The 115,343-nt window shown below is 72.3% G+C and carries 105 protein-coding genes and 2 pseudogenes (2 of these 107 running past the window's edge); 61 read left to right on the top strand and 46 right to left on the bottom strand.

The features are described 5' to 3' along the window. Together cysD and cysN are read left to right on the top strand one after the other, a co-directional pair. Window positions 1–36 carry the final stretch of a sulfate adenylyltransferase subunit CysD gene (gene cysD, locus O7613_RS29700; protein ID WP_282291170.1) on the top strand. 876 nt of this gene lie to the left of the window's left edge, so only the last 36 of its 912 coding nucleotides appear in the window; the start codon falls outside the window, past its left edge; its stop codon occupies window positions 34–36. After that, window positions 36–1,340 (top strand): sulfate adenylyltransferase subunit CysN, encoded by a 1,305-nt coding sequence (gene cysN / locus O7613_RS29705; protein WP_282291171.1) that lies wholly within the window; start codon window positions 36–38, stop codon window positions 1,338–1,340. Before cysD ends, cysN begins: the two co-directional genes overlap by 1 nt. Before the next feature lie 57 nt (window positions 1,341–1,397). Here cysN and galK read toward each other — a convergent pair whose 3' ends face one another. Together galK and galE are read right to left on the bottom strand one after the other, a co-directional pair. Continuing rightward, a complete protein-coding gene (gene galK / locus O7613_RS29710; RefSeq protein WP_282291172.1) occupies window positions 1,398–2,555 on the bottom strand; it encodes a galactokinase in 1,158 nt (385 codons plus the stop codon). Then, window positions 2,552–3,538, bottom strand: coding sequence for a UDP-glucose 4-epimerase GalE (galE, locus tag O7613_RS29715; protein ID WP_282291173.1), 987 nt, complete (start codon window positions 3,536–3,538; stop codon window positions 2,552–2,554). Before galE ends, galK begins: the two co-directional genes overlap by 4 nt. 174 nt (window positions 3,539–3,712) lie before the next feature. Between galE and O7613_RS29720 the strand changes: the two genes are divergently transcribed. From O7613_RS29720 to O7613_RS29740, 5 genes are all read left to right on the top strand, one after another. Then, a complete protein-coding gene (locus tag O7613_RS29720) occupies window positions 3,713–4,729 on the top strand; it encodes a hemolysin family protein (RefSeq protein WP_281585040.1) in 1,017 nt (338 codons plus the stop codon). Window positions 4,730–4,762: 33 nt separating this feature from the next. Continuing rightward, entirely contained in the window at window positions 4,763–5,788 is a 1,026-nt protein-coding gene (gene trpS / locus O7613_RS29725; protein ID WP_281585039.1) for a tryptophan--tRNA ligase, read from the top strand. A 35-nt stretch (window positions 5,789–5,823) separates the two neighbouring features. Then, the gene (locus tag O7613_RS29730; RefSeq protein WP_282294647.1) at window positions 5,824–6,399 is read left to right on the top strand and encodes a 2'-5' RNA ligase family protein; all 576 of its coding nucleotides are present in this window, start codon (window positions 5,824–5,826) and stop codon (window positions 6,397–6,399) included. A gap of 56 nt (window positions 6,400–6,455) precedes the next feature. Next, window positions 6,456–7,397, top strand: a complete 942-nt coding sequence (locus tag O7613_RS29735; protein ID WP_281585038.1) for a YhjD/YihY/BrkB family envelope integrity protein — start codon at window positions 6,456–6,458, stop codon at window positions 7,395–7,397. 88 nt (window positions 7,398–7,485) lie between these two features. Further along, window positions 7,486–7,929 carry a hypothetical protein gene (locus tag O7613_RS29740; protein ID WP_281585037.1) on the top strand — a complete coding sequence of 148 codons (444 nt, stop codon included), beginning with the start codon at window positions 7,486–7,488 and terminating at the stop codon, window positions 7,927–7,929. Between the two features lie 151 nt (window positions 7,930–8,080). Here O7613_RS29740 and O7613_RS29745 read toward each other — a convergent pair whose 3' ends face one another. Together O7613_RS29745 and O7613_RS29750 are read right to left on the bottom strand one after the other, a co-directional pair. Then, on the bottom strand, window positions 8,081–9,715 hold the full coding sequence (locus tag O7613_RS29745; RefSeq protein ID WP_282291174.1) for a glycoside hydrolase family 13 protein: 1,635 nt from the start codon (window positions 9,713–9,715) through the stop codon (window positions 8,081–8,083). 291 nt (window positions 9,716–10,006) lie between these two features. Next, on the bottom strand, window positions 10,007–11,077 hold the full coding sequence (locus O7613_RS29750; RefSeq protein WP_281585035.1) for a LacI family DNA-binding transcriptional regulator: 1,071 nt from the start codon (window positions 11,075–11,077) through the stop codon (window positions 10,007–10,009). Window positions 11,078–11,275: 198 nt separating this feature from the next. On the opposite strand from O7613_RS29750, the gene O7613_RS29755 reads away from it, so the two are divergent. The 12 genes from O7613_RS29755 (at window position 11,276) to O7613_RS29810 (ending at window position 26,275) form a co-directional block, all read left to right on the top strand. Further along, window positions 11,276–12,529, top strand: a complete 1,254-nt coding sequence (locus O7613_RS29755; protein WP_281585034.1) for a maltose ABC transporter substrate-binding protein — start codon at window positions 11,276–11,278, stop codon at window positions 12,527–12,529. Next, window positions 12,529–14,157, top strand: coding sequence for an ABC transporter permease subunit (locus tag O7613_RS29760; protein WP_282291176.1), 1,629 nt, complete (start codon window positions 12,529–12,531; stop codon window positions 14,155–14,157). The genes O7613_RS29755 and O7613_RS29760 overlap by 1 nt, the downstream gene beginning before the upstream one ends. Continuing rightward, on the top strand, window positions 14,154–15,038 hold the full coding sequence (locus O7613_RS29765; protein WP_281585032.1) for a sugar ABC transporter permease: 885 nt from the start codon (window positions 14,154–14,156) through the stop codon (window positions 15,036–15,038). The genes O7613_RS29760 and O7613_RS29765 overlap by 4 nt, the downstream gene beginning before the upstream one ends. A 141-nt stretch (window positions 15,039–15,179) precedes the next feature. Beyond that, window positions 15,180–17,006, top strand: a complete 1,827-nt coding sequence (locus O7613_RS29770) for a glycoside hydrolase family 13 protein (protein WP_282291177.1) — start codon at window positions 15,180–15,182, stop codon at window positions 17,004–17,006. 133 nt (window positions 17,007–17,139) lie between these two features. Then, window positions 17,140–17,481 (top strand): hypothetical protein, encoded by a 342-nt coding sequence (locus O7613_RS29775; RefSeq protein ID WP_281585030.1) that lies wholly within the window; start codon window positions 17,140–17,142, stop codon window positions 17,479–17,481. Between the two features lie 276 nt (window positions 17,482–17,757). Further along, window positions 17,758–18,828 (top strand): BMP family ABC transporter substrate-binding protein, encoded by a 1,071-nt coding sequence (locus O7613_RS29780; protein ID WP_281590508.1) that lies wholly within the window; start codon window positions 17,758–17,760, stop codon window positions 18,826–18,828. Window positions 18,829–18,906: 78 nt separating this feature from the next. After that, complete coding sequence (locus tag O7613_RS29785; protein WP_348775395.1) at window positions 18,907–20,628, top strand: ABC transporter ATP-binding protein; 1,722 nt, start codon at window positions 18,907–18,909, stop codon at window positions 20,626–20,628. Next, complete coding sequence (locus O7613_RS29790) at window positions 20,625–21,983, top strand: ABC transporter permease (protein ID WP_282291178.1); 1,359 nt, start codon at window positions 20,625–20,627, stop codon at window positions 21,981–21,983. Before O7613_RS29785 ends, O7613_RS29790 begins: the two co-directional genes overlap by 4 nt. Before the next feature lie 2 nt (window positions 21,984–21,985). After that, entirely contained in the window at window positions 21,986–23,266 is a 1,281-nt protein-coding gene (locus O7613_RS29795) for an ABC transporter permease (RefSeq protein ID WP_281585028.1), read from the top strand. A gap of 92 nt (window positions 23,267–23,358) precedes the next feature. Next, a complete protein-coding gene (locus tag O7613_RS29800; RefSeq protein WP_282291179.1) occupies window positions 23,359–24,072 on the top strand; it encodes a cytidine deaminase in 714 nt (237 codons plus the stop codon). A 144-nt stretch (window positions 24,073–24,216) separates the two neighbouring features. Beyond that, window positions 24,217–25,497, top strand: a complete 1,281-nt coding sequence (locus O7613_RS29805) for a thymidine phosphorylase (protein ID WP_282291180.1) — start codon at window positions 24,217–24,219, stop codon at window positions 25,495–25,497. A gap of 97 nt (window positions 25,498–25,594) precedes the next feature. After that, the gene (locus O7613_RS29810) at window positions 25,595–26,275 is read left to right on the top strand and encodes a DUF4272 domain-containing protein (RefSeq protein ID WP_282286683.1); all 681 of its coding nucleotides are present in this window, start codon (window positions 25,595–25,597) and stop codon (window positions 26,273–26,275) included. Here the strand turns inward: O7613_RS29810 and O7613_RS29815 are convergent. Then, the gene (locus O7613_RS29815) at window positions 26,272–27,123 is read right to left on the bottom strand and encodes a putative RNA methyltransferase (protein WP_282294650.1); all 852 of its coding nucleotides are present in this window, start codon (window positions 27,121–27,123) and stop codon (window positions 26,272–26,274) included. The two genes, O7613_RS29810 and O7613_RS29815, sit on opposite strands and share 4 nt — an antisense overlap. A 62-nt stretch (window positions 27,124–27,185) precedes the next feature. Here O7613_RS29815 and O7613_RS29820 point away from each other — a divergent pair, with 62 nt between their 5' ends. Beyond that, window positions 27,186–27,605 (top strand): PPOX class F420-dependent oxidoreductase, encoded by a 420-nt coding sequence (locus tag O7613_RS29820; protein WP_281585024.1) that lies wholly within the window; start codon window positions 27,186–27,188, stop codon window positions 27,603–27,605. A gap of 34 nt (window positions 27,606–27,639) precedes the next feature. Next, on the top strand, window positions 27,640–28,716 hold the full coding sequence (locus O7613_RS29825; protein WP_281585023.1) for an adenosine deaminase: 1,077 nt from the start codon (window positions 27,640–27,642) through the stop codon (window positions 28,714–28,716). On the opposite strand, the gene O7613_RS29830 is transcribed toward O7613_RS29825, so the two are convergent. After that, window positions 28,717–29,013 carry a hypothetical protein gene (locus O7613_RS29830; RefSeq protein ID WP_282291181.1) on the bottom strand — a complete coding sequence of 99 codons (297 nt, stop codon included), beginning with the start codon at window positions 29,011–29,013 and terminating at the stop codon, window positions 28,717–28,719. Between the two features lie 501 nt (window positions 29,014–29,514). Here O7613_RS29830 and O7613_RS29835 point away from each other — a divergent pair. From O7613_RS29835 to O7613_RS29850, 4 genes are all read left to right on the top strand, one after another. Continuing rightward, complete coding sequence (locus O7613_RS29835; RefSeq protein WP_282291182.1) at window positions 29,515–33,243, top strand: nitrate- and nitrite sensing domain-containing protein; 3,729 nt, start codon at window positions 29,515–29,517, stop codon at window positions 33,241–33,243. Continuing rightward, entirely contained in the window at window positions 33,240–33,644 is a 405-nt protein-coding gene (locus tag O7613_RS29840) for a roadblock/LC7 domain-containing protein (RefSeq protein ID WP_281585020.1), read from the top strand. The genes O7613_RS29835 and O7613_RS29840 overlap by 4 nt, the downstream gene beginning before the upstream one ends. 100 nt (window positions 33,645–33,744) lie before the next feature. After that, window positions 33,745–34,122 carry a DUF742 domain-containing protein gene (locus tag O7613_RS29845; RefSeq protein WP_123242533.1) on the top strand — a complete coding sequence of 126 codons (378 nt, stop codon included), beginning with the start codon at window positions 33,745–33,747 and terminating at the stop codon, window positions 34,120–34,122. A gap of 1 nt (window position 34,123) precedes the next feature. Beyond that, on the top strand, window positions 34,124–34,717 hold the full coding sequence (locus O7613_RS29850) for an ATP/GTP-binding protein (protein WP_281585019.1): 594 nt from the start codon (window positions 34,124–34,126) through the stop codon (window positions 34,715–34,717). A 94-nt stretch (window positions 34,718–34,811) separates the two neighbouring features. Here the strand turns inward: O7613_RS29850 and O7613_RS29855 are convergent, their stop codons facing one another. From O7613_RS29855 to O7613_RS29865, 3 genes are all read right to left on the bottom strand, one after another. Then, window positions 34,812–36,032 carry an ABC transporter substrate-binding protein gene (locus O7613_RS29855; RefSeq protein WP_281585018.1) on the bottom strand — a complete coding sequence of 407 codons (1,221 nt, stop codon included), beginning with the start codon at window positions 36,030–36,032 and terminating at the stop codon, window positions 34,812–34,814. A 125-nt stretch (window positions 36,033–36,157) separates the two neighbouring features. Further along, entirely contained in the window at window positions 36,158–38,620 is a 2,463-nt protein-coding gene (locus tag O7613_RS29860; protein ID WP_282291183.1) for a transposase, read from the bottom strand. A 40-nt stretch (window positions 38,621–38,660) separates the two neighbouring features. Then, complete coding sequence (locus O7613_RS29865) at window positions 38,661–39,638, bottom strand: DNA primase (protein WP_282291184.1); 978 nt, start codon at window positions 39,636–39,638, stop codon at window positions 38,661–38,663. 116 nt (window positions 39,639–39,754) lie between these two features. On the opposite strand from O7613_RS29865, the gene O7613_RS29870 reads away from it, so the two are divergent. Further along, window positions 39,755–40,096 (top strand): helix-turn-helix transcriptional regulator, encoded by a 342-nt coding sequence (locus O7613_RS29870; RefSeq protein WP_281585015.1) that lies wholly within the window; start codon window positions 39,755–39,757, stop codon window positions 40,094–40,096. An 89-nt stretch (window positions 40,097–40,185) separates the two neighbouring features. Here the strand turns inward: O7613_RS29870 and O7613_RS29875 are convergent, their stop codons facing one another. The 10 genes and pseudogenes from O7613_RS29875 to deoC form a co-directional block, all read right to left on the bottom strand. Then, window positions 40,186–40,875 (bottom strand): permease prefix domain 1-containing protein, encoded by a 690-nt coding sequence (locus O7613_RS29875; protein ID WP_281585014.1) that lies wholly within the window; start codon window positions 40,873–40,875, stop codon window positions 40,186–40,188. Between the two features lie 55 nt (window positions 40,876–40,930). Continuing rightward, window positions 40,931–42,721 (bottom strand): annotated as a pseudogene (gene cydC, locus O7613_RS29880) (thiol reductant ABC exporter subunit CydC); the annotation flags it as partial. Between the two features lie 70 nt (window positions 42,722–42,791). Further along, the gene (gene cydD, locus O7613_RS29885; RefSeq protein ID WP_281585013.1) at window positions 42,792–44,474 is read right to left on the bottom strand and encodes a thiol reductant ABC exporter subunit CydD; all 1,683 of its coding nucleotides are present in this window, start codon (window positions 44,472–44,474) and stop codon (window positions 42,792–42,794) included. Next, window positions 44,471–45,520, bottom strand: coding sequence for a cytochrome d ubiquinol oxidase subunit II (locus O7613_RS29890; RefSeq protein WP_282291185.1), 1,050 nt, complete (start codon window positions 45,518–45,520; stop codon window positions 44,471–44,473). The genes cydD and O7613_RS29890 overlap by 4 nt, the downstream gene beginning before the upstream one ends. 11 nt (window positions 45,521–45,531) lie before the next feature. After that, on the bottom strand, window positions 45,532–46,779 hold the full coding sequence (locus O7613_RS29895; protein ID WP_282291186.1) for a cytochrome ubiquinol oxidase subunit I: 1,248 nt from the start codon (window positions 46,777–46,779) through the stop codon (window positions 45,532–45,534). Between the two features lie 156 nt (window positions 46,780–46,935). Then, window positions 46,936–47,841: a M56 family metallopeptidase gene (locus tag O7613_RS29900; RefSeq protein ID WP_282291187.1), complete on the bottom strand. Its 906-nt coding sequence runs from the start codon at window positions 47,839–47,841 to the stop codon at window positions 46,936–46,938. A 10-nt stretch (window positions 47,842–47,851) separates the two neighbouring features. Beyond that, window positions 47,852–48,343 carry a BlaI/MecI/CopY family transcriptional regulator gene (locus O7613_RS29905; RefSeq protein ID WP_282291188.1) on the bottom strand — a complete coding sequence of 164 codons (492 nt, stop codon included), beginning with the start codon at window positions 48,341–48,343 and terminating at the stop codon, window positions 47,852–47,854. Between the two features lie 32 nt (window positions 48,344–48,375). Beyond that, on the bottom strand, window positions 48,376–49,200 hold the full coding sequence (locus tag O7613_RS29910) for an aldehyde dehydrogenase family protein (protein WP_282291189.1): 825 nt from the start codon (window positions 49,198–49,200) through the stop codon (window positions 48,376–48,378). Then, window positions 49,193–50,617 carry an aldehyde dehydrogenase family protein gene (locus O7613_RS29915; RefSeq protein WP_282291190.1) on the bottom strand — a complete coding sequence of 475 codons (1,425 nt, stop codon included), beginning with the start codon at window positions 50,615–50,617 and terminating at the stop codon, window positions 49,193–49,195. Before O7613_RS29915 ends, O7613_RS29910 begins: the two co-directional genes overlap by 8 nt. A gap of 5 nt (window positions 50,618–50,622) precedes the next feature. Continuing rightward, window positions 50,623–51,582, bottom strand: a complete 960-nt coding sequence (gene deoC / locus O7613_RS29920; protein ID WP_281585006.1) for a deoxyribose-phosphate aldolase — start codon at window positions 51,580–51,582, stop codon at window positions 50,623–50,625. A gap of 123 nt (window positions 51,583–51,705) precedes the next feature. Here deoC and upp point away from each other — a divergent pair, with 123 nt between their 5' ends. After that, window positions 51,706–52,338: a uracil phosphoribosyltransferase gene (gene upp / locus O7613_RS29925; protein WP_281585005.1), complete on the top strand. Its 633-nt coding sequence runs from the start codon at window positions 51,706–51,708 to the stop codon at window positions 52,336–52,338. 50 nt (window positions 52,339–52,388) lie between these two features. Further along, complete coding sequence (locus tag O7613_RS29930) at window positions 52,389–53,072, top strand: GPP34 family phosphoprotein (RefSeq protein WP_282291191.1); 684 nt, start codon at window positions 52,389–52,391, stop codon at window positions 53,070–53,072. Between the two features lie 84 nt (window positions 53,073–53,156). On the opposite strand, the gene O7613_RS29935 is transcribed toward O7613_RS29930, so the two are convergent. Then, the gene (locus tag O7613_RS29935; protein WP_282291192.1) at window positions 53,157–54,821 is read right to left on the bottom strand and encodes a phospho-sugar mutase; all 1,665 of its coding nucleotides are present in this window, start codon (window positions 54,819–54,821) and stop codon (window positions 53,157–53,159) included. Between the two features lie 49 nt (window positions 54,822–54,870). Beyond that, a complete protein-coding gene (locus O7613_RS29940) occupies window positions 54,871–56,844 on the bottom strand; it encodes a serine/threonine-protein kinase (protein ID WP_281585002.1) in 1,974 nt (657 codons plus the stop codon). A 203-nt stretch (window positions 56,845–57,047) separates the two neighbouring features. Between O7613_RS29940 and O7613_RS29945 the strand changes: the two genes are divergently transcribed. The 5 genes from O7613_RS29945 to O7613_RS29965 all read left to right on the top strand — a co-directional run bounded on the left by O7613_RS29945 (window position 57,048) and on the right by O7613_RS29965 (window position 63,766). Next, the gene (locus O7613_RS29945) at window positions 57,048–58,631 is read left to right on the top strand and encodes a methylmalonyl-CoA mutase family protein (RefSeq protein WP_282291193.1); all 1,584 of its coding nucleotides are present in this window, start codon (window positions 57,048–57,050) and stop codon (window positions 58,629–58,631) included. Between the two features lie 486 nt (window positions 58,632–59,117). Continuing rightward, window positions 59,118–60,410, top strand: a complete 1,293-nt coding sequence (locus tag O7613_RS29950; RefSeq protein WP_282291194.1) for an amidohydrolase — start codon at window positions 59,118–59,120, stop codon at window positions 60,408–60,410. Next, the gene (locus O7613_RS29955; protein ID WP_281584999.1) at window positions 60,407–61,210 is read left to right on the top strand and encodes a histone deacetylase; all 804 of its coding nucleotides are present in this window, start codon (window positions 60,407–60,409) and stop codon (window positions 61,208–61,210) included. The genes O7613_RS29950 and O7613_RS29955 overlap by 4 nt, the downstream gene beginning before the upstream one ends. 82 nt (window positions 61,211–61,292) lie before the next feature. Beyond that, window positions 61,293–62,333 (top strand): N-formylglutamate amidohydrolase, encoded by a 1,041-nt coding sequence (locus O7613_RS29960; RefSeq protein ID WP_281584998.1) that lies wholly within the window; start codon window positions 61,293–61,295, stop codon window positions 62,331–62,333. A gap of 47 nt (window positions 62,334–62,380) precedes the next feature. Further along, entirely contained in the window at window positions 62,381–63,766 is a 1,386-nt protein-coding gene (locus O7613_RS29965; protein ID WP_281584997.1) for a glutamate-cysteine ligase family protein, read from the top strand. Here the strand turns inward: O7613_RS29965 and O7613_RS29970 are convergent. After that, on the bottom strand, window positions 63,763–64,476 hold the full coding sequence (locus tag O7613_RS29970) for a hypothetical protein (RefSeq protein ID WP_281584996.1): 714 nt from the start codon (window positions 64,474–64,476) through the stop codon (window positions 63,763–63,765). The two genes, O7613_RS29965 and O7613_RS29970, sit on opposite strands and share 4 nt — an antisense overlap. 203 nt (window positions 64,477–64,679) lie before the next feature. Between O7613_RS29970 and O7613_RS29975 the strand changes: the two genes are divergently transcribed. The 4 genes from O7613_RS29975 to O7613_RS29990 are packed head-to-tail and all read left to right on the top strand — an operon-like array spanning window position 64,680 to window position 68,082. Continuing rightward, window positions 64,680–65,312, top strand: coding sequence for an MBL fold metallo-hydrolase (locus tag O7613_RS29975; RefSeq protein ID WP_281584995.1), 633 nt, complete (start codon window positions 64,680–64,682; stop codon window positions 65,310–65,312). Continuing rightward, window positions 65,305–66,294, top strand: coding sequence for a hypothetical protein (locus O7613_RS29980; protein ID WP_282291195.1), 990 nt, complete (start codon window positions 65,305–65,307; stop codon window positions 66,292–66,294). Before O7613_RS29975 ends, O7613_RS29980 begins: the two co-directional genes overlap by 8 nt. 43 nt (window positions 66,295–66,337) lie before the next feature. Next, on the top strand, window positions 66,338–67,078 hold the full coding sequence (locus O7613_RS29985) for a hypothetical protein (RefSeq protein ID WP_281584993.1): 741 nt from the start codon (window positions 66,338–66,340) through the stop codon (window positions 67,076–67,078). A 41-nt stretch (window positions 67,079–67,119) separates the two neighbouring features. After that, window positions 67,120–68,082 carry a GNAT family N-acetyltransferase gene (locus tag O7613_RS29990; RefSeq protein WP_282291196.1) on the top strand — a complete coding sequence of 321 codons (963 nt, stop codon included), beginning with the start codon at window positions 67,120–67,122 and terminating at the stop codon, window positions 68,080–68,082. A gap of 75 nt (window positions 68,083–68,157) precedes the next feature. On the opposite strand, the gene O7613_RS29995 is transcribed toward O7613_RS29990, so the two are convergent. Next, a complete protein-coding gene (locus O7613_RS29995) occupies window positions 68,158–68,613 on the bottom strand; it encodes a gamma-glutamylcyclotransferase (protein WP_281584991.1) in 456 nt (151 codons plus the stop codon). Between the two features lie 226 nt (window positions 68,614–68,839). Here O7613_RS29995 and O7613_RS30000 point away from each other — a divergent pair, with 226 nt between their 5' ends. Next, on the top strand, window positions 68,840–70,243 hold the full coding sequence (locus O7613_RS30000) for an NAD(P)H-quinone dehydrogenase (RefSeq protein WP_281584990.1): 1,404 nt from the start codon (window positions 68,840–68,842) through the stop codon (window positions 70,241–70,243). Window positions 70,244–70,321: 78 nt separating this feature from the next. Here O7613_RS30000 and O7613_RS30005 read toward each other — a convergent pair. The 4 genes and pseudogenes from O7613_RS30005 to O7613_RS30020 all read right to left on the bottom strand — a co-directional run. After that, window positions 70,322–70,828, bottom strand: a pseudogene (locus O7613_RS30005) (DUF998 domain-containing protein); the annotation flags it as partial. 99 nt (window positions 70,829–70,927) lie between these two features. Then, complete coding sequence (locus tag O7613_RS30010; protein ID WP_282291197.1) at window positions 70,928–71,260, bottom strand: helix-turn-helix transcriptional regulator; 333 nt, start codon at window positions 71,258–71,260, stop codon at window positions 70,928–70,930. 103 nt (window positions 71,261–71,363) lie between these two features. Further along, entirely contained in the window at window positions 71,364–71,624 is a 261-nt protein-coding gene (locus O7613_RS30015) for a type II toxin-antitoxin system RelE/ParE family toxin (protein WP_282291198.1), read from the bottom strand. A 71-nt stretch (window positions 71,625–71,695) separates the two neighbouring features. Then, on the bottom strand, window positions 71,696–72,520 hold the full coding sequence (locus O7613_RS30020; RefSeq protein WP_281584987.1) for a DedA family protein: 825 nt from the start codon (window positions 72,518–72,520) through the stop codon (window positions 71,696–71,698). A 259-nt stretch (window positions 72,521–72,779) separates the two neighbouring features. Between O7613_RS30020 and O7613_RS30025 the strand changes: the two genes are divergently transcribed. Both O7613_RS30025 and thrS read left to right on the top strand, forming a co-directional pair. Further along, complete coding sequence (locus O7613_RS30025; protein WP_281584986.1) at window positions 72,780–73,058, top strand: excalibur calcium-binding domain-containing protein; 279 nt, start codon at window positions 72,780–72,782, stop codon at window positions 73,056–73,058. 207 nt (window positions 73,059–73,265) lie between these two features. Then, window positions 73,266–74,483, top strand: coding sequence for a threonine--tRNA ligase (thrS, locus tag O7613_RS30030; protein WP_281584985.1), 1,218 nt, complete (start codon window positions 73,266–73,268; stop codon window positions 74,481–74,483). Window positions 74,484–74,553: 70 nt separating this feature from the next. Here thrS and O7613_RS30035 read toward each other — a convergent pair whose 3' ends face one another. The 5 genes from O7613_RS30035 to O7613_RS30055 form a co-directional block, all read right to left on the bottom strand. Further along, window positions 74,554–76,614, bottom strand: coding sequence for an ABC transporter ATP-binding protein (locus O7613_RS30035; protein ID WP_282294651.1), 2,061 nt, complete (start codon window positions 76,612–76,614; stop codon window positions 74,554–74,556). Window positions 76,615–76,781: 167 nt separating this feature from the next. Then, on the bottom strand, window positions 76,782–78,515 hold the full coding sequence (locus O7613_RS30040) for an ABC transporter ATP-binding protein (protein ID WP_282291199.1): 1,734 nt from the start codon (window positions 78,513–78,515) through the stop codon (window positions 76,782–76,784). Beyond that, window positions 78,509–79,042: a MarR family transcriptional regulator gene (locus O7613_RS30045; RefSeq protein WP_282294652.1), complete on the bottom strand. Its 534-nt coding sequence runs from the start codon at window positions 79,040–79,042 to the stop codon at window positions 78,509–78,511. The genes O7613_RS30040 and O7613_RS30045 overlap by 7 nt, the downstream gene beginning before the upstream one ends. Before the next feature lie 119 nt (window positions 79,043–79,161). Next, entirely contained in the window at window positions 79,162–80,601 is a 1,440-nt protein-coding gene (locus O7613_RS30050) for a GuaB1 family IMP dehydrogenase-related protein (protein ID WP_281584983.1), read from the bottom strand. Between the two features lie 118 nt (window positions 80,602–80,719). Continuing rightward, a complete protein-coding gene (locus tag O7613_RS30055; RefSeq protein WP_281584982.1) occupies window positions 80,720–82,471 on the bottom strand; it encodes a biotin carboxylase N-terminal domain-containing protein in 1,752 nt (583 codons plus the stop codon). A 117-nt stretch (window positions 82,472–82,588) separates the two neighbouring features. On the opposite strand from O7613_RS30055, the gene O7613_RS30060 reads away from it, so the two are divergent. The 4 genes from O7613_RS30060 (at window position 82,589) to O7613_RS30075 (ending at window position 86,532) form a co-directional block, all read left to right on the top strand. Further along, a complete protein-coding gene (locus O7613_RS30060) occupies window positions 82,589–83,188 on the top strand; it encodes a PadR family transcriptional regulator (protein ID WP_281584981.1) in 600 nt (199 codons plus the stop codon). A 95-nt stretch (window positions 83,189–83,283) separates the two neighbouring features. Further along, a complete protein-coding gene (locus O7613_RS30065; protein WP_281584980.1) occupies window positions 83,284–84,243 on the top strand; it encodes an ATP-binding cassette domain-containing protein in 960 nt (319 codons plus the stop codon). Between the two features lie 17 nt (window positions 84,244–84,260). Beyond that, complete coding sequence (locus O7613_RS30070) at window positions 84,261–85,016, top strand: ABC transporter permease (protein WP_282291200.1); 756 nt, start codon at window positions 84,261–84,263, stop codon at window positions 85,014–85,016. Window positions 85,017–85,131: 115 nt separating this feature from the next. Further along, window positions 85,132–86,532 carry an MFS transporter gene (locus O7613_RS30075; RefSeq protein ID WP_282291201.1) on the top strand — a complete coding sequence of 467 codons (1,401 nt, stop codon included), beginning with the start codon at window positions 85,132–85,134 and terminating at the stop codon, window positions 86,530–86,532. A 127-nt stretch (window positions 86,533–86,659) separates the two neighbouring features. Here the strand turns inward: O7613_RS30075 and O7613_RS30080 are convergent, their stop codons facing one another. The 6 genes from O7613_RS30080 to O7613_RS30105 all read right to left on the bottom strand — a co-directional run bounded on the left by O7613_RS30080 (window position 86,660) and on the right by O7613_RS30105 (window position 91,279). Further along, entirely contained in the window at window positions 86,660–87,313 is a 654-nt protein-coding gene (locus O7613_RS30080) for an O-methyltransferase (protein ID WP_282291203.1), read from the bottom strand. Window positions 87,314–87,322: 9 nt separating this feature from the next. After that, window positions 87,323–87,979, bottom strand: a complete 657-nt coding sequence (locus O7613_RS30085; RefSeq protein ID WP_282291204.1) for a Maf family protein — start codon at window positions 87,977–87,979, stop codon at window positions 87,323–87,325. Between the two features lie 10 nt (window positions 87,980–87,989). Continuing rightward, window positions 87,990–89,108 (bottom strand): S8 family serine peptidase, encoded by a 1,119-nt coding sequence (locus O7613_RS30090; protein WP_282291205.1) that lies wholly within the window; start codon window positions 89,106–89,108, stop codon window positions 87,990–87,992. Window positions 89,109–89,128: 20 nt separating this feature from the next. Next, on the bottom strand, window positions 89,129–90,517 hold the full coding sequence (locus tag O7613_RS30095) for a hypothetical protein (RefSeq protein ID WP_282291206.1): 1,389 nt from the start codon (window positions 90,515–90,517) through the stop codon (window positions 89,129–89,131). Then, the gene (locus tag O7613_RS30100) at window positions 90,514–90,966 is read right to left on the bottom strand and encodes a hypothetical protein (protein ID WP_281584973.1); all 453 of its coding nucleotides are present in this window, start codon (window positions 90,964–90,966) and stop codon (window positions 90,514–90,516) included. The genes O7613_RS30095 and O7613_RS30100 overlap by 4 nt, the downstream gene beginning before the upstream one ends. 100 nt (window positions 90,967–91,066) lie before the next feature. Continuing rightward, the gene (locus O7613_RS30105) at window positions 91,067–91,279 is read right to left on the bottom strand and encodes an acyl-CoA carboxylase subunit epsilon (protein WP_282291207.1); all 213 of its coding nucleotides are present in this window, start codon (window positions 91,277–91,279) and stop codon (window positions 91,067–91,069) included. Window positions 91,280–91,371: 92 nt separating this feature from the next. Here O7613_RS30105 and O7613_RS30110 point away from each other — a divergent pair, with 92 nt between their 5' ends. Beyond that, window positions 91,372–93,402 carry a serine/threonine-protein kinase gene (locus O7613_RS30110; RefSeq protein ID WP_282291208.1) on the top strand — a complete coding sequence of 677 codons (2,031 nt, stop codon included), beginning with the start codon at window positions 91,372–91,374 and terminating at the stop codon, window positions 93,400–93,402. 90 nt (window positions 93,403–93,492) lie between these two features. Next, window positions 93,493–93,708 carry a hypothetical protein gene (locus O7613_RS30115; RefSeq protein ID WP_282291209.1) on the top strand — a complete coding sequence of 72 codons (216 nt, stop codon included), beginning with the start codon at window positions 93,493–93,495 and terminating at the stop codon, window positions 93,706–93,708. A 72-nt stretch (window positions 93,709–93,780) separates the two neighbouring features. Here the strand turns inward: O7613_RS30115 and O7613_RS30120 are convergent, their stop codons facing one another. Next, window positions 93,781–94,533, bottom strand: a complete 753-nt coding sequence (locus O7613_RS30120; RefSeq protein WP_281584969.1) for a GH25 family lysozyme — start codon at window positions 94,531–94,533, stop codon at window positions 93,781–93,783. 92 nt (window positions 94,534–94,625) lie between these two features. Further along, window positions 94,626–95,174, bottom strand: coding sequence for a Uma2 family endonuclease (locus O7613_RS30125; RefSeq protein ID WP_282291210.1), 549 nt, complete (start codon window positions 95,172–95,174; stop codon window positions 94,626–94,628). Between the two features lie 100 nt (window positions 95,175–95,274). Between O7613_RS30125 and O7613_RS30130 the strand changes: the two genes are divergently transcribed. The 4 genes from O7613_RS30130 to O7613_RS30145 all read left to right on the top strand — a co-directional run bounded on the left by O7613_RS30130 (window position 95,275) and on the right by O7613_RS30145 (window position 98,518). Further along, complete coding sequence (locus tag O7613_RS30130) at window positions 95,275–96,018, top strand: M50 family metallopeptidase (protein ID WP_282291211.1); 744 nt, start codon at window positions 95,275–95,277, stop codon at window positions 96,016–96,018. 87 nt (window positions 96,019–96,105) lie between these two features. Then, window positions 96,106–97,089 (top strand): 2-dehydropantoate 2-reductase N-terminal domain-containing protein, encoded by a 984-nt coding sequence (locus tag O7613_RS30135; RefSeq protein WP_282291212.1) that lies wholly within the window; start codon window positions 96,106–96,108, stop codon window positions 97,087–97,089. A gap of 63 nt (window positions 97,090–97,152) precedes the next feature. Then, window positions 97,153–97,653, top strand: coding sequence for a SigE family RNA polymerase sigma factor (locus O7613_RS30140; protein ID WP_281584965.1), 501 nt, complete (start codon window positions 97,153–97,155; stop codon window positions 97,651–97,653). Continuing rightward, a complete protein-coding gene (locus tag O7613_RS30145; RefSeq protein WP_282291213.1) occupies window positions 97,646–98,518 on the top strand; it encodes a hypothetical protein in 873 nt (290 codons plus the stop codon). The genes O7613_RS30140 and O7613_RS30145 overlap by 8 nt, the downstream gene beginning before the upstream one ends. Before the next feature lie 66 nt (window positions 98,519–98,584). On the opposite strand, the gene O7613_RS30150 is transcribed toward O7613_RS30145, so the two are convergent. Beyond that, complete coding sequence (locus tag O7613_RS30150; protein WP_281584963.1) at window positions 98,585–100,168, bottom strand: acyl-CoA carboxylase subunit beta; 1,584 nt, start codon at window positions 100,166–100,168, stop codon at window positions 98,585–98,587. Window positions 100,169–100,241: 73 nt separating this feature from the next. Here O7613_RS30150 and O7613_RS30155 point away from each other — a divergent pair, with 73 nt between their 5' ends. Together O7613_RS30155 and O7613_RS30160 are read left to right on the top strand one after the other, a co-directional pair. After that, window positions 100,242–101,117, top strand: a complete 876-nt coding sequence (locus O7613_RS30155) for a biotin--[acetyl-CoA-carboxylase] ligase (RefSeq protein WP_282291214.1) — start codon at window positions 100,242–100,244, stop codon at window positions 101,115–101,117. Window positions 101,118–101,263: 146 nt separating this feature from the next. Next, the gene (locus O7613_RS30160) at window positions 101,264–101,833 is read left to right on the top strand and encodes a PH domain-containing protein (protein WP_281584961.1); all 570 of its coding nucleotides are present in this window, start codon (window positions 101,264–101,266) and stop codon (window positions 101,831–101,833) included. A 34-nt stretch (window positions 101,834–101,867) separates the two neighbouring features. Here O7613_RS30160 and O7613_RS30165 read toward each other — a convergent pair whose 3' ends face one another. Together O7613_RS30165 and O7613_RS30170 are read right to left on the bottom strand one after the other, a co-directional pair. After that, complete coding sequence (locus O7613_RS30165; protein WP_282291215.1) at window positions 101,868–102,563, bottom strand: GtrA family protein; 696 nt, start codon at window positions 102,561–102,563, stop codon at window positions 101,868–101,870. Between the two features lie 63 nt (window positions 102,564–102,626). Beyond that, complete coding sequence (locus O7613_RS30170; RefSeq protein ID WP_348651342.1) at window positions 102,627–103,163, bottom strand: GtrA family protein; 537 nt, start codon at window positions 103,161–103,163, stop codon at window positions 102,627–102,629. Window positions 103,164–103,591: 428 nt separating this feature from the next. On the opposite strand from O7613_RS30170, the gene O7613_RS30175 reads away from it, so the two are divergent. The 4 genes from O7613_RS30175 (at window position 103,592) to O7613_RS30190 (ending at window position 109,113) form a co-directional block, all read left to right on the top strand. Next, window positions 103,592–105,433, top strand: a complete 1,842-nt coding sequence (locus O7613_RS30175; RefSeq protein WP_281584958.1) for a phosphoenolpyruvate carboxykinase (GTP) — start codon at window positions 103,592–103,594, stop codon at window positions 105,431–105,433. A gap of 40 nt (window positions 105,434–105,473) precedes the next feature. Further along, on the top strand, window positions 105,474–106,313 hold the full coding sequence (locus tag O7613_RS30180; protein ID WP_281584957.1) for a hypothetical protein: 840 nt from the start codon (window positions 105,474–105,476) through the stop codon (window positions 106,311–106,313). Window positions 106,314–106,914: 601 nt separating this feature from the next. Further along, window positions 106,915–108,168 carry an FAD-dependent monooxygenase gene (locus O7613_RS30185; protein WP_282291216.1) on the top strand — a complete coding sequence of 418 codons (1,254 nt, stop codon included), beginning with the start codon at window positions 106,915–106,917 and terminating at the stop codon, window positions 108,166–108,168. 174 nt (window positions 108,169–108,342) lie between these two features. Then, window positions 108,343–109,113, top strand: coding sequence for an isoprenyl transferase (locus O7613_RS30190; protein ID WP_282291217.1), 771 nt, complete (start codon window positions 108,343–108,345; stop codon window positions 109,111–109,113). Window positions 109,114–109,130: 17 nt separating this feature from the next. Here O7613_RS30190 and otsB read toward each other — a convergent pair whose 3' ends face one another. The 3 genes from otsB to O7613_RS30205 form a co-directional block, all read right to left on the bottom strand. After that, entirely contained in the window at window positions 109,131–109,955 is an 825-nt protein-coding gene (gene otsB, locus O7613_RS30195; RefSeq protein ID WP_281584954.1) for a trehalose-phosphatase, read from the bottom strand. Between the two features lie 69 nt (window positions 109,956–110,024). Continuing rightward, window positions 110,025–110,378, bottom strand: coding sequence for a hypothetical protein (locus O7613_RS30200; RefSeq protein WP_281584953.1), 354 nt, complete (start codon window positions 110,376–110,378; stop codon window positions 110,025–110,027). Between the two features lie 163 nt (window positions 110,379–110,541). Then, entirely contained in the window at window positions 110,542–110,982 is a 441-nt protein-coding gene (locus O7613_RS30205) for a helix-turn-helix transcriptional regulator (RefSeq protein ID WP_281584952.1), read from the bottom strand. Window positions 110,983–111,246: 264 nt separating this feature from the next. On the opposite strand from O7613_RS30205, the gene O7613_RS30210 reads away from it, so the two are divergent. From O7613_RS30210 to O7613_RS30230, 5 genes are all read left to right on the top strand, one after another. After that, window positions 111,247–111,588, top strand: coding sequence for a hypothetical protein (locus tag O7613_RS30210; RefSeq protein ID WP_281584951.1), 342 nt, complete (start codon window positions 111,247–111,249; stop codon window positions 111,586–111,588). Further along, window positions 111,585–112,001 (top strand): hypothetical protein, encoded by a 417-nt coding sequence (locus O7613_RS30215; protein WP_282291218.1) that lies wholly within the window; start codon window positions 111,585–111,587, stop codon window positions 111,999–112,001. Before O7613_RS30210 ends, O7613_RS30215 begins: the two co-directional genes overlap by 4 nt. A gap of 262 nt (window positions 112,002–112,263) precedes the next feature. Beyond that, window positions 112,264–113,673 (top strand): PhoH family protein, encoded by a 1,410-nt coding sequence (locus O7613_RS30220; protein WP_281584949.1) that lies wholly within the window; start codon window positions 112,264–112,266, stop codon window positions 113,671–113,673. A gap of 288 nt (window positions 113,674–113,961) precedes the next feature. Beyond that, window positions 113,962–114,651 (top strand): transglycosylase SLT domain-containing protein, encoded by a 690-nt coding sequence (locus O7613_RS30225; protein WP_281584948.1) that lies wholly within the window; start codon window positions 113,962–113,964, stop codon window positions 114,649–114,651. Window positions 114,652–114,761: 110 nt separating this feature from the next. Next, window positions 114,762–115,343: the 5' portion of a rhomboid family intramembrane serine protease gene (locus tag O7613_RS30230; RefSeq protein ID WP_281584947.1), read on the top strand. The gene runs 78 nt beyond the window's last position; 582 of the gene's 660 nt are visible here — the first part of the coding sequence; the start codon lies at window positions 114,762–114,764; its stop codon lies beyond the right edge, outside the window.

Genomic DNA, 115,343 nt, shown 5'->3' on the forward strand with positions numbered 1-115,343 from the left:
GCCATGGAGGACCGCAAGCGAGAGGGCTACTTCTGATGAGCGTCGACACCCTGGCCCCGGCCGACGGTGAGACCGCCGCGCGGCCGATGGACCTGCTGCGGTTCGCGACCGCCGGGAGCGTCGATGATGGTAAGTCGACGTTGATCGGTCGGTTGTTGTATGACACGAAGTCGTTGTTCAGTGACCAGTTGGCCGCGGTGGAGGCGGTCAGCGCGGCGCGGGGGGATGAGTACACGAATTTGGCGTTGCTGACCGACGGCCTGCGGGCGGAGCGGGAGCAGGGCATCACGATCGATGTGGCGTACCGGTACTTCGCCACGCCGCGGCGGAAGTTCATCATCGCTGACACGCCGGGGCATATTCAGTACACGCGGAACATGGTGACCGGGGCGTCGACGGCGGATTTGGCGTTGATCCTGGTGGACGCGCGTAAGGGTCTGGTGGAGCAGTCCCGGCGGCATGCGTTCCTGTGTTCGCTGTTGCGGGTGCCGCACCTGGTGTTGTGTGTCAACAAGATGGACCTGGTCGACTGGTCGCAGGAGGTGTTCGAGCGGATCGCCGACGAGTTCACCGCGTTCGCCGCGAAACTCGACGCCCCGGACCTGACCGTGGTGCCGGTCTCCGCGCTCCGCGGGGACAACATCGTGTCCCGGTCGGAGAACATGCCCTGGTACGAAGGGCCGTCGCTGCTGCACCACCTGGAACACGTCCACATCGCCTCCGACCGCAACCTCGTCGACGTCCGCTTCCCGGTGCAGTACGTGATCCGCCCGCAGTCCACCACCGTCACCGACTACCGCGGCTACGCCGGTCAGGTCGCCTCCGGCGTCCTGAAACCCGGCGACGAGGTGATGGTCCTGCCGTCCGGGTTCACCAGCCGCATCACCGCGGTCGAAACCGCCGACGGCCCCGTCGACGAGGCGTTCCCCCCGATGTCGGTCACCGTCCGCCTCACCGACGAGATCGACATCTCCCGCGGCGACATGATCTGCCGACCGAACAACGCCCCCATGGTCGCCCAGGACATCGAAGCGATGATCTGCTGGATGGACGAAACCCGGCCCCTCCAGGTCGGCGGCAGGTACGCCATCAAACACACCACCCGCACCGCACGGGCGATCGTCCGCGACCTGCACTACCGCCTCGACATCAACTCCCTGCACCGCGACGAGACAGCAGGCGAACTGAAACTCAACGAAATCGGCCGGATCCGACTCCGCACCACCGTTCCGTTACTCGCCGACGAATACCGCCGCAACCGCACCACCGGCGGCTTCATCATCATCGACGAAACCACCAACCGCACCGTCGCCGCCGGCATGATCGTCGAAGGCGGCTGAGGTTTTTGATAGGCGGGGGCCCTTCTTAACACCCGTGTGTTAAGAAGGGCCCCCGCCTTACAACCGGGTGACGCCGCCGGCGGGGAGGACGGTCAGGGTGCCGGGGGCGGGGAAGCCGCGCTCGGCGTACGCGGTCCGGACGGCGGTGGCCACCGTGTCGGCGGCGTCCGCGTCAACCAGGGCGAGCACGCAGCCGCCGAAACCGCCGCCGGTCATCCGCGCGCCGTACGCCCCGGCGTGCAGCGCCGCCTCGACCGCGACGTCGACCTCCGGGACGGTGATCTCGAAGTCGTCGCGCATCGAAGCGTGGGAGGCGGTCAGCAGCGGCCCGGCCTCGCGGACCCGGTCGGCGCGGAGCAACGCGACGGTGTCGAGCACCCGCTGGTTCTCGGTGACCACGTGCCGGACCCGGCGACGGGTCTCGTCGTCGTCGAGGCGGGCCAGCGCCGCGTCGAGGTCGGCGGTGGGCACGTCGCGCAGGGCGACCACTCCGAGTGTCGCGGCGGCTCGTTCGCAGCTCTTCCGCCGGGCGGCGTACTCCCCGTCGGCGTGCCGGTGCGGCGCGCGCGAGTCGACGACAAGCACGGCCAGCCCGGCGGCGTCCAGGTCGAACGGGATCTGCTCGATCTCCTCGGTGCGGCAGTCGAGGAAGAGGGCGTGCCCCTCCCGGCCCCGGATGACCGCGGACTGGTCCATGATCCCGGTCGGCGCGCCGACGTAGTCGTTCTCGGCGCGCTGGGCGAGCCGGGGCCACCGCTCGGCGGGCAGGTCCAGCCCGCCGAGGTCGACCAGTGCGGCCAGCACCGCCGACTCGATGGCGGCCGACGAGGAGAGCCCGGAGCCGACCGGAACGTCGGAGGCGACGGCGAGCCGCGCGCCCGGTACGTCGAGGCCGGCGGCGCGCAGCGCCCAGACGACGCCGGCCACGTAGGCGGCCCAGCCATCGACCCGGCCGGGCTCGTCGGCCGCCTCGGCGTCGAACTCCACCGGCTCGTCGTCCAGCTCCGACCAGACCGTCCAGCGCCCGTCCGGGCCGGGTGCCGCGGCGACGACGGTACGCAGCGGAAGCGCGAAGGGCAGTACGAAGCCGTCGTTGTAGTCGGTGTGCTCGCCGATCAGGTTGACCCGCCCGGGAGCCGCCCAGCGGCCGGCCGGCTCGCCGGCGTACCGCTGCCGGAAGCCGGCGGTGGCGCGGACGGCGACGTCGCCGCTCATGGGCGTGCGCCCGCGATGTGTTCGCGGTAGAACGCCCAGGCGTCGCCGACCATGTCCTGGAGGGTCGGCTTCGCCGGCACCCAGCCCAGCTCGTCGCGGGCCAGCGCGGACGAGGCGACCAGTTCGGCGGGGTCGCCCTCGCGGCGCGGCGCCACCTCGACCGGCAGCGGGTGCCCGGTGATCTCGCGGACCACGTCGACGACCTGGCGGTTGGTGAAGCCGTTGCCGTTGCCCAGGTTGTAGATCCGGTGGCGGCCCGGCGTGGCCGCGTCGAGCGCGAGCAGGTGGGCGCGGGCCAGGTCCTCGACGTGGATGTAGTCGCGGACGCAGGTGCCGTCGACGGTGGGGTAGTCGTCGCCGAAGAGTTGGAGCTTCTCGCGCCGGCCGGCGGCCACGTCGAGCGCGATCGGGATGAGGTGCGTCTCCGGGTCGTGCCGCTCGCCGATGGCCTGCCCGTCGCGCAGGTAGGCCCCGGCGACGTTGAAGTAGCGCAGCGAGACGGCGCCCAGCTCGTGCGCGATCGCCTCGGAGGTGAGCGCCATGTCGACGGCCAGCTTCGTCGCCCCGTAGGTGTTGGTGGGGGCTTTGACAGCGGTTTCCGGGATGGGCAGCTCGGTGGGGTTGCCGTAGACGGCGGCGGTGGAGGAGAAGACCATCCGCGGGACCCGGGCGGCGCGGACCGCGTCGAGCAGGGCGAGCGAGCCGACGGTGTTGGTGTCCCAGTAGAGCTCCGGGCGGATCATCGACTCACCGGCGGCGATCAGGGCGGCGAAGTGCAGCACGCCGTCGAACCCGGCGTCGGGGGTGAGCACCCGGGCGGCCTCGTGCACGGGCAGGTCGACGTGGGTCGCCTCGGGGGCGAGCGCTTCGCGGTGGCCGGTGCGCAGGTCGTCCAGCACCGTCACCTGGTGGCCGTGGTCGAGCAGCATCCGGGTCACCACGCTGCCGATGTAGCCGGCGCCGCCGGTGACGAGCAGTTTCACGTCGGGTCCTCCTGCCTGGCCGCGTCCGTGTCGGCCGTCCGTGATCACCCTACGGCCGGGACGCCCGGGACGGCGGTCGAGTGCGCCTCACTTCATTCCACCACAAACCATCAGGGCCGAACAGATCCGAACATCGGGGCGGGTCGTCGGCGGTCGATGTCTACCATGCTTGTCATGCGGGAAGCGGGTGGTCCCGGGCCCCGGCGACGACCGCCGGGGCGGCCCCGACGCGAACCCGGTCCGCTGGCCCGGGCCGTGGCCCGCCTGGTGGTGCGGGCCGCCGACGGCGCCACCCGCCTGGTCACCGGCCTGCTCGGGGCGAGTCCGACCGCCGGGCGGGAACGGATCAGCGAGGCCGAGCTGCGCGACCTGGTCGCGGCGAACACGGTGCTCGACCCGGACGAGCGGCGGATCATCGACGAGGTGCTGGCGGCCGGCGCGCGGCTGGTACGCGAGGTGATGGTGCCTCGCACCGAGGTCGTCTTCCTCTCCGCCGGGCACTCCATGGCGCAGGCGCAGCGGCTGGTCCGGGACGACCCGCACACCCGCTACCCGGTGGTGGACGGCACCCCTGACGATGTCATCGGCCTGGTGCACCTGCGGGACGTGTTGCTGCACCCGGAGCCGGCCGGCACGGTCGCCGTCGGTGAGCTGATCCGCGAGGTGAAACGGCTGCCGGGCAGCAAACGGGTGCTCGCCGCGCTCACCGAGATGCGCCGGGAGGGGCACCACCTGGCCGTGGTGGTCGACGAGTACGGCGGCACCGCCGGCATCGTCACCTGCGAGGACCTGGTCGAGGAGTTGGTCGGGGAGATCTACGACGAGGGTCACGCCCCGCCCGGGACGGAGCCCGCGGGTCTGCCCGCCGTGGTCGACGGCCGGCTCAACCTGGTCGACTTCGCCGAGCGCACCGGCGTGCCGCTGCCCGCCGGCCCGTACGAGACAGTCGGCGGGTACGTGATGGCCGCGCTGGGCCGGCTGCCGGTGACCGGCGACGAGGTGCCGGTGGCGGTCGACCCGACGGGCGGATCGGACGTCACCGATCCGGAGGGCTTTCTGCTGCGGGTGCTGGCGCTCGACGGTCGGCGGGTGTCCCGCCTGGCGGTCTCCACGCTGCGGCTGCCCGAGCCCCGACGCGAGGTCAGCGGCCCGCTCCCGCCCGTACCCGTCCGACCCGCCGGCCCGTCATGACGGATCCCGGGGCTTGCTGACAGAATTGCCGCCATGTCCGACGTACCCGTCCGCCCACGCGTCTTCTCCGGCATCCAGCCGACCGCCGACTCGTTCCACCTCGGCAACTATCTGGGCGCGCTGCGGCACTGGGTGGCGTTGCAGGACAGCCACGACGCGTTCTACTGCGTGGTGGACCTGCACGCGATCACCGCCGGGCACGACCCCGAGGTGCTGAAGCGGCGTAGCCGGGTGGCCGCCGCGCAGCTCTTCGCGCTGGGCCTCGACCCGGAACGCAGCACGCTGTTCGTCCAGTCGCAGGTGCCCGAGCACCCGCAGCTGACCTGGGTGCTCGGCTGCATCACCGGGTTCGGCGAGGCCAGCCGGATGACCCAGTTCAAGGACAAGTCGCAGAAGCAGGGCAGCGAGCGGGCAAGTGTCGGCCTGTTCACGTACCCGATCCTCCAGGCCGCCGACATCCTGCTCTACCAGGCGCACGCGGTGCCGGTCGGCGAGGACCAGCGCCAGCACCTGGAGCTCTCCCGGGACCTGGCGCAGCGGTTCAACTCGCTGTTCGGTCAGACGTTCACGGTGCCGGCGCCGCACATCGTGAAGGACACCGCCAAGATCACTGACTTGCAGGACCCGACGGCCAAGATGTCGAAGTCGTCCTCCTCCCCGGCCGGCATCATCGACCTGCTGGAGGACCCGGCGCGGTCGGCCAAGAAAATCCGCTCGGCGGTCACCGACACCGGTCGCGAGATCGTCTTCGACGCGGTCGGGAAGCCCGGTGTCTCCAACCTGCTCACCATCTACTCCGCGCTCTCCGGCCGCAGCATGGACGACCTGGTCGCGGCGTACGACGGCAGGGGCTACGGCGACCTCAAGAAGGACCTCGCCGAGGTGGTGCGGGAGTTCGTCACCCCGGTCCAGGAGCGCACCAACGGCTACCTGGACGACCCGGCCCAGCTGGACAAGCTGCTCGCGCAGGGCGCGGAGAAGGCCCGGGCGGTGGCGGCCGACACGCTACGCACCGCGTACGAGCGGGTCGGCTTCTTCCCGCCGGTGCGGTTCGCGTAGCGGCCCGGGGTGGAGCGGAGACGGTGACGCAGGCGGTGGCCGGAGGGAGGGTACGCGACGTGGCGGGCAGTGACGCGGCGCCCAACAGCGAGGACACGATCCAGATCGGGATCGCGGTCGACATCCCCGAGCCGTGGGGCGGGCTGCTCACCCGCCGCCGGGTGGAGGCCGGCGACCCGCAGGCCGTCCCGGCCCACGTCACCCTGCTCGGGCCCACCGAGATACCGGTACGCGCGCTGCCCCCGGTCGAGGAACACCTGGCCCGGGTGGCCGCCGCCCACCTGCCGTTCACCCTGCACCTGCGCGGCACCGGCACGTTCCGGCCGGTCACCCAGGTGGTCTTCGTGACGGTGGCCGCCGGGATCAGCGAGTGCGAACTGCTCGCCTCCGCCATCAACTCGGCCCCCGAGCTGCGCCGCGAGATGCGTTTCCCCTACCACCCGCACGTGACGGTGGCCCAGGACGTGCCGCCCGAGGTGCTCGACAAGGCGTACGAGGACCTGGCCGACTTCTCCGCGCTGTTCGAGGTGGAGGCGTTCACGCTCTTCTCGCACAGCGGGGCGACCCGGTGGCAGCCCCGCCGCGACTTCCGGCTCGGCGGCGGGCGCTGAACACCCGACCGGCCGGGCCTCCTCCGCCGGGGGCGGTGATCGGCGAGGATGACGGGGTGAACGTCTTCGGCCGGATCGAGGCGGCGGCGGGGCGCCGGATCGACGCGGCCCGCGGTCGTTCACCGGTCTTCGACCACCTCTGGCAGGCCGGGACGCTCTACGCCGACCTGCTCGCCGGTCGGCTCGCCGCCGCCATCGCCTACTACGGCTTCTTCGCCGTGTTCGCGCTCGCGCTCGTCGCGTACTGGATCTTCGGCGCGGTGCTGCGGGACAACGAGGACGTCAGCCGCGCGGCGGCCGATTTCCTCCGGGAGAACCTGCCCTTCCTCGACCCGGCGCAGATCTCCGAGAGCAGCGGCACGGTGGGCGTGGTCGGCCTGGTCATCCTGGTCTTCACCGGGATCGGGTGGGTGGAGGCGATCCGCTCCTCGCAGCGGCTGATGTACGGCTTCAACCAGCAACCCGGCAACATCGTGGTGCGCCGCCTGGTCGATCTGGGAGTGCTTGTCGCGGTCTTCGTGCTGCTCTTCGTCTCGGTCGCCGCCGTCGACGCGCTGGAGTCGCTGCTGCGTTTCCTGCTGCGCAGCACCGGTTCGGTCGGCCTGACCACGGTCAGCGCGGCGCTGAGCGTGCTCGTCAACGCCGTGCTCGCCGCCGCGCTGCTGCTGGCCGTGCCCCGGCTGCGGATGAGCCGGCGGCGGTTACGTCCGGCGGTGCTGATGGTCGCGGTCGGGATCACCCTGCTCAACACCGTGGGGCGCTACTACGTGGTGCGCACCGAGCGGAACCCGGCCTACACGGTGGTGGCGACCGCCGTGGGCCTGCTGCTCTACCTCTACCTGCTCAACCAACTGGTGCTCTTCGGCGCGGCGCTCGCCGCCACCAGTCGGTACGGCCGGGTGGTCGACCTGGCCGAGGGCGGAGCGCGGGAGGTGGACGTGGAGGCGGACGTGCTCGACGAGGAGACCGATCCGGGCACCCCGGGTGGCGGGGGATGAGCACCGCGCGGCCGGGCGCGGTCGCCTGAGCGGGGAGAGTCGGGGGATTGCGCTCCCCGCGTGGGCGCGGAACGACGATGATGGGCGCGTGGGCGCACTCGTGACACTGGACCTGCCGGACGACTCGCCGATGCTGGGCCTGCCGTGGATCATCACGTTCGGCCCGCTCGCCGCCGAGGACGAGTGGGAGCCGGTGGTCTGCGGGCCGTACGAGCGTCCGCACGCGTTGGCGCTGGCCGAGGCGGTGGTGGCCGAGGAACAGTTGATGGCGGTGGTGGAGCCGCTGCTGCCGGCGCTGACGCCGGAGGAGATCCGCGGCGAGATCGCCGCCGCCCAGATCGCCGCCGCGGACGAGGCCGCCGAGATCGACCAGGCGGATCTCTACGGCGACTTCGAGGACGTCATCGACGACGAGTTGGAGTTGGCCGCCGAGCGTCAGCCGGAGCCGCAGCCGGCGAACCCGCCCGACTCCGACGAGGTCCGGGCCGGGTTCGCCCGGATCGCCGCGCTGCTCACCGCCAAGGGCGGCTGACCTCGGACACGGTCGAGCATGGACACCGGCCCCCGGGAGCGGACTCCCGGGGGCCGGCGCCACCTCACCCCCCACCACAAGGGGTCGGCAGCCCAGCCGCCCGTCGGCGCGGGGCACGACGGACGGCCAGGTCGATGGCGGGTTACCCGGCTCAACGCCGTTCGAACCACGCAGCCGCGTCCACCGGCAGGACGTGCCCGTCGCCCCGCTCGGTGAGGTCGGCGCTGGCGACGAGCGGCCGGCCGTGGCCGGCGACCGTCACGTCGGCGCCGCTGAGGTTGACCACACAGGTCAGGTCGGTGCCGCCGGCGGCGCGGCGGAACGCCAGCACCCCGGGCTCGGTCTCCAGCCAGGTGACGCCGCCCAGGTCGGCCAGCGCCGGGTGCGCACCCCGGATCCGCAACGCCGCCCGGTAGAGCTCAAGCGTCGAGCCGGCCACGTGGGTCTGGGCGGCCACCGAGAGGGCCCGCCAGGTCGCCGGGGCCGGCAGCCAGCTCAGCTCGCTGCCGTCCGGCCCGAAGCCGTACGGGGCCAGCTCGCCGCTCCACGGCATCGGCACCCGGCAGCCGTCCCGGCTCTCGCCGGTGCGCCGGAACGCCGGGTCCTGACGCAGCTCGTCGGGGATGTCCAGCACCTCCGGCAGGCCCAGTTCCTCGCCCTGGTAGACGTAGGCGCAGCCGGGCAGCGCGAACATCAGCAGCGCGGCGGCCCGGGCGCGGCGCAGGCCGACCTCGCCGTCGCCGTACCGGGTGACGTGGCGTTGCCGGTCGTGGTTGGAGAGCACCCAGGTGGTCGGCGCGCCGACGATCGTCGACTCGGCGAGCGCCGTGTCGATCACCTTGCGGAACGAGTCGGCCGACCAGGTGGCGTCGAGGAAGTCGAAGCTGAACGCCTGGTGCAGTTCGTCCGGGCCGATGTAGCGGGCCAGCCGCTGCGGCGTCTCGGCCCACGCCTCGGCGACCGCCATCCGGCCGCCCGGGTAGCTGTCCAGGATCGGCCGCCAGGAGCGGTAGATGTCGTGCACCTCGTCCTGGTCGAAGTAGGGAAGCCGGCCCTTGCCGAGCAGCTCCGACTGGCGCCGGCCGGTGGTCATCGAGCTGAAGCCGACGTCCGGCAGGCCCTCGGCCTTGATCATCCCGTGGGCCACGTCGATCCGGAAGCCGTCCACCCCGCGGTCGAGCCAGAACCGCAGGATGTCCTCGAACTCGGCCCGCACCTCCGGGTGACGCCAGTTCAGGTCGGGCTGGGCCGGGTCGAACAGGTGCAGGTACCACTGCCCGTCGGCCACGCGGGTCCAGGCCGGGCCGCCGAAGATGCTCTCCCAGTCGTTCGGGGGAAGCTCGCCCCGCTTGCCCTTGCCGTCGGCGAACAGGTAGCGCTCGCGTTCCGGCGAGCCCGGGCCGGCGGCGAGCGCCGCGGTGAACCACGGGTGCGCGCTCGAGGTGTGGTTGGGCACCAGGTCGGCGATGATCCGCAGGCCCAGGGCGTGGGCGTCGGTGATCATCTCGTCGAAGTCGGTCAGGTTGCCGAAGAGCGGGTCCACGTCGCGGTAGTCGGCCACGTCGTAGCCGGCGTCGACCTGCGGCGAGGTGTAGAAGGGGGTGAGCCAGAGCGCGTCCACGCCCAGGTCCCGCAGGTAGGGCAGGCGGTGCCGGATGCCCTGGAGATCACCGACGCCGTCGGAGTTCGCGTCGGCGAAGCTGCGGACGTAGACCTGGTAGACGACCGCGGTGCGCCACCAGTCGTCGTCGGAGGTCAGCGGCGTGGGTGCGGGGGCGGAGGTCATCGGCGGCGGTTCCCGTTCTGTGGTGGCGTGTCTGAGCAGAATGCCGCGCCAGCGCTGCAAGAGTCAAGCATTCCTTGCGCAAGAAATGACTCCGATCACCTCCCGGCCGGCGCGTTAACCCTCGGCGCGAGTCCCGCATCCCGAGACACCCCGCCACCCCGCACCCCACGCCATCCGCCGCGTGATCATGAATTTGGCGGCGACCACCGTCCGAAATGTCGCCGCTAACTTCATGATCACCGACGCCGGGCGCCGGGCGCCGGGCGCCGGGATGGGGGTGGGGGTGGGGGGTCAGGCGGGTATGGCCAGGGTGGGTGAGGTCGGGCGCTGGTGCCTGGGGGAGGTGGTGGGGCGGGCCACGGCGGTGGAGCCGCGTACCACGAGCTCGGGGCGGAACAGGTATTCCGAGTTCGGGGCGGGGTGGCCGTTGATCTCGTCGACCAGGGCCCGCACGGCCGCCACCGCCATGGCCGCGACCGGCTGGCGCACGGTGGTCAACGGCGGGTCGGTGAAGGCCATCAGCGGTGAGTCGTCGTACCCGACCACCGAGATGTCCCCGGGGACGGAGAGGTCGCGCTGGCGGGCCGCCCGGATCGCGCCGAGCGCCATCAGGTCCGAGCCGCAGACCAGGCCGGTCACCCCGCGCTCGATGAGCCGGCCGGCGGCGGCCTCGCCACCCTCCACACCGAACAGGGACAGCTCGGTCAGCTCGGTCAGGTCGTCGTCGGAGATGTCGGTGAGGCGCCGCATCGCGGCCTTGTAGCCGGCGACCTTGCGCTGCACCGGGACGAACCGGTCCGGGCCGGTGATCAGGCCGATCCGTCGGTGCCCCAGCGCGACCAGGTGGGCGACGGCCAGCTCGGCGGACTCCCGGTCGTCGCAGGAGACGAAGGGCGCGGGGATGCCCGGCGCGTATCCGTTGATCATGACGATCGGCAGCGGCCGGGCGATCAGCGTGCGGTACCGGTCGTGGTCCGCGGCGGTGTCGGCGTGCAGGCCGGAGACGAAGACGATGCCGGAGACCTGACGGTCCAGCAGCATCTCCACGTACTCGTCCTCGCGGACGCCGCCGGGGGTCTGCGTGCACAGCACCGGCGTGTAGCCGGTGGGGGCGAGGGCGGACTCGATGATCTGGGCGAACGCCGGGAAGATCGGGTTGTCCAACTCGGGCACGACCAGGCCGACCAGCCCGGCGCTGCGCTTGCGCAGCCGGGCCGGGCGCTCGTAGCCGAGCACGTCGAGGGCGGTGAGGACGGCCTGCCGGGTCTCCGGGGCCACTCCGGGGCGGTCGTTGAGCACCCGCGACACCGTGGCCTCGCTGACTTCGGCCTGTTGGGCGATGTCGGACAGTCGAGCGCGCATGGCCGCACTGTAGCTCAACGGCAAAGTCTTGCGTACGTCTCTGCAAGCCCTTCCATTCCATGCAACCTCTTGCTAACGTCCCCGCAACATGCGAGACCGGCGGCGCGGCATCCCCGCGCCGGTCAGCAAGAACTTTCAGAGATCTTCCACTGGCGGTAGCCCTTCCCCCGGCGTGCCGCCATGACGACAGGAGTACCGATGCGCATCCGTACCGCGGGTGTGGTCGCCGCCCTCGGCCTGGCGCTCGCCGCGTCCGGCTGTGGTGACAGCGGCAGCGACAAACCGGCCGCCGAGCAGTCCGCCAGCAAGGCGACCGGCGGCAAGCTGGTCATCTGGGCCGACGACAAGCGCACCGCCGCCCTCAAGCCGTTCGCCGAGGAGTTCGGCACGGAGAACGGCGTCACCGTCGAGGTCCAGGCCGTCTCCAAGGACCTGCAGACCAACTTCGTCACCGCCTCCCAGCAGGGCAGCGGCCCGGACGTCGTGGTCGGCGCGCACGACTGGATCGGCAACCTGGTCCAGAACGGCGCCATCGACCCGGTCCAGCTCCCGGCCGAGCAGAAGAGCGGCTTCAACGAGACCGCGATCAAGGCCGTCACGTTCAACGGTCAGCTCTACGGCGTGCCCTACGCCACCGAGAACGTCGCGCTGATCCGCAACACCGAGCTGGCCCCCGAGGCGCCGAAGACCATCGAGGACCTGGTGGCCGCCGGCAAGAAGCTCAAGGCGCAGAAGAAGGCGAGCGAGATCCTCTGCCTCCAGTCCGGCCAGAACGGCGACGCGTACCACATCTACCCGCTGTACTCCTCGGCCGGCGGCTACCTGTTCGGCACCGCCGCCAACGGCGACTACGACCCGACGGACCTGGGCGTGGGCAAGCCGGAGTCGATCGCCGCGTTCCAGAAGATCGCGAAGCTCGGCGAGAAGGGCGAGGGCGCGCTGAAGCGGTCCATCACCCCGGAGAACTCGATCTCCACCTTCACCGGCAAGAAGTGCGCCTTCCTGGTCTCCGGCCCGTGGGCCGTCGCCGACGCCAAGAAGGCCGGCATCAAGTACGACATCTCCCCGGTCCCCGGCTTCGCCGGCGGCAAGGAGGCCCAGCCGTTCGTGGGCGTCCAGGCGTTCTACGTCGCCGCCAAGGGCAAGAACAAGGCCCTGGCCCAGGAGTTCGTCACCAACTACGTGACCAAGCCCGAGCTGGCCGTCGCGCTGTACCGGGCCGAGCCGCGCCCGCCGGCGCTGACCGCCGCCTTCGACCAGGTCAAGGGCGAGGACGCGGACCTGGCCAAGTTCTCCGAGGCCGGCAGGAACGGCCAGGTGCTCCCGGCGATCCCGGCCATGGCCGCGATCTGGGACCCGTTCGGCAAGGCCGAGGCCGCCGTCATCGGTGGCGCCGACCCGGCCAGGACGATCACGGCCGCCGGCAAGACCATCCAGGGTCAGATCAAGTAATGAGCGCGCCGCTGTCCGGCCCGGGGTCCAGGCGGACCCCGGGCCGGGAGCCCGCCCCGGGCACGTCCCGTACCGCGCGGAACCACGCGCCGATCACCGCGACCGGCCTCGTCGTCAAGGTGGTCCTGCTCGGCCTGGTGGCCGGGATCGCGATCTGGGCGGCGTTCCCGCTCGTCGAGGCCGAGCACTGGATCGGGCTGGCCGTCCTGGTCGCCACCACCGTCGCGCTGTTCTACCTCTACCTGGGCCGCCGACACATCCCGGCCAAGTATCTGGTCCCCGGCACGCTCTTCCTCGTCGCCTTCCAGATCCTCCCGGTGCTGTTCACCGCGAGCACCGCGTTCACGAACTACGGCGACGGCCACCGGGGCAGCAAGGCCGACGCGGTGGTCGCCATCCAGACGTCCTCGGTGAAACAGGTTCCCGGCTCGACCGAGTACGCCCTCACCATCGCCACGAAGGGCGACCCGGCGACCGGCGCCCTGGTCTTCCTGCTCAGTGACCCGAAGAGCAAGGAGGTCTTCGCCGGCGACGCGGGCGGGCTGCGTCCGCTCGACGCCGGCGCGGTCACCGTCAGCAGCCTCAGCGGCAGGATCACCGCGGCCGACGGCTACACCGTGCTGAACATCGGGCAGGCCAGCAGCCGCAGCGACGCCGTCACCGCGCTGATCGTGCCCACCGACGCCGGCGCCATCCGCTCCAACGGCCTCACCCGGGCCTACGAGGGCAAGGCGGCCCGGGCGTACGACGCGGGCTGCGACTGCGTCACCGACAGCGAGAGCGGCCGGACGTGGACCGCCGACGAGAAGGTCGGCTCTTTCGTCGCCGCCGACGGGGAACGGCTCACCCAGGGCTGGAAGGTGAACGTCGGGTTGGAGAACTTCGGCGCGGTGCTCACCGACCCGAACATCTCCGGGCCGTTCTTCGGCACGCTGGCCTGGAACTTCGCGTTCGCGATCGGCTCCACCGGCCTCACGTTCCTGCTCGGCATGGCCATCGCGCTCGCGCTGCACTCGCACCGGATGCGGGGCACCAACGTCTACCGGGTGCTGCTGATCCTCCCGTACGCCATGCCGTCGTTCGCGATGCTGCTGGTCTGGCGGGACATGTTCAACACCGACTTCGGCCTGCTGAACAACCTGTTCGGGCTGGACGTCGACTGGTTCGGCGGCACTTGGTCGGCGCGGATCGCGGTGCTGCTGGTGCAGCTCTGGCTCGGCTATCCGTACATGTTCCTGGTGGCCACCGGCGCGCTCCAGGCCATCCCGCGGGAGCTGACCGAGGCCACCTCGGTCGACGGCGCCAGCCCCTGGCAGTCGTTCCGGGCGGTCACCCTGCCGCTGCTGCTGGTGGCGCTCTCGCCGCTGCTGATCGCGTCGTTCGCGTTCAACTTCAACAACGTCAACGCGATCCTGTTCACCACCGAGGGCGGGCCGTTCGCGCCGGACAACCCGCGTAACGGCGCCACCGACCTGCTGATCACGTACACCTATCGGCTGGCGTTCGGCGCGCAGGGCGCGGAGTACGGCCTGGCCGCCACCGTCTCGATCTTCATCTTCGCGATCGTGGCGACGGTGTCGGCGATCAGCTTCCGGCGCACCCGCAAGCAGGAGGAGGTGTACTCGTGACAGGCATCGCGGAAACGCCGGCCGCCCGTCGGTCGCGCAACAGGTGGTTCGCGCAGGTGGGCTGGCGGCATCTGGTCGGGGTGCTGGCGGTGCTGTTCAGCCTCTTCCCGATCATGTTCGTGATCTCCGCGGCGCTCAACCCGCTCGGCACGCTCTCCTCCACCGAGCTGCTGCCGACCGGGGCCTCGCTGGAGAACTTCACCAACCTGTTCGACCGGACCGCGTTCGGCCACTGGTTCCTCAACTCGCTGCTGCTGGCGGGCGTGGCCAGTTTCGCGTCGATCTTCCTGTCGGCGCTTGCCGCGTACGCGTTCTCCCGGATGCGGTTCGCCGGGCGGCGGGTCGGCCTGCTCACGCTGCTGCTGATCCAGATGTTCCCGCAGTTCCTGGCCATCGTGGCGATCTTCCTGATCTTCACCACGATCACCGATCTCTATCCGGGCATCGGCTTCAACACCCCGTGGGGCCTGTTCCTGCTCTACATGGGTGGCGCGCTGGGGGCCAACACCTGGCTGATGAAGGGTTTCTTCGACACGCTGCCGAAGGAACTGGACGAGTCGGCGACCATGGACGGCGCCTCGCACGTGCAGGTGTTCTTCCGGATCATGCTGCCGCTGGTGGCGCCGATCCTGGCGGTGACCGGCCTGCTCGCGTTCATCGGGTCGATCAACGAGTTCATCATCGCCAACGTGTTCCTCACCGACACCGAGTCGAAGACCCTCGCCGTCGGCATGTACGGCCTGGTGGCCGGTGAACGCAACAACAACTTCGGGATGTTCGCGGCGGGCACGCTGCTCACCGCGATCCCCACGGTGCTGGTGTTCCAACTGCTCCAGCGCTACATCGTCTCCGGCCTCACCTCCGGAGCGGTCAAGGGCTGAGCCTCCTCGGCTCACGCTGCGGCAAGGGCGTCGTGTCGGCGTACACCGGAGCGGTTCTCGGGCGGACCGCCGCGGTCGGGTGAACCGACCGCGGCGGGTGCCCGCCCCACTCCCTGTCGGTACGACGCGAAAGGCCGCACCATGTCCCTCCAACCGCACCACGACGGATCCGCCACCTACGTGCCGGAGCAGGAGCCCGCGCTCGGGCAGACCGTCCCCGTGTTCGTCCGGGTGCCCGTCGGCGCCGGCGTCGATCAGGTGTACCTGCGCACCACCGGCGACGGCGAGCCCCGCTTCGCCGAGGCGGTGGTCGACCGCACCGCCGGCGGCGACGTGTGGTGGCGGGCCGAGGTCGAGGTCCGCAACCCGGTCAGCAACTACCGCTTCCTGCTCGACGGCGCCGCCGGCGCCCGCTGGCTGAACGCGGCCGGCACGGCCGGCCACGACGTGCCGGACCACGGCGACTTCAAGCTGGTCAGCCACGCGCCGCCGCCGGCCTGGACCCGGGACGCGGTGATCTACCAGATCTTCCCGGACCGGTTCGCCCGCTCCGCCGCCGCGGACGGCCGCCCCGCGCCGGACTGGGCCATTCCGTGCGACTGGGACACGCCGGTCATCGGGCGCGGCCCGGAGACGCCCCGCCAGTTCTACGGCGGCGACCTCGACGGGATCACCGAGCGCCTGGACCACCTGGAGCGGCTCGGCGTCAACACGGTCTACCTCACGCCGATCTTCCCGGCCCGTTCCAACCACAGGTACGACGCATCAAGCTTCGACACCGTCGACCCGCTGCTCGGCGGCGACGCGGCGCTGGTCCGGCTCGCCGACGCGGTACGCGCCCGGGGCTGGCGGCTGGTCGGCGACATCACCAGCAACCACACCGGCGACGCGCACCGCTGGTTCACCGACGCCGTCTCCGACGTGGACGCGCCGGAGCGGGAGCTGTACTACTTCGACCTCCCCGGCTCCGACTACGAGTCGTGGAACGGGGTCACGTCGCTGCCGAAGCTCAACTGGGGCAGCGCGGAGCTGCGCCACCGCTTCGCCACCGCCGAGGACTCGCTTCTGCGCCGCTGGCTGCGCCCGCCGTACGGGCTGGACGGCTGGCGGGTGGACGTGGCGAACATGACCGGCCGGCGGGGCGCGGACGCGTACACCCACGAGGTGGCGCGGCTGCTCCGTGAGGTGGTCGCGCAGACCCGGCCGGACGCGCTGCTGCTCGCCGAGCACGGCCACGACCACACCGGTGACCTGGACCGCGACGGCTGGCACGGGACCATGAACTACGTCGGCTTCACCGACCCGGTGTGGTCCTGGCTGCGCGCCGGCGACGATCCGGTGCCGAACTTCCTCGGTACGCCCGGCGGGGTGCGGCGGCGGGACGCGGACGCGGTGCTGGCCACCATGAACGCCTACCGGTCGCTGGTGTCCTGGCGGTCGTACACGCACTCCTGGCAGCTCCTCGGCTCGCACGACTCGGCCCGGATCCGCACCGTGGTCGGCGACGCGGCCCGGCAGGAGGTGGCCGCCGGGCTGCTCGCCACCATGCCCGGCACGCCAGTGGTCTTCGCCGGTGACGAGCTGGGGCTCACCGGCACGAACGGGGAGGGGTCGCGTACCCCGATGCCGTGGCACCGGCCGGAGAGCTGGGACCGGCGCACGTTCGAGGCGTACCGGTCACTGCTGGCGCTGCGCCGCGACGAGCCGGCGCTGCGGCACGGCGGCCTGCGGTGGGTGTACGCCGACGCGGACACGCTCGTCTTCCTCCGGGAGGCGCCGACCGGCACGGTGCTGGCGCTGGCCCGCCGCGCCCCCGGCGTCCCGGTGCATCTGCCGGGCCTGCCCGCCGCCGACAACATCTACGGCGGCGCGCCCGCGCTGCACCCGAACGCCCCCCTCCCCGCCGACGGCCCCACCTTCCAGCTCTGGCGTGCAAGGCGGGGGCCCCGCTTAACGCATTCTGCATAGCAGGGGCCCCCGCTTAACACCTGAGCCCGTGTGAGCGCCGGCGAGGTAGGTGGTGCCGGCGGAGGTCACGGTATGACGGCACCTCGCCGGCCCCACTACTACACGGCGTCGTTGATGAGAGAGGATGGGCGGCGTGGAAGCTCTTCGACTGATCCTTCTCTACGTCCATCTGATCGGTTTCGCGCTGCTGCTCGGCGGCGGGATCGCCCAGTACGTCACCGGTCGCCTGCGGATCAACGCGGCCATGCTGTGGGGGTCGGTGATCCAGATCCTGACCGGTCTCGGACTGTCCGCGCCCCTGCGCGACGGCGACGAGCCGGCCCCGGCGAAGCTTGTTACCAAGTTGGTGCTCGCGCTGCTCATCTTCGTCATGGTTTTCTTCTCCCGTAAGCGGGAGTCCGTGCACCGTGGCCACTTCCTCGCGATCATCGGGTTGACGCTGCTCAACGCGGCGGTCGCGGTGTTCTGGCGATAGGCCGCCGGGCACCCGGAAGGTCCCGGAAAGCGGACGTTCGGGACACGTGCGCGCACGCCTACCAGCCCGATTAGTGATCTGCCCCACGCAAGGGTTACACCGGGGTAACGGACGCTCAACAGTCGTGCACGATTGTCGGCCGGTGGGTGGGCGCGGGCGTACGCTCCCGTCCGTAACGTGGGACGCCGGCGGCACACCGCAGGCCGGCGCAAGGGCTGCCACCGCGCACGACGCGGTCGGCAATGGGAAGGAGACGTCTTGCGCTCTGTGCGTGGGATGCGGATCGCCTCCGCCTTCGTGGCGGGTGGCCTCGTGCTGGGCGCCGCCGCTTGTGGTGAGGCCCCCGACGACAACAACGACGCCGGTGACACCGGCGGCAAGAAGTACAGCGCCTGCATGGTGACCGACGTCGGCGGTATCGACGACAAGTCCTTCAACACCTCCGCCTGGAAGGGCCTTCAGGAGGCGCAGAAGGAGAACGACAACATCGAGATCAAGAACGTCCAGTCGAAGGCCGAGGCGGACTACGAGGTCAACCTGACCGGGTTCGTCAACCAGAAGTGCGACTTCATCCTGGCCGTCGGTGGCCTGATGCAGGACGCCACCAAGAAGGCCGCCGCGGCGAACCCGAACCAGCAGTTCGGGATCGTGGACGCCAACCCGGGCGTGGCGAACGTCTACCCGATGCAGTTCGACACCGCGCAGGCCGCGTTCCAGGCCGGCTACCTGGCCGCCGGGATGAGCAAGACCGGCAAGGTGGGCACCTACGGCGGCCTGCCGATCCCGCCGGTCACCATCTTCATGGACGGTTTCGCCGACGGCGTGGCCTACTACAACAAGGCCAAGAGCAAGAACGTCCAGGTGCTGGGCTGGGACAAGGCCACCCAGAAGGGTTCCTTCACCAACGACTTCGTCAAGCAGGACGAGGGCAAGAAGGTCTCCGACGCGCTTGTCGCCCAGGGCGCCGACATCGTCATGCCGGTCGCCGGCGGCTCCGGCCTGGGCACCACCGCCGCGGCCAAGGCCTCCGGCGGCAAGTACTCGGTCGTCTGGGTGGACGTCGACGGCTGCGAGAGCACCCCGGACTGCTCCGCGATCCTGACCACGGTCGTCAAGAACATCCCGGAGGCCGTCAAGGAGGCCGTGCTGAAGGCCGCCGGTGGCGAGAAGCTCCAGTCCACCCCGGGCTTCGTGGGCACGCTGGCCAACTCCGGCGTCTCGATCGCGCCGTACCACGACTTCGACAGCAAGGTCCCGGCGGACCTGAAGGCCGAGGTCGACAAGATCAAGGCGGACATCTCCGCCGGCACCATCACGGTCACCTCGAAGGCCCAGCCGACCAAGTGACCGCTCCGCCGCCCGCCACGGTGAGATCATCGGCAGCGGGGCCGGCGGGCGCCAGGTAGCACGATCCGGCCGTCCCGGGTGTACGGGGTCCGAACCCCGCGCCCGGGGCGGCCGGTCACCTTGATCGCCCACCCGGCGTGGTGGCCGCGTGGCAGTCGCTACGCGGCACCATCGCTCGCACTCCAGGAGGTTGCGCTGAGACTCGAACTGCGCGGCATCACCAAGCGGTTCGGTGATCTGGTCGCCAACGACCACATCGACCTCACGGTGGAGCCTGGAGAGATCCACGCTCTGCTCGGCGAGAACGGCGCCGGCAAGTCGACCCTGATGAACGTGCTCTACGGGCTCTACCAGCCGGACGAGGGCGAGATCCTGGTCGACGGGAAGCCGCTGAAGCTGAGGGGCCCGTCGGACGCGATCGCCGCCGGGATCGGCATGGTGCACCAGCACTTCATGCTGGTGCCGGTCTTCACCGTGGCCGAGAACGTGATGCTCGGCGCCGAGCGGGTCACGGTGCCCTTCGCCGGCCTCCTGGACCGCCGCCGGGCCCGGCGTGAGGTGGCCGAGGTCTCCGAGCGGTACAACCTCCGGGTCGACCCGGACGCGGTGATCGAGGACCTGCCGGTCGGCATCCAGCAGCGGGTGGAGATCGTCAAGGCGCTCACCCGCGACGTCGACCTGCTCATCCTCGACGAGCCGACGGCCGTGCTCACCCCGCAGGAGACCGACGAGCTGCTCACCGTCATGCGGTCGCTCAAGGCCGCCGGCAAGTCGATCGTGTTCATCACCCACAAGCTGGGCGAGGTGAAGGCGATCGCGGACCGGATCACCGTGATCCGGCGCGGGCGGACGGTCGGCACCGCCGAGCCGAGCGCCAGCCGGGACGAGCTGGCCGCGCTGATGGTCGGCCGCAACGTGCGGCTGACCGTGGACAAGCAGCCCGCCCAGCCGGGCGGGCCGGTCCTGGAGGTCGCCGGCCTGGTCGTCGACGACGACCGGCAGGTACGCGCCGTCGACGGCGTCGACCTGACCGTGTACGCCGGTGAGGTGCTCGGCGTCGCGGGCGTGCAGGGCAACGGACAGACCGAGCTGATCGAGGCGATCATGGGGCTGCGCCCGACGCTCGCCGGTACGGTCCGCCTCGACGGCGATTCGACGAAGGGCTGGTCCACCAAGAAGGTGCTCCGTGCCGGCGTCGGCTACGTGCCCGAGGACCGCAGCGTCGACGGTCTGGTCAAGGAGTTCTCCGTCGCGGAGAACCTGGTGCTTGACATCTACGACCGGCCGCCGTTCGGCCGGGGCCTGTCGCTGAAGCCGGACGAGATCGCGAAGTCGGCGAAGGAGCGGATCGACCAGTTCGACGTCCGCACCTCGTCGGCGGACGCGTCGGTGGGCACGCTCTCCGGCGGCAACCAGCAGAAGGTGATCGTGGCCCGGGAGCTGTCCCGGCCGCTGAAGCTCCTCATCGCCGCCCAACCCACCCGCGGCGTGGACGTCGGCTCGATCGAGTTCATCCACAGCCAGGTGGTCCGGGAGCGGGACGCCGGCACCGCGGTCATGGTGGTCTCCAGCGAGCTGGACGAGGTGATCGGCCTGGCCGACCGGATCGCGGTGATGTACCGCGGCCGGGTCATCGGCATCGTCGGCCCGGACACCCCACGCGAGGAGATCGGCCTGCTGATGGCCGGCATCACCCCGGACACCGCGGCCACGCCCTCGAACGCGGGCGACGCCGCGACCCCGAACGCGGGCGACGCCGCCCCGGCCCCCGAGGGCCCCAGTAACGAGGACGAGGCATGACGAACCCGAACCCGGCGTCGGGCTCCCCGGACAAGGAGCCGGCGACCGAGCCGCAGGAGGCGCGCGCCGAAGCCCGGGCGACGCCGACCGCGCAGTCCGGCGACACCGAGCAACCGGCGACCACCACCGCGACGAAGCAGCCGCCGGCCGAGCCGGCCCGGCCCAGCCTGGGCCGGCTCTTCCTGGACAACCTCTGGGCCGCCAACACGGTGACCGTGACCGTGCTCGCGGTCGTGCTCGCCATGCTTGTCGGCGCCGTGCTGATCATCGTTTCCGACCCGGACGTGCTGGCCACCTACGGCTACATCACCGCCCGCCCGGCGGACGCGCTGAACGCGAGTTGGAACGTGGTCAGCGAGGCGTACGCGAACCTGTTCAAGGGTGCGATCTTCGACCCGGACGCGGTCGGCTTCACCGCCGCGATGGGCCCGATCTCGGAGACGCTCACCTACGCCGCGCCGCTGGTGTTCACCGGCCTGTCGGTGGCGCTCGCCTTCCGCGGCGGCCTGTTCAACATCGGCGCCCAGGGCCAGGCGACCATCGGTGTCATCCTGGCCGCCGTCGCCGGCTTCGCGCTGCCGCTGCCGCCCGGGGTGCACCTGCTGGTGGCGCTGATCGCCGGCGCGCTCGGCGGCGCGCTCTGGGGCTTCGTCCCGGGCATCCTCAAGGCACGCACCGGCGCCCACGAGGTGATCAACACGATCATGCTCAACTACGTGGCGGTCTACTTCCTGTCCTGGATCATCGTCCAGAACGGGGTGCAGAACCCGAACCGGTCGGACGCGATCAGCAAGCCGGTCGAGTCCTCCGCGCAACTTCCCCGGCTGCTCGGCGACAACCTGCGGGTGCACGCCGGCATCCTGCTCGCGGTGCTTGCCACCTGGTTCGTCGCGTGGCTGCTCAACCGCTCCACGCTCGGCTTCGAGCTGCGCGCGGTGGGCGCCAACCCGGACGCGGCCCGCACCGCGGGCATCAGCGTGACCAAGACGTACGTGCTGGTGATGGTCGTCGCCGGTCTGCTGGCCGGCCTCGGCGGCTCGAACATGGTGCTCGGTTCCACCGCTACCGCGCTGACCCCGCTCGTGGTCGCGCAGATCGGCTTCGACGGCATCCTGGTCGCGCTGCTGGGCCGGGTGAAACCGTGGGGGGTGTTGCTGGCGGCGTTGCTGTTCGGGGCGCTCCAGGCCGGCGGCAACCGGATGCAGTCGTACTCCGGGATCTCGCTCGAGCTGGTCACCGTGCTCCAGGCCCTCATCGTCATCTTCATCGCCGCGCCCGCCCTGGTGAAGGCGATCTTCCAGCTCCGGGCGGCCCGCGCCGCCCGGCTGCAGACGAGCCTCGCGAAGGGCTGGTGAGCATGTCCACCACCGCTGTCCCGGACGTCGCGGTCACCGCGGTCGACGAGGGTTTCTGGACGCGCGCCCGGAAGGCCGGCGCGGTCCTGCTGGCGCTTGGCGTGCTCGCGACGGTGCTGTTCGGCGCGCTCGCCACCGACCAGCAGGCCCGCTTCACGCTCAGCGAGACCGAGGGCGGGGCCGCCCTGGCGATCAACGGCACGGTCGGCGCGATCCTGTTCGGGGTCGTCGCCGCCGCGGCCGGAGCCGCCCTCCTCGCCGGCGTGCCCAAGCGCTGGTTCACGCTGCTGCTCGGCGCCGGGCTGGTCGCCTTCGTGCTGAGCTTCCTGTGCTGGCAGGTCTCCGCCGCGCCCGAGGGGCGCAACTTCATGCCGCTTGTCAACGTGGTGCGCGGGACGTTCATCCTGGCGCTGCCGTTGACCTTCGGCGCGCTGGCCGGGGTGCTCTGTGAGCGTTCCGGCGTGGTGAACGTGGCGATCGAGGGCCAGATGCTGATGGGCGCGTTCTCCGGCGCGCTGTTCGGCAGCATCTCCGGCAACGTCTGGGTGGGCCTGGTGGCCGCCGCGATCGGCGGCGCGTTCATCTCGCTGCTGCTCGCCGTGTTCGCCATCCGCTACCTGGTCGACCAGGTGGTCATGGGCATCGTGCTCAACCTGCTGGCGGTCGGCGTCACCGGCTTCCTCTACGAGCGGTTGATGGCGACCGACGCGGAGAAGTACAACAGCGCGCCCCGGTTCAGCAACTGGGAGATCCCGCTGCTGAAGGACATCCCGCTGCTCGGTCCGGCGCTGTTCCGGGGCAACATCTTCCTCTACCTCGGCCTGCTGCTGGTGCTGGTCATCCACCTGGCGCTGTTCCGGACCCGGTGGGGTCTGCGGACCCGCTCGGTGGGCGAGCACCCGACCGCCGCCGACACGGTCGGCGTGCGGGTGCTCGGATTGCGCTACCGAAATGTGATCATGGCCGGTCTGGTGGCCGGCGTCGGTGGGGCGTCGTACACGCTGGCGCTCTACTCGTTCACCAAGAACATGATCGGCGGCAAGGGCTTCATCGCTCTGGCCGCGCTGATCTTCGGCCGGTGGAGCCCGACCGGCGCGCTGCTCGCGGCGCTCTTCTTCGGCTTCGCCGACCAGCTCGCCACCTATCTGGGCGCGATCGGCAGCAGCATTCCGGACCAGTTCCTGGCGATGCTGCCCTATCTGGCGACGATCCTGGCGGTGGCCGGGCTGGTCGGCAAGGTCCGGGCGCCGGCCGCCGACGGCAAGCCGTACGTCAAGGGCTGACCGCCCGCGACGCACCGCGCCCGGCGGGACAGACCCGCCGGGCACCGTCGTCTCCGACCACACCCGCGACCGATCGGCGTGAATTGGGCAGAATGGGAGTCGTGATGGAGATCGACTGGGAGCGGCTGCGGGCCGCCGCCACCGAGGTGATGCGGCACGCGTACGTGCCGTACTCGAGGTTCCCGGTCGGGGCCGCCGCCCTGGTCGACGACGGCCGCGTGGTGGTCGGCTGCAACGTGGAGAACGCCGCGTACGGCGTGGTGCTCTGCGCCGAGTGCGGCGTGGTCTCCTCGCTGCACGCCACCGGCGGCGGCCGGATCGTGGCGCTGTCCTGCGTCGACGCGACCGGCGAGCCACTGATGCCGTGCGGCAGGTGCCGGCAGCTGCTCTGGGAGCAGGGCGGGCCGGAGTGCCTGGTCGAGGCGAAGGGCGGCCCGCTGCGGATGGCCGAGCTGCTGCCGCACGCCTTCGACGTGGCCGACATCGAGGCGGTGACCGGCGAGCACCCGGTGCCCGTGGTGCCGGACCGGCTGGCCGCCTGGCGGGGCCGGGGCACCGTGTTCGTGCACCCCGACCTGTCGGACGGCCAGCAGGTCTGGACGGCGTACTGGGAGCGGTCGGCGGGGGACACCGAGGGCGCCGAGACCGGTGTGCTGGAGGAGGGCCCGACCTGGGACGATCCCACCGGGGCGATCGAGTGGGGGCTGGCGCGGACGCCGCGCGTGGTCGTGGTGGACGCGTCCGGCGCTATTTTCTGGGCCGGTGAGGGTGAGCCTCCTACGGAGATTCCGGTTCGCTGGGGTTGAGGTGGGGGCCTGGGCCGACCGTGCCCGGCTCCGGGCGGTCAGGCTTGATCCCTCCGCCGGGCACGGTCGGCCCAGGCCTGACGTGGTCACCGTTCGCGGGTCGGGTGGACCACGCGCACGCGCTATTACTGATTGGATCTTGTGGTGAGTGCTTTTACGGCGGTTGACGTCATTCGGGCGAAGCGGGACGGGGGTGAGCTGAGCGACGGGCAGATCGACTGGGTGGTGGACGCGTACACCCGGGGGCTGGTGGCCGACGAGCAGATGTCGGCGCTGGCGATGGCGATCCTGCTGCGTGGCATGACCGTGCCGGAGATCGCCCGCTGGACCGCCGCGATGATCGCCAGCGGCGAGCGGCTGGACCTGTCGTCGGTGGCCCGGCCGACCGTGGACAAGCACTCCACGGGCGGCGTCGGCGACAAGATCACCCTGCCGTTGACCCCGCTCGTCGCGGCGTGCGGCGCGGCGGTCCCGCAGCTCTCCGGCCGCGGGCTCGGCCACACCGGCGGCACGCTGGACAAGCTGGAGTCGATCCCGGGCTGGCGGGCGGCGCTCAGCAACGACGAGTTCATCGCCCAGCTCGGCGACGTCGGCGCGGTGATCTGCGCGGCCGGTGACGGGCTCGCGCCGGCCGACCGCAAGCTGTACGCGCTGCGCGACGTCACCGGCACCGTCGAGGCGATTCCGCTGATCGCCAGCTCGATCATGAGCAAGAAGATCGCCGAGGGCACCGGCGCGCTGGTGCTCGACGTCAAGGTGGGCTCCGGCGCCTTCATGAAGAACGCCGACGACGCCCGCGAGCTGGCCCGCACCATGGTCGAGTTGGGCGGCGCGCACGGGGTGCGCACGGTTGCCCTGCTCACCGAGATGTCCACCCCGCTGGGCCGGGCCGTCGGCAACGCGGTCGAGGTGACCGAGTCGGTGGAGGTGCTGGCCGGTGGCGGCCCGGCCGACGTGGTGGAGCTGACGCTGGCCCTGGCCCGGGAGATGCTCGACGCCGCCGGCCTGCCGGACACCGATCCGGCCGCCGCGTTGCGCGACGGCCGGGCCATGGACGCCTGGCGCGCGATGATCCGGGCGCAGGGCGGCGACCCGGACGCCCCGATGCCGACCGCGAACGAGGTCGAGCTGGTCACCGCGGCGGAGGACGGCTGGGTGACCGAGGTCGACGCGTACGCGGTCGGGGTGGCCGCCTGGCGGCTCGGCGCCGGACGGGCCCGCAAGGAGGACCCGGTGAGCATCCCGGCCGGGGTGGTGCTGCACAAACGTCCCGGCGACCAGGTCCGCGTCGGCGATCCGCTGTTCGAGCTGCGCGCCGAGCACGCCGAGCGGATTCCGGCCGCGCTCGACGAGGCGCGCCGGGCGGTCCGGGTGGCGCCGACGGCCCCGGCCGGCACCCCGCTCGTCATCGAGCGGATCGGGTGACCGGCCGGCCATGGTGCCGGCCCGGTCGGAGCCGCTATCCTCGCAGGCCAGGGGGACCGACCGGCAACGAGCCGAGGCGAGCAGACAAGGACTGACCTTGCGCGTATCCGCTCCCGACCCCCGGGCCGTCCGTGAGGCGAGCCTCGACGAGCTGTCCCGGCTGGGTCTTCCGCTGCCGCCGCCGCAGTTCCCGCTGGTGTGGGAGCCGGGCGACGAGATCGAGCTGCGTCCGACGCCGGAGATCGAGGCCCGGATCGCGGTGCTGCACGTGATCCTGGCCCGCTGCTTCGGGATGCCCGCGCAGGCGGCGATGGGCTGGCTGCTGGAGTCGCACCTGGTGGAGATGGTGACGCCGCCGGAGTGGCAGTTCGTGATGGGCGGCCGGGGCGACCACAGGTCGTTCGTGCTGCACCACGACGCGCTCTTCTCGCTGGCCTGGGTGCTCGGCCTGGCCAAGCAGCTCGACCCGACCGTGCCGGTGGACGAGCGCCTGGTCGAGCGGATGCCGCACCTGGTCACGGGCGAGACGTTTCCGCAGTGGCGGGCTCGCATCCTGGCCGCTCCGCAGCATCCCGCCGACGCCGCCGCCCTGCTCGACCTGCACTACTGCCTGGACTGGGCCTACCTGGAGACCGAGCGGGCCGGCCAGGCGCTGCCCGGGCTCGTGGACGCGAACGCGATCGGGCAGCGCCGGTGGGCGCTGGAGTGGGCGGTGGTGCTGCGCGGGCCGTACCATGACGAGCCGCCGGGCTGGGAAGAGGTCGACCTGTCGACCTAACGGGGGCGGTGTGTGCCGAGCCGGACGGCGAGCGTGACAGGCGTCGGCTCGGGCAGCGCGGCGATCCGTGCGGCGAGCCGCGCCGGGTCGGCGTGCCAGGCGCTGGGCCCCATTCCGACAAGCGTGGTGACCTCGGTGCGGGTCAGCGCCAGCCGGGCCCGGTGCGCGGTGGCGGACTCCTCGACGAAGTGCGCGCCCAGGCTGCCGGCGACCCGGTCGGCCTTGGCCGGGTCGACCCGCAGCAGGTCGAGCGCCTCGACCAGTTCGCCGAGGTGGTCGGCGGCCGGGGTGACCACCAGCAGCGCGCCGTCCGGGTCGAGCACCCGGTGGAACTCCGGGCCGTTGCGCGGTGCGAAGACGTTCAGCAGCACGGCGGTGGACCGGTCGGCCAGGGGCAGCCGCTGCCAGGTGTCGGCGAGCGCGGCGGCGGCCCGCGGGTGGGCCCGGGCCGCGCGGCGCAGCGCCGGCTTGGAGACGTCCAGGGCCAGGCCGGCGGCGTCCGGCAGCGCCGCCAGCACCGCGGCGAGGTAGCGCCCGGTCCCGGCGCCGGGCTCCACCACCAGGGGGTACGGGTCGTCGGGCGCGACCGCCGTCGCGGCGGCGGCGAGTGCGGCGGCCACGGTGTCGTAGTGGCCGGCGGCGAGGAAGTCGGCCCGGGCGGCGACCATCTCCGCGTTGTCCCCGCTGTGCGGGGCCCGGCCGGCGAGCAGGTTGACGTATCCCTGCCGGGCGGTGTCGAAGCTGTGCCGGCGCGGGCAGCGCAGCGCGCGGGTGGTGCCGGCGGTGGTCTCGGCCAGCGGCTCGCCGCAGACCGGGCAGCGCAGCCGCGCCAGCACCGCCGGGAGCAGAGTGGGATCGGCCACGCCGAAGATCCTATTCCTGCGGCCCGACGACGGATCTAGATTGAGGCATGGCAACCAGTGAGCGACTGTGGGAACTGTTCGGATCACACGGTCGCGGGGTCCTGGCCACCCTGCGCCGCGACGGCCGCCCCCAGCTCTCCAACCTCGACTACCTGGCCGAGCCGGGCCTGATCCGGTGCTCCACCACGGGCGACCGGGCGAAGGTGCGCAACCTACGCCGCGACCCCCGGGCCAGCTTCCACGTGACCACCGCCGACGGCGGGGCGTACGCGGTGGCCGAGGGCACTGTGACGCTGACCTCGCCGGCCGCCGCGACCGACGACGCGACGGTCGAGGAGCTGGTCGAGGTCTATCGCCGGATCCGCGGCGAGCATCCCGACTGGGCGGACTACCGGGCCGCCATGGTCGCCGACGGCCGCCTGGTGCTGCGCCTGGCGGTCGAGCGGGTGTACGGCTGGCGGCCCTGACCCGGCCGGCACCATCGGTGACTAGGGTCTGGGCATGGTCGCAATCTCGTACGAGGACATCGTCAAGGTCCCGAAGGCGCTGCTGCACGATCACCTCGACGGCGGCCTGCGGCCCGCGACGATCGTCGAGCTGGCCGCCGAGGCCGACCACGAGCTGCCCACCACCGACGCGGAAGCGCTCGGTCGCTGGTTCGCCGAGGCGGCGAACTCCGGCTCGCTGGAGCGCTACCTGGAGACGTTCGCGCACACCGTGGCCGTGATGCAGACCGCGCCGGCGTTACGCCGGGTGGCTCGGGAGTGCGCGCTGGACCTGGCCGCCGACGGCGTCGTCTACGCCGAGGTCCGGTTCGCGCCCGAGCAGCACCTGGAGCGGAACCTGACCCTGGACGAGGTGGTCGAGGCGGTGGTCACCGGGTTCCGGGAGGGCAGCGCGCTGGCCGGCGAGGCGGGCACGCCCATCCGGATCGGCACCCTGCTCACCGCGATGCGGCACGCGGCCCGCTCGCAGGAGATCGCCGAGCTGTCCGTGCGGCACCGGGACACCGGCGTGGTCGGCTTCGACATCGCCGGCGCCGAGGCCGGTTTCCCGCCCACCCGGCACCTGGACGCGTTCGAATACCTCCAGCGGGAGAACTTCCACTTCACCATCCACGCCGGCGAGGCGTTCGGGCTGCCATCGATCTGGCAGGCGATCCAGTGGTGCGGCGCGGACCGGCTGGGCCACGGCGTCCGCATCGTCGACGACATCGTTCCGGGCAACCCGCCCGCGTTGGGTCGGCTGGCCGCGTACGTGCGGGACAAACGGATCCCGTTGGAGCTGTGCCCGTCGTCGAACGTGCAGACCGGCGCGGCGGCGTCGATCGCCGACCATCCGATCGGGCTGCTGCGCGACCTGCGCTTCCGGGTGACGGTCAACACCGACAACCGGCTGATGAGCGGCACCTCGATGTCCCGGGAGATGGCGCTGCTGGTGGAGGCGTTCGGCTACGGCTGGAAGGAGCTCCAGTGGTTCACCATCAACGCGATGAAGAGCGCCTTCATCCCGTTCGACGAGCGTCTGCGGATCATCGATGAGGTGATCAAGCCGGCGTACGCGAAGCTGATCGGCTGATCACGACCGGTGCGGGTGGCCGGCGAGCAGGGCGGCCACTCCGCGCAGCACCTCCCGGGCCCGGGCCGCCTCCGCGCCGAGCCCGGTCTGCCGGCGCAGCACGGCCGGTTCGGCCCGCAGCAGGGTGATTCCGCGCCGGACCAGCACCCGGGGCGCCTTGCGTTGCTCGGCGAGGTCCCGGGCGAGCCGGCGCAGGAACGTCGCGCCGCGCGGGCGGCGCAGCGCGTACGCCCCGGCGAGCAGCCCACGGCGTCGGCACTCGGCGACGATCTCGGCCGCGAAGATCCCTTCGGCCACGAAGATCGGCGATCCGTCGACGACAAATGGCCGGGTAGCCACCCTCCGGTCCGCGCCGATCGCATAAACCGGCACTTCGGCCTTGCCCTCCCGGGCCAATCGGGCAATGGTTTCCACCGCCGTGTCCGCGTCCCAGGACAAGGGAGACTCCCAGTCGACCTGTCCGTTTCGTCGCGGGCACGTAGGGTCATCGCCGTCCTTGTAGAAGTCGTCCAGACACAGCACCGGAAGCCCGGTTCGGTGTGCTATGTACGACTTTCCCGAGCCGGATGGCCCGGCGAGGAGGACGACGCGGTGCGGATGATCCATAACCTTCAGTGACTCCGGCCGGACAGATTGCTATCAAATTGCATCAACATCTCATCACACCTTCGGTGAGGGACAACCTGGGCTTTCTCTTTACCGGGCGGCGTGATGGAATCTCGGAGGTCCGACCCGCCGGGTCGGACGCTCGGCGTTGCCCGCAGGTGACGTCGGACGCGGTTTTGCGAGGGCGGTGACGTGAGCAAACGGCCAACGACGGCGGGCTCTTTCCTGTCGCGGCTGAGCCGGCCGGCGAGCCGGCTGCGCGACATGCCGATCTGGTCCAAGCTCGGTCTGATCATGATCGTGCCGACCATCGCCACGGTCGTGGTGGGCACAAGCGGTCTGGTCGACCACCTGGAGACGCTCAACAGCGCCAACCGTGCCGGTGACCTGGCCAGCCTGATCGGATACTCGGGCGACCTGGCCGACACGATGCAGGACGAGCGGGTCGGCTCGGTGCTCTTCCTCGGTGCGCGGGAGACCCAGACCCGGGCGCAGTACCAGGAGGCGTACAACCGGGCCAACCAGCGGGTGGACCAGGCGAAGGGCCCCTACTCGCGGCAGCGTGGCGAGATCAGTGACCTGCCACGCAACTTCGAGGTCCGGCTGAACGAGATCGACGACCAGCTCAAGGACCTGCCGGCCACCCGTAGCCAGGTGCTGAACGGCAAGCTCAAGATCGACGAGGCGGAGAAGGCGTACGAGCGCCTGATCAACGACCTGCTGTCGATCCGCGACTCGGCCACCCAGCTCGCCGGCGACAACGACCTCAGCGACCGGATGCGCGCCGCCGCCGCGGTGGCCCGGCAGAAGGAATACCTGGCCCAGCGCCGGGTGGTCGTGCACCAGGCGCTCACCCAGAACCAGTACAGTCCGGCGCTGCGCGAGCAGTTCATCGCCAGCGGCACCGCCCAGGCCCAGGCGCTCGCGACCTTCCGGTCCGTCGCCACCCCCGCCGACTCCGAGTTCTTCGACCAGACCGTCGAGGGTCCCGACCTGCGCAAGGCGGACAACCTCACCGGCTTCATGTCGGCGAACAACAGCGGCTCGATGGCGAACGCGCCGTTCGGGCCGGACCAGTGGGACCAGGCCATGGTCGGCAACGCCAAGCTGCTCCGCGCGGTCGAGTCACGGCTCGACAGCAACGTGGTCCAGCGGGCCGACGAGCTCCGCTCGGACACGCAGCGCCAGGTGTTCCTCGAGACCGGCCTGCTGCTCACCATGCTGCTGCTGGCCATCCTCTTCGCCTACCTGGTCGCCCGCTCGATGGCCCGCTCGCTGCGCGACCTGCGTCAGGGCGCCCTCTCGGTGGCCCAGTACGGCCTGCCGCAGGCGGTGGCCCGGCTGCGTGACCCGCAGGTGACCGGCCAGCTCTCCCCGGTGCAGCTGGCAAACCAGATCGCCGAGCCGCTGCCGGTACGCAGCAAGGACGAGTTCGGCCAGGTGACCGAGGCGTTCAACGCGGTCCACCTGGAGGCGGTCCGGACCGCGGCCGAGCAGGCCGCCCTGCGCGCCTCCGTCGCGACCATGTTCGTCAACCTGGCCCGCCGCTCGCAGATCCTGGTCGACCGGCTGATCGGCCACCTCGACCGGCTGGAGCGCGGCGAGGAGGACCCGGACCGCCTGGCCGAGCTGTTCCAGCTCGACCACCTGGCCACCCGGATGCGCCGCAACGACGAGAACCTGCTGGTCCTCGCCGGCGCGGACTCCACCCGCGTGCAGCGTGAGCCGGCCGCCCTGATCGACGTGCTCCGAGCCGCCCAGTCCGAGGTCGAGCACTACACCCGGATCGAGTTCGGCGTGATCGACCGGGACATCGAGGTCGCCGCGCACGCGGTCAACGACCTGGTGCACCTGGTCGCCGAGCTGTTCGACAACGCCACCGCCTTCTCCCCGCCGGACTCGCACGTCATGGTCGAGGCCCGCCGGGTCGGCGACCGTGCCTCGCTCTACGTCGAGGACCGCGGCATCGGCATCAGCGCCGACCAGCTGCACGACCTGAACGAGCGCCTGGCCACGCCGCCGCAGGTGGACGTGGCGGTCTCCCGGATGATGGGCCTCGTCGTGGTCGCCCGGCTGGCGGCCCGGCACGCCGTCAAGGTCGAGCTGCGGCCGGCCGCCGACCGGGGCACCGTCGCCGACGTCACGCTGCCCACCACGGTCCTGGTGCCGCGCGCCCTGGCCGGTCGCGGGATGCCTGGGCCGGCCCTCCCGGCCGCCGGCCCGCAGCAGGGCGGCCCGGCGCCGGCCTTCGGCGCCGGCCCGGCACCTGCCTTCGGCGCACTGGCCGCGCTCGGCAACGGCCCGCACACCCCGCCGCCGTCGCACCCCGGCGCCTCCGGCAACCAGGTCACGCTCGGCGGCCGGTCCTTCGACCCGGGCCACCGCAACGGCGCCGGCACCCCGGCCAACGCCGGTGCCGGTCGTGCCATGCCGGCGTGGTCCGACCTGACCGGGGCGAACCCGAGCGGCGGTGACGGCTACCCGCCGCGGTCGGCGAACGGCCAGTCGATCGACCCGCTGCCCCAGCGGCGTCACCCGGGCGAGGGCGACCCGGCGACCGGCGGCCAGCAGCCGACCATCCCACGGCAGCTGCCCAGCAGCCCCGAGGCCCGGCCGTACAATCCGCCGCCGGTGTCCGCGCCGCCGGTCCCGCCGGTGTCCGCGCCGCCGCTGCCGCCGGTGTCCGGCACCCCGTTCCCGGGGTTCTCGGGCCGTCCGGTCTCGGCCGCGCCGGTCTCCGGTCACCCGGTCTCGGGTGACCCGTACTCGGGCCGCCCGGTCTCCGGTGACCCGTACTCGGGCCGCCCGGGGGCGGACGACCCGTACTCGGGCCGCCCGGTCTCGGCCGCGCCGGTCTCGGGCAACCCACTTCCGACCCGGCCGGTGTCGGCCGCGCCGACCTCCGGCCAGCCCACCGGTGGTTTCCCGGTGTCCGCGCCGCCGGCTGGCCAACTGCCGTCGCGCCCGGCTCCCGCGCCGCACGTGGGCGCCCCGCCGGTCTGGCCGCCGGTCGCCCCGGCCGAGCCGGCCCCGGCTCCGGCGACGCCGGAGCGGCAGTCCGCCAGCCTGGACATGACCACCGAGCTGCCCCGGGTCCCGCGCGCCGAGACCCAGCCGGCGGCTCCGGAGGCGGCGGCTCCGCAGCCGACCGCCGCGGCCCAACCGGCCGCCGCGCCGTCGACGCCGGCCCCCGCGGCGCGACCCGCCGCACCGCAGCCGGCCGGCAACCGCCAGCGGTACGCGGACGAGACGATGGAGCTGCCGATCTTCCGGGAGCTCGAGTCCGCCTGGTTCCGCACCCGCCGACCGGGGCCGAACGACGAGGCGCCGGCGACGGCACCGGCGCAGGCCGCGCCGGCGAACGGCGCCCCCACCCAGCAGTTCGCCAAGGTGGACACCGCCGGCCGGCCCGTACCGCAGACATCCGCGACGACAGGTAACACACCGATGGCGCAGACTCCGACAGCCGGCGGAGCGCCGCGGGACAACCGGGCGGCGAACGGCAACGGCCGTCCCGCGTACGCCGGAGGGTTGCCCACCCGGCAGCCGACGTCGCCGCAGCAGCCCGCACCGCAGCAGTCCTCGCCATGGCAGACCGCGGCCGACGACGGCTGGCGGGCCGCCTCGGCGGCCACCGAGGTCCCGGTCGCGGAGACCACCCAGAAGGGCCTGCCGAAGCGAACGCCGATGGCACAGCTCGTGCCGGGCAGCATCGACAAGCCGGCGCCGACCGTGCAGCGGCGGACGCCGGAGGCCGTACGGGGTCTGCTCTCGGCCTACCATCGAGGTGTCCAGCGGGGCCGCAACCACCCCACCGACAGCAACACGACCGGCCCGGAGGGCACTCCGGGCGGGCAGCAGTCCTCGCAGTCTGGCTCAGGCCCGGTGGCCGGGAGCGGGCAGAAGGAGCAACAAGGATGACTACTACGCAGGATCTCGGATGGCTGCTCGCCAACTTCGCCGACCGGGTGCCCGGGGTGGCGCACGCGGTCGCGGTCTCGGCCGACGGCCTGCTTCTGGCCTCGTCCCGTGACCTTCCGCGGGACCGCGCCGACCAGCTCGCGGCCATCTCCTCGGGTCTGGTCAGCCTGACCCAGGGCGCGGCGCGGTGCTTCGAAGGCGGGGCGGTGCTGCAGACAGTCGTCGAGATGGACAACGGCTTCCTGTTCCTGATGTCCATCTCCGACGGCTCGTCGTTCGCGGTGCTCGCGGCGCGGAGCTGCGACGTGGGTCAGGTCGGGTATGAGATGGCCCTGCTCGTCGACCGGGTGGGCGATGCCCTGACGCCACAGCCGCGCGCGGCTGTGGGGATGATGGGCTGAATGACGCGCTGGCCGGTGGGTCAGGAGCGGAAACAACGAGGACAGCGACGGATGTCACCGGGGCGAGCCGGTGCCGGGTACGAGGGAGGTGAACGGCCACATGGCGGATCGTGACGAACCAACCGGAGCGTTGGTGCGGCCGTACGCCGTGACCCGTGGTCGTACCCGTCCCCGGCTCGAAATCGCCCTGGAGGCGCTCGTCGAGACGACGGTGCGCGGCCGAGCAGTGGCCACCGGCAACGGGGGTCAAGGTCGCGAACACCAGTACATCGCCGCGTTGTGTGACGGACGTGTGCAGTCGCTCGCCGAAATCGCGGCGCGGATGCAGCTTCCGCTCGGCGTGGCCCGGGTGCTCATCGCCGACATGGCGACGGATGGCCTGGTCGCGGTGCACGAGCCGACCATTCTGGACGACTCCGACGACGCGGTGGGCACTGAATTGCTGGAGAGGGTGCTGAGTGGACTTCGCAGGCTCTGACATGTCGCACCGGGCGCCGGTGCCGAGCGGGCGCGTGACGTCAGCGAAGATTGTTATCGCCGGCGGGTTCGGCGTCGGCAAGACGACGCTGGTCGGCTCGGTCTCCGAGATCACGCCGCTGACCACGGAGGCGATCATGACCTCCGCGGGTGTGGGCGTCGATGACACCCGGCAGGTGCCGGGCAAGACGACGACCACGGTGGCCATGGACTTCGGTCGTATCTCGATCGACCGTGACCTGATCCTGTACCTCTTCGGTACGCCGGGTCAGACGCGGTTCTGGTTCATGTGGGACGAGTTGGTCCGGGGAGCCATCGGCGCGGTGGTGATGGTCGACACCCGCCGGCTCGCCGACTGCTTCGCCGCCATCGACTTCTTCGAGCACCGGCGGCTGCCCTACCTGATCGCCATCAACTGCTTCGACGGCATGCAGTACCACGACCCGCAGGACGTCCGGGACGCGCTGGCGATCTCCCGTGACGTGCCGGTGGTGCCCTGCGACGCCCGTAACCGGGAGTCGACGAAGCACGTGCTGATCTCGCTTGTCGAGTACGTGCTCACCATGCGGCGCTCGCGGGCCGTCGCACCCGCCTGACCGACGCGCGGAAGCGCCCGATGGCCGTGGGGCCACCGGGCGCTTCCTGCTGTTCGTCACCGCGTTCACCCGCGGAGCGTCCCGGGTACGACGGTCAGGCGTACCGGGTCCAGCTGCCCTGGGACACCCGGTAGACGCCGAGCGAGTCGGCCTCCATGCCCCCGTGGTGGCCGGCGGTGAACGCGTACCCGCCGGCGATGCCCTCGACCATCTGCGTCTGCAGGAAGGCCCGTAACCGGCCACGGTCGAGGCTCGTCGCCCCGCGCGCCGACGCGGCGAGGAGGTGGAGGGCGTCCGCGGCGTACGGGGCGAAGCCGACCGAGGTGCCGTGGCGCTGGGTGTAGCGGTAGTCGAAGTCCCGCCGGGCCACCTGCGCGCCGCTGGTGGCGGTCAGCGCGGAACCGCCCAGGCAGGCCGGGTGCACGGCGTACGCCCCCTCGACCGCCTTCGCGTTGGCGCGGCTGAGTGTGTCGTCCACGACCGCGCCGGGGTCGAAGAAGAGCGGGCCGCGGTGCCCGGCCCGCCGCAGTTCCCGGGCCGCCGCACCGGAGTCGGGCGCGGTGCTCCAGACGATGACGCCGTCCGGGTCCCCGGCGGTCGCCCGCCCGGCGGCGGCACGGAAGCTCCGCCCGGTTTCCGGGAGGCGTAGCGTGCGCACCAGGTCCATGGTGCTGGCGCCGAGGGCCTCCCGTACCGCCCGTACGCCCGAGTCGCCGTGCGGGCCGTCCCCGGCCAGCAGGACCACCCGCCGGATCCGCTGTGATTCGAGCAGGTCCACCATCCGACGGGCCACGTCGGCGCCGTCGGGGGTGAGCTTGAAGCTGAACGTGCGGTCCGCCAGGGGCAGCACGATGTGGTCGGCGTGGCCGAGCGCCAGGAACGGCGTCTTGAGCTGCTGGGCGGCCGACGCGAGGGCGGTGGCGGTCTCCCCGAGGACGCCACCGACCAGGGCGTGTGACCCGGTCCGGGTCAGGTCGGCGGCGTGTCGGGCGGCCACTTGCGGGTCGCTGCCGTTGTCGCGGATCTCCAGCCGGATCGACCGGAGCAGGTTCCCGACCGGGATCCCGGAGCGGTTCAGTGACTCCGCCGTGATCTCCAGGGCCCGCCGCTGGACCAGACCGAGCGCCGCGCCGCGACCGCTCAGCTCAAGGCTGGCGCCGACGACCATGTCCTGGTCGCCGGGTGCGCCGCTGGCCGCGCCCTCGTCCGGCCGCTGACCCTGCGGGCCGCATCCGGCGAGCAGCAGGCTGCCGGCTGCGGCCGTGAGGACGCCCCGGCGGGTGAGCACGGTGGAGTCGAATGCCGGTGTCGCCAATGGAGTCGCCTTCCCACCACGGCGAACACGCGCCGCCGCTGGTCCGCCGGGTATGCTCCCGGCCGACAAGCGGCGGCGTCAAATTGTCCGGGTGTGGGCAGGAACACCCTGCGGGGCGGCTCGGGTCAGGACCGGTAGCCCGCAGAGCGGTATTCGAATTCCCGCTCGTCGTCGCGGTCGCCGGTGTCCCGGCTGAAGTCCCAACCGCCGGCCGCCTCCCGGCCCGGCCGACCGCCGACGGCGAAACCGCCGATCTCCTGCCCGCGCCGCCAACCCCGGAAGTAGCCGGTGGTGTTCTCGGCGAGACTGGCCGCGTTGCGGACGATCCGTAGAGGGCGCTCCTCGCGCAGTGGCGAGCCCGGCACCAGGTTGGCCTGCGGCACCCGCTTGGGCAGGCCGGCCTTGGTCTCCGAGCCGACCGCCGGGCGGGCTGCCTGCTCGGCGGCCTGCCAGCCGGTGTCCGCGGTGGACGTCCACTCCAGGTCGGCCTCGTCGCCGTGCCCGACGAACCAGGCGGACCTGGCCTGCGCGAAAATCAGCAGGTCGCCGTCGCCCTCGTCGGAAACCGGCGGGGGCCGGTGCTCCTTCGGCGCGGGACGCCGCTCCAGCGGCGGGGGCAGCTCGGCGCGGGCGACAGTCCGGCCGGCGTCGCCGCGGTCGACCAGCCGCAGTGGCGGGGTGTCCAGGCCCGGCTCGGTCGGCCGGTCCAGCTCGCTGCGCAGTGCCCGGTCGGCAAGCGGCGGCGGTTCGACGAGCCGCAGCATCGGCGGCTCCTGCGGCAGGTCGTCGGCGAGCCACGGCGGGGTGACCCGCCCCGGGTCGCTCGGCGCGTCCACGCCCCGCCCGTAGGGGTAGGCGGGCGCCTCCCGCTCCCGGTCGGCCTGGTCCTCGCCGTTGTTGACGAGGGGCCAGTTGGCGCGGGATCCCGGCGGGGCCTCCGGCGCCGGGGGACGCGAACTCGGCACCGGGATGCTCAGGTCGGTGGCGCTGAACCCGCCCGTCGGCGGCTCCGGCGTGGTCTTCGGGCGCGGCGGGATGACCGTGCGCTGCCGCTCGGCCCGGGCCTTGTTGATCGCCGCGGTGGTGAGGGTCGGGCGGAACGGCTCGCCGGCCTCGGCCGGCGGCACGACGCCGCGCTGGGACGGCGGGATCGGCGTGATCCCGGGCGGCGGCGGGGGCGGCGCGGAGACCGGACGGTTGGTCGGCCCGTCCACCCGCGACGGCAGCGGCACGCCGGTCGGCTCGGGGCGGCTCGGGGATGCGGCGGTCGGCCGGCCCAGCGCCGCCGCCGGGGCGACGGGGGTGACCGGGTTCGGGGCGACCGGCGGTGGTGCGACCGGTGCGGGCGCGACCGGCGGCGGGCCGAGCGGACGGGGGGAGGCCGAGGCGGCCGGGCCGGAGACCGGCTCGGGGCGGCTGCGCCGGCCACCGGGGACCGGCTCGGGGCGGCTGCGCCGGCCGCCCGGATCGGTGGCGTCGGGGTGTGGTTGGGGGCGGCGGCGGCCCGGATCGGTGGCGTCGAGGTCCGGCTCGGGGCGGCTGCGCCGGCCGGTCGGCTCGGCGGCCGGCGCGGGCTCGGGCGCGCGCACCGGGCGCAGCCCGGCGGGTGCCGCGGGGGTCAGCTCGTCGACCTGCTCACCACGGCGGGCGGCGGCCCGGCGGCCGGCGGCCGGCACCGGGGTGGCGCGTTCGGCAAGCGCACCCACGAGCGCGTCGCAGCCGGCGTCGCAGGCCCGGACGGAGGCGACGGCCTGCCGAACGGTCTCGGCGACGGCGGCGGTGAGCACCCGGTTGACGGTGGCCCGTCGGGGCGTCTCGGAGACGGCGACCCGCAGCGCGGTCACCGCCTCGGTCACGGTGTCGGCGTCGGCCAGGCCCTCGGCGGCGAGCTGCGCGGCCACCGCGTCGATGGTCGCGCCGAGGTCACGGCCGCGGCCGATGGCGCCGGTCAGCATGCTCGGCTCGGGCAGCGCGTCGAGCACGGCCAGGGCGACCGGCTCGGCGGGGTCGAGGTACGCGCGCAGCGCGGCCGGGTAGAGCTCGCGGAGCACCTCGCGCAGCGTCACCGCCGCCGAATGCCGCCCGCTGGCGAGTGCCGCGTGCGCGGACAGGACCTGCTTGTAGCCGGCGAGGTCGCGGGGCGCCGGGAGGGTCACCGCGGACAACGCTCCGGCCTGCAACGCACGGGCCAGCCCGACCGCCCGACGCTCGGCGGGCGAGGACTGCATCTCCTCAAGCGAGTCGTCGTCGGCGAAACGCTCGGCGAAGTCGTCGACCGAGTCGTCGTCCGCGATCGCCAGCGGTCGGCCGGCGGCGCTGAGCAGTGAGGTGACGGTGTGGTCGTCGCTGTCCGCGGCGATGGCCGCGCCGCTCGGCCCACCGGAGCGCTCCACCAGCAGCGCGACCAGCCGGGCGTAGCCGGCGGGCTCGTCCCCGATCTCACAGACATGCAGCAGACGGCCTGCGTCGTCGACCACAGCGGACGTCAGCGTCGTTTCGGCCGAAGCCGTTCGGTCGGCCGGATCTGCCGAGGCCAGACCGCAGTACACGCGCACGAGCGCCACAGCGTCGTCCTCCTCCCGGGACACAGGTCTTGTTCTGCCAGAGACTGATGCTCCCCGCTCCGGGTCAGTCGCGCCAGTCCACGACGGCAGAGATCTTGCCGACAATGGTGCGCCAACCCAAACTTGCGGTTTGTGCCCCGATTTTCTTCAGCCGCCGCCGGCCCAGGAAACCACCGACTCCGCCGTTGACGGAAGCGCGCAGCGCCTCGTCCAGATCGTCCAGGCTGGAGCCGGCGGAGAGCATGTCGAGTACGGCCGGTAGCCGCAGGGCGTACGCCAGGTCACGGGCGATCTCGCCGGCTTCGATCAGGAGCGCGGGATCCCATGCGTCGTGCCCGCCGCGCAGGTTCTCCACGACCAGATCGAGCTCGTAGGTGTCCTCGTCCAGCGGGGCGACGTCGGCCGGTTCCAGCCGTTCGGACAGTTCATTCCAGCTGTCCAGTTGGGACAGGTCGGTGGGCGCACCGGAACGGATGAAAGTCACAAGTGACTCGGGGGTCTTGAACAGCAGCAGCCGGCCCTTGTGGGTGAGGAAGACCGGCACCTCCTCGTCGCCCGCGGCGTCCTCGTCCTCGTCCGCCTCGTCCTTCTCGTCGTCGGACTCCTCGGACTCCTCGGCCGCGTCGGCGTCGGCCTTCCCGCGGCGGCGTTCCCCGTCCGTCTTCCCGTCCTCGTCGTCCTCCTCGGCGGAGAGGGCGGCGAACTCCTCGTCGAGGATCACCACCTCCTCGTCGTCCTCGGTCTCGACGACCTGGCGGCGGGCCAGGAAGGGGTCGTCCTGGTCGCGCTCGGCGACGTCGGTCGGGGTCAGCTCGCGCGCCGACCGGTAGGCCCGCAGCGTGAAGCCGGTGCCGGCGGGGAGGGCGATCTCCACCGGGTCGATCCGCACCTCGTCCCAGAGGGCACGATCCGCGGCCGGGCGGTCGGCCTCGACCTCGTCTGCTGCGGTCGACGCGGTGTCGTCGAGCTCGGGCTCGTCGGCGTCGGGCCGTTGGGGCGACTGGCGGGCCACGCTGACCTCCGTGTGCGTTCGGGTGCCCACCCGGCGGCGTCGCGCCGCCGAGTGACTCTGCGCACATACCCTAGTGGTCGACCGGTCGCGCACGGGAACCCCACCCCGGTGGCGTCCCGAAGCCCGGACAAGTAGGCTTTCTACACATGAAGGCGCAGGCGCTGCACGGACATCTCGACGCGCTGCTGCTGGCGGTGCTCGAGCAGGGCGCGCAGCACGGCTACGCGATCATCGAGGCGCTGCGGGCGCGCAGTGGCGGCACGCTCGATCTGCCGACCGGCACCATCTATCCGGCGCTGCGCCGGCTGGAGCGGGCCGGCCTGGTCGCAAGCACATGGAGCACGGTCAACGGCCGGGAACGCCGCACCTACCAGCTCACCGACGCGGGCCGCCGGGCACTCGCCGGGGAACGGGCCGGCTGGCGGGAGTTCAGCGCCACCGTCGGCCGCTTCCTCGGCGCGGACGAACCACCTGTCGCGCCGGCCTGACCCACCCGACCCGCGGGCCCGACCCTCGGGCCTGCGTACCTGGCCCCTCGGTCCCGCATACCCGGCCCCTCGGGCCTGCGGGCCGCGAGCTAACCGGCCACCCGTGGCCGGCGTGCGCTGAGCAGCCACCAGCGAGCCGACCGGGCCAGCGAGAACCAGGCCGCCGACGCCACCACCGCCCCGATGATCATCGGGGGCCAGGTCAACGCGGCGTCCCACAAGCGGACCGACCAGCCGAACAGGGCACCACCGGCGAGCGCGCCGACCAGCAGCCCACCTGTCAACCCGAAGCCGACCGCCCGGGCCGACCGGACGAGCCAGGGCGAATCCCGCCGGGCGGCGAGCGCGCCGAGCACCAGCCCGGCCAGCGCCAGCCCGGCGACCACCCCCCAGATACCGTGCATCGACGTGGAGAGCAGCAGGTAGGCCGCCGGCGGTCGCGGGCCGGCGCTCCAGCTCGACCCGTGCCAGGTCAGGTCACCGGCGGCCATCAGCACCACCGCCACCGCGAGCGTGCGCAGCGCCAGCCCGCGCAGCGCGCCGGCGGCCAGCTCGGCCTGGAAGCCCGGCGCGAGCTGGGCGACGCTGCCGAACTCGGCCACCGCCCGCCGCTCGGCCTCCGCCCGCGGCAGACCACCCTCCCGGTACGCCTCGGCGGCGTCCTCGAGCGCGTGCCGCGCCTCGGTCAGCAGATCGGCCTTGAGCCGGGCCGGCCCGTGCAGACGCCCGGACAACTCCCGCAGCCGGTCCTCGACCCGTACCCCCTGATCCACCCGCATGGGACCAGCCTGCCACCGTGGGCGAGCGCCCGCGTCGGGGAAATCCCCGGAGGACTCAGGGAGTCAGCGCGAGATAGCCGCGCTCGGCGGTCTCCTGGCGCAGCCACTGCTCCCGGTACCAGCCGGAGCGCGCCACCAACTCGTCATGCCGGCCGCGCTGCGTCACCCGGCCGTCCTCCAGCACCACGATCTCGTCCAGCCCGGCCAGGCCGCTGAGCCGGTGGCTGATCAGCAGCACCGAGTGCCCGGCCGGGACGGCGGCCAGGGCGGAGGTGAGCACCACGTCGGCCGCCGTCGGGTCGAGCCCCTCGGTCGGCTCGTCAAGCACCAGCACCGGCGGGGCGGCCAGCAACGCCCGGGCCAGCGCCAGCCGCTGCCGCTGCCCGCCGGACAGCTGCCCGCCCTGCTCGCCGACCACTGTCTCCCAACCGTCCGGCTGGTCGAGTACCCAGTCCAGCAGCCCGGCCGCCCGGGTGGCGGCGGCCAGGTCCGCCGCACCGGCGTCCGGGCGGCCGAGCAGCAGGTTCTCCCGCACGGTGGCGTGGAAGACGTACGCCTCGGCGAACAGGCCGCCGACCGTCCGGGGTAGACGGTCGGCCGGGTGGTCGGCCACCGGCACGCCGCCGACGGTGACCCGGCCGGTGTCCGGGTGGACCGCGCCGGTGAGCGCCGCGGCAAGCGTGCTCTTGCCCGCGCCGCTCGGTCCCACCACGGCCACCCGGCGGCCGGCCGGCAGGTCGAGGTCGAACCCGGCCAGGGCGGGCGCGGCACCGGCCCGGTAGCGGACGGTCATCTGCTCGAACCGCACGTCATGACCGCCCGGCGCCGGCGGCGCGGTGGCGTCCACGGGCGGTGCGGTGTCCTCCGGGGGCGCGGGGTCCACGGGCGGTGCGGCGTCCGCAAGCGGCGCGGTGTCCGGCGGTGGCGCGGTGGGCTCGGTGAGCAGGTCGGCCACCCGGGCCAGCCCGGCCCGGAGCTGGGTGCGCTGCCGGGCCGCCGCGACCAGGGCGAGGGCCACCTCGACGGCGGCCAGCGCGCCCACCGCGAGGACGCCCACGAGCACCCCGCCCACCCCGGCGCGCAGCGCCACGGCCACCACCGCGGCGGCGGTGAGGCCGCCCACGAGCACCCCGGCCGCGTCCACCGCGAAGCCGGTCGCGGCGAGCCGGCGCTCCAGCCGGGCCAGCCGTTCGGCCCGTCGCCGGGCGGCGGCGAGCGCGGCGCCGGTCGCGCCGAAGGCGGCCAGGTCGGCGGCGCCGTGGGTGAGGTCGACCGCGTCCACGGCGAGCGCGCCGCGCAGCGGGGCCACCTCGTCGGCGGCCCGGCGGGTGAGCCGGGTGGCAAGCGCCGGCAGCGCCACCCCGGCGACCAGCAGGCCGATCGCGAGCACGCCGGCGGCCGGTGGCGAGATCAGCGCGGCGCCGGCGACGGCGAGCAGGCTGACCAGGGCCGCCGCGGCCCCCGGCACGAGCACCCGAAGCAGCAGGTCCTGAGCCGCCTCCACGTCGGAGACCAACCGGCTCAGCGCGTCCCCGGTGCGCCGGTCGGCGGCGTCGCGCCGGGCGGCGAGCGTGGCGAAGACCCGGGCCCGGACGTCGGTGATCATGCGGAGCACGGCGTCGTGCCCGGCGAGCCGCTCGGTGTAGCGGAACGCGCCCCGGCCGACCGCGAGCGCCCGTACCGCGACGATCGCCACGGTGAGCCGGTCCAGCGGTGGCCGGCCGGCGGCGCTCATCAGCAGCCAGGTGGCGGTGGCCATCAGCGCCAGCCCGGCGAGCTCGGTCGCCGCGGCGAGCAGGCCGGCGCCCAGCAGCCGGCCCAGGTACGGCCGGGCCAGGCGCAGCACGGCACGCTCGGCCGTCATCGGGTCACCGCCGCACCGAGGGCCGTCAGGCGCAGCACGGCCCGCTCGGCCGTCATCGGGTCACCGCCGTGCCGGTGGCCGTCGGGTGCAGCTCGGTGACCCGGCCGTCGGAGACCCGCAGGATCCGGTCGGCGTCGGCGAGCAGCGCGGGCCGGTGCGCGACGAGCAGCGCGGTCCGGCCGGCGACCAGCCGCCGGGTGGCGTCCAGGACCACCGCCTCGCTGGCGCTGTCCAGGCGGGCGGTCGGCTCGTCCAGGAGCACCACCGGGGCGTCGCGGAGGAACGCCCGGGCCAGCGCGATCCGTTGCCGCTGCCCGCTGGACAGGCCGTGACCGCGCTCGCCGAGCCGGGTGTCGAGTCCGTCGGGCAGCGCGGCGACCACCTCGTCGAGCGCCGCGTCGGAGACGGCGGCGGCAAGCGTGTCGTCGGCCGTGTCCGGGGCGCCGAGGCGGATGTTGTCGGCAAGCGACCCGGCGAACAGATGCGCCCGCTGCGGCACCCAGGCCAGCTCGCGACGCCAGGCGTCGAGGTCCACCCCGGCCAGGTCGACGCCGTCCACGGTGATCCGGCCGGCGGTCGGGGCGACGAAGCCGAGAAGCAGGTTGAGCAGCGTGCTCTTGCCCGCGCCGCTCGGCCCGATGATCGCCACCCGGTCGCCGGGCCGGATGGTGAGCGTGACGTCGCGCAGCGCGGTCGTCCGGTCGTACGCGACGGTCACGCCCTCGAAGCGGATCTCGCCGCGGCCGTCCGGAGCCGGACGGTGGTCGCCGGCGGGCCCGGTGGCGGGGTCGGTCGCGGACAGGGTGAGCGCCTCGTCCAGCGCGGTGAGCCCCTCCATGCTGGCGTGGAACCGGCTGCCCGCGGCTCGCAGCGGCAGGTAAGCCTCCGGGGTGAGCAGCAGCACCAGCAGCGCGGTGGAGAGCGTGATCCCGCCGCCGAGCAGGCGGAGCCCGACCGGCACCGCCACCAGCGCCACGGAGAGTGTGGCGACCAGCTCCAGGACCAGCGCGGACAGGAACGCGATCCGCAGCGTCCGCATGGTGGCCGCGCGGTGCCCGTCGGCCATCCGGCGCACCACGTCGACCTGCGCCCGGGCCCGGCCGAACGCGCGCAGCGTGGGCAACCCGGCGACCATGTCGAGGAAGTGCCCGCCGAGCAGCGACAGCCGCCGCCACTGCCGTTCCGTGGCGGCCTGCGCCTGCCAGCCGAGCAGCGCCCCGAAGATCGGGATGAGCGGGATGGTGAGCGCGATGATCAGCGCCGAGCTCCAGTCGGCGAACACGATCCGGGCCAGCACCGCCGCCGGCACGGTCACGCTCAGCACGAGCTGCGGCAGGTAGCCGGTGAAGTAGGCGTCGAGCGCGTCCAGCCCGCGACCGGCGAGCGTGGCGAGCTGCCCGGCCCGCTGGCCGGCGACCCAGGTCGGACCGTGCCGGCCGACCGCGTGCAGCAGATCCGCCCGCAGCGCCGCCTTGACCGTCGCGGCGGCCCGCGCCGCCACCGTGCCCTGCGCCCAGGCGACAAGCGCCCGGGCCGCGACCGCCGCCAGGAGACCGGCGAGCGCCGGCCGGTGCAGCCGCCCGTCGAGCGCGGTGGCGAGCAGCGTGGCCAGTGCGGTGGCCTGGGCGACCACGAGCAGTGCGGTCGCGCCCCCGAGCAGCGCGAGCACGGCGAGGTCGCGCCGGGCCGCGGGGACCCGGCGCAGCAGACGTGGGTCGAACGGACGGCGGTTCACCAGTACACCGGCGCCCTGCCGTCGATCCGTCCCCGGAACACCCACCAGCACATCGCCTGAAAGCCTAGTAGGGCCGGCACGAGCGGCAGCACGAGCCAACCCAGCAGCGCCAGCGTCGGGCGGCTCGCCGCCGCTTCGGCGACGGTGAGCGAGGTCGCCGGGTCGGTGGTGGAGACCAGGACCCGGGGCCAGAGCGCGGCGCCGACGAGCGGGGCGGGCAGCGCCAGCGCCGCCGCGGTGGCCACGAAGGCCACCCCGGCCCGACCCCGGCGCAGCGCCGCGCGGGCCACCAGCAACGCCGCCACCAGCGCCAACGGCAGGAGTACGGCGATCGCCGGCCGCGCCACGGCAGCGCGTACCCGGTCGGAGAGCAGGCCGAGGACGGTGGCCGCGGCGACCGCGGTGAGCGCGGCGGGCACCAGGCCGCGGGCCAGGCGGGCGTACGCGGTCGTGTCGCCGGCCGGCAGCCGGAGCGTGAGGAACGTCGCACCGTGCACCGCGACGAGCGCGAGCAGCGTCAGCCCGGCGGCGGCGACGAACGGGGTGACCACGTGGCCGACGCCGGCCACGTGCCCGTCGGCGGCGCGCGGCACCCCCTGGAGCAGGCCGCCCAGCAGCGCGCCCCAACCCAGCGCGGCAAGCACGCCGCCGGCCACGACGAGCCGGTCCCAGCCGGCCCGGGCCGCCTCGCCGCCCGCCCGGCCGCGCAGTTGCACGCCGGCGGTCACCAGCACCACCCCGGTCAGCGCGCCGAGCACCACCGGGTAGAAGCCGGAGAGCAGCTCGCCCTCCAGGGTGGGGAAGGCGCCGAACAGGATGCCGACCGAGGCCACCAGCCACACCTCGTTGCCGAGGAAGAACGGGCCGACGGCGGTGAGCGCGGCGCGCCGGCCCGTCGTCCCGCCCACGGTGGTGGCGCCGGGGGTGGTGGCCCCGGCGGTGGTGGCGTGCCGGGCCAGCAGCAGGGCGACGCCGTAGTCGTAGCCGCCGAGCACCAGGTAGGCGGCGAAGAAGAGGCCGAGCAGGGCGTACCAGGCGAGTTCCACGGCGGGCTCCCTCAGGCGAACACGGGCTGGCGGTCGGGGTCGGTGTCGGGCGCGGGCGGGCGGCCCAGGGCGGGGTCGAGCGCACCCCGGGCGGCGTGCCGGGCCAGCAGCACCCAGTTGGTGACCGCGAGCGCGCCGAGCAGCAGGCCGAATCCGATCAGCGAGGTGAGCATCAGCCCGGGCGACACCGGCGACACGGCCTGCGAGGTGGGCAGCAGCCCGTACGCCGCCCAGGGCTGGCGGCCCACCTCCCGGGCGATCCAGCCGAGCAGCACCGCCGCGAACGGCAGCGGCAGCCCGACCAGGACCAGCCGGAGCGGGAACCTCAGCCGGATGATCCAGTCGCGCCACAGCAGTGGCAGCAGGAGCCAGACGCAGCCCAGGGCGAAGCCGATCAGGATCATGAAGCCGAGGCCGACGCTGGACAGCGCGGGCGGGGTCCAGTCGCCGGGGCCGAACCGCGCGGTCCAGTCGGCGACCGTCGCGTCCCGGTCCGGGCCGCCGCCGAACTTGGTCGGCTGGAGCTGGCCGACCGGGCCGAACTGGGCGAAGCCGAAACCCTGCAACGCGCTGACCGCGACCGCCGCGGTGACCAGGCCGAGCCGCAGCGAGGTGCGGAAGAGCAGAAAATCGGGGGTACGCCGGAGCAGGTGCCAGGCGCTGACCGCGGCCATCAGCAGGCCGCCGGTGACCAGGCTCGCCGACAGCACGTGGCCGAACGCGAAGCCGAACGTGGGGTTGGTGACGAGTGCGCCGAAGTCGGTCAGGTGGGCGACGCCGTCGCGTACCTCGTAGCCGACCGGGTGCTGGAGCCAGGCGTTCGCCACCATGATCCAGAACGCCGAGGCGTACGCGGTGAGCGCGACGCCCCAGAGCAGCGCCAGGTGCACGCCGCGCCGGAGCCGGTGCCACCCGAAGATCCACATCCCGAGGAACGTGGACTCCAGGAAGAACGCGACGAGCGTCTCGATGGCCAGCGGCGCGCCGAACACGTTGCCCACGTAGCGCGACAGGCCGCTCCAGTTCAGCCCGAACTGGAACTCCATGACGATCCCGCTGGCGATCCCGAGCACATAGTTGATCACGTAGAGCTGGCCCCAGAACCGGGTCAGCCGCTCGTACACCGGTTTGGCGGTGAGGTAGCCGGCGGTCTGGAGCCCGACCAGCAGGGTGACCAACCCGAGCGTGACCACCACGAAGAGGAAGTGGATCGAGGTGGTGGTGGCGAACTGAAGTCGGGCGAGGAGCAGGGGGTCCATGGCCGTCCTCCCACAGGTTGGCTCCCTTGTCGTAGCCACCCTACACGTAGGCTATCTACCCATACAGACCGAAGGCGGGGCCCCCGCTTAACGCCTGCGGTAGAGGAACGGGCCCCGCTTGAACGCCCGAGGACGCGCGCGAGGGCGGCGCCAGAATCAGCTGAGGAACAGGGAGATCGGCAGCGCGACCAGGGTGGCGGCAACGGCCAACGCGGCGGCGCCGAGCACCCGGGGCGGACGGTCCGCGACAAGCAGGCGCTGCACCCGTACGTCCAGGTCACGGTCGCCGATGCCGAGCGTGCCGGCCGGCGTGACCCGGTGCCCGGCGGCGGCGAACCGGCGCAGCGCGCCGGCAAGCGGCTCCTCCGCGTGCAACTCCCGGGCCTTGTCGTCCGCGCGCATCTCGACAAGCAGCGCCACCCGCGCGTGCGCGTCGCGCACCCAGCGGAACCAGGGCATCGCCCGACACAACGCGGTGAACGGCAGCAGCACCAGGTCGTGCCGCTCCTGCGCGTGCGCCCGCTCGTGGGCCAGCACCGCCGCCAACTCCGCCGGGTCGAGCAGGTCGACAGTGCCGGCGCTGACCACCACCCGGGGCCGCACCCCGGGCAGGCAGTAGGCCGCCGCACTCGGATGGTCGAGCACCAGCGCGCCGGGCACCGTCGGGTCGCGCCGCGCCACCAGGCTGAGCAGCTCCCGATGCCGGCGCTGGGCGCGTACCGCGCCGTGCACCGCGCGCACGGTCGTGGTGAGCAGCACCGCGCCGATACCGAAGCCGACCCCGACCAGGCCGAGGTGCGCCGCGCCCACGCCGGCCGGCAGCGTGCCGTGGGTCAGGTCGTCGGCGAGCGCCAGCAGCGCGCTCCCGGTCGGCCGGTCGTAGGCGGTGAGCCCGACCGCCATCGGCAGCCCCATGGCGGAGAGCCCGAGCGCCAACCCGACCGCCTGCCAGCAGACGATCGCCACCCGAGGCGCCCGCCACGTCCAGCGCGCGGCGGCGAGGACCTGCGCGGTCAGCCAGCAGGCCAGGACGGTCGCGGCGAAGTGCACGGCGTACGCCACGGCGGTCGCCCTACCGGTCCGTCGCCTCGTCGAGCGCCGGCCCGGCGGCCCGCGCATCCTCGACCCGTCCGGTCAGCCCGGCCTCGGCGCCGGCCGGCCCTGCGGCGCGGGATCGGGCGCCGGTGTGCGGGCCTGCCTCGGCCGCCTCGGCGGCGAGCGCGGCGCGGAGCACGTCCGCCTCCGTGCCGGTCACCGAGCGGGCGAAGCGGACGAGCGCGGCGTCCCGGCTGCCACCCAGGTCGAGGGCGTCGAGCATGAGCTGGGCGATGTGCGCCTCCCGGGTGGCGGCGGGCCGGTAACGCCAGGCCCGCCCCTCCCGCTCGCGCTGCACCATGCCCTTGCCGGCGAGCCGGTCGAGCACGGTCATCACGGTCGTGTACGCCAGCTCACGCCCGTCCAGGGCGTCGGCGACCTCGCGCACGGTCACGCCGTCCGGCGTGGCGGACGCCGAATCCCACAGCACGTCCATCACCGCACGCTCAAGGTCCCCCAGCCGAGTCACCCCCCAATCCTACCCCCCGTAGTAGAGAGGGGTCAGACGCCCTTGGGGTGCCAGACGGTCTTCGTCTCCAGGAGCGTGGTCATCCGGGTGACGCCCGGGTCGGCGTACCAGTCGTGGTCGGCCGGAGCCGGCCGGAGCACCCGCTTGAGGTTCTCCGCGGCCTTGACCTCCAGCTCCGCCGCCAGCTCGGCGTCGGCGACACCGGTCAGGTCGATCGCGTTCACATCCATGTGCGCGGCGAGCGTCGGCACCGTCTCGGACAGCCGCCCGGTGAGGATGTTGACCACGCCGCCGGGCAGATCGGAGGTGGCCAGCACCTCGGCCAGGGTCACCGCCGCCAGCGGGGCCGCCGGGGAGGCGGCCACCACCACGGTGTTGCCGGTGACGATCGCCGGGGCGACCACGCTCACCAGGCCGAGCAGCGCCGGCGCCTCCGGGGCCACCACCGCCACCACGCCTGTCGGCTCCGGCGCGGACAGGTTGAAGTACGGGCCGGCCACCGGGTTCGCCCCGCCGTAGACCTGCGGCAGCTTGTCGGACCATCCGGCGTACCAGACCCAGCGGTCGATCGCGGCGTCGACCTCGTCGGCGGGTACGCCGAGCGCCACGAACTGCTCGCGCCGGCCCTCAAGCATCTCGGCCACCCGGTAGAGGATCTGACCCCGGTTGTACGCGGTCGCCCCGGCCCAGCCCTTCACCGCGGCCCGGGCGGCGACCACCGCGTCCCGCGCGTCCTTGCGGGAGGCCAACGACACGTTCGCGGATTGCACCAGATACGACCGTCCCGACTCGCTGCGCGGGAACTTCCCGCCGATGAAGAGCTTGTACGTCTTGCGTACCGCGACCCGCTCAGACATTGAGGTACGCCTCCAGCCCGTGCCGGCCGCCCTCGCGACCGTAGCCCGACTCCTTGTAGCCGCCGAACGGCGACGTCGGGTCGAACTTGTTGAACGTGTTGGCCCAGACCACGCCGGCGCGCAGCCGGTCGGCCACCCACAGGATCCGGGAACCCTTGTCGGTCCAGATCCCGGCCGACAGGCCGTACGGCGTGTTGTTGGCCTTCTCGACGGCCTCCGCCGGGGTGCGGAAGGTGAGCACGGACAGCACCGGGCCGAAGATCTCCTCGCGGGCGATCCGGTGCGCCTGGGTGACGCCGGTGAAGATGGTCGGCGCGAACCAGAAGCCGCGGTCGGGCAGCTCGCACGGCGGCGACCAGCGCTGCGCGCCTTCGGCGGCGCCGGCGTCGGACAGCTCGCGGATCCGGGCGAGCTGCTCGGCCGAGTTGATCGCGCCGATGTCGGTGTTCTTGTCCAGCGGATCACCGACCCGCAGCCGGGCCATCCGGGACCTGAGCGCTTCCAGCACCTGGTCCGCGACCGACTCCTGGACCAGCAGGCGGGAGCCGGCGCAGCAGACGTGGCCCTGGTTGAAGAAGATGCCGTTGACGATCCCCTCGACCGCCTGGTCGACCGGGGCGTCGTCGAAGACGATGTTGGCGGCCTTGCCGCCCAGCTCCAGGGTGAGCTTCTTGCGGGTGCCGGCGACGGCACGCGCGATGGCCTTGCCGACCTCGGTGGAGCCGGTGAACGCGACCTTGTTCACGCCCGGATGCTCGACGAGCGCCCGGCCGGTGTCGCCGGCGCCGGTGACGATGTTGACCACGCCGGCCGGCAGGTCGGCCTGCTGGCAGATCTCGGCGAAGAGCAGCGCGGTGAGCGGGGTGGTCTCGGCCGGCTTCAGCACCACGGTGTTGCCGGCTGCGAGCGCCGGGGCGATCTTCCAGGCCAGCATGAGCAGCGGGAAGTTCCACGGAATGACCTGCGCGGCGACGCCGAGCGGCTTCGGGTCCGCCCCGAACCCGGCGTGCTCCAGCTTGTCGGCCCAGCCGGCGTAGTAGAAGAAGTGCGCGGCCACCAGCGGCAGGTCGACGTCGCGGGACTCCCGGATCGGCTTGCCGTTGTCGAGCGACTCCAGCACCGCCAGCTCGCGCGAGCGCTCCTGAACGATCCGGGCGATCCGGAACAGGTACTTCGCCCGGTCCCGGCCCGGCATCGGACCCCAGACCTTCTCGTACGCCGTCCGGGCCGCCCGGACCGCGCGGTCGACCTCCGCCTCGCTGGCCCAGGTGACCTCGGCGAGCACCTCCTCGGTGGCCGGGTTGATCGACTTGTGGAGATCCTCGCCGTCGACGAACTCGCCGTCGATGAACAGGCCGTAGGACGGCCTGAGGTCGACGATTGCGCGCGACTCGGGTGCAGGGGCGTATTCGAACATCGCGTTCAGTCCAGGGTGAAGTAGTCGGGGCCGGCGTAGACGCCGGTCGTCAGCTTGGTGCGCTGCATCAGCAGGTCGTTGAGGAGGCTCGACGCGCCGAACCGGAACCAGTCCGGGTCGAGCCAGTCGGCGCCGACGGTCTCGTTGACCATGACCAGGTACTTGATCGCGTCCTTGGTGTTCTTGATGCCGCCGGCCGGCTTCACGCCGACCTGCCGCCCGGTGGCGGCGCGGAAGTCGCGTACCGCCTCCAGCATCACCAGCGTCACCGGCAGCGTGGCCGCGACCGGGACCTTGCCGGTGGAGGTCTTGACGAAGTCGCCGCCGGCCAGCATGGCCAGCCACGAGGCACGCCGTACGTTGTCGTAGGTGGCCAGCTCGCCGGTCTCCAGGATGACCTTGAGGTGGGCGTCCCCGCACGCCTCCTTGGTGGCCACGATCTCGTCGTACACCTCGGCGTAGCGCCCGGCCAGGAACGCGCCCCGGCTGATCACCATGTCGATCTCGTCCGCGCCGGCCTCGACGGCCGCCCGGACGTCGGCGAGCTTGATCTCCAGCGGGGCCTGCCCGGACGGGAACGACGTCGCCACGCTGGCCAGGTGCACGTCGCTGCCGCGCAGCACCTCGGCCACGTACGGGACCATCGCCGGGTAGACGCAGACCGCGCCGACGTGCGGGCAGCTCGGGTCGGCCGGGTCGGGGCGCAGGGCCTTGGCGGCGAGCGCCCGCACCTTGCCCGGGGTGTCGGCCCCTTCGAGGGTGGTCAGGTCGACCATCCGGATCGCCAGGTCGATCGCCTCGGCTTTGGCCGTGGTCTTGATGGAGCGGGTGCCGAGTTGGGCCGCCCGCTGCTCCGCGCCGACCTGGTCCACGCCCGGTAGGCCGTGCAGGAAGGTCCGCAGAGCGGTCTCGGATCGTCCCAGCTCGGAGAGGTCCGACCGGGCCGACGTCGCTGTCGCCGTCATGCCCCGAATAGTACGCACCCGCGAGTCGAGTGATCTTGGTCACGTCAGACCTGTGGTGAGCGGCGTCGCTGGCCGGGCCGCACCCACCGTGCGCCGGACCGGGGACCGGTAGGTTGAGCGATCGTGGACGTACACGTCATTGACCATCCGCTCGCCCAGACGCGGCTGACCGCCATGCGAGACGCCCGGACCGACTCCGCGTCGTTCCGGGCCGCACTGCGCGAACTCACCACCATGCTGGTGTACGAGGCCGCGCGTTCCTTCCCGGTCGAGAACTACTCGATCCAGACCCCGGTCACCGCCACCGAGGGCACCCGGCTGGCCAACCCGCCGCTGCTGGTGCCGGTGCTGCGGGCCGGGCTCGGCATGGCCGACGCCGCGCTCGGCCTGGTGCCCGAGTCGTCGATGGGCTTCGTGGGCCTGGCCCGCGACGAGGAGACGTACGAGCCGCGGGCGTACATGGAGTCGCTGCCCCGGGACCTGACCGGCCGGCCGGTGCTGGTGCTCGACCCGATGCTCGCCACCGGCGGCTCGCTGGAGCACTGCTGCCGGCTCCTCGCCGACCGCGGCTGCACCGACATCACCGTGCTCTGCGTGCTGGCCGCCCCGGTCGGCATCGCCCGGCTGGAGCGCAGCGGACTGCCGCTGCGACTGGTCACCGCGTCCATCGACGAGGGCCTGAACGACCGGATGTTCATCGTCCCCGGCCTGGGCGACGCCGGTGACCGCCAGTTCGGCGGCATGCCCCGCTTCTGACCACGGCAAGTCGGTGCGCGGGCTGCGGGAAGGCGCTAGCGTTCCGGGCCATGAATGGTGTTGCGCTCGCCGAGGAACTGCTGCTCCTCGCGTATGACGACGAAACCGGCAAGGCGGCCATGCCGCGGATCAGCCTGGACCTGGGGATGGCCGCCGCGGTACTGGTCGAGCTGGCCCTGGCCGGCCGCGTCGCGTACGCCGACGGAAACCTGACGGCGGTCGATCCGACGCCGACCGGCGAGCCGATCGCGGACGCGGTGCTCGCCAAGATCGCCGCGGACACCCCGCACACGCCGTCGTCGTGGGTGCAGCGGCTGCGGCACGGCCTGCGCGACCGGATCCTCGGCGACCTCTGCGAACGCGGCGTGGTCCGCGACGTGGACGAGACCGAGCTGGGCTTCATCCACGTGCACCGCTACCCGGTGACGGACGCCTCGGTCGAGGCGGACATCCGGCGGCGGCTGGCCGAGGCGCTCACGAGCGGGCAGCTCCCGGACGAGCGGACCGCCGCGCTCGCCACGCTTGTCGCGGTGCTGCGGATGGAGCCGGCGCTCGGGCTCACCGGGGCCGACGCGGACGACGCCGGCAAGCGCCTGGCGGAGATCGCGACGGGCGCCGGCTTCTCCGGCACGGTGAGCGTGGACGACAGCGTGGTACGCCCCTCGGTGAGCCTGGTCATCGCCGCCCTGGCCCAGGCGGTGGACGCCGCCCTCGGCAAGCGGCCCAGCATGTAAGGCGGGGGCCCCGCTTAACGCATTCGGTAGAGGCGGGGGCCCTTCTTAACACTCAGGTGTTAAGAAGGGCCCCCGCCTTACACCTCAGAGGGCGAGGGCGGTGGCGATCTCGGTGCGCAGCTCGGCGACGGCGACCCGGGCACGCTGCCGGGCCGCGGGGACGTCGCCGCCGGTCACCGGCTCCACCACCTCCAGATACGCCTTGAGTTTCGGCTCGGTGCCGGAGGGCCGGATGACCACCCGGGCGGCCTCGGTGCGCAGGGTCACCACGTCCGCGTCGGGGAGCCGATCGGACGCCTCGGTGACCGGGTGCCCGAGCAGTGCGGTCGGCGTGGCCGCCCGGATCCGCGCCATCGCCTCCGCGATCACCCGCAGATCGTCCACCCGCACCGAGAGCTGGTCGGTGTGGTGCACGCCGAACTCGGCGGCCAACTCGTCGAGGCGGTCGGTGAGCGTACGACCCTGGGCCTTGAGCCCGGCGGCCAGCTCGGCGACGGTGAGCGCGGCGGTGATGCCGTCCTTGTCCCGCACGTGCTCCGGCGCCACGCAGTAACCGAGCGCCTCCTCGTAGCCGTAGACGAGCGGCTCGTGACCACCGCCGGCCCGGACGATCCACTTGAACCCGGTGAGCGTCTCGTCGTAGGGCAGGCCTCGTGCCGTGGCCATGGCCCGCAGCAGCGAGGAGGAGACGATGGTGGTGGCGTAGAGGCCGGTCACTCCGCGTCGCATCAGGTGGTCGGCGAGCAGCGCGCCCACCTCGTCGCCGCGCAGCATCCGCCAGGACCCGCCGTCGCGTACCACCACCGCGCAGCGGTCCGCGTCCGGGTCGTTGGCGATCGCCAGGTCCGCGCCGGTGCGGTCGGCCAACGCGACGAGCAGGTCCACCGCGCCCGGCTCCTCCGGGTTGGGGAAGGCGACGGTCGGGAACGCCGGGTCCGCCTCGGCCTGCTCGGGCACCACGCCGGGCACTCCGAAGCCGGCCCGGGCGAACGCGGCGGTCAGCACCGCCGCGCCCACCCCGTGCAGCGGCGTGTACGCCACCCGCAGGTCGCGCGGCCCGGCCGGGTCGACCACCGCGGCGGCCCGGTCCACGTACGCGGCGACCACGTCGTCGCCGAGCACCTGGCCGGGTGGGCCGAGCGGCACCTGCGCCAGCGGGCCGACCGCACGGATGGCCGCCTCGATGCCGGCGTCGGCGGGTGGCACGATCTGTGCGCCCGCGCCCAGCTCGCCGCCGAGCCGCGCGCCCAGGTAGACCTTGTAGCCGTTGTCCTGGGGCGGGTTGTGGCTGGCGGTGACCATCACTCCGGCGACGGCGCCGAGTTGCCGCACCGCGAACGCCAGCACCGGTGTGGGCAGCGGGCGGGGCAGCAGCAGCGCGGGCCGGCCGGCGCCGGTGGCCACCTGCGCGGTGCGCTCGGCGAACGCCCGCGAGCCGCGCCGCGCGTCGTACCCGATCACCAGCGGGCCCTCGCCGCCCTGGGCGGCGAGCCAGCCGACCAGCCCGGCCGCGGCCTGGGTGACCACGGCGAGGTTCATCCCGTTGGGGCCGGCGCGCAGCGGGCCGCGCAGCCCGGCGGTGCCGAAGGTCAGCGGGCCGGCGAAGCGGTCGGCCAGCTCGGCGGCCGTGCCGGGCAGCCCGTCGAGGACGGCGCGCAGCTCGTCCCGGTCGGCCGGGTCGGGGTCGTCGGCGAGCCAGCGCTCGGCTCGCACGCGAAGGTCGTCAAGGTCAGTGGTGTCCGCCGCCATGGCCTCTTGATAGCACGGCGGCGGACCATCACCGGTCGTCGGCCTCGACTCAGTTGGCCGCCGTGAGCTGGAACGAATTGACCATCGCGTCGAAGATCGGCTTGCTCTCGGCGAAGTTCGCCTCGCCCGAGGTGAGGTAGAACGAGTAGACCTTGTCGTCCTGCACCACGCCGCGCCACACCCCGTGTCGCTTGGTGTCACCGTCGCCGCAGGTGTATTCGAACTCCGCCGCCGGCTTTCCGGCAAGCGTCGTCTCCGTCATCGCGAGCTGCTCGTAGGGCTTGTCGCACGCCTTGCTCTTGTCGCGCAGGTTGCGCGAGGCGAACTCGGCCCAGCTGACCGATGTGCCGCCCCAGTTCTCGGCGAGCACGCGCACCTTCCGGCCGCTGTCCTGCGGGTCGACGAAGTCGACGAAGACGCCGCCGGTCTTGCGGTCCCATCCCTTCGGCACCTGGACCGTGATGCCCTTGGTGGTCTGCTCCTGCATCTCCGGCGCGGCGGGGGTCGAGTTCGACGGCAGCGCGCCGACGATCGGCGGGGGAGCGTCGTCGCCGCCGCTGGTCAGTGCGATCACGCTCACCAGCAGCACCACGGCCAGGCCGCCGGCGGCGGCGAGTTGCACCTTGCGGGGCAACGCCTTCACCCGGTCGAGGAGGCCCTTCGCCCCGCCGGACGCGCCGTCGGCGGGCGCGGTGGCGGGGGTGGTCCACGGCTGGCCGGTGCCCGGCACCGACCACTGGTTGCCGCCGCCGTAGGTGGCCGGTTTGGTGGTGGGGACGTGCTGCGTGGCGTCCGCGCCGCCGCCCTGGTTGAACCGGACGGTGGAGTCCGGCGAGATGCGCTGGGTCGCCTCGGTCGCGTCCGGCCCGGACATCGCGCCGGTGGGCGTGTGCAGCGGCCCGGCGAGCGCGTCGGCGCTCGTCTCGTCGAGCGCCGCGGCGCCGGTGGCCGGCTTCGCGGCGGGACGCTCGCCGCGGCGCAGGGCGGCGAGCCGGTCGGTGAGCGACTCGCCCGGTTCGATCATCGCCCGGCCGCCGATCTGGCCGCTCGGCTTCGGCTCCGCGGCGATCGCCGGCGGCGTGGTGGGGCGCGGCACCGGCACCACCGCGTACGGGTCGGTGACCGAGTTGACGGCGGTGGCGGTGCTGGTCAGCGGACCGGCTAGCAGCTCACGCAGCATGGCCCGGGCGCGCGGCACGTCCAGCCGGCGGGCCGGGTCCTTCTCCAGCAGGCCCATCAGCACGCCGGTCAGCGGGCCGCTGCGCTGCGGCGTGGCGGGCGGGTCCTCGACCACGGCGTGCATGGTCTCGATCGGGTCGCCCTTGTCGAACGGGGGCCGGCCCTCGACCGCGGTGTAGAGCGTCACGCCGAGCGAGAACAGGTCGCTGGGCGGGCCGAACTCCTGGCCCATGGCCCGCTCGGGGGAGATGAAGTGCGGCGAGCCGAGCACCATCCCGGGCGTGGTGAGCTGCACGTCGGTGGGCATCCGGGCCACGCCGAAGTCGGTGAGCACGCAGCGGCCGTCGGAGCAGATCAGCACGTTGGCCGGCTTGACGTCGCGGTGCAGCACGCTGAGCGCGTGGGCCACCTCCAGCGCGCCGAGCAGGGCGATGCCGATCTTGGCGACCGCGCGGGGCGCGACCGGCCCGTCCTCGATCACCATGTCGGCGAGGCTGCGGGCGTCCAGCAGCTCCATCACGATCCACGGCCGGCCGCCCTCGGTGACCACGTCGTAGACCTGCACGACGGCCGGGTGCTGGATCGCGGCGGCGGCGCGGGCCTCGCGGAGCGTCCGTTCGTAGAGCGCGTCGCGGTCGCTGGGGGCGAGCCCGGGCGGGAGGACGACTTCCTTGACCGCCACGTCACGGCGCAGCAGGGTGTCTGTGGCCCGCCAGACCGTGCCCATGCCGCCGTTGCCCACCGGCGAGCGCAACGAGTAGCGCCCACCGATGGTGGTGCCGGGCGCCGCGCGTCCAGTGGGGGGACTGGCCGGTCCACCGCTCCACGTCGGAATCTGAGTCACAGAAAAGCCACCGGGGGATATCGAGGGGGCTGGGACACAACCCCTCTATCTTGCTGGTTCCGACGCCCGATGCGAAACCCGACGCGGCGGGCGTTTATCTACTCGACGGTATGTGGGCAGTTACTCACCTCCGGTGGGTGGCCGCGTCCCGGTGTGCGGTATCCCTCACCCCTGCGGCGGCAACCGCGTCCTACCATCCGGTAATGAGCGATGCGCGGTCAAGCGAGTCGGGTTTTCCGATCAGGGGCGTCTACACGGCGGCCGACCTTCCGGCGGATCTGGAGTCCCGGCTGGGCGAGCCGGGCGACTATCCGTACACCCGCGGGGTCTATCCGACGATGTACACGTCCCGCCCGTGGACCATGCGGCAGTACGCCGGCTTCGGCACCGCCACCGAGAGCAACGCGCGCTACCACCAGCTGCTCCGCGCCGGCACCATGGGCCTGTCCGTCGCCTTCGACCTGCCCACCCAGATGGGGTACGACTCGGACGACCCGATCGCGCACGGCGAGGTGGGCAAGGTCGGCGTCGCGATCGACTCCATCGAGGACATGCGCACGTTGTTCGGCGACATTCCGCTGGACAAGGTCTCCACCTCGATGACCATCAACGCACCGGGCTCGGTGCTGCTGCTGCTCTACCAACTGGTGGCGGAGGAGACCGGGGTGCCCGGGGAGGCGCTCAACGGGACCATCCAGAACGACATCCTCAAGGAGTACATCGCCCGGGGGACGTACATCTTCCCGCCGAAGCCCTCGCTGCGGCTGGTCGCCGACACCTTCGCCTACTGCCGGGCCGAGGTGCCGAAGTGGAACACCATCTCGATCTCCGGCTACCACATGGCGGAGGCCGGCGCCTCGCCCGCGCAGGAGATCGCGTTCACCCTGGCCAACGGCGTGGAGTACGTCCGCGCGGCGCTCGCGGCCGGGCTGGCCGTGGACGACTTCGCGCCCCGGCTGTCGTTCTTCTTCGTGGCCCGCACCACGCTGCTGGAGGAGGTCGCCAAGTTCCGCGCCGCCCGCCGCATCTGGGCCCGCCTGATGCGTGACGAGTTCGGCGCGAAGAACCCGAAGTCGATGATGCTGCGGTTCCACACCCAGACCGCGGGCGTGCAGCTCACCGCGCAGCAGCCGGAGGTCAACCTGGTCCGGGTGGCGGTGCAGGGCCTGGGCGCGGTGCTCGGCGGCACCCAGTCGTTGCACACCAACAGCTTCGACGAGGCGATCGCGCTGCCCACCGAGAAGGCGGCCCGGCTGGCGTTGCGCACCCAGCAGGTGCTGGCGTACGAGACGGATCTCACCGCCACCGTCGACCCGTTCGCCGGGTCGTACGTGGTGGAGGCGATGACCGACGAGTTGGAGGCGGCGATCACCGGGCTGATGGACCGGGTCTTCGACCACGGCTCGGCGGTGGACGCGATCGAGGCCGGTTTCCAGAAGCGGGAGATCGAGCAGTCCGCGTACCGGATCGCCCAGGAGATCGACGCGGGTGAGCGGGTGGTGGTGGGGCTCAACCGGTTCCGGATCGAGGAGGAGGAGCCGTACGAGCCGTTGCGGGTGGACCCGACGATCGAGGCGGCTCAGGCGGAGCGGTTGGCGAGGCTGCGCGCCGATCGCGACGCGGGCGCGGTCGAGCGGGCGCTGGCCGAGCTGCGCGTCGCCGCGGAGGGGGACGCCAACGTGCTCTATCCGATGAAGGAGGCGTTGCGGTCCCGAGCCACCGTCGGTGAGGTGTGTGGCACCCTGCGCGAGGTGTGGGGCATTCATCGCCCGACCGACCGTTTCTGACGCGTTCGACGACGGCCCGCGCCGGCGCCCTCCGGGTGCCGGGTGTGGGCCGTCGTCGCGTCTGTGGCCGGGTGTGTGATTTGGCGATGCGGGTAAACCGGTCGGGTGGGCGGGACGGACAGCCTGTGTGGGCGGCCGACTGGCGATCATGTCACCGTCGGGATTCGCCGAGTGGCCGACCGCTGTCGGGGACTTGTCCGAGCCATGGTCGACCGGTGCGACCAATGCGACAATTCGGAACAGCGGCCAGCTATTTGATGTTCGACGAGTCGGTTACGCGGTGTAGGAGGTGGTGGTCAGATGACGGCGTCCGACCGCGATCTACCTGCTGTCCCGCAGATATCCGAACGCTCCCACCAGGGCATTCGTGACGCTGTGCGGTCCGACCGCTACGGGAAAGAGGTTGCGCAGCGTTACCGTCGGGGGTCTAGGCTGTCTGCGGTTCTGCCCGATGATCCAACCCTCTCCAGTGATCGAGAATTCGACGTGACGAGTGCGCTGACGCTGCCTTCGGACGGCCTCCCGGCGGCGTCCCGGCTGGACGCCCAGCCCGGGACGATGCCGCTGCCGCATGGCGCGGACGAGGTGCTGACCGGGAACATCCCGGGCCTGATCGCCGTGCGTCGCCACCTTCACGCGCACCCCGAGCTGTCGGGTCAGGAGTTCCAGACCACCGCGCTGGTGGCCGGCCGCCTGACCGGGCTCGGTCTGACGCCGCAGCTGCTGCCCAAGGGGAACGGCCTGTTCTGCGACATCGTCGGCGAGGCCGACGGGCCGCTGGTGGCCTTCCGGGCGGACCTCGACGCGCTTCCGCTGCCCGACAGCAAGACGGTCGACTACCGGTCCACCGTGCCCGGGGTCTGCCACGCGTGCGGCCACGACGTGCACACCACGGTGTTGCTCGGCCTGGCCCCCGTGCTCGTCCGGCTCGCCGAGCGGGGCGCGTTGCCGGGCCGGGTCCGCCTGATCTTCCAGCCCGCGGAGGAGACCGTGCCCTCCGGCGCGCCCGAGGTCATCGCCGCCGGGGCGCTCGACGGCGTCTCCTCGATCTTCGCGCTGCACTGCGCGCCGCAGTTCCCGGTGGGGACGGTCGCGGTCCGCTCGGGTCCGCTGACCGCCGCCTCGGCCACCCTAGAGGTCCGCGTCTCCGGCGGCGGCGGGCACACCGCTCGCCCGCACCTCGCCGCGCACGTCGTGGACCTCCTGGGACGGGTCATCGTGGGCCTTCCGGGGTTGCTCGCCCACCGGATGGACCCGCGCCGGCCGGTCTCGCTCGTCTGGGGCGCGGTCAGCGCGGGCACGGCCTTCAACACGATCCCCGCGGACGGCGCGGTGCGGGGCACGGTGCGCAGCCTCAGCCGCGAGGCGTGGCACGAGGCCGGCGCGGTGATCACGAACCTGGTGCCCGACCTCCTCGCCGGATCGGGCGCCGACATCGAGGTCAGCTATGTCGAGGGCTTTCCGCCAGTGATCAACGATCATCAGGCGACGGCGCTCATCGCCTCGGCCGCGACCCGTGCCCTCGGCGTCGACCACGTGGTCGAGGCGCCGGTGAGCATGGGCGGCGAGGATTTCTCCTTCTACCTGGAGCAGGTGCCGGGCGCGATGATCCGACTGGGGATCACCGCGCCGGGCGTCACCGATCCGCCCGACACCCACCAGACCGGCTTCGACGTCGACGAGCGGGCGATCGAGTGCGGGGTCCGGGTGATGGCGCACACCGCGCTGGCCGCGCTCGCCGATTCCGGGCGGGAGCCGGGGAACGGGACTCCGCGGTGAGCCACGGGCCGTCGACCGAGCCCGACGGGCGCAGCGAACTCCGCGACCAGGTGGCGAGCGTCGTCTCGGAGCTCACCCCAGGGCCGGCGACCGTCCGTCCCACCCACATCTGGTACGTCTGCTACGGCTCGAACATGAGCCTGGGCCGGCTCAACTACTACCTGGTGGGCGGTCGCCCGCCCGCGGGCGCGCTGACCTACCCCGGTTGCCGGGACAAGACCCCGCCGAGCGAGAGCCGCGCGTTACGCCTGCCGGGCACCATCTACTTCGCCCTGGAGGCGTTGGCCTGGACCGGCGGGATGGCCTTCTACGACCACGGCAGCCCCGGGGACACCCCGGCTCGGGGTTACCGGCTCACCGTGTCGCAGTTCTCCGACATCCTGGCCCAGGAGATGAACCTCGAACCGGGCGACGACGTCGACCTCACCGATGTGCTCGAACAGGGGCGACTGGCCCTCGGTCCGGGCTGCTACCAGACCCTCCTTCACCTGGGTGACATCGACGGCGTTCCCGCCTTCACCTTCACCTCCCCGTGGTGCAGTGACGAGGTCGAGCATCGCAAGCCCGCCGCGATCTACCTGCGGCACCTGGCCGCCGGTCTGGTGGAGGCCCACGGCTGGGGCGTCGCCGAGGTCGCCACCTATCTCGGCAGCCGGCCGGGAGCGGCCGGGTCCTGGTCGCCGGACGAACTTCTGACGCTCTTCGCCGACCTCTGCTCGGAGGCCACCGGCCCGCCCCGGATCAACCCCGTCCGGCATCTCGGGGCGGTGCCGGCGCCTCTCGGCGTGGTCACGGGCTGATCGACCACCGACCCCACCCTGCTTCCGCCGGTGCCCGACAAGCGGTGCGCGCCGATCGGGCGACATACGAGGAGGAATGGCCATGCACCTCAGCGCGACGATGGCCGACCTGGAACGCAGCAGTCTGTTCCTGGACCACCAGCGCCGGCACTCCTGCACGGACTGCGGCCATGCCTACCTGGACTCGCACCTCGGGCCGGCGGGGGAGCACTTCCGCCGGTTGCGGGTGGGCGGCGGGACGATCGTCGCCAACACCGACGAGCCGCTGCGGGAGCTGCACATCGTGCCGCACGGCGGCACCGAGCTGCCGGCGGACCTGCTCTCCGCGGTGGACCCGGCCGACTACCCGAGACTGGCCCAGTTGGTGCACGAGAACGTCGACCTGGGTACGGCCGCGATCTACCGGCACCTGGTCGACGACATCGTCGCCGGGCGCGCCCGGGGGGTGGCGGTGGCCGGGTTCCACCTGTCGCGTCTCCTGCTGGACGCGAACCGGCACCTCGTCGACGAGCAGCTGCCACCGACCCCGTACGTCGGCTCGGCGGACCTCTATCGGGAATACCTGCTCAGCGAGGGGCGCAGGCTTCGGGTCGAGGCCCTTCTGCCCTGGCTGGAGGCGGTGGACGAGGTGCTGCGCGAGATCGGCGGCGCGGGCACGGTCTACCACCACCACACCTACGACGTCTATTCGATGAGCCCCCGGCCCTGGGATCGCGGCTTCACCGAGAAGCGTCCGGCGTTCCAGCTCATCTGGCGGCGTGCGCCGCTGAGCCCGACGGACGTGGACCCCGCCGAGACCGACCCGGGGCTGGCCCCGGTCGCGGACATCGAGGACGTCCAGGCGACCATCCGCGACTTCCTGGAACAGGAGATCGGGGTCGGCAACGGCACCGGCCAGATCGACTACCCGCTGCTGCTGCCGGTGCTGCCGTTCCGCGGGACCCGGGTCGGCGACCCGCCGGGCGCACCCCGGCACCTCGTCTACGACCTGCGCAAAGACCTGCTCGCGACCGAGCAGCACATCCATTCCTGGGTCGTCGTCGCACCGTGGCGGTTCCGGGATTCGTCCGGATCGACGGTAGGGTTGGCGGAAGGGTTGGCGCCCCCGGCGAAGATCAGCTGAGCCCTGCTCGGCCCCGTCGGGAGAGCGACCGGGAGCGGGAGTGACCCATGAGTCAGGGCGTGGTGCCACACGACGAGCCACAGCTGAAGATTCCCGACCTGGTCGGGTGGTTCCGGCCGACCGGTCGGCACAGCCACCGGATCGGGCTTGAGGTCGAGTGCGGTCTGGTCCGCCCGGACACCGGGCGGTCCGTCTCGTACGACGAGCCGGCGGGCACCCGGGCCCTGCTGGTGGCGCTCCTCGACGGGTTGGGGGGCGACCCGATCCACGAGGGTGGCGCGCTCGTCGGTCTGTCGCTTCCGGACGGCGCCGCGCTGACCCTGGAGATGGCCGGCGCGATCGAATACTCGTCGGCGCCCCAGGTGTCGGTGAGCGAGAGCGTGGCCGCGGCCCGCCGGCGCCTGGTCGAGGTGGCGCGGGTCGCCGAGCCGTTGCGGCTCCGCCTGCTGACCGGCGCGCACCTGCCCTTCGACGACCCGGCCGGGATCAGTTGGGCGCCCAAGGAGCGGACCCGCATCATGCGTCGCTGGTTCGCCCAGTTGGGCGACGGCGGCCGGCTGGGTGACCAGGTCATGGGGTTGACGCTGTCCACCCAGGTGAGCCTGGACGCGCTCGACGAGGCCGAATATCTGGAGAAGTTCCGGATGCTGCTCGGAGTTTCGCCTTTCCTCGCCGCGCTCCTGGCGAACGCCCCGGCGCTCGCCGGGCCGCACCGGGACGACGGCCTCGTCTCCCGGCGGATGGCCTACTGGCGTCGGATCGACCCGGCGCGGTGCCAGCATCTCGCCTCCCGCCTGTACGCCGTCACCGACCTGGCGGAGTTGGTCCAGGTGCTGTGCGCGCTGCCGATGATCTACCGCCGCTCCGACCACGGGTACGTGCCGGGCGGCCCGCACAGTTTCCGCGAGTCGCTGCGGGACGGCTTCGGGGACGGAACCCGGCCCACGATCGCCGACTGGCGCACCCACCTGGGGCAGGTGTGGCCCTCGATCCGGCCGCGCCGGACGCTTGAGACGCGGCTGCCGGACGGCCAGGCATGGGCTCAGCTCGCGCTCGTCCCGGCGCTCTTCGTCGGTCTCGCCGAGGAGCCGGCGGTCCGGCGGGCGGCGCTCGACGTGGTGTCGGAGTTCCGGACCGAGGCGCTGGACCTGATCGCGGTCAAGGCCGCGCAGGGCAGCCCGGACGGGATCAACCCGCAGATCCGCGAGGTGGCCGGGCACCTCGTGCACCTGGCCGAGAAGGGACTCGCCGCGCGGGTCGCCCGGGGGCTGGAGCATCCGGACATCGTCAAGTCGCTGGAGCCGGCGTTCCACAGTGCCGCCACCGGCCGACCGCCGGCCGACGCGATCGTCGCCCGGTGGACGAACGACTGGGCCGAGCGGCCGGACCGTTACGTGGCGGCGCTGGGCGTCCCGACGGAGCAGACCGGCTAGGACGGCTGCGGATCGGCACTCGCGAGCCGCCACAACTCCCGGAAGTGGTGCTCGAAGGCGGCTGCCACCCCGGTGTCGCGGATGCTGAAGCCGCGCAACTCCCCACGGTCGTCCACGGCGAAGCCGAGGAAGACCACCACGGAGTCGATGACCGCGAAATTCTCGCCCTCCAACTCCATGCCGGGCGGATAACGCAGGATCTTGATGTGGTAATTCTCGATCTTGCTGGCCAGGTCGACCTGCTCGTCGACCCACTGCTGGATGTCGGGACTGCTGTGCGGCAGGCGGATCACCCGGTGCAGGGAGCGCTTGCCCGGTGTCTTGCGCGCCCAGCGGATGGTGCCGGTGTAATAGCGGCGGGACTCCTCCGTCTGTTGACCGGGGGCGGTGTCGTGCGAGAACACGGCGTAGACCGATTTCGAACTGCGGGAAATGGCGTGCAGGGCCTCGCCGTAGAAGGCCGACGAGGAATCGTATGTGCGCAGCGGCGCCCCGGTGGCGATGGTGAGGACCCGCCGCCGGGTGATGTCGAGCCACCGGAGAAAGACGAGCATGGTCAGGAAAATGAGGGGAATCGTCCAGTCTTTGTTCGTGACGAAGTGGAAGATGTTGTCCGCGATGCTGACCGCCAGCGCCCCGGTGAGCGCGAGCGTGATCAGCCTGGACTCAAGCTCCTCGATCCGGGACTGCCCGGTCTCGTCGTTGTTCAACGGAACTCCCTTCCGCCGGAATCCCCGCACGACGCACAGTCCTTAGTGGTGCGACAAGTATCCCATGGTGGCGCGCGCCCGGCCCGGGCCGGAAAGGCGTCGGAGTCGGCGGGAATCCCATTAACGTCCGACGTCACGCGCGGTCGCGCCACGTCCGGCAGACTGCGGTGAGGACGGCACGATTCGACGATCGAGGAGCCACCATGCAACTCACCAAGTACGCCCACTCCTGCCTCCGGCTGGAGCACGACGGGGCAGTGCTTGTCGTCGACCCCGGGGTGTTCAGCGAGACGTCCGAGGCGCTGGACGGGGTGGACGCGGTGCTTGTCACCCACGAGCATCAGGACCATCTGGACGTCGCCGCGCTCACCGGCGCGCTGGAGCGGCGACCGGTGCCGGTGCACGGCCCCGCCTCGCTCGCCGGCGTGCTCGGTGACGCCGCCGAGGCGCTCGTCCCGGTCGCGCCGGGAGAGTCGTTCACCGCCGCCGGGGTGCCGGTGCGTGCGTACGGGGGACGGCACGCCGTCATCCATCCGGACATCCCGGTGATCGAGAACCTGGGTTATCTCCTCGCCGACGTGGTCTACCACCCGGGCGACGCGCTGTTCGTGCCCGACGACGTCCAGGTGGACACGCTGTTCGCCCCGATACACGCGCCCTGGTCGAAGTTCTCCGAGGTGGTCGACTTCATCCGCGCGGTCGCCCCGCGGCGGGCCTACGCCCTGCACGACGGGTTGCTCAACGCCAACGGCTTCGGCGTGCTCGACCGGCAGTACACCGCGTTGTCGAAGACCGACTACCGCCGTCTGGAGCCGGGCACCCGGATCGATGCCTGACGTACCCGTCGAGATCGTCCGGCGGCTGTACGCCACCCCGCCGGACAAGTTCGTCGAGGCCCGGGACGCCGCGGTGGCGCAGGCGCGCCAGGCCGGCGACCCGCGCACCGCCCGGGAGATCGGCCGGCTGCGCCGGCCCACCGTCGCGGCCTGGCTGGTCAACCTGCTCGCGATCCGGCGACCCGAGCTGGTCGCCGACCTGGCCCAGCTCGCCGAGTCGCTCCGCGCGGCACAGCGCGACCTGCGCGGCGGCAAGCTGCGGGAGCTCTCCGCCCAGCGCCGCGCCGTCGTGGGCGCGCTCGTCGCCGAGGTACGCCGGCTGGCCGCCGACGAGCCCGCCGCGCCGCCGGCCGGGAAGCTGCCGCTGGGCGAGGTGGAGGCCACGCTCAACGCCGCGCTCTCCGACACCGAGGTGGCCGAGCAGGTACGCGCCGGTCGGCTGCTGCGGTCCAGCCACTACGCCGGTTTCGGCGAGGTGCCCCGCCCCCAGCTCCGGCTGGTCACCGCGGACGAGGAGGCGCCCGGCGTACCGGATCGGGCCAGCAGGTCCGGCGTACCGCATCGGGCGGTCGGGTCCGGCGTACCGGATAAGGCGGCCGAGCGGGCCGAGGCGCGCCGGGCCCGCGACGAGCGGGCGGCGCGGGCCGAACGGGCCGAACGGGCCGGGCGGCGGCGGACCGCGACACGCGAACTGGCGAAGGCCCGCGCGGACCTGGACCGGGCCCAGGCGGAGCTGGCCGGTGCGGACACGGCCGAACGGGACGGCGCCGCGACGCTGGACCGGATCGAGACGGAGCTGGCCGAGCTGGAGCGCCGCCGGGCCGTGGCCGAGCAGGAGCTGAGCCGGGCGAAGCTGGCCCGGCGGGGCGCGGAACGGGCGGTCACCGCCGCCCGGCGGCGGGCCGGCGAGGTGGAGGCCGTGTTGGAGGCGCTCGACGCCGAAGAGGGGGATGCCGAAGCCGGTGACGACCGGGCAGACTGAGCGTGATGGATGCCCACGGTGGACGGACGGCGGTGGGTCACCGATGACGCCGGAGCAGGTCGCCGCCGCCTGCAAACCGCTGGTGCTGGAGCTCGGGGAGGCGTTCTCCCGCTGCCCGTCGACACAGCGCCGGGCCCGGCTGCTCGGCATCTCCGGCTGGGCCTTCTACATCACCGGCCGGGCCGGCGCGCTCGGTGACGTACGCGCCGAGACGGTGGCGGCGGCGCTCGGGTTCATCGCCCCGGATGCGGTGGCGGACGGCTGGGACGCCGCGGCGCGGGCGGTGCCGCCCTTGCAGGTGGCCGCCGCGAACCTGACCGAGTGCTGCCGGTGGGGGGTGGACCGGCTGGGCGACGCGCCCGGGGCGGCCCGGCTCGCCGGTCTGCTCGACCGGGCCGTCGACGCGGCCGACGGCAGCGCCATGCCGCTCTTCGCCGCCTGGCGGGCCATGCCGGTGCCCGACCCGTCACCGGGCGCCCGCGCTGCCGTCGGCCTGCTGCTGCTGCGCGAGCACTTCGCCGGGGCCTACCTGCTGGCCGTGCGAGCGTCCGGACTGACCCCGCTGGAGGCGGTGCTGGCCGGCCCGGAGGGGGAGGCGGGCGCCGCCGCCTGCGGCTGGACGCCGCCCTACCCGCCGGTCGGGCCGCTGGTGCGGCGGCGGATCTGGGCCGAGGCGGTGACCGACCGCCTGGTGTCACCGGCGTTCCACGCCCTCGGCCAGGTCGGCGGCGCGGAGCTGGTCGATCTGCTCACCGTCGCGCGGCTGCACGCCCGGCACGGATAAATGGGAGGCGTGGCGGCGGTCCGACTGCCAGGATCTGCCGCGTGACGTTCCCCGCCGGTTGGACGGCCCGCCGCCCCACCCTCGACGACGTGCCCGCGATCCTGGCGGTGGTGCACGCCGCCGACACGTTCGCCGTGGGCTATCCGGACTTCGACGCCGACGACGTACGGGACGCGCTGACCGCGCCCTTCGTCGACCCGGCCCGGGACTCCTGGCTGGTCACCGACCCGGACGGGACGCCGGTCGCCTGGTCGATCCTGGGCAACCCGAGCGGGGTCGGCCGGGAGTGGGTGGACGTGCTCGTCGACCCGGACCGGGGCGCGCAGTTCCGCGCCCCGCTGCTGGCCCGGCTGCTCGACCGGGTCGCCGAACGGGCCGCCGAACGGGGCGTGCCCGCGCTCACCGCGCGCGCCGGCGTGTACGCCCCGGAGACCCGCTGGGCGGATGAGCTGGTGGCGGCCGGGTTCCAGCGGGTCAAGCGGTACGTCCGGATGAGCCGCTCGCTTGCCGATCTGCCGGCCGAGCCGCCACCCCCGGCCGGGGTGACGGTCCGGCCGCTGCGCCCCGACGACGAGGCCGACCTGCGGCTGTTCCACCGGATCCACGACACCGCGTTCCGGGACACGCTCGACCACGATCCACTCGGCTTCGACCGCTGGCGGGAGCTGCTGCCGTCGTACGGCAAGGTCTGGGACGAGTGGTTCGTGGCCGAGGTCGACGGCGAGCCGGCCGGCGCCCTGCAGTCCTCCGACCAGGCGGTGGAGCAGGACGCCGGCTGGGTCCGGACGCTGTCCGTGCTGCCGGCCCACCGGCGGCGCGGGGTGGGCGCGGCGCTGCTGCGCCGGGCGTTCGCGGTCTACGCGGCGAAGGGCCGCGCCCGCGCCGGGCTGGGCGTCGACCTGGCCAACCCGACCGCGCCGGTCACTCTCTACCGTTCGGTCGGGCTGGTGGAGGAACGCTGGACCGACATGTACGAGCGGAGCGTGCCCGCCCCGCAGGTGTGACCCGGTACCCCCGGGCCGGGGGTCGCCGAGCGGGTGGGCGGCCGACCGGCGCACACTGTCGGGGTGGGAGACGCGCTAGGCGGACGCCGTGCCGGTCGGACGGGACCGCAGCTCGGTGACGTAGTCGTCGGGCGCGCCCGCCTTCTCCGCCGCGTTCGCGATCTCCGACAGGTACCACGACGTCGGCAGGCCGCCCTCGTACCCGTCGAAGACGTAGACCCAGGCCGTCACGTCCCCGTCCAGCGTCGAGACGCGGACGGTCAGCTTGCGGTAGGTCCCGGCGGTCACGCCCTCCAGCTCGTCGAGCTGGGCGGCGTCGTACGGGTGGATGTCGTAGAGCGCCACGAAGACCCGCTCACCCGGGGCCTCGACCACGGTGCTCACCGAGCCCTCCCACCCGATGACGTCCTCGCCCGCGAAGGTCAGCCGCCACCCCTCCAACCAGCCGGTGCCCACCATCGGCGAATGCGGGCAGTAGGCGCGCATGCGAGCGGGATCCAGGTTTGAGCCGTAAGCGGCGTAGAGACGCACGGCGACGACGATAGCCCGGTCTGCCGGTGGGGGAGAATACGACGGTGCGTGTCGGACGCGACGGGGAGAAGAAAGTCACTGTGAAGACGGACGAGAGGATGGCTGTGGTGAGCGCGAGGAGCGCAGCGAAGCGGAGCCCCGCAGTCGTGAACGGAAGGACGGCTGTGGTGAGCGCGAGGAGCGCAGCGAAGCGGAGCCCCGCAGTCGCGAACGGAAGGATGGCTCAGTGAGCCAGATCGTGATCATCGGCGGCGGGCCGGCCGGGTACGAGGCGGCGCTCGTCGCCGCCCAACTGGACGCCGATGTCACAGTGGTCGAGGCGGAGGGCGCGGGCGGCGCCTGCGTGCTCTCCGACTGCGTGCCTTCGAAGACGTTCATCGCCAGCTCGGAGGTGGTCACCAACTATCGGGACACCGAGGAGTTCGGGGTGCACTCCGACGGCCTGGAGGCGGTCACGGTCGACGCCGTGGCGGTGCACGAGCGGGTCAAACGGCTCGCCCTGGCCCAGTCCGCCGACATCCACACCAAGCTGGTCAAGGCCGGGGTGGAGTTCGTCGCCGGCACCGCGCGGCTGGGTGAGGACACGCTCGGTCACACCCACCAGGTGATCGTCACCCCGGCCGACGGCTCGCCCGCGTACCCGATCGGCGCCTCCACCGTGCTCGTCGCCACCGGCGCGACCCCGCGCCAGCTCCCCACCGCGCTGCCCGACGGCGAGCGCATCCTGACCTGGCGGCAGGTCTACGACCTGCCCGAGCTGCCCGAGCACCTGATCGTGGTCGGCTCCGGCGTCACCGGCGCCGAGTTCGCGAGCGCCTACCTGGCCATGGGCGTCAAGGTCACGCTGGTCTCCAGCCGGGACCGGGTGATGCCGCACGAGGACGCCGACGCCGCGATGGCGATCGAGCGGGTGTTCCGCAACAGGGGCATGAGCATCCTCAACAACTCCCGGGCCGAGGCCGTCCGCCGGGTCGGCGACGGCGTGGAGGTGGTGCTCTCCGACGGCCGCCAGGTCGCCGGCTCGCACGCGCTGATCGCGGTCGGCTCGATCCCGAACACCGCCGACCTGGGCCTGGCCGAATACGGCGTCGAGCTGGCCCGGGGCGGTTACGTCACGGTCGACCGGGTCTCCCGGACCAACGTGCCGGGCATCTACGCCGCCGGCGACTGCACCGGCGTGCTGCCGCTGGCGAGCGTCGCCGCCATGCAGGGCCGGATCGCGATGTGGCACGCGCTCGGCGAAGCGGTCCGGCCGCTGCGCCTGCGTACCGTCGCGGCGAACGTCTTCACCGACCCGGAGCTGGCCACGGTCGGCGTGTCGCAGGACGAGGTGGCCGCCGGGAAGACCCCGGCCCGCCAGGTCATGCTGCCGCTGTCCGGCAACGCCCGGGCGAAGATGGACGACCTGGCCGACGGCTTCGTCAAGCTGTTCTGCCGGCCGGCCAGCGGCCAGGTGATCGGCGGCGTGGTGGTGGCGCCGAAGGCCAGCGAGCTGATCCTGCCGATCACCATGGCGGTGGAGAACAACCTCACCGTCAACGAGCTGGCCCAGACCATCACGATCTACCCGAGCCTGTCCGGGTCCATCACCGAGGCCGCCCGCCAGCTCATGCTGCACGAGTTGGAGTGAGCGCGGCCCTCGACCCAGGTGGAGGGCGACGGTGGTCAGGAGCGCGGTCTCGGTGACGATGAGGAGGCGCTCGGCCAGGCCGATCAGGGCGCGGTCACCGGGGTAGGCGCACCAGATCATCGCGGCGGCCAGCAGCAGGCTGGTCAGGGTCAGGGCGCGCAGCCACCGGGCGGGCGGGCCGCTGGGTCGGCGGGCGAGCAGCCAGCCGGCGACCGGCAGGGCCAGGAACGACAGCACCGAGGCGTACCGGTGCACGTAGGCCGCGGTGTCCATGGGCGAGCCCGGGGCGTTCGTGGGCACCACCGCGGCGGCCAGCAGCCCGCCCGACCAGGCCGCCAGCAGCGTGAGGGAGGCCCGGTCCGCGCCGCTGCGGCGCAGGGCCGGCAGGAGTACGACGGTGGCCGCCGCCAGGACCGCCATCGCGGTGTCGATGACGCCGCCCCGGTCGGAGACGGCGAAGTCGCTGACGGTCAGCGACAGGGGACTCAGGTCGTCGTTGACCTCGACGTGACCGATCACGGCGAGCACCGCCGCCAGGGCGATCCCGCCGAGGGCCAGCAGGCCGCTGCTCCGGGCCGAACGCATGGGTCCAGCCTGTCGCCGGAACCGCCCGAGACGGATCCGGGGCGGTCACCCACTTCGATCCCCGGGTCAACCCCTACCGGGGCGGCGGTGGAACGCGCGTCAGGCCACGTCGAGCCGGATGTTTCCGATCCGGGCGACGACATCGAGATGGCCACCCAGCCCGGTCACGTAGGCGCGCAGTATCTCCAGGTTGACGCTCTCTCCGCGCTCGATCTGGCTGATCCGGGCCTGGGACAGGCCCGCCGCTTCCGCCAACTGAGCCTGCGTCATGTCCAACTGCTTACGGATCTCCGCCAACTGCGCGCCGCTGACCGAGGCCAGCATCTGCTCCCTGAGCCGGCCGCGTCGGGCCACCCGATCGGAGTCGTCCCAGGAGGGGTCGACCTCCCGAACCTTCGCCTTGACGTCGCGCCAGTTCGCCCAATCGGTCATGTCCGGTCTTCCTTCGAGCTGATCAAGTGTTCCTGGAACCGCTCATCCGCCAACGGTATGGCGATCCGGTACCAACTCTGCCATTGCCCCGACTTGTCCCCGGCTACAAGGAATACGGCTTCGCGGAAGGGGTCGAACGCAAGATCATGCGAACCTCCGAGGAACCACTCGAACCCGGCCGTAACTCCTTCATATGGTGATAGGCGCTGCCCTTCAGTCGATCGACCAACGGCCGGCCAAGGGCCGGGCCGTGCTTTGCCAGTAGGTCGAGCGCCTCTTCGACGAGTTCGGCCGTGCGCGGATCGCCTATGCACAGGTCGAGGAACCAGGCTTCGACCTCAGGATGCAGTCTGATCTCCCACACCTGACAAATATAAGTAAACCTTATGCGATGTGGTTTGCGGCTCTCCGATGTCCTCCGAAATTCCGCGAACCTCAGTCGACCGGAGTCTCGGCCCGGTCCGACTCCTCGCCGGCTGGGCCGGGCCGCGCGCCGTCCACCGCCGCCAGCATCTGCTTCCGGAGTTGCCGGCGTCGGGCCACCCGCTCGGGATCGTTCCAGGTGGGATCGAGCCGCTGGGCCTTCGCCCCGACGTCGCGCCAGTTGGTTCCACTGTTCATGATCGGTTCTCCTTCGCTGTCGTCACGTGGTCGTGGCGTCGGTGCGGCCGACTGGGCCTGGCGGGTGCCGATCCAGGTCATCGCCCAGCCCGCCGCCGCGAACCCGCCCGCGGCCACGCCGGCGATCAGCAGCAACCGCCACCCGGACCCGGTGAGCGCCGTGCCGCCCAGGTGGCCGACGAGCGCGCCATAACCGGCCCAGCCGACCGCCGCCACCGCCTCGTAGCTCAGGAACAGCCGGTACGGGTAGCGGCTGCGGCCGGCGGAGAAGCAGGCCGCCATCCGGCCGCCGGGCACGAAGCGGCAGAGCAGGATGACCAGCGGCCCGGGCTCGCGCAGCCGGCGGGTGGCCTTGGCGACCGCACGCCGGGCGCGCCCCGGAGTGGCGTGCCCGGTCGCCTTGCGGGTCGGCGTGGTGCGGCCGAGCAGATAGCAGGCCAGATCGCCGACGAAGACGCCGGCCGCGCCGACCGCGATGGTGACCGGCAGGCTGAGCCCGCCGTAGACGGTGAGCGCGCCGCTGGTGATCATGATGACCTGGGTGGGCACCACCGGGACGAAGGCGTCCGCCACCAGCAGGGCCAGCAGCAGCGCGTACGCCCACGCGGGCGACGTGACGTGGGCGATGAGCTCAGCCACGGCCGCCACCCCGCCGGAGTGGGCCGGACGCGGAGCGGGGCGGCGGATCTGTGCGCACCGGCGTACCGTTGGCGGGACGCGGCACCGGCGCCGTCGGGTCCCCCGTTCCCGACGACCGGGCCGCCGCGGGTCGCCGGCAGGTCCCGTGCCGGCGACCCGCACCCACTCTCCGCTGTCGGGCCTGCGACAGCACGCCTCCCCGGATGCGCATCCCAGATACGATCTTGGGCCCTAGCAGCATTCGCGCACAGGAGGCTCCATGGTTTCCACCCTGCTCCGGGGTGTGCTCGCCCTGACCCTGACGATCGGCGGCGGCGTGGCCGTCGCGGTCGGCCCGGCTGAGGCGGCGGCGAAGACATACAAGAACTGCACCGAGCTCAACAAGACCTACAAGCACGGCGTCGGCAAGAAGGGCGCGAAGGACAAGGTGCGCGGCAGCACCAAGCCGGTCACCAACTTCACGGTGTCGAACGCGGTCTACGCGAAGAACACCAAGCACGACCGGGACAAGGACGGCGTCGCCTGCGAGAAGCGCTGACCCGCCGGCCGGAAATGCGGTCGCGCGGTAGGGCCGGCCGGCCGTACCGTCACCGCATGCGCAGCGCGGAGAGGACCACGACGCCGGGTGTTCCCGGCGCGCCGCACTGACGTTTCCGTCGACGAGGCCCCGGGGCGATCCGCTCCGGGGCCTCGCGGCGTTCCGGCACCGCTCGCCTCCGGGTCGTACCCGATCAAGGAGAGCGACATGATCGACCACCGTAGGCTCGGCCGGGACCTGGAGCTGTTCGTCTCCGATCCGCTCGCGGGCGCCGGCCTGCCGATCTGGCTGCCGGCCGGCGCCGCCGCCCGGCACGCCGTCGAGGAGTACGTCCGGGAGCTGGAGCGCCGGGCCGGCTACCGGCACGTCTACTCGCCGCCGCTCGGCAAACGGGAGCTGTTCGAGCGGTCCGGGCATCTCGGCTACTTCGCCGACGACATGTTCCCGCCGATGCGGTTGAGCGCCGACGACGAGTTCGTGCTCCGGCCGGCGCTCTGCCCACACCACGCGCTTGTGTTCGCCGCGCGTGGCCGGTCCTACCGCGAGTTGCCGCTGCGGATCGCCGAGCTGGGCGGAATGTACCGGGCGGAACGCTCCGGGGTGCTCGGCGGCCTGTCCCGGGTTCGCGCCATCTCGCTCAACGACGCGCACAACTTCTGCGCGCTGGAGCAGGTCGGCGACGAGGTCCGGGAGATCCTGCGGCTGATCGGCGAGGCGCACGCCGCGCTCGGCGTCCGGCCGGCCGGGCTCCGGCTGTCCGTGCGCGGGCCTGGGCAACGGTACGTCGGCGACGACGCCGGCTGGGCGCGGGCCGAGGACCTGCTCCGCGCCGCGCTCGACGGGGTGGACGCCGTCGAGGCGCCCGGCGAGGCCGCGTTCTACGGCCCGAAGATCGACGTCCAGATCGTGGACGCCGCCGGTCGGGAGTCGACGATCTCCACCGTGCAGCTCGACTTCGACAAGCCCGAGCGGTTCGACCTGTCGTACACCGACTCGGACGGCCGCCGGAAACGGCCGGTGATGGTGCACCGGAGCCTGGTCGGCAGCATGGAGCGGCTGTTCGCGTACCTGATCGAGGTGCACGAGGGCGCCTTCCCGGCCTGGTACGCCCCGGTGCAGGTGCTGTTGCTCCCGGTCGACGACGCGCAGGCCGACGTCGCCCGGCGGCTGGGTGCGGAGGCGGAGGCGGTCGGGCTGCGGGTCGAGGTCGACTCCGGCGGCTCGCTCGGCGCCCGCATCCGGGACGCGGCCCGGCGCCGGGTCCCGTACGTCGGGGTGGTCGGGGCCCGGGAGGCGGCCGACGGCGCGATCTCGCTGCGCCTGCGCGACGGGCGTCGGCTCGCGCCGATGGCCGCGGACGCCGCGTGGGGCCTCGTCGGGGCCGTGGTCGCCAGCCGCTCGGCCGACCTGCTCCCACCGGCCTGACCCGGTCCCGCCCGGGTGACGGACCGTCACCCGGGCGGGACCCGGTGTCGAGGCTGTCGCGGGGTCCACGTCAGTTCCCGATCGGCGCGCCGGTCGGACGCATCCCCGCCGGCGGGCCCGCCGGCGCCGGCACCTCGTCGGCGAGCACCGCGCCGGTGAACTGCGCCCGGTAGAGCCGGGCGTACGCGCCGTCGGCGGCGACGAGCTGGTCGTGCGTGCCCTGCTCGACGATCCGGCCCCGCTCCATCATCAGGATCAGGTGGGCGTCGCGGATGGTGGAGAGCCGGTGCGCGATGACGAAGCTGGTCCGGTCGGAACGCAGCGCCGCCATGGCGCGCTGGAGCAGCACCTCGGTGCGGGTGTCCACCGAGCTGGTCGCCTCGTCGAGGATCAGCAGCGACGGCTCGGCGAGGAACGCCCGGGCGATGGTGATGAGCTGCTTCTCACCGGCGCTGACGTTGCTGCCCTCCTCGTCGATCACGGTGTCGTAGCCGTCCGGCAGGCTGCGGACGAACCGGTCCACGAAGGTGGCCCGGGCGGCGGCCAGGATCTCCTCCTCGGTGGCGTCCGGCCGCCCGTAGGCGATGTTGTCCCGGATGGTGCCGCCGAAGAGCCAGGTGTCCTGGAGCACCATGCCGATCCGACCACGCAGGTCGTCCCGGCGCATGGTGCTGATGTCCACCCCGTCCAGGGTGATCCGCCCGGCGTCCAGCTCGTAGAACCGCATGACCAGGTTGACCAGGGTGGTCTTGCCGGCGCCGGTGGGGCCGACGATGGCCACCGTGTGACCGGGCTCGGCGACCAGGGACAGGTCGTCGATCAGCGGCTGGTCCGGGTCGTACCGGAAGGAGACGTTTTCGAACTCGACCCGGCCGTGCGGGTCGGCGATCCGGGCCGGCTCGCCCGGGTCGACGCTCTGCTCGTCGGCGTCGAGCACGTCGAAGACCCGCTCGGCCGAGGCCACCCCGGACTGCAACAGGTTGGCCATCGACGCGACCTGCGTCAACGGTTGGGTGAACTGCCGCGAGTACTGGATGAACGCCTGCACGTCGCCGAGGCTCATCGCGCCCGAGGCCACCCGCAGGCCACCGACCACCGCGATCGCCACGTAGCTCAGGTTCCCGATGAAGAACATCGCCGGCATGATGATCCCGGAGACGAACTGGGCGCCGAAGCTCGCCTGGAACAGCTCCTCGTTCTTGGTCCGGAAGGCGGCCTCGACCTCCTTCTGCCGGCCGAACACCTTGACCAGCTCGTGCCCGGTGTACGCCTCCTCGATCTGGGCGTTCAACTCGCCGGTGTGCGTCCACTGGGCGATGAACTTGCGCTGCGACCGCTTCGCGATCTGACCGGTGACGACCACCGACAGCGGGATCGCCACCAGGGCCACCAGGGCCAGCAGCGGCGAGATCCAGAACATCATCCCGAGTACGCCGACGACCGTGAGCAGCGAGGTGAGCAGTTGGCTCAACGTCTGCTGGAGCGTCTGCGCGATGTTGTCGATGTCGTTCGTGACCCGGCTGAGCAGCTCACCGCGCGGCTGCTTGTCGAAGTAGGGCAACGGCAGCCGATTGAGCTTGTCCTCCACGTCGGCGCGCAGGCGCAGCACGGTGCGCTGCACCACCCCGTTGAGCACCCAACCCTGCCCCCAGGTCAGGATGCCGGCGGCGACGTAGAGCGCGACCGCGAGCGCCAACACCCGGCCCAGCCGGGAGAAGTCGATCCCGGCGCCGGGCACCACGTCCATCCGGGCCAGCATGTCGGCGAAGTTGCCGTTGCCCGCGGCCCGGGCCGCGGCCACCGCCGCCTCGGTGCTGGTGCCGGCGGGCAGCTGCCGGCCGATCACCCCGTTGAAGATCAGGTCGGTGGCGTGGCCGAGCACCTTCGGCCCGATCACGCTGAGACCGACGCCGGCCAGGGCGAGCGCCAGTACGCCGGTGAGCTGGATTCGGTGCGGTCGCAGCCGCCCCAGCAGCCGGCGTGCCGACGGCCCGAAGCGCATCGCCTTCTCGGCCGGCATCCCCATGTTCATGTGCGGCGGGCCGCCGCCGGGTCGCCGCCCGGCCGGGGGCAGCCGCTTCGACTCGGCCTTCTGCTGCTGGGGTACGGCCCGCTCGGTGCGTTCGGTCATGCTGTGCTGGCCGGGCATGCCCTCACGGCCCTCGCTGCGCTCGGTGCGTTCGGTCATGCTGTGCTGGCCGGGCATGCCCTCACGGCCCTCGCTGCGCTCGGTGCGTTCGGTCATGCTGTGCTGGCCGGGCATGCCCTCACGGCCCTCGCTGCGCTCGGTGCGTTCGGTCATGCTGCCACCCCCGCGGTCTGCTGGGACGCCACGATCTCGGCGTACGTCGGGCAGTTCTCCAGCAGTTCGTCGTGTCGTCCCATTCCGACGACGCCCCCGTCCTCGAGCACGATGATCTGGTCGGCGTCGACGATCGTGGAGACCCGCTGGGCCACGATCACCACCGCCGCGTCCGCGGTGACCGGCTTGAGGGCGGCCCGCAGCCGGGCGTCCGTGCCGAGGTCGAGCGCGGAGAAGGAGTCGTCGAAGAGATAGATCTCCGGTTTGCGTACCAGCGCGCGGGCGATGGCCAGGCGTTGCCGCTGGCCGCCGGAGACGTTCGTGCCGCCCTGCGCGATCGGCGCGTTCAGGCCGCCGGGCATCTCGGTCACGAAGTCACGCGCCTGGGCGATCTCCAGGGCCGCCCACAGATCCGCGTCGGTGGCCTCCGGGTTGCCGTAGCGCAGGTTGCTCGCCACCGTGCCGCTGAACAGGTACGGCCGTTGCGGCACCAACCCGATCCGCCGCCACAGCTCGTCCGGGGCCAGTTCCCGCACGTCCACGCCGTCGACCAGGACCGCGCCGGCGGTCGGGTCGACCAGCCGGGGGATCAGCGTGAGCAGCGTGGTCTTGCCGGCGCCGGTGGAGCCGATGATCGCCGTGGTCCGGCCGGGCTGCGCCCGGAACGAGATGTCGTGCAGCACCGGGGCGGTCGCGCCCGGGTACTGGAAGCCGGCGCCGCGCAGCTCCAGCTCGCCGTGGCCGGACACCTCGGTCACCGGGTCCGCCGCCGGCACCACCGACGAGTCGGTGTCCAGCACCTCGGAGATGCGTTCGGCGCAGACCGCGGCGCGGGGCACCATCATCAGCATGAAGGTGGCCATCATGACCGCCATCAGGATCTGCATCAGATAGGCCAGGAACGCGGTGAGCGCGCCGATCTGGATCTCACCGGAGTCGACCCGGGACGCGCCGAACCAGAGCACCGCGACGCTTGACACGTTGAGCACCAGCATCACGATCGGGAAGATCAGCGCCTGGAGTCGGCCGATGCGCAGCGCGGTCGCGGTCAGCTCGGTGTTGGCCACCCGGAAGCGGTCGGTCTCGTACGGCTCGCGGACGAAGGCCCGGACCACCCGGATGCCGGTGATCTGCTCGCGCAGCACCCGGTTGACGGTGTCGATCCGGGTCTGCATGAGTCGGAACCCGGGCACCATCCGGCGGATGATCAGGCCCAACGCCACGGCCAGCACCGGCACGCAGACGAGCATCAGCCAGGACAGCCCGACGTCCTCGCGCAGCGCCATCACCACGCCGCCGATGCTCATGATCGGCGCGGCCACCAGCATGGTGCAGCTCAGCAGCACCAGCATCTGCACCTGCTGGACGTCGTTCGTGTTGCGGGTGATCAGGGACGGGGCGCCGAACCGGGCGACCTCGCGGGCGGAGAAGCGGTTGACGTGCCCGAAGATGGCGCCCCGGACGTCCCGGCCGAAGCCCATCGCGGTCCTGGCGCCGAGGTAGACCGCGGCGATCGAGCAGGCGATCTGGACCAGGCTGACGAGCAGCATCCATCCGCCCGTACGCAGGATTTCGTCGGTGTCGCCGCGGGCGACGCCGCGGTCGATGATGTCGGCGTTCAGGCTTGGTAGGTAGAGCGACGCCATGGTGCCGACGAACTGGAACGCCACCACGGCGGCCAGTGGTCGGCGGTATGGGCGTAGGTAGGTGCGGAGCAGGCGGATCAGCACGGACGTCTCCCCGTTGGCGACTCGGTGTCGGACTCGCTGTCGGACTCGCTGTCCCGGTTCAACCGACGGAGGTCCCCGTCGGACATGCCGGTGATGATTTCGGTGAGGAACTCGCGGATCACCGCGCGCTTGGCCGGGTCGGCGTCGACCGACGTGAGCGGGCGGTCGCTGTGGATCATGTCGATGATCGAGCGGGCGTGCTCGTGCCCCTTGTCGGTGAGCGTGAGCTGGACGGTGCGGCGGTCCTCGGGGCCGCGCCGCCGGGCGACGAACCCGTCGCGTTCCAGGGTGTCGACGATGCCGGTGAGGGTGGCCGGCCGGACGAAGCACAGCTCCGCCATGTCGCGGTGGGTGATGTCGCCGGAGCGCAGCAGGATCATCAGCACGCGCATGCCGGCGGAGGTGAGGCCGTGGTGCTCGGCCAGGTAGCGCCCCCAGTGCTGCTCGACGACGTGGCCGGCGATGGAGATGAGCCGGCCGAGCGGCGCGTGTTGCAGCGCATCGGGGAAGCGGACGAGCGGACCCATGTTCACGGGAGCCAGATTAGCCCCCAAACCATCAGGCCCCAAACTAATTTAAGGAGGGGGCCCCGGTTAACGCCTCCGGTAGAGGCGGGGGCCCTTCTTAACGCCTGACGCTCACCAGCTCACCAACTCGTCGGCAGCGGCATGCCCTCGGTGTAGCCCGCCGTGCTCTGCACGCCGACAAGTGCCCGCTCGTGAAACTCGTCCAGGCTGCGCGCCCCCGCGTAGGTGAACGCGCTGCGCACCCCGGACACGATCTCGTCGATCAGATCCTCCACGCCCGGCCGGTTCGGGTCGAGATACATCCGGGCGGTCGAGATGCCCTCCTCGAAGATCGCCTTCCGGGCCCGGTCGAACATGCTGTCCTCGGCGGTCCGCGCGCTCACCGCCCGGGACGAGGCCATACCGAAGCTCTCCTTGTAGCGCCGGCCGTCGGCATCGGTGTAGAGATCGCCGGGGGACTCGTAGGTGCCGGCGAACCAGGAACCGATCATCACGTTCGAGGCGCCGGCGGCCAGTGCCAGCGCCACGTCCCGCGGGTGGCGTACGCCGCCGTCGGCCCAGACGTGCCGGCCCAGCGAGCGGGCCGCCGCCGCGCAGTCGAGCACCGCGGAGAACTGCGGGCGGCCCACCCCGGTCATCATCCGGGTGGTGCACATGGCACCCGGGCCCACGCCCACCTTGACGATGTCGGCACCGGCCTCGACCAGGTCGCGTACCCCGTCGGCGGTGACCACGTTGCCGGCCGCGACCGGGACGGCCGGGTCGAGCTTGCGGACCGTCCGCAGCGCCTGCATCATCCGCTCCTGGTGCCCGTGCGCGGTGTCCACGACGAGCGTGTCCACGCCTGCCTCCAGCAGCGCGGCGGCCTTGCCGGTGACGTCGCCGTTGATGCCCACCGCCGCCGCGACGCGTAGCCGGCCCCGGTCGTCCACCGCCGGCGTGTAGAGCGTCGCGCGCAGCGCGCCCGCGCGGGTCAGCACGCCGATCAGGCGGCCGTCGGCGTCCACCACCGGAGCGAGCCGCCGCCGGCCCGCCGAGAGCCGCTCGAATCCGGTACGCGGGTCCGCGTCCGCCGGCACGGTGTGCAGTTCGGTGGACATCACGTGCCGGAGTTGGGCGAAGCGGTCCACTCCCACGGTGTCCGCCTCGGTCACCACGCCCATCGGCCGACCGCCCTCGTCGACCACGATCACCGCGCCGTGCGCCCGCTTGGGCAGCAGGTGGATGGCGTCGCCGACGGTGTCGGTCGGGCCGAGCGTGATCGCCGTGTCGTGCACCAGGTGCCGCTGCTTGACCCACCCGACGACGTTCGCGACGACCTCGATCGGGATGTCCTGCGGGATCACCGCGACGGCGCCCCGCCGGGCGACGGTCTCGGCCATCCGCCGGCCGGCGACGGCGGTCATGTTCGCCACCACCAGGGGAACTGTGGTGCCGGTGCCGTCGCCGGAGGACAGGTCGACGTCGAGCCGGGAGCCCACCTCGGAACGGTTGGGCGCCATGAAGACGTCGTTGTAGGTCAGGTCGTGCGCGGGGACCGCGCCATGAAGGAACCGCACCCGGCCATCATTCCCGCTCCGGGCGTTCCCCGCCGCCGCTGGTGGCCCAGACCACCCGCCGCCCGGGTGTTAAGAAGGGGCCCCGCCTCTACCGGAGGCGTTAAGCGGGGGCCCCTCCTTAACCCTCGATGGTGCAGATGGGGGCGCCTGCGGTGATGGCGGCGCCGACCTCGGCGGCCAGCCCGCTCACCGTGCCGGCCTTGTGCGCGTGCAGCGGCTGCTCCATCTTCATCGCCTCCAGCACCACGACCAGGTCGCCCTCGGCGACCGTGTCACCGTCGGCCACGGCGATCTTCACGATCGTGCCCTGCATCGGGGAAGCGAGCGTGTCCCCGCTGACAGTGGCGCCCGCCTTGCCACCACCACGGCGGGTCGGCTTGCGCGCGGCGGGCACGACTGCCGCCGTACCCGCGCCGAGGCCGGCCGGGAGGACGACCTCCAGCCGCTTGCCGCCCACCTCGACCACGACGGTCTCGCGCTCGGCCGCGCCCTCGGCGGCGTCGGCGACGGCGGTGAAGGCCGGGACGGTGTTGTCGAACTCGGTCTCGATCCACCTGGTGTGCACGGTGAACGGCTCGCTCGTGAATGCCGCGTCGCGGACCACCAGGCGGTGGAAGGGCAGCGCGGTGGCCATGCCCTCGACCACCATCTCGTCGAGTGCCCGGCGGGCCCGCTCCAGCGCCTCGGCACGGGTCTCGCCGACGATGATCACCTTGGCGAGCAGCGAGTCGAAGTTGCCGCCGACCACGTCGCCCGCGGAGATGCCGGCGTCCACCCGGACGCCGGGGCCGGTGGGCAGCCGCAGCGCGGTGACGGTGCCGGGGGCGGGCAGGAAGTTGCGGCCCGGGTCCTCGCCGTTGATGCGGAATTCGATGGCGTGGCCGCGCGGCGTCGGGTCCTCGGTGCGGCGCAGCTTCTCGCCGTCGGCGATGCGGAACTGCTCGCGGACCAGGTCGATGCCGGCGGTCTCCTCGGTCACCGGGTGCTCGACCTGGAGCCGGGTGTTCACTTCCAGGAAGGAGATGGTGCCGTCCCCGCCGACCAGGTATTCGACCGTGCCGGCGCCGTGGTAGCCGGCCTCCCGGCAGATCGCCTTGGCGCTGTCGTGGATCTGGGCGCGCTGGGCGTCGGTGAGGAACGGCGCGGGCGCCTCCTCGACGAGCTTCTGGTGCCGGCGCTGGAGCGAGCAGTCCCGGGTGCCGACGACGATGACGTTGCCGTGCTTGTCGGCGAGCACCTGTGCCTCGACGTGGCGGGGCTGGTCGAGGTAGCGCTCGACGAAGCACTCGCCCCGGCCGAACGCGGCGACCGCCTCGCGGGTGGCCGACTCGAACAGGTGGGGGATCTCTTCCATGGTGCGGGCCACCTTGAGGCCCCGGCCGCCGCCGCCGAACGCCGCCTTGATGGCGACCGGCAGGCCGTGCTCGGTGGCGAACGCGGTCACCTCGTCGGCGCCGGCCACCGGGTCGGACGTGCCGGGCACGAGCGGCGCGCCGGCACGCTGGGCGATGTGCCGGGCGGTCACCTTGTCGCCCAGGTCGCGGATGGCCTGCGGGGTGGGACCGATCCAGGTCAGGCCGGCGTCGATGACGGCCTGGGCGAAGTCGGCGTTCTCGGAGAGGAAGCCGTAGCCGGGGTGCACCGCGTCCGCGCCGGCCCGTGCGGCGACGTCGATCAGCTTGTCGATCCGCAGGTAGCTGTCCGCGGCGGTGTCACCACCGAGGGCGTACGCCTCGTCGGCGAGCGTGGCGTGCAGGGCGTTCCGGTCGGAGTCCGCGTAGACGGCGACGCTTGCCAACTCGGCGTCACGGCAGGCGCGGATGACGCGGACGGCGATCTCGCCGCGGTTGGCGATGAGAACCTTGCGCACCTTGGGGCTCCTCCCGGGAGGTCGATTTCGGGAGTGTAGCCCCGGGCCAGGGCGGCCTAACGATCGCTCAGTGTGGGATGTCGCACTGTAGTCAAGTTTGGTTATTACGCTTATCCGATGTCGGCGACGCGGATGATGATCCTGGGGCTGGTCCGGTGGATGCAGCCGGTGCACGGTTACGACGTACGCCGTGAGCTGCTGAGTTGGAGCGCGGACAAGTGGGCCAACGTGCAACCCGGTTCGATCTATCACGCGCTGCGCAAGCTCACTGACGAGGGGCTGCTGCGGACGGTCTCGGTCGAGCAGGTGGGCGCCCGTCCGGCCCGCACCACGTACGAGGTGACGCCGAAGGGCGAGGACGAGTTCGAGACGCTGCTGCGGGCCCAGTGGTGGCAGGTCCACGAGTCGCCGGACCCGTTCGCGGCGGCGTTCTCGTTCCTGCCGGCGATGCCGCGCGAGGAGGCCGCGGCGGCGTTGCGTAACCGGGCCAACCTGTTGCGGGCCGGCGTCGAGTCGATGCGTGCGTCACTTGACTCGGACTGGGTACGCGCCCGCAAGCCGGTGCACGTGGGCTGGATGTTCGAGCTGTGGTTGGCCCGGGCGGAGGCGGAGATGGCCTGGTGCGTGCGGATCGCGGAGCGGATCGAGTCGGGGGTGTCGTATCTGCCCGCCGGGATGGAGCGCGGGGAGGGATGGACCGGCGAAGACACGAAATAATCAACGTTGACCAGAGGAGCTATATCGCGTTAGCCTCGACGCGAATCGCTTATCGGTGGCCGCGCGACGCCGGCCCGGGAGGACCAGGAGCAGAGATGATCGAGACCAGGGGGCTGCGGAAGTCGTTCCGCTCCCGCGCGGGTCGCGAGAAGAAGACCGTCGACGCGGTCCGCGGCGTCAACCTCGACGTCGCCGAGGGGGAGATCTTCGGCTTCCTCGGACCCAACGGCGCCGGCAAGACCACCACCCTGCGGATGCTCGCCACCCTCATCGAGCCGGACGGCGGCCAGGCCACCGTCGCCGGCGCCGACCTGCTCCGGGACCCGGCCGGGGTGCGCCGGCGGATCGGCTACGTGCCGCAGGGCGGCAGCACCTGGGACGACTCCAGCGCCCGCGAGGAGTTGATGCTCCAGGCCCGCCTCTACGGCATCTCCAAGGCCGAGGCGCAACGGCGGGCCACCCGCGCGCTCGATGCCTTCCAGCTCAGCGAGTACGCCGACCGCAAGTGCAAGACCTACTCGGGCGGTCAGCGCCGGCGGGTCGAGATCGCGCTCGGCATCATCCACGAGCCGAGGATCGTCTTCCTGGACGAGCCGACCACCGGCCTCGACCCGCAGAGCCGCGCGCACATGTGGGACGAGATCCGCCGGCTCCGCACCGAGGGCATGACCGTCTTCATCACCACGCACTACCTGGACGAGGCCGACGCGCTCTGCGACCGGATCGCGATCATGGACCATGGCGAGGTGGTCACGGAGGGCACCCCGACCGAGCTGAAGCGCGAGATCTCCGGCGAGGTGCTTGTCGTCGGCCTGGACGCGGCGACCACGCCCCGGGCCGCCGAGCTGCTCGACGCCGAGGCGTACGTGACGAAGCTGGAGACCGTCGACGAGGGCGGGCTGCGCCTCTACGTCGACGAGGGCGCCGTCGCCATCCCGCTGGTGCTGCGTCGCCTCGACCACGCCGGGCTGGAGCTGCGCTCGATCGAGCTGCACCGCCCCAGCCTCGACGACGTCTTCCTCACCAAGACCGGCCGCTCGCTGCGCGAGTCCTGACCCCGGGAGAACCTGTCATGAAACTCGCCCGCGACACCTGGTTGATCTTCCAGCGTCAAGTCCAGCTGCTGCTGCGCAACCCGGTCTGGCTCTTCGTCGGCGTCTTCCAGCCGGTGATGTACCTGCTGCTCTTCGCCCCGCTGCTCAAGCCGGCGCTGAACGCGCCCACGCAGGCCGCCGCGTACAAGATCTTCGTACCGGGCCTGTTGGTGCTGCTGGCCATCTTCGGCGGCCTGTTCCAGGGCTTCGGCCTGATCGCCGAGCTGCGTGCCGGGGTGATCGAACGCTCCCGGGTCACCCCGGTCAGCCGGCTCGCGCTGCTGCTCGGCCGTTCCCTGCGCGACGTGGTCTCGCTCGTCGCCCAGGCCGTCATCATCACCGTGCTGGCGCTCCTGTTCGACCTGCGTGTCTTCATCGGCTACCTGCTCCTGGCGTACCTGATGCTCGCCCTCATCGCGCTCATGACCTCGGCCGTCTCCTACGGCGTCGCCCTCAAGGTCAAGAGCGAGGACGCGCTCGCCCCGCTGATGAACACCATCGCGCAGCCGGTGCTGCTGCTCTCCGGCATCCTGCTGCCGCTCACCTACGCTCCCGGCTGGCTTCAGGGTGTGGCCAAGTGGAACCCGTTCTCCTGGGCGGTCGACGGCACCCGCGCGCTCTTCGACGGCGACCTCGGCAACGACCACGTCTGGCAGGGGCTCGGCATCATCACGGTGCTCGCCGTCGCCGGCGTCCTCTGGGCCGCCCGCCAGTTCGCTCGCAGCGTGAGATGAAAGGCGGGGCCCCCGCTTAACGCATTCGGTAGAGGAAGGGGCCCCGCTTAACACCCCACGAGAGCTGCCTCTCACTCACGGCGGGACGCCGGCCGGCGCCAGTAGCGTCGGGCCGGTGCCCCGCCTCACCCGTGACCGGACCACCTGGCTGACCTACGCCCAACTCGGCCTGTGGGGCTTCTTCCTCTACGGGTTCGGTCCCGTCGTACCCCTGCTCCGCGACGAACAGGGCACCAGCGCCGCGGTGGCCGGCCTGCACAGCACCGGCATCGCGGTCGGCGCCCTGGCCGGCGGCGCGCTCTTCGCCCCGGTCGCCCGCCGCCTCGGGCGCGGCCCGGCCGTCTGGCTCGGCCTCGCCGGCGTGGCCGCCGGCGTCACCGCCCTCGGCCTGCTCCGCCCGCTGCCCGCCACCATCGCCGCCGTCGCGGTCGTCGCCACCTTCGGCATGATGGTGATCAGCGGCGTCAACGTGGTGCTCACCGCCCGGCACGGTCCCGCCGCCCCCGCCGCGCTCACCGAGGCCAACGCCGCCTGCGCCGGCATGGGCATCCTGGCGCCGCTGACCATCGGCGCCACCGTCGACGCCGGCCTCGGCTGGCGGCCGATGATGGCCGTCGAGGTCGGCCTGATCACGCTTGTCGCGCTCGCCGCCCTGACTTTTCGGGTACGCCTACCGAAGCGCGCCCCCGCTGCCGCGGCTACCGCCCGCCCCGCCGGGGCCACGCCTGCCGTCTCCGTCCCGGACGGTCCGGCGGCCGTGCCCGCGCCCGCCGGTCCGGCGGCCGTGCCCGCGCCCGCCGCTCCGGCGGTCTTACCTGCGCTCGCCGGTCCGGGCACCGTCGTGGTGTCGACCGACTCCGACATCGCCCGACCGGCCGCCGGGCAGGGCGAGGTCGTGGACGGCTCGCGTTCGACCGGAACGGGAACCGCTCACGGTTCGGGACGGCTGCCGCGGGCGTACTGGATCGCCTGGGTGTTGATGTCGTTCACCGGATCGATCGAGGTCTGCCTGTCGCTGTGGACCGCCGACGTGCTCCGGACCCACGCCGGGCTGAGTGCCGGCGGGGCGTCGGCCGCGGTAGCGGCGATCGTCTGCGGCATGTTCGTCGGCCGGGCCCTCGGCGGTCGGGTCGCGCTGCGCTGGCCACCGGTGCCGCTGCTGCTCGGCGCGCTCGCCGTCTCGCTCACCGGGTTCACGCTGTTCTGGGCCAGCCCGGTCGGCTGGCTCGCGGTCACCGGCCTGGTCGTGCTCGGCCTGGGCAACGCGCTGCACTATCCCCTGGCCATCTCGATCGCGCTCGCCGTCGCCGGCCCGGCTGCCGATCGGGCGGCGGGCTGGTCGTCGTACTCGATGGCGGTGGGTTTCGGGATCGCGCCGGTCGTGCTCGGCCGGGTGGCGGACGGCGTCGGACCGCATCTTGCCTTCCTGCTGCTGCCCGCCTTCATCGCGGTGGCCGCGCTGCTGGCCGTACGCCTCGGCCGCGCCCTGCGCCCGCCTTCTCCTGCCCCCGTTTGACCGGTTCCCGGACCGTTTGATCCACGCCATCTCGGCGAGGTGGCGGGGTCGGGCCGTTTGATCCACTCCGTTTCGGCGAGGTGGCGGGGTCCGGCGGGCTGGCATGCCGCCATCTCGGCGAACTGGCTCAGCGGACGCGGGCGAGGGTGACCCCGTCGGCGATCGGCAGCATGACGGCCTCGACGCGGGTGTCCGCGACGACCGCGTCGTTGAAAGCGGCGATCGCCCGGTCGTCCGCGTTGCCCGGAGCGAGCACCCGCCCGCCCCGGAGCGTGTTGTCGACCGCGATCACCGCGTCCGGACGCATCCGGGGCACCAGCTCATCCCAGTAGACCGGATATCCGGCCTTGTCCGCGTCGATGAACGCGAAGTCGAGGTGACGCTCCCTCGGCAGCGCACGCAGCGTGTCAGCGGCCGGCCCGATGCGCAGCTCGATCCGGTCCTGGACGCCCGCCCGGGCCCAGTACCGCCGGGCCACCCCGGTGTACTCCTCGGAGATGTCGAAGCAGGTCAGCCGGCCGCCCTCGGCCAACCCGCGAGCGATCGCCAGCGAGGACAGCCCGGTGAACGTGCCCACCTCCACCGCCTGCCGCACCCCGAGCAGCCGGGTCAGGAACGTCAGGAACGCCGCCTGTTCCGGCGCCACCTGCATGCCCGCCTCGGCCGGCAGCGCTGCCCGGGTCTCCTCGACCAGATCTCGCACGATCTCGTCGGGGGCGGACCCGTGGGCCACCAGGTAGGCGTGCAGTTCCGGGGTCAGCGGCAACGGCTTCGTGGTCATGCCTGGACGTTAGCCGAGATGCTCGATCTCCTGGCCCCCCGGCGCGACCTTCGTCCACAGATCGATCAGGCGCAGGTCCAACTCGCCGAGAAGCCTCCGCAGCAGCGGCAGCGAGAGCCCTACCACCGTGCCCGAATCACCCTCGATGCCGGTGAGGAACGCGCCGCCCAGCCCATCGATGGTGAACGCCCCGGCCACCGCCAGCGGCTCGCCGGTCGCCACGTACGCGGCGATCTCCTCGTCACTGATGTCGGCGAAGTGCACCGTGGTCGAGGCGACGGCCTCCGCACGGGACCCGCGCGCCACATCGATCAGGCAGTGCCCGGTGTGCAGCACACCGCTGCGCCCACGCATCCGCTGCCACCGCCGGGTCGCATCCGCCGCGTCGTCCGGTTTGCCCAGAATCTCACCGTCGAACGCCAGCACCGAGTCGCAGCCGAGCACCAAGGTGTGCTCGCCCGGATCGGGACGCAGCCGCCCGAGCACGGCCTGCGCCTTCAGCCGGGCCAGCTCGAGACACAGATCCTCGGCCCGGTCACTGACCACCTGCGACTCGTCGACACCGCTGACCAGCACGTCCGGCTCGATCCCGGCGGCCTGGAGGAGCTTGCGGCGGGCGGGACTCTGCGAGGCGAGCACGAGGCGCAACGGCACGGAGGTCGACACCCCGCCGACGCTACCGGCTGATCCTCGGCGGCGGGTCCCCGGCACGTCGACGTCGCCGCCAGATCAGATAGCCGCCGCCGGCGGCCAGCAGCACCCCGAGGGTCACGAGGCCCCGGACCGTGCCGTCGTCACGGCCATTGCCGGTCCGGGCTTCGGTCGAGGCCGGGGCCGTCACCCCGGTGGATTCAAAACCGAGCGGGGGTACGTCGGCAGTGAGCGCGGCGACCAGATCGATGACTCCGTAGCCGTACTGGTCGTCGCGGCCCGGCGGTCCCTTGTCGATGGCGGTGGCGGTGAGCCGGTGTGCGACCTCTTCGGCGGGGAGGTCGGGATATTTGGATCGGATGAGCGCGGCGGCCCCAGCCACGATCGCAGTGGCATCGGAGGTGCCGGTGCCGACTCGGTAACCTCCGTTCAGTCCTGTGCTGTAGATGTCGACGGCCGGTGCAACGACGTCGATCTCTGGTCCCGTAACCGAGATGGCGGCGTGATTCCCGTTTCGGTCGATTCCGCCTACGGCGATGACGCCCGGTTCTCTTCCGGGGTACTCCACAGTAGTGGAGCTTGTGGTGTTGCCGGCTGCTGCTATAACTACGATATCTGCCTGTAAGGCAAGCTTGATCGCCTGTTGGAGGCGACCGTCCGCGGCTGCGGCGGCCGAAATGCTCAAGACGTCAGCGCCGTTTGCTATTGCGAACTCGATGCCAGACGCCAGATCCGCGGTGTCGCCGGCTCGGTTCTCGATTTTCCCTCTGATAGGGAGCACCTTAGCCTCCGGCGCGATGCCGAACACACCGAGCTGATGAGGTCCGCCGTCTGCAACGATAAGGCCAGCCATTGAAGTCCCATGGCCATCTGTATCATGCTGCCCATCGCTAGGCTGCGGGCTCGTTAGGTCAACGCCTGTAAGAAGATTCCGTCGGATGTCGGGATGAGGTGCGACCCCTGTGTCTGGCACTGCGATTACCACCCCTGTGCCTCTGGAAATAGTTTGTGCCTTCGCTGCATTGAGAAATCCCAGGTGCCACTGCAATCCTGCAGGCTTCTCAATCGTCAGATGAAGTGGTGTTGACGAGTTCGACGGCGGAAGGGTGGCTAGGGCTATTTGCGCGAGGGCGAACGGCACCATAGTCGAAGCAGTCGCCCGCCTCACCTATCGAACCCTATTGCGGGACCAGGATCGATTGGACCCTTGTCCTCGGGCGGGCGAACTATGGGCGGGACTCCCTGTTCAGTCTCCCAGGGTTGATCTGCATCCCAGAGCCGGTATTGGTCCGACTTGCCGGGCTGGAATGGCCGACCATTGCCGTCCACTCCGCTTGCGGCGGGCTTTGGAGCACCACCGAAAGGCGGAGCACCCTGCATTCCGCCGATCTGCGAAGACCTTCCCGCCCCGGGCCGTGATCCCGCAGCGCCGGCCGGTGCTGTGCCGGCTCCGCCACCGCCGATCACGCCGCCGACAGGGTTAATGCGGCGTTGTGGCACTGAGGGTCCGGGCTGGTTGGCGCCCATGCCTGGAACACCGCCGATCATTCCGTTCATAGGGGAGGCGCGGATCGGCGTTGTTCCGCGGCTCGCGCCATCGGCGCTGACCGCTGGGGGCTTACTAACGTTCGTTGGTCCGCCGATTCGGTCGGGCGATGGTCCACGAGCTGAAGCATTCGGCAAGCTCGGCATGAATGCCGAGCCGCTAAATCCCGATTGAGGGACATGTTGACTAGCAGGCGGAATCGGGGTCAGGTTCGAGTTGGGCGGCGCTGGCAGTTGGACTGCTGCTGTGCCACCGAGAATTGGACCCACCCCGTGTGCCGTTGGTGGGGAAGAGGAAACGACCCCTGCTCCTAGAGAGAGGGCTCCATCGTTCTTAATTGGCATTGGCAGGGGAGTCGGCACGATAGGCGGAATGACAGGAACGCCTGGGGCGTCCGCCGGGGCTGCGGTGCCCTCATCGCGGCCTGGCCACGTTCTTGTTGGAGGCTGGCGAAGCATGACCTGGGCCTGCTGGAGTTCTCCGCTCAACCCCGTCATCAACCCGCGCGCCCGTACGTTCAACTGCTCCAGGTCGTCGTCCGTCACCGGGGGCCGTTCCGGTAGTCGGCTGCCTGCCACCGCCTTCGGGTCGGCGAGGATCGCCTCGTACGCCCGCTTCTGCTGCAACTTGGTCGCGTACTCGTCGTGGAGCGGTTGCAGTTGGGTGCGGGCGCTGCCGATGGCGCGGGCGGCGGCGGCCAGCGCGTCGTAGTTCGCGGCGGCGGCGTCGTGGGTGTGTTGGACGCGTTCGATGAGCTGGTCGAGTTCGCCGACGTACGCCCGGGCGGCGGCGTTAGTCTCGGGTGGCCACGCCTCGGCGAGCCCGCGTCGGTATTCCCGCAGCCGGCCGAGGTGGGCGAGCGCGAGGTCGCAGACCTTGCGCCAGCCGGCGACCTGCTTCCACTGGCCGGTGGTGTCCTGGTCGTGCAGGCACGCCCACATGCTCAGCACGTCCATCAGCCGCCAGTCGGTGAGCCCGGAGGTGCGTCCGCTGCCCCGTTCGATCACGGCAGGACCACCCGGCCCTGGTCGGGGCCGGTGGGGTCGGCAAGTGGCGGGGTGGGGCGTACGACGGTGGTGGGGGGTGCGGCGAGTGCCCGTTCGACGTCGGCGACCCGGGCGGAGGAGAAGGCGTCCGCGTCGTCGTAGTGGGCGGCGATCCGGCCGGCGGCGTCGGCCAGCCGGCCGGTGGCGGGGGCCAGGTCCCACACGGCGCTGACGGCCGCTTTCTGCGTCTCGTGGTGGGCCTGCATGAACTGGACCAGCTCGATGAAGGCGTCGGCCGGGTTGGGCACCGTGGCTTTCATGTCGTCGGCGATGTAGGACAGGTGGGGCGCGTAGTTGCGGGTGACCTCGTCCTGGAGCCGGTCGGCGAACTCCCTCATCTGGCGGATGTCGGCCTCGATGCCGCCGTAGTCACGCAGCCAGCCGCCTGGCCGGTTGTCCTCCGGGATCATCGGACCTCCCTGCCCGTCACCGTACGGTTTCCCAGAGTGAGGTTAATGGCTCCACTCGGATCCCGGCAGCCCCGACAGGGCTCCGTACGCGGGGAAGGTTTCAGCGGGGAAGGCCGGCGGCGCGCCACGCGCCGGGACCGGCGGCGGGCGTCGCGCCGACCGGGCGGGCGCTGCGCGTCCAGTGCGACACCGCGACGGGCGCGGCGACTGCGACCGGCCGGGTACGCACCATGATCGCGCCGACCAGAGCGGCCAGCTCCTCGGCGGTGGGCACCCCACGGACGATCCGGAACATCGGCTCTTCGGCAGACATGGACCCAAGGGTACGCGTCGTGAAGTCGACCTTCGGCAGACAGTGGCGTGCCGGCGGTGTGTGCGTCAGGGTGGCCGGGTACCGTTTCTGCGATGTCGAACGCACTTCCCCAACTCGTCGCTGACCGGTATCGGCTTCTCACGCCGCTCGGTCAGGGCGGCATGGGCCGCGTCTGGAAGGCGCGGGACGAGGTGCTGCACCGGGATGTCGCCATCAAGGAGCTGGTCCCGCCGCCCGGTCTGACCCCGGACGAGCGTCGCGAGATGCGGGAGCGCTCGCTGCGTGAGGCGCGGGCCATCGCCCGGCTCAACAACGTCAACGTGGTCCGCATCTTCGACGTGCTGCGCACCGACGGCGACCCGTGGATCGTCATGGAGTACGTCGCGTCGAAGTCGTTGCAGGACACGATCGCCGAGGACGGCCCGGTGTCGGTGGCCAAGGCGGTCGAGATCGGCCTCGGCGTGCTTGGCGCGTTGAAGGCCGCGCACAAGGCCGGCATCATGCACCGCGACGTCAAGCCGGGCAACGTGCTGCTCGGCGAGGACGGTCGGGTGGTGCTCACCGACTTCGGCCTGGCGACCATTCCGGGTGACCCGAACGTGACCCGCACCGGCATGGTGCTCGGCTCGCCGGCCTACATCTCGCCCGAGCGGGCGCGGGACGGCACGGCCGGGCCGGAGGCCGACCTGTGGTCGCTCGGCGCGACGCTCTACGCCGCCGTGGAGGGCAAGTCGCCGTACGCTCGCCCGTCGGCGATCGCCACGCTCGCCGCGCTCGCCACCGAGCCGATGCCGCCGCCGCGCAACGCGGGGCCGCTCAAGCCGGTGCTCCAGGGGCTGCTGCGCAAGGATCCGGACGAGCGGATCACCGCCGAGGTGGCGGAGCGCATGCTGCGCAAGGTCGGTGGTCGGCGGGGGGTCAAAGGCATCTCGCTGCTTGACGGCGTACGCCGGCCGGGGCCGAACGGTCCGCGCGTGCCGCGCCCGCCGCTGGTGCCGGCGCCGCGCCCGGCCGACGACCAGGTCGAGCGCGCGGCCACCTCGGCGTCCGGGGTCGCCGCGGCCGGGGGTGTGGCCGCCGCCGACCCGACGGCGAAGGTGCCGGCGCCCACCTCGGACGCCGGCCCGACCGCGAAGGTGAGCCCGCCGGTCGCCGAGCCGACGACGAAACTCGACGCGGACCGGCAGGCCGACGCGAGCCGGCAGGTCGACGAGACGCGGGTGGGCGGCGTCGATCCGGCGCTCGACGAGACCCGGCTCGACGGTGAGCCGGTGGCCGCCGCCCCTGCCCAGCGCTCGGCCCCGGTCAGCCCGGCCCCGGTCAGTCCGGCCTCGGGTGACTCCGTTCCGGTCAGCCCGGCGCCGGTCAGCCCGGCGCCGACGACCGGCCGGGCGACGGTGCTGCCGGGGGTCAAGGCGCCGAACCGGCGGAACCTGCTGATCGGCGCGCTCGCCCTGGTGCTGCTTGTCGGCCTGGCGGTGGCCGTGCCGCTGCTCAACAACGGCGACGACGACGGTGACGGCGGCAAGCCGTCGGCCGGTTCCTCGGTGGCGTCGGCCGTCCCACCCACAGCCAGCGACAGCGCATCGCCGAGCGCCAGTGCCAGCGCGTCCCCGAGCAGTTCGTCGCCCAGCGCGACGCCGTCGGCGAGCCCGTCGGCGTCGGCCTTCGCCCTGCCGACCGGTTGGCGCTACTACACCGGCTCGAACGGCTTCAAGGTGCCGATCCCGAACGGCTGGCAGGCCCGGCCCGGCAACAACCAGGTCGTGCTCTACGAGGTCGGCGGCGCCAAGCGGGTCCTGTTCATGCAGTGGACGTCCAAGCCGGAGAAGGACGCGTACGCCGACTGGAAGAGCAAGGAGTCGTCCCGGCACAACTACGTGAGCAACTACGAGTTGGTGGGCATCACGCGCTGCAACGGCTACTACCGCACCTGCGCCGACTGGGACTGGCTGGAGACGCGCAACGACGGCACCCGCTTTCACGTGCGTAACCGCGGCGTGGCGACGGCAAGCAACCGGGGGTACGCGCTGCGTTGGGAGGTGCCGGCGAAGGACTGGGAGGCAAACCTCGGTGCCTTCGACGTCATCACCAGGGGCTTCGTGCCGGACCGGGAGAACTGACGCCCGGTAATCCCGCCGTCGCCCAACTCGTTGGCATGACTTTCCGTAGCGGGGGGTATGGATACCCCTGACGACGGAAGGAGGTGCGACATGGGTTACCGACGCAGGGACACCGGCCCTCGGCTGGCACTGTGGATGCTCGTCGCGCTCGGCGACGCCGTCCTGCTCCTGATTTCCGCCGGCATGTCCGCGCCGGTCGCGGTCCTCGGTGTCCTCACCCTCACCGTCGCGGGCGTCGCGGCGTGGCGCTGGACCCGCCGGCCCGCCACGGTTCCCGTCCCGACCGGCACGCGCCGCCGCGCCTGAGCCAGGACCAGACGGTACGACGACAGCGGGATCGCCTCGACACGAGGTGATCCCGCTGCGAAGCCGTGTCCGTCAGGTGTTGTTGGCCAGGGCGATCAGCCGGCTGCGGTCACCGTTCCAGTAGTTGCGGTCGACGTTGCCGCTGATCCCGGAGACGCTGCCGGTGCTCGTGTACTGCCAGAAGCTCCACACCGGCGCGCCGGCCGGCAGGGTGCCGGGCGAGCTGGCCCAGCGGGCGAGCCACAGCGGGTGGTTGGCCCACGGGCCGGTCCAGCTTCCGGTGCACTGGTTCCACCAGCTCGCCGTGGTGTAGATGACCGCGTACCGGCCGGTGCGGGAGCGGTAGGTGTTGAGGAAGTCCTGGATCCAGTTGCGCATGCCTGTGGTGCTCAGGCCGTAGCAGGTGCCACCGCTGTACGGGTTGGCCTCGACGTCAAGCGCGGCAGGCAGCGTACGGCTGTCGGCGGACCAGGCGCCGCCGTTGCTGGCCAGGTAGTTGGCCTGGGTGGAGCCGGCGGAGATGTTCGGCCGGGCGAAGTGGTAGGCGCCCCGGATCACCCCGGCGTTGTAGGCGTTCACGTAGTTCGCGTTGAAGCTCGAGTCCTTGTAGCTGGTGCCTTCGGTGGCTTTGATGTAGGCGAACTGGATACCGGCGTTGCGCACGCTGGTCCAGTTGATGCTGCCCTGGTAGTGGGAGACGTCGACGCCGGGCGTGGTCGCGGCGGCGGCCGGTCCGCCGGTCGCCACGAGGGCCGCAGCCGCGGTGGCGGCCACGGTCAGGCCGGTCGCGAGCAGCCGGCGTACGGAGAGTCTGGTACGGGCCATGGTGTGCCTCCAGAGGACGTCAACTGATTGACGCTCATCTTTGGAGGTTAGTGCCCTAGATCGCAATAGGGCGCAAGAAAATTTTCATCCGTTCACCGGAGGTCTCCCGGGTCCATGGCCCACCGAAACGGCTCGGTCACGCTCAGCGTCTCGCCGGCCTTCGCCACCCCGTCCTCGACGTAGTGCCCCCCGTCGAGCCGGTGCAGCCGCAGCAATTGGCTGTCCCAGTCCTGCTCGACCAGCAGATACCACGGAATTCGGGCCACCGCGTAGAGCTGCATCTTCAGCACCCGGTCGACCGCGGCGTTGCCGGGCCGCACAACCTCCCCGACGAGGGCGACGCGATCCGCTTCGAGCACGGTGCCCTCGTCGTCGGCGTCCGTGACGACCAGGTCCGGAATCATGATCCGGTTGGCGTCGAGCCGCACGTTGACGGCCTCGTAGACGAACAAGCCGGCCGGTTCGGCTGCCAGTTCGACAGCGTTCGCCAGCCGTCGCGCCAACCGCTGATGCCGCCGGCTCGGAGCGGCGCTGACAACCAGACCGCCGTCGAACAGCTCGATGCGGCATCGGCTCTCGCCCGTCGCCAGGTAGTCGGCTTCGGTCAACGGGGTCACCGGCGAACCGAGCGTTGCGCTCACCCGACCTCACCTCCGTTCCGGCGTCCGGTCCGCCCAGTGTGACGTTCCGAGTGGCTCGGCCGGTCGAACGACACGGCTCGGCCCGGTAGGCTCCCCGCCCATGCCCCTGATCGACGGCCTCACCACGCTCCGGGACACGCTGCTGAGCGCCCAGCCGGACCCACCGCCGCTGCTCGTGGTGCTCACCGCCGTGGTCGCGCTCGCCGTGGTCGCCGCCCGGGTGCCCTGGCGGATCGCCCGCAACGCGGTGACCATCGCGCACGAGGGCGGCCACGCGCTTCTGGCGCTGCTCACCGGCCGCCGGCTGCACGGCATCCGGTTGCACTCGGACACCTCCGGGCTGACCCTCTCCGCCGGCCGACCCACCGGGCCGGGCATGATCCTCACGCTTGTCGCCGGGTACGTCGCCCCGTCGCTGCTCGGCCTCGGCGGCGCGTGGCTGCTGGCCGGCAACCGGATCACCCTGCTGCTCTGGCTGGCGGTGGCGCTGCTGCTGGCCATGCTGCTGCTGATCCGCAACCTCTTCGGCGCGCTGTCGGTGCTCGTCACGGGCGGCGTCGTGCTCGCCGTGTCCTGGTACACCTCGCCCCAGGTGCAGGCCGTGTTCGCCTGGACCTCGATCTGGTTCCTGCTGTTCGGCGGCGTACGGCCGGTGTTCGAGCTGCGCCGCCAGCGCAGCCGGGGCCGGATGCCGGAGTCGGACGCCGACCAGCTCGCCCGGCTCACGCCGTTCCCGCCGCTGTTCTGGGTGGGGCTGTTCCTGCTGACCAGCGTCGGCGCGTTGCTCGCCGGCGCGCTGCTGCTGACCGGCCCGCTCCTCGCCGACTCCGGCCTCACCGGCTGACCCATTCCACGCCGACGCCGCACTCCCGGCCGCGCGACACCCCACGGTCCCGAGCGGCACGCGCCCGGGGGAGGCAGAATCGGACGGGTGCGATACGTGATCATCGGAGCGGGCGCGGTCGGCGGCACCATCGGCGTACTCCTGGCCGAGGCCGGCCGGGACGTGACGCTCGTGGCCCGCGGCGCGCACCTGGACGCGCTGCGTGAGCGGGGGTTGACGCTGCGGCGGCCCGACGGCACGGTGACCGCCCGACCGCCGGCGGTGGCCGGCCCGGACGGTCCGCCGCTGCCGGCGGACACCGTGCTGGTCCTCACGGTCAAGTCGCAGGACACCGTCGCCGCGCTGGCGACCTGGGTGGACGCCCCGGTCGAGGGCGGCGGGACGGCGGGGGAGCGGCTGCCGCTCGTGCTCGCCCAGAACGGCGTGGCGAACGAGACGGCCGCGCTGCGCCTCTTCGCCCGCGTGCACCCGGTCTGCGTGTGGCTGCCCGCCACCCACCTGGAGCCGGGTGTGGTGGTCGCCAACGGGCACCCGCATCCGGGCATGCTGCACCTCGGGCGCTACCCGACCGGCGCGGACGACACCAGCCGGGCGGTCGCCGCCGACCTGACCGCCGCCGGTTTCGTCGCCCCGGTCCGCGACGACGTGATGCGCTGGAAGTACGGAAAACTCCTGGCCAACCTCGGCAACGGCCTCCAGGCGCTGCTCGGTCCGCACGTGCCCGAGCACCTGTCGCAGCGGGTACGCGCCGAGGGCGAGGCGGCGCTGGCCGCCGCCGGCATCCCGCACACCGCCCGGGAGGAGGAGGCCGCCGAACGCGGCGACCTGGTGTCGCACCGGCCGGTCGACGGCGAGTCGCGGTCCGGCGGTTCCACCTGGCAGAGTCTGGCCCGGGGCGCCGGCTCCGCCGAGGCCGACCACCTCAACGGCGAGATCGTGCTGCTCGGCCGCCTGCACGGGGTGCCCACCCCGGTCAACGCGGCGGTGCAGGTCGCGGTGCGCCGGGCGGTCCGGGAGCGGATCCCGGCCGGCGGCTTCCCGCCGGGCGAGCTGGAGAAAATGGTCGGCTGACCGCGCAACCGCATCCGGTACGCCAGGCGTCTCCCCTGCGACCGCCCCGGGGGAGGTAACAGCGTGTCGGACGTCGACGGGTTCGACGAGTTCTACCGCGGCAGCCGACAACGGCTGCTCGGCTTCGTCTACGTGCTCACCGGCAACCTCGCCGAGGCGCAGGACGCCGTGCAGGAGGCGTACATCCGGGCCTGGCAGCGGTGGCCGACGGTGCGCGGGTACGACGACCCGGAGGCCTGGTTGCGGGTGGTGGCCAGCCGGATCGCGGTGAGCCGGTGGCGCAGCCTGCGCAGCCGGGCCCGGGCCTACCTGCGGCACGGGGCCCAGGAGAGCGTCCCCGCCCCGAACACGGACACGGTCGAGGTGGTGGCGGCGTTACGACGGCTGCCCGAGGAGCAACGCACCGCCATCGCGCTCTACTACCTGCTCGGCATGCCGGTCGCCGAGGTGGCCCGGGAGACCGAGGCGCCGGTCGGCACGGTCAAGGCGCGGCTGTCCCGGGGGCGCACCGCGCTCGCGGAACTGCTCGCGGTCGTGGATCTGGAGGAGCCCGCCGATGCGTGACGACGACCTGACGTTCATCGAGGCGGTCCAACGGGACCTGCACACCGTCCGCTGGGCGGAACCGGCCGAGCTGCGGGCCCGCGCGCGGCGGCGCAGCCGGCGTACGGCGGTCGCGGCGGCCGTGGCGGTGCTGGCGCTCACCTCCGGGGCCGCGTTCGTGGCGAGCCGAGGCGCCACCGCACCGGCGTCGGCGCCGGCCGCGGCCAGTCCGTCGGCACCTGTCTGGATCGCCGCCGAGGTGCCCGCCGAGGCGTTGCTGCAACCGGTGGACCTGCGGCCGGCCATCGCGAGGCCGTGGAACGAGGCAGGTCTGGACGAGGAGATCCGCCTGGACCAGATGCTCGAGGTCTGCCGGAAGGACCAGGGACTGGTGACGCGGTGGGAACAGTCCCGATACTCGCGGTCGGTGGCCATCGTCCGGGAACGCCCGGGCGGGGTCGACAAGCGGGAGGGTCAGGTGCTCGCCATGCAGGACCTCTACCGGGTGCCGCCGGACCGGGCCGACCACCTCTTCGACGGGCTGCCCGCGCTGCTCGGGCCGTGCCGGCAGTGGCGGTCGAGCGGACCCACGGCGTGGCGGGGCACGACGATCACCGCGGAGGTCGTCCACTCCTGGCAGGAGGTCGACCGCGACTTCGCCGGCGACGAGTCGGTGCTGGTGCGCCACACGGTCGGCCAGGCGCGCAACCTGGACACCGGCGCGCCGCTCGATGACCGTACGTCCGTCACGGCCCAGGCGGTGGTCCGGGTCGGCGATCTGGTGAGCGTGCTGCGGTACGGGTCGGACGGCAGCGAGTCGCAGTTGCGGGACCTGGCCCGGGTGGCGGCCGAGCGGATGTGTGTCGCCGCCAACCCCGGCTGCTGAGCCCGGCCGTGTTAAGAAGGGCCCCCGCCTCTACCGGATGCGTTAAGCGGGGGCCCCTCCTTACACCTACAGGGGGATGTTTCCGTGCTTCTTCGGGGGCAGCGTCTCGCGCTTGGTGCGCAGCACCCGCAACGCCCGGACGATCTGGGTGCGCGTCTCGTGCGGCGGGATCACCGCGTCGACGTAGCCGCGCTCCGCCGCGATGTACGGGTTGGCGAGCGTGTCCTCGTACTCGGCGATCTTCTCGGCCCGCACCGCCGCCGGGTCGTCCGCGTTCGCCAACTCCGAGCGGTAGAGGATGTTCACCGCGCCCTGCGCGCCCATCACCGCGATCTGCGCGGTCGGCCAGGCGAAGTTCAGGTCCGCGCCGAGGTGCTTGGAACCCATCACGTCGTACGCGCCGCCGTACGCCTTGCGGGTGATCACGGTGACCTTCGGGACGGTGGCCTCGGCGTACGCGTAGATGAGCTTGGCGCCGCGGCGGATGATGCCGTCCCACTCCTGCCCGGTGCCGGGCAGGAAGCCTGGTACGTCCACGAACGTCAGCACCGGCACGTTGAACGCGTCGCAGGTGCGGACGAACCGGGCCGCCTTCTCCGACGCGGCGATGTCGAGCGTGCCGGCGAACTGCATCGGCTGGTTGGCCACCACACCCACCGGGCGTCCCTCGACCCGGCCGAAGCCGACCACCATGTTCTGCGCGTACAACGGCTGGACCTCGAGGAACTCGCCGTCGTCGAGCACGTGCTCGATCACCCGGTGCATGTCGTACGGCTGGTTCGCCGAGTCCGGGATCAGCGTGTCCAACTCCCGGTCGTCGTCGGTGACCGCCAGGTCCGCCGGGGCGTCGAACACCACCGGCTCGTCCAGGTTGTTCGACGGCAGGTACGACAGCAGCGCCTTGACGTAGTCGACCGCGTCCTCCTCGTCCGTGCCGAGGTAGTGCGCGTTGCCGCTGCGGGAGTTGTGGGTGCGGGCGCCACCCAGCTCCTCCATGCCGACGTCCTCGCCGGTGACCGTCTTGATCACGTCCGGGCCGGTGATGAACATGTGCGAGGTCTGGTCGACCATCACGGTGAAGTCGGTGACCGCCGGCGAGTAGACCGCGCCACCCGCGCACGGGCCCATGATCAGGGAGATCTGCGGGATGACGCCGCTGGCCCGCACGTTGCGGAAGAAGATCTCGCCGTAGAGGCCGAGCGACGCGACGCCCTCCTGGATCCGCGCGCCGCCGGAGTCGTTGATGCCGACCACCGGGCAGCCGATCTTCATGGCCAGGTCCATCAGCTTGACGATCTTCTCGCCGAACACCTCGCCGAGGGAGCCGCCGAAGACGGTGAAGTCCTGTGCGAAGACGCAGACCTGCCGGCCGTCCACGGTGCCGTAACCGGTCACCACGCCGTCGCCGTACGGGCGGGTCCGCGCCAGGCCGAAGTTGGTGGAGCGGTGGCGGGCGAACTCGTCCAGCTCGACGAAGGAGCCCTCGTCCAGGAGCAGTTCGATCCGCTCCCGGGCCGTCTTCTTGCCCCGAGCGTGCTGCTTCTCGACCGCGCGCGCCGACCCGGCGTGCACCGCCTCGTCGACCCGTCGCTCCAGGTCCGCCAGCTTGCCGGCGGTCGTGTGGATGTTGGTGCCGGTCTCGGTAGTCACCCGTGGAATATAACGATGGTTCAGGTGAGTGATGCTGTGCAGTGCGCCTCACCCGGGGCCGTAGGCTGGCGGAATGCCCGGCTCGCCGTACACCGATCTGGATCGCCCGCCGCTGTCGGCGGCCCGGTTGCGGCGCGCGCTCGTCGCCCCGCACGGGCCCTGGCGCCGGCTGGAACTGGTCGCGGAGACCGGCTCGACGAACGCCGACGTGGTGGCCGCGGCGCGGGCCGGCGAGCCGGAGGGCCTGGTGCTGGTCGCCGAACGGCAGACCGCCGGCCGGGGTCGGCGCGGCCGGATCTGGCAGTCGCCGCCGCGCGCCGGCATCGCCGCGAGCGTCCTGCTCCGGCCGGGCGAGGCGGTCGCCGAACGGGGCTGGTCGCCGGTGCCCGCGACCGGGTACGGCTGGCTGCCGCTGCTCGCCGGCGTCGCGCTCGTCGAGGCGGTGCGGCTGCTGGCCGAGTTGGACGCCCGGTTGAAGTGGCCCAACGACCTGCTCGTCGACGGCGCGAAGTGCGCCGGGGTGCTGGCCGAGGCGGTGCCCGGCGACGGGGCCGCCCAGCCGCCCGCGATCGTGGTCGGCATCGGCCTGAACGTGACCCTGCGCGCCGGTGAGCTGCCGGAGAACCCGACCGGCCTGCCGGCCACCTCGCTCCAACTCGCCGGCGCCACCGCCACCGACCGGGATCCGCTGCTGCGGGCGTTGCTGCGTGCGCTCGCCGACTGGTACGAACGTTGGCGCGACGCCGAGGGCGACGCGGTGGCCAGCGGGCTGCGCGAGGCGTATCTGGCGGGCTGCGCCACGATCGGCCGTCAGGTGCGGGTGCTGCTGCCGGACGGCCGTGAGGTGCACGGCACCGCCACCGGCGTGGACCCCGACGGCCAGCTCCAGGTCGACGCGGCCGGCGAGACGCTCCGTCTCGCCGCCGGCGACGTCCTCCACCTGAGGTGAAAGGCGGGGCCCCCTTTTAACGCTTCCGGTAGAGGCGGGGCCCCCTTTTAACACCCCCGCCCCGGGTAGCCGCCCGCGCGGCCGATGCCGCCGGGGTGCGCTGACCAGTTACGGTCAGCGCGTCCGGTTCTGCGAGGAGGTTGGCAGTGGCGTTTCCCGAAGACGTGCTCACCGAGGACGAGCACGTCGTGTTGCACCTGCACCCGCACTGGAAGGCCGTCATCCGGCCGATCCTGGTGCTGGCGCTCACCGTCGTGGCGCTGGTCGCCGCCTGGATCCTGCTGCCCGATGGTGACGGCGGCACCATCGCGCTCTACACCATCGCCGGGCTCGGCGTGGTGCTGGTCCTGTGGTTGGGCCTGTGGCCGTTCCTGGTCTGGCGCACCACGCACTACCTCTTCACGAACGAGCGGGTGCTCCTTCAGGAGGGGGTGTTCTCCCGGCACCGGCGGGACCTGCCGCTGACCCGGATCAACGACCACGCCATGAGCCAGCGTTTCGTGGAGCGGATGCTCGGGTGCGGCACGTTGACCATCGAGTCGGCCGGCGAGCGGGGCCAGTCGGTGCTCGCCGACGTGCCGCACGTGGACCGGGTGCAGACGAAGCTCTACGAGCTGGTCGAGGCCCAGCACGACAAGCACAGCCTGGGCGACGACGAGATGCGCGACATCCTGGCCGACATGGCCGAGGGCAAGTCGCTGCGCGACCCGTCCTGACCCTGCCGGGTCGCCGGAGCGGGGGCGAGGGTCGTCAGCGGCGGGCGCGGCGAGGTCGGAGCTCGGCGGCGAGTTCGGCGTCCAGGTTGGCGCCGACCGCGCCGCCGAGGGCGTCGGCCGGTGCCGTCCGGCCCTGCGGCGGGGTGTAGTCGCCCGCCGGGCGGCCCGTGCCCAGGGGCGGCTCTTCCTCCTCCAGCTCGCTGACGGACTCGGCCAGCTCGGCCACCGGGTCCATCTCGGCGACGTTGTCCCACTCGTCCCGGGGCACCGCGTGCCAGGTCTCCTCGGCGTGCTTGGGCACCGGCTGGAACACGAACGTCCGGTAGGACCAGAAGCGGAACAGGGTGGCCAGCAGGACGCCGATCGTCTTCGCCACGTTCAGCGCCAGCAGGCCGTGCACGCCGAGGCCGTACTTGGCCAGGGCCAGGACGCCCAGTTCGATGATCAGGCCGGCGCCGTTGAACACGAAGAAAAGGGCGTATTCGCGCCTCAGCGCGGATTTCGGCCGATCCCGGTACGTCCAGTGCCGATTCATCAGATACGACGTGATCATCGCCACGACGGTCGCGATCGCCGTCGCCTTGAGCTGACCGTCCCGGAAAATCGTGAGCGCCAGCGCATTGAACACCGCGTAATTGATGACGGTGTTGATGCCGCCGACGATGCCGAATTTGGCCGCCTCGCGGATGAACTTCTGCCAGCGCTCGGGCAGCAGACGGACTCCAGGCATGCGGAACACCTTAGGGCAGTGGGCAGGGCCGGCTGGGCCCAGCGGGTCGGGATGGGCGGTGGGTCACGCCCCGGACTCTCGATCGTGGCTCGGTGCCGGAACGGGGAGAGTTCCCGCCTCGACGAAGACGAACCGTCGGTACGACCAGAACCGGAACAGCGTGCCCAGGCCGGTGCCGACGATGAAGCTGGCGATGTTGTCGGCCAGCGGCGTCTGGAACACCTCCGGCCAGAGCGCTCCCAGGCCGTAGTGACTGATCGCCAGGCAGGCCACCGCGATGCCGAGACCCACCGCGTTGAAGAAGAAGAACAGCGCGTACTCGCGGGCGGGATGGGAACGCTGTCGGTGCCGCCAGGTCCAGAACCGGTTGCCGACGAAAGCGACGGTCGCGGCGATCACGGTGGAGATGGTCTTGGCAGCCAACGGGGGCATGCCGCGACCGCTCGCCAGGTAGTTGAAGAGCGCGAAGTCGACGAGGAACGCGAAGCCGCCGACGGTGGCGAACTTGCTCAACTCGTGGATGAGGTGACCGAAACGGTGGAGCAGGGCTCCGATCGGACCCCGGCGGGTCGGTGGAGCCCCCGGTTGATCCCCGGTCATCGTCGTGGCCACTCGCAGAGAGTACCGGTTGGTCCTGAACGAGACCGACCGCAACGGCGAGTCGCCCGGCGGGAACCTCGCGGCCGTCGCCTCCGCCGGCCGCCGCTGCCCCGGCATCCCCCCGCGTGATCCGCCGGTCCGTGAGCTGAGCGTAACCGACGGTACGAATGCGGAGAACGTGTTCCGCTCCGGCGCCGGGAAGGTTCACCGCAGGATTTGCGTGAAACTGCGCGCGAAAGCGGGTATCAGATCGTGAAGCCGCAGCGTGGGCGTACCTTGTGCAGTTCTTCACAACCAGTCCCACTGACTGGGGACGCAGCCCGGTTTACGCTGAGTCCAATCCCAGGTTTCCACGACGGCGGCGCTCTTGCCCGCCAGAACTCGTGCATCCCATAGATCGGTCAGCGTCGACCACAAGGAGATGTGACATGGTTGCTCCGGCTGTTGTGCGGGGTATCGATCAGGCCCCGACGTCCCACCCGAAACTGCTCGCCTGGGTCCGTGAGGTCGCGGAACTGACCACCCCGGAGCGGGTGGTCTGGGTGGACGGTTCCGACGAGGAGTGGCGTCGCCTCACCGACGAGCTCGTCTCCAGCGGTACCCTGATCCGGCTGAACCCCGAGAAGAAACCCAACTCGTTCTACGCGCGGACGGACCCGACGGACGTCGCCCGGGTCGAGGAGCGCACGTTCATCTGCTCCGTCGACGAGGCGGACGCCGGCCCCACGAACAACTGGATGGCGCCGGCCGAGATGAAGCGGACGATGACGGAGTTGTACCGCGGCAGCATGCGCGGGCGCACCATGTACGTCATCCCGTTCTGCATGGGCCCGGTCGAGGCGGAGAGCCCCATGTTCGGCGTCGAGATCACCGACAGTCCGTACGTGGTCGCCTCGATGCGGATCATGACCCGGATGGGGTCGTCGGTCCTGGCGGCGATGGGCGACGACGCCGACTTCGTGCACGCGCTGCACTCCATCGGCGCCCCGCTGGCCCCCGGCCAGCAGGACGTGGCCTGGCCGTGCAACGAGACCAAGTACATCTCGCACTTCCCGGAGACCCGGGAGATCTGGTCCTACGGCTCGGGCTACGGCGGCAACTCGCTGCTCGGCAAGAAGTGCTACTCGCTGCGGATCGCCAGCGTGATGGGGCGCGACGAGGGCTGGCTGGCCGAGCACATGCTGATCCTCAAGATCACCTCGCCGGAGGGCAGGGTCTACCACATCGCCGGCGCCTTCCCGTCGGCCTGCGGCAAGACCAACCTCGCCATGCTGGAGCCGACCATCCCGGGCTGGAAGGTCGAGACCATCGGCGACGACATCGCCTGGATGCGCTTCGGACAGGACGGCCGCCTCTACGCGATCAACCCGGAGTACGGCCTGTTCGGCGTCGCGCCCGGCACCGACTGGAAGACGAACGCCAACGCCATGCGGACGCTCGACCGGGGCAACTCGGTCTTCACGAACGTGGCCCTCACCGACGACGGCGACATCTGGTGGGAGGGCATGGGCGAGCCGCCGGCGCACCTGGTCGACTGGAAGGGCAACGACTGGACGCCGGAGAGCGAGAACCTCTCCTCGCACGCGAACAGCCGGTTCTGCACCCCGATCACCCAGTGCCCGATCCTGGCCGAGGACTACTACGACCCGAACGGCGTGCCGATCGACGCGATCCTGTTCGGCGGCCGGCGGCGCGACACCGTTCCGCTTGTCACCGAGGCGCGGGACTGGGTGCACGGGGTCTACATGGGCGCCACGCTCTCCTCGGAGACCACGGCCGCCGCCTCCGGCGCGGTCGGTGTGGTGCGTCGCGACCCGATGGCCATGCTGCCGTTCATCGGCTACCACGCCGGTGACTACTTCCGGCACTGGATCGAGATGGGCAAGGGCACCGACGGCGACGAGGCCAAGCTGCCCAAGATCTACTACGTCAACTGGTTCCGCAAGGACGCCGAGGGCAGCTTCCTCTGGCCGGGCTTCGGCGAGAACTCCCGCGTGCTCAAGTGGATCATCGAGCGGCTGGAGGGCCGGGGCGAGGCGGTGGAGACCCCGATCGGCATGGTGCCGGCGCAGGACGCGCTCGATGTCGACGGCCTCGACATGACCCCGGAGGACGTCCGGATCGCCCTGAAGGTCGACCCGGAGGAGTGGCGCCGGGAGTTGCCGCTGGTCACCGAGTGGTTCGAGAAGTTCGGCGACAAGCTCCCCGGCGTGCTCTGGGCCGAGCTGGACGCGCTGCGCGCGCGGCTGGACGCGGAGCCGCAGAAGTAGCAGGTGTGTAGGTTGCCCGTGCCGGGCAACATCGGATGCCATGAGGACGGCCGTCGAACCTGTCGAGGTCCGGCGGCCGTCCGCCGTCCGGGCGCTGACCACGCTGCTCGCCGTGACGGCGGCGGCCACCGTCGTGGTCGAGCTGCTCAATTACTGGTACGCCCCGGAGCAGGAGTTCGGTCTCGCGGTACGCACCGGCTGGGCGATGCTCCGGTCGTTGGGCTTCCTGATCCTGATCGGGCACGTCAACCGGGGTCGGGTGGCGGCCCGGCCGTTCGGGTTGATCCTGGCCGTGACCACTGTCTTCGCGGTGGGCCGGCTGATCGTGCCGCGGGCGGGCGTGCCCGCGCTGCCCGGCCTGGTGGGTTTCGCCGCGCTCACCGCGCTCTGCGTCGCCGTGGTGGTGCTGCTCTACCGCTCCGAGGCGGTCCGGGGGCACCTGGTCCGGCACCGCAAGGGCCTGGTCGTCGAGGGCGGGACGATCGCCTGGCGCGAGGTGGCGCCGAAACGCCCGCAGGCGAACGGCTGGCTGCTCACCGCCCGGGTCGCGGCGTTCACCTACAGCCCGCTGATGCTGGTGCCGGCGCTGGTCGCGACCGGTTCACTGCTGGACGGCCGGCTCGTCGCCGTGCCGGTGGTGTTGGCCTGGATCGGCGCCGGCATCGCGGCCAGCTACGCGGTGCTCCTCTGCACCGCGTTCCTGCTGCGCGGGAAGGGCTGGGCCCGCCGCGCGCTCGTGGTGGTGACGCTCGGCGTACTCGCGCTCGACCTCCCGCTCTGCTGGTGGCTGCTCGGCTCCGACGGCCTGGTCCGCGACGGCGCCCCGCTGCTGACCGCCGCCGCCCTCTGCCTGTACTCCCTACACCGCTCCACCCCCTGACCCGCCCCCACCCGCCCCACCCCCCACCTCGTCGATCAAGGAGTTTGCGTCACGCCGCTCCCGCCCCGGGACGCAAACTCCTTGATCACCCCGCTGGCCGGGCCGGGCCGGGTCTGAGTCTGGGGCCGGGTGGTTGCTGCCGGGTGGTGGTCTGTGAGTGGGCTGTCGGGGGCTCTGCGCGTCGGCGGCGACAGTGGAGCCCCTTTATCGCCAACGTCATGAACGCCGGACCGGGCCGAGATGACGCCCGGAGACCGCGTGCGTGGTTCGCCGCCGCCATCAGCCCCTCAGTGCCAGCCCTTCCAGGGGCATCGCCCTTCAGCGCCCCGGTCAGTTTCGCAGATCTTGGACTTGCAGCACCTCCGATATCACCCCGAAACCGACATGTTGTGGCACCGCAAGTCCAAGATCGACGAACACGGCCGCCCCAAGCCCGCCCTCACGGAGAACAGGCCGGTGATCATGAAGTTGACCGCCGTGTTGATCTCTGCTGATGCCGTCAACTTCATGATCATCAAGGTGGGCGTGGGGAGCGGGGTGGGCGTGGGGAGCGGGGTGGGTGGGGGGAGCGGGGGAGGATGTGGGGATGGGTGGTGGTGGGGTGTGGGATGTGGTTGTGGTGGGGGCGGGGCCGGCCGGGGCCGCTGCCGCGATCGCCGCGCGCCGGGCCGGGGCGGAGCGCGTCCTGCTGCTCGACCGGTACGACTTTCCCCGGGACAAGGCGTGCGGGGACGGGATCGCCGCCCACGCGTTGGACGTCCTCGCCGAGCTGGGGGTGACCGGCGTGGTCGACGGGTACGCGCCCCTGCCGGCGCTGCGCCTGGTCGGCCCCGGCGGCGGCACGGTGGCCCGGGCGCTGCCCCGACCCGCGTACACGGTGCCCCGGCGGGTGTTCGACGCGCGCCTGGTCCGGGCTGCGGTCGAGGCCGGGGCGGAGCTGCGGCGGCACGCCGTCCGCCGGGTGGAGGTGCACGCCGACCGGGTGGTGCTGGATGGGGAGCTGGCCGCGCGGGCGGTCGTCGGTGCGGATGGCGCCGGTTCGGTGCTGCGCCGGACGCTCGGGCACCAGGTGAACCCGGATCGGCATCTCGCCCTCGCCATCCGGGGGTACGCGCCCGCGCCGCCCGGCCCACTCACTCCCGGCCCGCTCACCCGGTCCGGCTCGTCCAGCCCGCCCGGCTCGTCCAGCCCGTCCGGCTCGTCCAGCCCGCCCAGACCGCCCGAGCAGCCTGAGCAGCCTGAGCAGCCCGAGCAGCCCGAGCAGCTCATCGTCACGTCGGCGGCGCGCTGGCCCGCGTACGCCTGGGCCTTTCCGATCGGCGACGGGCGCGCGAACGTCGGGTACGGGGAGGTGCTGCGCGGCGAGCCGCTGACCCGCGCGCACCTGCTGGACCGGATGGCCGCGCTCCTGCCCGGCGTCGATCCGGGCACGGTGACCGACCTGCGGGCGCACCACCTGCCGCTCTCGACCCACCGGCCGGCGCCGGGCCGGGGCCGGGTGCTGTTGGCCGGCGACGCGCTGTCGTTGATCAACCCGTTCACCGGCGAGGGCATCTTCTACGCGCTGCGGTCCGGCGCGTTGGCCGGGACGGCGGCGGCCGTCGCGCCCGCCGACGCGGCCCGCCGGTACGCGGTCATGCTGCGTGCCCGGCTCGGCACCCACCTGCGGCACAGTTCGGCGGCGGCGTGGCTGGCCCGGCGGCGGTGGGTGGTGGACGCGGCGGTCGGCGCGGCCGGCCGGGACGAGCGGGTCTACCGGACGGTGGTGGAGTTGGGGCTCGGCGACGGCCGGCTGGACGCCCGCACGTTGGCCGCGATCGCCGCCGCCGTGCCGCGTCCGCGTCCGGCCACGTGACCGGGCGCGATCGCCGCCGCCGTGCCGCGTCCGCGCCGGCCACGTGACCGGGGTCGACACCGAGCTGAAGCGGCCGGGTCGAGGTCATGTTGACCGAGAGGACAGGCGACGCGCCGTCCCGCGATGCGCCACCGCGGCACTGATCTTTCCCGTGGGTCGCTACCCTGCAAGGTGATGACTCTGCGGAACCTCCTCTACTCCGTGTACGAGCGCCGGCTGACGGCGAAGCTCGCGGGTAAACCCGTGCCGGCGCACGTCGGCGTGATGTGCGACGGCAACCGCAGGTGGGCCCGGGAGATGGGCTTCGTCGACCCGAACGACGGCCACCGGATGGGCGCCGAGCGGATCAAGGAACTGCTTCGCTGGTGCGACGCGGCGGGCGTCGGGCACGTGACGCTCTGGCTGCTCTCCACCGACAACCTGTCTCGGCCGGCCGCCGAGCTGGACCCGCTGCTCCAGATCATCGAGGATCTCACCGCCGAGTTGGCCGAGGAGGGCAACCCCTGGCGGCTGCGCATGGTGGGCGCGCTTGACGTGCTGCCGGCGCAGCACGCCGCCGCGTTGAAGGGCGCCGCGGAGCGCACCCGGGACCGCGACGGCGGGGCGCAGGTCAACATCGCCGTCGGGTACGGCGGCCGGCGCGAGATCGCCGACGCGGTCCGCTCGCTGCTGCTGGAGCACGCGGCCCAGGGCGGCACGATCGAGGAGCTGGCCACCATGATCGACGTGGACCACATCTCGGAGCATCTCTACACCAAGGGGCTGCCCGACCCCGACCTGATCATCCGGACCAGCGGCGAGCAGCGGCTCTCCGGTTTCATGCTCTGGCAGAGCGCGCACTCGGAGTTCTACTTCTGCGAGCTGAACTGGCCCGACTTCCGCAAGGTCGACTTCCTTCGCGCCCTGCGCTCCTACGCCACCCGGCAACGCCGCTACGGGGTCTGACCTCTGCCGCCGCCCGGTCAGCGCAGGTGGGGCAGGGCGGCGGTGAGGAAGTCGCCGAGGGCGGCCGGGGAGTCGAGCGTGAGGTCGGCGGCGTCGGCCACCTCGTGGCCGGTCTCCGGGTTCGCCACGGCCACGCAGACGCCGAGGAAGTCGGGGTCGGTGGCGGCGCGGGCGCGGAGCGCGGCGAACGCCTTGATGTCGGAGACGTCGTCGCCGAAATACCACGCGCCGCCGGCGTCCCGGACCGTCTCGCCGATGACCATGCCCTTGTCCCGGTCGACCGGGGGCTTCAACTCCAGCACCATGCGGCCGGCCTGGCAGCGTAGGCCCAGCCGTTCGGCCCGGGCCCGGCCCCACTCCTGCACCAGGTCGCCGAGCTGTGGGGCGGTGCGCCAGTGCAACGCGACGGAGAGTCGCTTGAACTCGACCAGGACGCCGGGCGGCAGCTCGGCCTCGGCCTGCTCGGCCAGCTCGGCCATGGTCGGCACCCAGGGCAGGGCGGCCGGTTCGGTGACCGTCTCGCCGCCGGAGTGGCTGTGCTCCAGGCCGTAGAGCCCGTACAGGTCGACGTCGGTCAGGCCGCCGAAGTGGTCGCGGAGGAACTCCACCGGGCGGGCGGAGACGATGGCGATCCGGCGTACGCGGGCGGCGAGCGCCTCCAGCGCGGCGAGCACCTTCGGCGCGGGCCGGACGGCGGTGGGGTCGTCGTCGACCGGCGCCAGTGTGCCGTCGAAGTCGAAGAAGAGCACCACGTCACGGGCGCGGGCGGCGGTGGCACGCCACGCGTGGTCGGCGTCCAACGGAGTCTTCGGCGGCTGGTTGCCCAGATTCAACGGCGGCACGCGCGTCAGCGTACCCCGCGCCGGGCGGCGTATTCGTGGCCGAGATGTGACTTCGGGACGACCGGGGAGTCAGCGTTCGGCGGCTCCTCGTCCCCGGCGCCCGAACGGCACGACTGCCGCTTCCGGCCCGTGGCTGAGCAAGTAGCCCTCCACGAAGCCGGTGTTCCGGTCGCCGGTGTGCGCCTCGATCTCGTTGAGTCGCGCCACCAGAAACTCGGTGAGCGCGCTGACCCGGTCGTTGAGCCGTTCGTGCAACTCGGCGACGACGGCGAGGATCACCGCCGTGCCGGCCGTGGTGAGCGCGAGCAGATTGACGACGAGCGGAAGCTGCCCGCCGTTCAGCACGCCGACGACCACGTTGCCGGTCACGCACGATGTCACCGACACCACGGCGACCACGACTGCCAACCATTTCAGGGTCATGGACAGACCCCTCCTTCTGTCCCGCAGGGCTGGGTTCGGCTGTGTCCCGTCCCCCCGCCGATGACGAGCCCCTAGCAGTACAAACGTGGACGCTATCGGGTCCGATCCGTCCCCGAGGCGAATTGATCGGTCCCGACCTTCCGTTCTTTCGCCATCTGAGGAACTACCCGGCCTGTTTACCCCTATTTCGGACATTTGCCGAGAGAGTTGGGCGATATGCGAGGTAGCGAATGGTTTCTCGAATGTGGAACTTCTCCGCGTCGGAGACGCTCGGGTCGACCAGCCGGCGCAGCAGCGCCTCCACGTCCGGGTCCATCGGAGGAGGGGTGGGGGTGGCGCGGGGGCCGGTCGCCCGGTCCCAGCCGAGCGCGGCGAACGCGGCGGCCGGATCGAGGCCGAGCCCCTCGCAGAACGCGACCACCCGTTCGGCCTCGGGATCGCTGGCCCAGTCTCCGCGTACCCAGCGGTTGATGGTCTGTCGGGAGACGCCGGTGCGCCGGGAGACCTCGGTGCCGCTCCAGGCCCGCATGGCGCGGGCGTCGTCGAGCGCCCGGCGGACGAAGGTGGCGAAGGCGATCTTCCGTGCGTTGGCCGTCTCGGTCACCCCGTGACGGTACGGCCAGTCCGTTACGCCGGGGTGACTCGGCACGCTGGTGTCACGCCTACGTGACGCCAATCCGGGCCCTTCGGTAAACGATCCAGAACCGCGCTTCAGGGGTGTCACCCGGGCAGAATAGATAGACGCGAGTACGACGGCAAACGGCCGAAAAGCTGATACTGTCACGCCCATGAGACAACTTACGGTGTGTCACGTGCTTGAGACGGTTAGTGCTCACGTGCGTCACTCCGCGGTTGCGGAGGGGGTCTCGTGACCGAGGTCGCGACCCGAGCCCAGGCATTCGGGCTGATCGCGGACGGAGTCTCCGCCGGGTTGAGCGCCCCGTGGCGCCTCTACCTCGCCCGGGGGTGCCGCTATCTCTCACTCAGCGTCGGCGACCGGGCGGAGTGGGACGCCTGGCGTACCCATCTCGGCTGTCCCGAGCTGAGCGTGCGGGTCTACGACTCCGGCGGCGAGATCCGCCGGGCGTCCGTGGCCGAGGTGATCCTCGACGGGTGCCGGATCAGCGTCGAGCTGGTCGAGGAGGTCAGCACTGCCGACCTGGAACGGCTCCTGGTGGTCGACCCGCTGCCCGGGGCGGACGAGCGGTGAGCCCCTTCCTCGCCGTCGTCCTCGTGCTGGTGCTCGGCGCCACCTGCTACGCCGCCGGCCGGCTGCACGGCCAGCTCAGCTATCGGATCGGCTACCGGTTCGGCTACCGGCAGGGCTACTTCGACGGCGACCGGGGCGCGTGGAACCGCAGGCGTCGGGAGGCCCAGGCGGTCATCGCGTCGGCGCTGTCCGGTCCGACCCCGGCCGTGGTGACGTCGGTCGGGCGTCCGGCCACGCCGTTCGCCGGCACCGCCGCGCCCGCCGCCGTCACCGCCCGGTCCGTGGCCCCGGCGGTACGGGTCACCGCGCCCGGCGGAACGGCGGCCCGCGCGGGCACCACGTACACCGGCTCCTCGTTCGGCGCGACCGCCACCGGGCCGCGGGCCCGGGCGCTGGTCCACCGGTCGGGTTGAGGCCGGCCGGGCCGGCCGGGACGCGCCCAGGGGGCATCGCGTCCCGGCTGGTTCCGGCGTCTTCACCGATGATCCACGCGGACATCTAGCCGCGCGGGCCGACGGCGATTAGCGTCTAGGCATGGCTTGGGGTTTTCCCGGGCCAGCCGGACAGCCCGGACCTGCGAACCTCGCGCACGGGGCCCGCATCCGACCCCGTGTCCGCCGGGCACCGGAAGAGGCGGAACTCGGGTGGCCGGGTGCCCATCCGCGGAGCAGGCCTGTGACCACTCGCCGTACCCCCGCCGGTGCCGACCAGACCCCGGCCGCGCCCGCCACGACCCGTCGGACCACCCGCAGCCGCCGTGCCGCCGCTGCCGCCGTCACCGAGGAGCCTCGACCAGCGGGCCCGGCCTTCGTGCTGGACACCTCGGTCCTGCTCTCCGACCCGGCGGCGTTCCACCGCTTCGCCGAGCACGAGGTGGTGCTGCCACTTGTGGTCATCTCCGAGTTGGAGGGCAAGCGGCACCACCCCGAGCTGGGCTGGTTCGCCCGGCAGTCGCTGCGCATGCTGGATGAGCTGCGCGTGCGGCACGGCCGGCTGGATCGGCCGGTGCCCGCCAACGACCAGGGCGGCACGCTGCGGGTGGAGCTGAACCACACCGACGACGGGGTGCTGCCGCCCGGCTTCCGCAACGAGTCGAACGATGCCCGGATCCTCTCCGTGGCGCTCAACCTCGCCGCCGAGGGGCGCGAGGTGACGCTGGTCAGCAAGGACATGCCGCTGCGGGTGAAGGCGGCCTCGGTGGGCCTGCGCGCCGACGAGTACCGCCACGGCCAGGCCAGCGACCCGACCTGGACCGGGATGGCCGAGGTGGAGCTGGCCGAGGAGGAGATCGCCCGGCTCTACGCCGGCGAGACGCTCGATGCGGATGCCGCCGCGGGCCTGCCCTGCCACACCGGGCTGGTGCTGCACTCGGCGCGCGGATCGGCGCTCGGCCGGGTGCTGCCGGACAAGACCGTGCGGCTGGTCCGGGGCGACCGGGAGGCGTTCGGCCTGCACGGGCGTTCGGCGGAGCAACGGATCGCGCTCGACCTGTTGCTGGACGAGTCGATCGGCATCGTGTCGATGGGCGGCCGGGCCGGCACCGGCAAGTCGGCGCTGGCCCTCTGCGCCGGCCTGGAGGCGGTGATGGAACGCCGCCGGCACAAGAAGGTGATCGTCTTCCGCCCGCTCTATGCGGTCGGCGGCCAGGAGCTCGGCTATCTGCCCGGTTCGGAGTCGGAGAAGATGTCGCCCTGGGCCCAGGCCGTCTTCGACACGCTCGGCGCGGTGGTGCACGAGAACGTGCTGGAGGAGGTCACCTCGCGCGGGCTGCTGGAGGTGCTGCCGCTCACCCACATCCGGGGCCGGAGCCTGCACGACGCGTTCGTCATCGTCGACGAGGCCCAGTCGCTGGAGCGGGGCGTGCTGCTCACCGTGCTCTCCCGGATCGGCCAGGGGTCGCGGGTGGTGCTCACCCACGACGTGGCGCAGCGCGACAACCTCCGGGTCGGCCGCCACGACGGCGTCACCGCGGTGATCGAGGCGCTGAAGGGGCATCCCCTCTTCGCGCACGTCACGCTCAGCCGATCGGAGCGTTCTCCGATCGCCGCGATGGTCACCGATCTCCTGGAGGACATCCCGGGCTGATCACATTCGTCCGCATTTTCGGTGTGGCGCAGATCACTTTTGGGCTCTGCGGTTTCCCACCGGCCGCACCGTGCGCGATGGTGTCCAACGAGCGTCACCGACAACTCCAGTCCCTGGAGTCCCATTCACACCTGAAACTCGTCGAGCATTCTCCGCCACGGTGGCGGGAGCCACGAGGGCCGGTGCGTCGGCTGAGACCGGCGGGTCGGGGCGCTCGCGGCACCCGGGCACGGCCGAACCCCGGCCACGCGTGGTGCCGCGTCCCTGCCTCCGACGAAGGGAAACTTCGTGAGTCGGCTGTGGAGCCGGTTCGGCGCCCGTACGGCCGCTGTCGCACTGCTCTCCGTGGGCGTTGCCGGCGGCTTCTACCTGGGCGAAGATCGTCAGACCCAGCAGGAGGGCCTGACCGCGCAGGTCGGCCGCGAGGTCGACCGAGCCGAATACACCTACCTGCGCGAGCAGCAGGCCCACCACCGCGTGCAGTCGTCCCGGCAACGGGCTGCGGAATACCAGGCCAAGCTGCGCGCCGCGGCGGCGGCCAAGGAAGCCGCCGAGCGGGCCAAGGCGGCCGAGAAGGCCGCCGCGAACCGCAAGAAGGAGCGGGAAGCGGCGAAGGCCGAGGCCGACGCCAAGATCAAGCCGTACGAGGGGAAGATCCCCGCCTCCTGCTCGGAATACAGCGGCAACCGGGAGATCGGCTGCGCCCTCATGCTCGACAAGGGCTTCGGCATCGACCAGTTCCCCTGTCTGGACAAGCTCTGGAAGAAGGAGAGCGGCTGGAACCCGAAGGCGTCCAACAGCAGCTCCGGCGCGTACGGGATCCCGCAGGCCGTGCCGGGCAGCAAGATGAGCTCGGTGGCCGACGACTGGAAGACCAACCCGGCCACCCAGATCAAGTGGGGCCTGAACTACATCAAGGGCAAGTACGACACCCCCTGCGGCGCGTGGCAGCAGTCGCAGAGCGAGGGTTGGTACTGACCGGTTGACCGGCCGACCGGCGGCGGGATATGCGGAGATTCGCGTGTCCCGCCGCCGTCGTCTTACCGCTCAACTGGCGGCCGGGTTCATTTGCTGATAGCTGTTGGTGGGTGACCTGGCCTGACAGCCCTCGTGGCGGAGACCCCAACCGGTTCGGCACGGACGCGTTCTACGCGGCGCTCGGCCGGGCCTTCGTCGCCATGTGCGCGGTCGTGCCGGTGCTGTTCCTCATCGAGGCGCTCGACGTCGGGTTGCGCCTCAACCTGGACGTCACCGCCGGCATCATCCCGCACCGGATCCAGGGCCTGGACGGCGTCTTCTTCTCGCCGTTCCTGCACGCCGGCTGGAACCACCTCTACAGCAACAGCATCCCGCTGATCCTGCTCGGCACGTTCGTGCTGGCCGCCGGCACCCGCCGGTTCCTCTGGTCCACCGCGGTGATCATCCTGGTGAGCGGGCTGGGCGTCTGGTTCACCGGCTCACCGACCTCGGTGGTGGTCGGCGCGAGCGGGGTGATCTTCGGCTATCTCGGCCTCCTGCTCACCCGGGGCGTGGTGGAGCGGAGCTGGTGGAACTTCGCCGTGGTGCTGCTGGTCGGGCTGCTCTACGGCTGGCAGTTGCTGGGCATCCTCCCCACCGACGAGCGGATCTCCTGGCAGGGCCACCTGTTCGGGCTGCTCGGCGGCGTGGTC

The organism is Micromonospora sp. WMMD975 (assembly GCF_029581215.1).
GTDB lineage: Bacteria > Actinomycetota > Actinomycetes > Mycobacteriales > Micromonosporaceae > Micromonospora.

Excerpts from the sequence above, each read along its gene's own strand:
- cysN (WP_282291171.1), top strand. The coding sequence starts at position 36 with ATGAGCGTCGACACCCTGGCCCCGGCCGACGGTGAGACCGCCGCGCGG.
- galK (WP_282291172.1), bottom strand. The coding sequence starts at position 2,555 with ATGAGCGGCGACGTCGCCGTCCGCGCCACCGCCGGCTTCCGGCAGCGG.
- O7613_RS29720 (WP_281585040.1), top strand. The coding sequence starts at position 3,713 with ATGCGGGAAGCGGGTGGTCCCGGGCCCCGGCGACGACCGCCGGGGCGG.
- trpS (WP_281585039.1), top strand. The coding sequence starts at position 4,763 with ATGTCCGACGTACCCGTCCGCCCACGCGTCTTCTCCGGCATCCAGCCG.
- O7613_RS29745 (WP_282291174.1), bottom strand. The coding sequence starts at position 9,715 with ATGACCTCCGCCCCCGCACCCACGCCGCTGACCTCCGACGACGACTGG.
- O7613_RS29750 (WP_281585035.1), bottom strand. The coding sequence starts at position 11,077 with ATGCGCGCTCGACTGTCCGACATCGCCCAACAGGCCGAAGTCAGCGAG.
- O7613_RS29755 (WP_281585034.1), top strand. The coding sequence starts at position 11,276 with ATGCGCATCCGTACCGCGGGTGTGGTCGCCGCCCTCGGCCTGGCGCTC.
- O7613_RS29760 (WP_282291176.1), top strand. The coding sequence starts at position 12,529 with ATGAGCGCGCCGCTGTCCGGCCCGGGGTCCAGGCGGACCCCGGGCCGG.
- O7613_RS29770 (WP_282291177.1), top strand. The coding sequence starts at position 15,180 with ATGTCCCTCCAACCGCACCACGACGGATCCGCCACCTACGTGCCGGAG.
- O7613_RS29780 (WP_281590508.1), top strand. The coding sequence starts at position 17,758 with ATGCGGATCGCCTCCGCCTTCGTGGCGGGTGGCCTCGTGCTGGGCGCC.
- O7613_RS29790 (WP_282291178.1), top strand. The coding sequence starts at position 20,625 with ATGACGAACCCGAACCCGGCGTCGGGCTCCCCGGACAAGGAGCCGGCG.
- O7613_RS29795 (WP_281585028.1), top strand. The coding sequence starts at position 21,986 with ATGTCCACCACCGCTGTCCCGGACGTCGCGGTCACCGCGGTCGACGAG.
- O7613_RS29800 (WP_282291179.1), top strand. The coding sequence starts at position 23,359 with ATGGGAGTCGTGATGGAGATCGACTGGGAGCGGCTGCGGGCCGCCGCC.
- O7613_RS29820 (WP_281585024.1), top strand. The coding sequence starts at position 27,186 with ATGGCAACCAGTGAGCGACTGTGGGAACTGTTCGGATCACACGGTCGC.
- O7613_RS29825 (WP_281585023.1), top strand. The coding sequence starts at position 27,640 with ATGGTCGCAATCTCGTACGAGGACATCGTCAAGGTCCCGAAGGCGCTG.
- O7613_RS29840 (WP_281585020.1), top strand. The coding sequence starts at position 33,240 with ATGACTACTACGCAGGATCTCGGATGGCTGCTCGCCAACTTCGCCGAC.
- O7613_RS29845 (WP_123242533.1), top strand. The coding sequence starts at position 33,745 with ATGGCGGATCGTGACGAACCAACCGGAGCGTTGGTGCGGCCGTACGCC.
- O7613_RS29850 (WP_281585019.1), top strand. The coding sequence starts at position 34,124 with ATGTCGCACCGGGCGCCGGTGCCGAGCGGGCGCGTGACGTCAGCGAAG.
- O7613_RS29870 (WP_281585015.1), top strand. The coding sequence starts at position 39,755 with ATGAAGGCGCAGGCGCTGCACGGACATCTCGACGCGCTGCTGCTGGCG.
- O7613_RS29875 (WP_281585014.1), bottom strand. The coding sequence starts at position 40,875 with ATGCGGGTGGATCAGGGGGTACGGGTCGAGGACCGGCTGCGGGAGTTG.
- O7613_RS29895 (WP_282291186.1), bottom strand. The coding sequence starts at position 46,779 with ATGGACCCCCTGCTCCTCGCCCGACTTCAGTTCGCCACCACCACCTCG.
- O7613_RS29910 (WP_282291189.1), bottom strand. The coding sequence starts at position 49,200 with ATGTCTGAGCGGGTCGCGGTACGCAAGACGTACAAGCTCTTCATCGGC.
- O7613_RS29915 (WP_282291190.1), bottom strand. The coding sequence starts at position 50,617 with ATGTTCGAATACGCCCCTGCACCCGAGTCGCGCGCAATCGTCGACCTC.
- deoC (WP_281585006.1), bottom strand. The coding sequence starts at position 51,582 with ATGACGGCGACAGCGACGTCGGCCCGGTCGGACCTCTCCGAGCTGGGA.
- O7613_RS29930 (WP_282291191.1), top strand. The coding sequence starts at position 52,389 with ATGAATGGTGTTGCGCTCGCCGAGGAACTGCTGCTCCTCGCGTATGAC.
- O7613_RS29935 (WP_282291192.1), bottom strand. The coding sequence starts at position 54,821 with ATGGCGGCGGACACCACTGACCTTGACGACCTTCGCGTGCGAGCCGAG.
- O7613_RS29945 (WP_282291193.1), top strand. The coding sequence starts at position 57,048 with ATGAGCGATGCGCGGTCAAGCGAGTCGGGTTTTCCGATCAGGGGCGTC.
- O7613_RS29960 (WP_281584998.1), top strand. The coding sequence starts at position 61,293 with ATGCACCTCAGCGCGACGATGGCCGACCTGGAACGCAGCAGTCTGTTC.
- O7613_RS29965 (WP_281584997.1), top strand. The coding sequence starts at position 62,381 with ATGAGTCAGGGCGTGGTGCCACACGACGAGCCACAGCTGAAGATTCCC.
- O7613_RS29975 (WP_281584995.1), top strand. The coding sequence starts at position 64,680 with ATGCAACTCACCAAGTACGCCCACTCCTGCCTCCGGCTGGAGCACGAC.
- O7613_RS29980 (WP_282291195.1), top strand. The coding sequence starts at position 65,305 with ATGCCTGACGTACCCGTCGAGATCGTCCGGCGGCTGTACGCCACCCCG.
- O7613_RS29985 (WP_281584993.1), top strand. The coding sequence starts at position 66,338 with ATGACGCCGGAGCAGGTCGCCGCCGCCTGCAAACCGCTGGTGCTGGAG.
- O7613_RS30010 (WP_282291197.1), bottom strand. The coding sequence starts at position 71,260 with ATGACCGATTGGGCGAACTGGCGCGACGTCAAGGCGAAGGTTCGGGAG.
- O7613_RS30025 (WP_281584986.1), top strand. The coding sequence starts at position 72,780 with ATGGTTTCCACCCTGCTCCGGGGTGTGCTCGCCCTGACCCTGACGATC.
- thrS (WP_281584985.1), top strand. The coding sequence starts at position 73,266 with ATGATCGACCACCGTAGGCTCGGCCGGGACCTGGAGCTGTTCGTCTCC.
- O7613_RS30035 (WP_282294651.1), bottom strand. The coding sequence starts at position 76,614 with ATGACCGAACGCACCGAGCGGGCCGTACCCCAGCAGCAGAAGGCCGAG.
- O7613_RS30045 (WP_282294652.1), bottom strand. The coding sequence starts at position 79,042 with ATGGGTCCGCTCGTCCGCTTCCCCGATGCGCTGCAACACGCGCCGCTC.
- O7613_RS30060 (WP_281584981.1), top strand. The coding sequence starts at position 82,589 with ATGTCGGCGACGCGGATGATGATCCTGGGGCTGGTCCGGTGGATGCAG.
- O7613_RS30065 (WP_281584980.1), top strand. The coding sequence starts at position 83,284 with ATGATCGAGACCAGGGGGCTGCGGAAGTCGTTCCGCTCCCGCGCGGGT.
- O7613_RS30070 (WP_282291200.1), top strand. The coding sequence starts at position 84,261 with ATGAAACTCGCCCGCGACACCTGGTTGATCTTCCAGCGTCAAGTCCAG.
- O7613_RS30080 (WP_282291203.1), bottom strand. The coding sequence starts at position 87,313 with ATGACCACGAAGCCGTTGCCGCTGACCCCGGAACTGCACGCCTACCTG.
- O7613_RS30090 (WP_282291205.1), bottom strand. The coding sequence starts at position 89,108 with ATGGTGCCGTTCGCCCTCGCGCAAATAGCCCTAGCCACCCTTCCGCCG.
- O7613_RS30100 (WP_281584973.1), bottom strand. The coding sequence starts at position 90,966 with ATGATCCCGGAGGACAACCGGCCAGGCGGCTGGCTGCGTGACTACGGC.
- O7613_RS30105 (WP_282291207.1), bottom strand. The coding sequence starts at position 91,279 with ATGTCTGCCGAAGAGCCGATGTTCCGGATCGTCCGTGGGGTGCCCACC.
- O7613_RS30110 (WP_282291208.1), top strand. The coding sequence starts at position 91,372 with ATGTCGAACGCACTTCCCCAACTCGTCGCTGACCGGTATCGGCTTCTC.
- O7613_RS30115 (WP_282291209.1), top strand. The coding sequence starts at position 93,493 with ATGGGTTACCGACGCAGGGACACCGGCCCTCGGCTGGCACTGTGGATG.
- O7613_RS30120 (WP_281584969.1), bottom strand. The coding sequence starts at position 94,533 with ATGGCCCGTACCAGACTCTCCGTACGCCGGCTGCTCGCGACCGGCCTG.
- O7613_RS30130 (WP_282291211.1), top strand. The coding sequence starts at position 95,275 with ATGCCCCTGATCGACGGCCTCACCACGCTCCGGGACACGCTGCTGAGC.
- O7613_RS30145 (WP_282291213.1), top strand. The coding sequence starts at position 97,646 with ATGCGTGACGACGACCTGACGTTCATCGAGGCGGTCCAACGGGACCTG.
- O7613_RS30155 (WP_282291214.1), top strand. The coding sequence starts at position 100,242 with ATGCCCGGCTCGCCGTACACCGATCTGGATCGCCCGCCGCTGTCGGCG.
- O7613_RS30165 (WP_282291215.1), bottom strand. The coding sequence starts at position 102,563 with ATGCCTGGAGTCCGTCTGCTGCCCGAGCGCTGGCAGAAGTTCATCCGC.
- O7613_RS30170 (WP_348651342.1), bottom strand. The coding sequence starts at position 103,163 with ATGACCGGGGATCAACCGGGGGCTCCACCGACCCGCCGGGGTCCGATC.
- O7613_RS30175 (WP_281584958.1), top strand. The coding sequence starts at position 103,592 with ATGGTTGCTCCGGCTGTTGTGCGGGGTATCGATCAGGCCCCGACGTCC.
- O7613_RS30180 (WP_281584957.1), top strand. The coding sequence starts at position 105,474 with ATGAGGACGGCCGTCGAACCTGTCGAGGTCCGGCGGCCGTCCGCCGTC.
- O7613_RS30190 (WP_282291217.1), top strand. The coding sequence starts at position 108,343 with ATGACTCTGCGGAACCTCCTCTACTCCGTGTACGAGCGCCGGCTGACG.
- O7613_RS30200 (WP_281584953.1), bottom strand. The coding sequence starts at position 110,378 with ATGACCCTGAAATGGTTGGCAGTCGTGGTCGCCGTGGTGTCGGTGACA.